The organism is Chitinophagales bacterium (assembly GCA_013816805.1).
In the GTDB taxonomy this organism is placed as follows: domain Bacteria; phylum Bacteroidota; class Bacteroidia; order Chitinophagales; family UBA10324; genus MGR-bin340.
This window is the reverse complement of the sequence record JACDDS010000005.1, coordinates 115,343-230,685: the sequence shown is the minus strand read 5'-3', so window position 1 is coordinate 230,685 and position 115,343 is coordinate 115,343. Positions and strand designations below refer to the sequence as shown.

The following is a 115,343-nucleotide window of genomic DNA, read 5'->3' as shown; positions in this document are numbered from 1 at the left end:
GGCTGCCACTTTTTGAAAATACAAATCTTTACGATTTCATTTATTCCTGGTTTAACCGTCTTATAAAAGCCGGCAATAAAATTTGCGGTTATGTCATCATGCCGAATCATCTCCACTTTCTTATATATATTCCTGCAAATTCACCTTTGTTAAATACTGTGATTAAAGAGGGAAAGCGCTTTATGGCATATGAAATTATCAAGAGGCTAGAAAAAGAAAAAAGGAATAATCTTTTGTCAGCGTTACAAAAAGGAGTGAGTGAAATAGAACGGCTGAAAGGAAAACACCATAAAGTTTTTGAGACGTCTTCAGATATTAAACGATGTTATTCTAACGATATAATTCTACAGAAATTATATTATATGCATCACAATCCTGTATCTAAAAAATGGCAGCTCGCAGATGATTTTGTGAACTATATTCATTCTTCCGCAGGATATTATGAACTGAATAGCAGACCACTGATTTTGTTAACTCACTACCAGGATGTGGTATAATATTAAGATTGATTGATGCACGCAGCTTCCTCCGCTTGCGCATATCCTCCATGGAGTGAAGCTGCGCGGAAACTTATTTAAAGATTGATGGGAATCCAGCAGCTTATTGTGTTTGCGTGCATACTATGGAAAGTGAAGCTAGGGGAAATAGATAGCAAACCGCTGATTTTGTTAACTCACTATCAGGATGTGGTATAAGTTAAGATTGACTGATAAACGCAGCTTCCTCCGCTTGCGCATATCCTCCATGGAGTGAAGCTGCGCGGAAACTTATTAAAAGATTGATGGGAATCCAGCAGCTTATTTTGTTTGAGTGCATACTATAGAAAGCTGCGGGAGAATTAGCTAATTACCTTTTCTAAATTGAAACGGATTTGATAACCTAGCTGGCTTAACAATTGTTCGCAATCTTCCCAGAGTAATCCAAAATTTTGGACGTCAGCAACACCTAGCCGTGCAATTACTTCGCTTATAATATCCGCGTCACTTTCTTTCACCTCTTCTTCAATCATAGCATCTTCAGCCCAGGTAACCAGCTGTTCAACCGGGATTGAATGATTGAGGTAGTCATAAATTTTTTGACTTACCATTTCTTTAGTGATCATTGTTATTAAGTTTTTGATGTCCTTTATCTATAGGATACTTTTCATGTAACCGGATTAACTTTCCTGATTCATCATAAATTTCCTGATAGAATTTTACAGCCGTTTCATTCGCATCAACAATTTTAATATATACTGCAAACCACTCATTCCGACCATATACTCTACGTGATATATTCTCGAACCATCCTTTAAGTCATTCCATTGTTTATACTTTCTTTCATTCCTATCTCGCTTATCCTGGGATGGCAATTCCATTAAAAATGTAAAATTATTATTTCAAAGATAGTATCTCCAGTAGTTTCCTTTACTACTACTTTTCGCCATTTATTTTTTCCGCTCCGGATAATCAAAGGCAAGATGACAAAAGGCTTTTACCCCTACGTCGAGGCGGCTGTCGTCGATGTAAAAAGCAGCCGTATGATGACCGGGCGCATCTTTTGGATCTGCACCTTTTGGCATACCACCAACAAAGAAAAAGAAAGAAGGTGCCTTAGTGCTGTAATAAGAAAAATCCTCAGCCTCTGTAGTCCAGTCGGCAGTAACAACGTGGTCTTTTCCAATAGCCTTTTCGAGGCTGGGTTCCATCATTTTAACCAGATGCTGGTCATTGTAAGTCACCAAAGTTTTAGTAGTGATAGTTACTTCAGCTAAAGCACCCGAGGCTTCTGCAATTTTAGTTGCAGTTTGAATGATCTTTCTATGCACTTGCTGCTGCATTGCGGTATCGAGCGTGCGAATGGTGCCGTCCATCGTTACCGTTTCAGGAATAATATTATTACGAACGCCTCCTTCTATTTTTCCTATTGTAATTACCACAGGAGCCTTTGCAATATTTTCCTGCCTGCTTACAATCGTTTGCAACCCCTCTATGATCTGCGATGCAACCACTATGGGATCAATGCCATTCCAGGGTTGTGATCCATGCGCACCCTTACCGGTTACTTTTATGGTAAACCAGTCACTTGACGCCATGAATGCACCGCTGCGGTAGTTGATAGTTCCGATCTCGATATTAGATTTAATGTGTAAACCAAATACTGCCTCAACTTTTGGGTTATCGAGCGCCCCTTCTTTAACCATTAATGCTGCACCGCCTTCTTCGTTACCAGGCGCACCTTCTTCAGCAGGCTGAAAAAGAAAAACGATGGTTCCCTGCACGTCCTTCTTCATATCAGATAATACGGTTGCAGTACCCATAAGCATCGCAAGGTGTGAATCATGGCCGCATGCATGCATTACACCTACCTGGGCACCGTTGAATTCCGAAGTAACATGCGATGCAAAGGTTACATTAGTACGCTCTGTAAGCGGCAAAGCATCCATGTCAGCTCGTAAAGCGATAACCGGTCCTGGCTTTCCGCCCTTTAAAATTGCGACAACTCCTGTTTTTGCAATACCCATTCTCACTTCCAATCCTAAAGTTTTCAAATAGGCGGCCACATAAGCGGAAGTTTGAAATTCACGGTTGGATAATTCAGGGTGTTCATGAAAATAGCGTCTCCATTCAATCACCTTTGGCAAAACATTTTCTGATTTTTGGTTAATGGCGGCATCAATCGATTGAGCACCTGTATAGGTAGCATTCAGAAGAAATATTAAAACAACAAGAGCCAGGATTTTTTGCATGAGAGTTTATTTAGATAAAAAGCTAAGCTATTATCAGTCTGAAAATATCAGATCAGCCTTTTCCATCGCCATTAAAAACCAGGGAGTAAAATGCTGTGGGGTTTCGTTTATTCTTTTTTGCAATACAGGAACAGACACCCATTCAATTGACTCCACTTCTTCTTTATTAAAAGCGACCCTACCATTATAAGTTCCGGTTAACAGGTAGTCAAATTCATTTTCAATTAGTCCGCTTTTCTCATCAGTGAAAGAATAGGTTATATGTTCCTTTATTTGAAGTGAAGCAGCAATTCCCAGTTCCTCGTTTAATCGTCTTATGGCTGCATGTAAAATTTTTTCACCTGGTCCTGGATGGCTGCAGCAGGCATTCGTCCAAAGACCTGCAAAGTGATATTTGCTATACGCCCTTCTTTGCAACAGTATTTCCTTATTGTGATTGAAGATAAAGATGCTGAAGGCACGGTGAAGTAATCCTTTTTGATGGGCCGTTAACTTTTCCTCAATGCCGGTCTTTTTTCCGGTTGCATCAACCAATATTACATATTCAGGTTTTTCCGTCATGCTTAATAAATCAGATCAAAAAGAAAATTGATCAACCACTGCGCTACTTCTTTTTTGATAATACTTCTGAGGCATCTACCTGGTAAATATCGCCCAGACTGTTACCGGCACTTTGTATTATTTTCTCAAACTGAACCATGTTTTCCTGTTGTGGCATCGCAACGCTTATATTACTGCGATTGCTGCCAAAGAAAAAGTATTTTCCATCCCTGGTAATTTTACCGCCCCATTCTATTGCATCGGAATTTACAGGAGCAGCAATTTTTTCTGCTTTGCTCCATACCCCGTTAACATAATAGCTTATGTAAAAATCTGCATTAGCCAAACCGTTGGGTCGTGTAGCCATAAAGATCAGATAACTTTCATCCGGTGCAATAAAAGGCTCGTATTCATTATCGGGTGTATTGATTGAATCACCTAAGTTTTCGGGATATAAATAAGCATTATTAACAAACTTGGAGACATAGATGTCCGCCATTCCTTTTCCGTTTTTTTTTCCTGAGCCAAAATAAAGGTTGCCATTATCTGCCAAGGTGGGAAAATATTCGCTCTGCGCGCTGTTGATAGTGCTATCAAGATGAGAAGGATTGTTCCATCCTGAAGAATTACGGCTTACTTTCCATATATCCCAATCAGGCCTTACTGTATCCTTTGGGCTAACAGGGCGATTGGAAGCAAAATACATCGTGTTCCCATCTTTCGTTATGAATGGATCCACATCTACATAGTGGCCGGAAAAAGGAGCAATTTCGGGAGTTGACCATTTTCCATTGCGGTAATAAGAGAAGCAGATGGCAAACAGAGATGCATCTGGTAAGCCCTTTAAAAAATAAAGGGTATCACCTGAGGGAGAAAAGGCCGGGTGTGTTTCATAATCACCTGTTGAAATGATGCCTTCTGCAAATATTTTTGGCTTTCTGACAGGTTCTTTAACAGAATAGGAAAACAATTGCTGCGCATCACTATTTAAACAGGCAAAAATGAAAAACATTAAGAATTCTAATAAGCTTTTTAGCCTTCCACAGTTATTCATAAAGCTCTAAGAATTAATGAAACTGGAATATGTTTTAAGAAAATTTTTTCAACTCATTCCATATCAATGAAGCTGCGCCAAGAATGGCGGCATCACTTTCCTGTAAAGAAGAGGGCAGTATCTTAGTTTTCCCCGCATAAATTTTTAACAGATTCTTTTCAAAACTTTCGATGGTCGGTTTAAAAATAAAATCGCCGGCACGGGTCAATCCTCCGAACAGAAAGATGGCTTCAGGACTAAAATAGGTGACGGCATTTGCAATAGCAAGCCCTAAAATATGACCTGTATAATGAAAGGCAGCTAAGGCTTCCTTGTCGTTTTCCTGGGCACGTTTAAAAATATATTGTGAATCTATTTTATCAGGTTCAACAGGTGCCTGCATTCCCTTTTCAGCCAAAAATTTCATGTATGATATTCGGATGCCACTTGCAGAAGCATATTGTTCCAGGCAACCATATCGGCCGCAGCCACATAACCTGTTGCTGCCTTCTTTTACAATGGTATGTCCCATTTCGCCGGCAAATCCATCATGGCCATAAACCATTGAGCCATTGCAAACAATACCACTTCCCAGACCTGTGCCAAGGGTAATAAAAATAAAATGCTTCATGTTCCGTGCACCGCCAAATACCATTTCACCAAGCGCTGCAGCTTTTGCATCATTGGTAAGAACAACCGGCAGGTTTATTTCATCCATAAAGTATTTGGCCAGCGGAATCATGCCTTTCCACGGCAGGTTTGGTGCAAGCTCTACCATACCCGTATAATAATTGCCATTCGGAGATCCAATACCAATGCCGTGAATACCATTATTGATCTTAGCGGCTGCATTGCGGATAAGCTTACATAGTTCCGCTGCAAATTCTTGGGGTTCCTGGTATTCCGCAGTATGAATGCTGCCATTCATGAGGATTTTTCCATATTCATTTACGAGCCCGTATTTTGTATTGGTCCCGCCAATGTCAATGCCTGCCACAATCCGATCATTCATATGTTTTTGTTAAGTGGTGAAAATAACAAAAATAAAGTTCGACGGTTTTCCTGTTTTACAAGAAGGAAAGCATCACGCATAGTAAATCTTCTACTGATAAAATTTAATTCACTTCTTTACCTGACGCTGATTATAGCAAGTGTTCTGAGTTTTTTCTTTTCATATACTAATATAGGCTATTGATACTCCATATATTTTGTTCTATAGATAATTATTGAATACCAGCAGGCTCTCCGCATACTTTTAAATCATGATAACTACTTGAATTAAATATAGATTTCAAGAAATATGAACATACGGTTCTGTTATCTGAACTGTACATAAACAAACATTATGAAACGCTATTCTTATTATTTCTTTCTTGTAATCACATGCTGCATTTATCCCGGCTTTACAAGTATAAAAGCTCAGCAAAAATTTCCGACACCGGTAAACCTTCAATTATCTGACGTCAAAAGCTGTTCATTAACATTAACATGGAGTGCTCAGGAAAAGGTTATTTCATACACCGTACGGTATAAGCCGGATGGGGGGCTTCAATCGGCACCCCTAAATATTGGATTGAATACAAGTTATACTTATTCGGGGTTAGAGGCTAATAAAACATATACCTTAAAAGTAGCTGCGGTTTACACCAATGGTAAAAGCGACTATGCCACTCTTAGTGGTATAACCGCAACATCCTCATTACCTGAAAACCCTTCAGCAAAAAATATAAGTCCTACAAATGTGCAGATTACCTGGGAAGGTTGCCCTTCGGAAAATTTCCAGGTCAGGTACAGAAATATTATTTCATCAAAGTGGATATCCATATTTACCGGCAGCCAAATGCATTTGACATTAGAAGCCTTACAGACTAATGCTGACTATGTCTACCAAATATGTTCCGGTACAGAAACTAAGGGAAATTGGACAAGGAAAGACACTTTCAGACTTGCCGACAGGCCTAATGTTTTAGTGTTGTTAATGGATGATGCCCGGATCAATACTTATAGTTGCCAAAATGGACCCTCGTTCTTATATACTCCTGCTATTGACCGCATCTGCCATGAAGGAGCACAATTTGAAAATAACTTTGTAGCCTGCTCGCTGTGTGTTCCAGGCAGAGCTTCCTTACTTACAGGTCTCTATCCTCATCATCACGGTGCCATAGATCTGGAGGGTCAGATTAATGCAGGTCTTCCTACTCTACCTGTGATTTTGAATGATGCAGGTTACTATACAGCTATGGTTGGAAAATATCACATGTCAATGGATCCTGTGCCAGGATGGGATTACTGGCTGGCCACTACTGCAGCTGGAACCTATTTTGATAAAAAATATAACCTGAACGGACAAACCATCCAAATTGGTACCCCCAATGATGGTGACCATAGTACGAATGTGATAACAGACACAGCCGTAGCCATAATCAATCGTGCCGCTGGAAATATCTTCTTATGGGTTGCTTACAATGCACCGCACGACCCTCTGCAGCCTCCTGTAGAATATAGTAATTCCTTTAAGACAAATGCAATGCCTATAGCCGGAAACCTCGACAGGTACAACAAGAATTATCCATCATTTCTTTATAATGAACCCAATGCTTTTTACCTAAAGCAGGATTCGGTAGACGCCACCACACGCCACTATTATCAATGCATATTGGGAATAGACAGCAGTATTAAGAGGATTACGGAAACACTCGAAAAAAAGGGTATCCTGGATAATACCATTATTATATTAACAAGTGACAATGGACGACTGATCGGGGAGCATGGATTGAATGAGAAAATTTTCCCTTATGAAGAATCCATCCGGGTACCCATCTGGATTCGGTATCCACGATGGTTTTCAGATTCTACCGTTATTGATCAGTTCTCAATGAATATTGATGTAGCTCCAACCATATTGGAAGCTGCTGGTATTGATGATACATTTCATTTCGATGGTACCTCCTTAAGAAAACTTGCAAATGGCGAGTCTTTCAGAAACAATATGATGTACGAGTATTTGTATTCTACATCAGACTATCCGGGCATGCCGTGGATGAGAGGCATTCGTGATAGCCAATATAAATATGTAAAGTATGGCTGCAATAATACAGCTGAAGAGTTTTTTGATATTCAAAATGATCCGTTAGAGCTTACCAACCTGATTAATGAAAATGATAAACAATCGCTCATTCAAAATTACCGAGATCAGCTTTCACAGCTTCGCTCACAATGCGGTGACACCCATACAGAAACCTTAATATCCTGTGAACTTTCAAACACTCAGATTTCCAGGCTTATGAATGAGCCCATTTCAGAAGGGGAAGACGTAATGGTAACGCCAAATCCAGCAATTACAAACGTTACTATAAGTGGTAGTTTTAACGACATTGAAGAAAATACTGCGCAACTGCAAATAATGAATGTATCCGGACGGTTGGTTTATTCGTCCCAAATCCCTTGCCATGGTGGAAAATTCAATCTCGACTTTGATTGTAGAAACCTGAATGCAACAGGACAATATTTTATAAGAGTACAAGGTAATTCCGGAGTTCTAAGCCAACCCTTTGATGTCATTAAGTAGCTGAAATATATTTATTCAGGATCATTCTTATAAAAAAAAGTAAAAGGATTTATCATGTAAATTCCTGCTTGCACATAGAGCAGATTTATCAGCATGTCAGGAGCTAATATTTACTTGTTCGTATATGTTAATTGGCTCTTCGTATTATAAAAGACCTGCTCTATCGATTATTTGTAATTCTCCTTTTGGGGTCGAGTTACTTTAAATATTGAAAAACACAATTATCCTATAAATATTATACCTCCATGAAATCCCATCATCAATCCATTATTATTTGTTGCATTTACTTTTTATATATTACCTCTGAAGTACATGCACAGACACCCAAGCCAACCAACCTAAGCGTATCCAACATCAAAAGTTGTTCGGGTAAGCTAAGTTGGAGTCCCCAACCTACTGCTATTGGTTATGAGGTACGATACAAGCCGGATGGTTTAACCCAATCGCCACCTGTAGATGTAGCATTAAATACCTTCTATACTTTTACAGGATTAGATGCATCTAAAGGATATACATTAAAAGTAGCCGCAAAATATCCATCTAATCAAAAAAGTAAATATGCTGCAAAAAAAATCATTACGTCCTCCTGTTCCTTACCGGAAAATGTATTGGTGATTAGTGTTGATTCTGCGAGTGCTCAAATTTCCTGGCAGGGTTGCCCTTCCGGTAATTTCCAGGTGCGGTATAAAATAAATAATACAGTTACCTGGAACTATATTGTGTGTGGTAGTGCAATGCAGGTTAATCTGCAACCGTTGCTATCAGATTCCACTTACAATTATCAGGTTTGTGGATGTGTGGATACTGCGGGGAACTGGACAAAAACGGATACTTTCACCACAACTCCATGCAGTAATCAGACGCCGTCCAAGCCTAATATTATTGTACTGTTAATGGATGATGCACGAATTAATACATATAGTTGTCAGCATGCTCCTTCTTTTTTTCATACACCGTCTATAGATCGCATTTGCCACGAGGGCGCTGCTTTTGAAGATAATTATGTTACCTGCTCATTATGCGTTCCTGCCAGATCCTCGCTTCTAACCGGCCTTTATCCTCACCATCATGGTGCAATAGATCTGCAGGATGACATTGATGTGGGAATTCCAACACTTCCCATTATTTTAAGCCAGCAGGGTTACTATACTGCTATGGTGGGTAAATACCACATGTCCATGAACCCGGTTGAAGGATGGGATTATTGGCTTGCTACTACTTCCGGGGGCAGCTATTTTAACAAAACCTTTAATTGTAATGGTATATCTAAAAAGATTTCAGGACATAGCACAGATGTTATCACTGATTCTGCCGTTGCAGTAATTAACAGAACTGCCGGTAATTTCTTTTTGTGGGTTGCTTATAATGCTCCACACGATCCAATTCAGCCCCAGACACAATACGCCAATTCTTTTGAAAATGATGTGATGCCTGTTAAAGGAAATCTGGACCGGTATACTATAAATTACCCGTCGTTTCTGTATGTTTTGCCCGAGGTATTTTTTTTGCGGCAAGATTCGGTTGATGCAACAACCCGTCACTATTACCAATGCGTAGCAGGTGTGGACAGCAGTGTTAAACGAATCAGGGAAACATTGGAGGCAAAGGGTATTCTTGACAATACGCTAATTATTATAACCAGTGATAATGGCCGTATTATTGGAGAACATGGATTAAATCAAAAGATTTTTCCTTATGAAGAATCAATTCGTACTCCACTTTGGGTGCGTTATCCTGTATGGTTTGGCGACTCTACCGTTGTTAATGATAAGGTTTCTCTAAACATTGATGTTGCTCCTACCATCCTGGAAGCGGCAGGCATTGAGGATACTTTTCACTTTGATGGAATTTCCTTGAGAAAGCTTGCCACAGGTGAATTATCAAGAAATAATGTGATGTATGAATACCTTTATTCAACTGCAAATTTCCCCACCATGCCCTGGATTCGGAGTGTTCGTGACAGCCAGTATAAGTACGTTAAATATGGATGCAATCAGATAACTGAAGAATTCTTTGATATTCGGAATGATTCTTTGGAGCTCATCAATCTTATCAAAAAAAGCGAACTTCAAACAGTGATTCAGCAATACCGGGATCAGATGGCACAGCTTCGCACTCAATATGGAGATACCATTAAGGAAACTTTAATTTCCTGTGATTTATCGAATATTGAAATGTCAAAACTAATTAATGAAAGGGAAGCTGAGGACGACCAAATTATAGTCAGTCCAAACCCAGCTTTTACAACTGTAAATATTAGCGGAAACTTCAGCAACTATAAAACAACCACTGCTGATCTGAGGATAGTAAATGCATTAGGCCAGCTGATATTCACTGCAACAGTTCCCTGCTTAGGAGGCAGTTTTGAATATAATTTGGACTGTAAAAAGATAAAAAACGGAGGAGAATACTTTGTGTCGATAAAGGATAATGACAGCATTATTAGCCAGGCATTTCATGTTATTAAATAATTATTGCAGGGGAATTTATTCTTGAGATGAAAGGTTATTTTTATTCCATTCACCTGTACAAACGCCGGTTGAAGTCACCAGAAATTTAATCAATAGCTTTAGGTATTAATTATTTGTAAAAGCCACAATTTAATCTGACAGGCAGGGATTAATTTAGAGTTTACTAAAAACATTAATTAACCCCAAAACTGTCAGAAATGAAAACTGAAACCAAGTTAGTAAAAAGCAAATTAGGACTCATCAAGTTAGGCCAAAAGCTAGGTAACGTATCAGAAGCTTGCAAAGTAATGGGTTATAGCCGTGATAGTTTCTACCGGCTAAAGCAACTGTACGATAGCGGAGGAGAAGCCGCCCTTCAGGAGATCAGCCGCAGTAAACCTATTGTTAAAAACCGTGTAAATAGGATTTTGCTGATCAACTATCTATAAAATAATTAATTTAATATTTTTTTTTAAAAAAACTCTCGTTTTATGAAAAAGATTTTACTTTTCATTCTCATCCTCCCGCTCCCCTATTTTCTTAAGGCCCAATGGATTGAAGTTGGAACAGGTTTCACCGCTGATCTCAGGATTCAGGATATAGAAGCAATTGATGCTTCTACAGCATGGGCGGTCGCGAATAGTGAAGATTTTTATTCGTATGTGGAAACGCTTGACTTTACGCGCACTTTAGATGGTACTAATTGGATCGCAGGAACAATAACCAATCCCGATGCAGCGAACCATTCATTTTCCAATATTTCAGCTATTAGCGCAGATGAAGCATGGGTTGCCATGTATTCTATCACTGGTGGGGGAGGAATCTTTCACACTGCTGATGGGGGGATAACGTGGGAACATCAAACAACAGCCAAATTTGCAGCGCCCTCAGGTTTTCCCAATGTTGTACATATGTTTTCGACTGACAGCGGGTTCTGTATGGGTGATCCCAATGGTGGTTATTTTGAAATTTATACAACTATTGATGGCGGAGATAACTGGGTGCGTGTTCCTGAAGTTAACATTTCTCCTTCTCTTAGCGGTGAGGTTGGAATTAGTGAAGATTACTGGGTTACCGGCAATACAATTTGGTTTGGTACACAATTGGGAAGAGTGTATAAATCCACAGACAAAGGTTATACATGGACTGCCGCCATTACAGGGATGAGCTTAGTTTGGGATATCGCTTTTACGGATGAAAATAATGGCATAGCCATTGATATCGATGAATTTAAGATAACTGCAGACGGCGGGCTCACGTGGAACAGTGCAAGTTACACAGGCAATCCTCGTGGCTTTTCTGCTGAAGCTATACCTGAAACAAATACGATTATTACCTGCGAGTGGAACTTGCTCTTCTATTTCGATGATGAACCCGGTTCTTCATATAGTACGGACCACGGAACTACGTGGATCGAAATGGACACAATTCAATGATTTGTTTGAGTTTTTTAAACACCACGACTGGATGGGCAGGGGGATTCAATGGAGGAGATCCCTCAAAGGGACTTTATAAGTATGCAGGTGATCCTGTTGGAATTAATGCAATCTCGAATTCGCAGGCATCTCTCATTTTGTATCCGAACCCTGCAACAGAACATGTAATCATTCAATTGGCAAATGCGAATGAGAATATGTTGAAGATTTCGTTAACAGATATGCTTGGTGAAAAAGTATATGAGCAATCGTTTAGTAAAACCGGTAAATCTTTTACCCGTGAAATGGATGTGAGTAATTTATCAAAGGGGATGTACCTGGTAACTGTTGAACAGGGAACACTTTATGGAATTCAAAAAATGATTCTAGAATAATTCTCCCTTTGCGCTTATTGATTCAAAAAACTTAATAGAACGTTGATCATTTGGGCAGTAGTACATAAAGTTTTATAACACTCAGCGACCACACAGTGGCAGATACTGCTTTGGCAAAACACCATTGCTAATTTTTATCGATAGTAAAACTCTTGCAACAGATAAGGAGCTGGATAAAAACAATTTGAAAAATCTTCATCATGATTTTTTACTATTATTATGATGTGGTAAACGCTGTTCGCGTTTTCCACATCCAACAAAAAAAGTCCACTGTCTGTCAGATTAAATAGTAGTGATTACAAATTATTGAGTTGAATAGTGTTCAGCTTTTTCAATAGTTGATCCATTTTTTAAAATTATTATTGGTTGATTTTTTTTCCTCTTTGGGAAAATAATCCCACTCCACCTGCTATCAGGACATCGCGAGGTAAGCTGACAGTCATCTAAAATCAGCTTCGATTTACCTTGTAAAATTATTTTGGATCCGGGAGGCATAGATACCGGGCAATGCATAATTAAAGTGGATCCTCTTAAGAGTATAAGATCTCCAAAAAGATCAATAGATTTTTTCCATTCTACGCTGTCATTAGCTTTGATAGTAATAGTCCTGGAGGAATCATAGTGACACCAATCCTGTACGAGCATGTTGCGCTGTGTACCATCCTTTGAAAAATTATAGCATTCCTTACCTAATTGGCAGGGAGTAAAAGAATTCTGGTAAGCATTATAATCCATTACATTATTTGAAACATGATCGCATGGAGGATTGCCAAAGTTCCAGCATCCCGGGTTCAGAGGTGTGTCATCGCAGCCATCATTATTGTTCCAGGTATGGGATAAACCCAGGCAATGACCCAATTCATGGTTTAACAGGGCCGCAGCGTTCCAGAAGTCAAAACGTATAGAATCACCCTGTGCATTTACTCCGCTCGGATGTTTCCACAGATAGTAGCTGCCGACAATTTTAGCCCATGGGCCGGTTCCAATTCCATCATTAGTAGCGCGGTAGGTATGGCTTTTTAAACTGTCAGGGTCATGCTCAATTAAAAAAATGTTGATTACATGCCCTTTCTGAATGCCGTATTTTTCATATTGATATGGTATGTACACATTATATTTTCCTTTTTTATTCATTGAAAAAAGAGTATCGTCACGATGAAAATAGATTCCATCATCACCTGTTGATCCGGGCTCACCTGTAATCTGATAACGATAGGGAACAGGCAAAACAGCCGTGGTATTACCAGCAGGTAAATTCATTTTTTGATTTTTAGACAATCGTCCATTAGCGTTGTCAACCATCTGCTTTACCCATAGGCGGCCCTCATCCTCTGAAAAATTTTGTTTTCCTTTTGCATCCTGAATTACATGAACATTTATACGGACCACGCGTTCAGGCGTTAATTCGGGATGAAGGGTATCCGGAACATAAGTCTGGTACAGGTTACAGGATTTGCAAACAACCTTCTTAGATGAATCTATAATGATATCTTCCATGGTGGCAAATCTGAAACAGCTGTTTTGCGCTGATCCATAAGCTGAAAGGCACAGTAGTAATAAAGACAAAAAAAATTTCACCTTGTTTAAATTTATGAAGGCAAATTAACTGTTTACGTAATTACAATGCGAACTGCCTTTTGAGTTTATTTTATATTGAATTAGGTTTGCAATAAAAAGAATGCGCACGTTTTTATTTTTATTGGTATTAAGTCTTTTTATAAGCTGTGAACGGGCGAGAGAAAAAGAGGTGGTTCAGATCAATGCTTCTATAGATTCAGTAAATAAATATTTAGAGAACGGTACCATCGATTCAGCCAGAACTCAAAAAACGGAGGAATCGATTAATCGGTTTGTACAATTCTATTCAAAGGATTCACTCGCATCCAAATATCTTTTCCAGCTGGCAGTAATTTATGAAAAACAACGCAGCTTCGCCAAATCTCTAACAACACTGGAGCAGGTATATCAAAAATACCCCAGTTCAAAAGAAGCACCTAATGCGGTTTTTTTACAGGGATTTTTATACGCCAATGTTTTAAACAACCTTAATAAAGCAAAAGAAAAATATCAGCTATATCTTAGTAAGTATTCAAACATCAATCCGAAAGTAACAAGGGATGTACAATTGGAAATTCAAAATTTGGGTAAAACTCCAGATGAGATTTTAAAAGAAATACAGGAAAAATCAAAGCAGGATTCAACCGTTAGGCCTGTTTGATCAGTTCATTCTTTTACAGCCTCCCGTATTATTGCGCGCATCTCGTCCTCAGATATATTTGTCTTTATTTTTCCATCTATGGTATAGGAAATATATCCTGTTTCTTCTGATACTATCAAAGCGATTGCATCCGTATGTTCTGTAATTCCGATGGCTGCCCGGTGACGAAGACCTGCACGTCCCGGAACATCGGCACTTTCTGAAAGTGGTAAAACTGTTCCTGCGAAAACAATTTTATTTCTCGAAATAATAACGGCTCCATCATGCAGTGGACTGGTTTTTACAAAAATACTTTCCAGGAGCTTTGCTGATATATCACCGTTAATTTTAACTCCCGCATTATTTAGATCGTGCAATTTGAAGGCAGAAAAGAAAACCAGTAATGCACCCGTTTTAGTGTCGGAAAAATGTTGTACAGCATTATTAATCTCCATTATATCCTGTTCCTGCTGCTGCGAACGTTTTTGGTTTCGCTTTCTGAATAAATCAAATAAGTTACCCCGGTCGCTTACACCTGCCTTCCCGATCTGAAGCAGAAACCTTCTGACTTCCGGCTGGAAAACAATCAATAAAGCGATAACACCGGCATTCACAAACTGGCCCAAAATACCCGACAACACTTCCAGTTTCAATATTCGTGCAACTATATAGGCGAAGTAAATTATGAGCATTCCAAAAAAGATATTAATGCCCAATGTGCCTTTTACAAGACGGTACAACTGATACAATAGAATAAGAACAAAAATCAAATCAATGACTTCTATTATTCCAATTTCATAAGTAAAGATTTTAAACACCATCATTATTCATAGCTTCAATCAATTTAATAGTTTCTTTCGCTTCCCTCACATCATGCACTCTTAAGATAGTAGCACCATGCAGAAGTGCTATGGTGTTTAATACAATGGTTCCAGGAAGTGCTTTCGGCGGATCAACTTTCAAAACTTTACAAATCATAGATTTTCTTGAAAGCCCTGCAAGAATGGGATAACCAAAAACATGGAATACAGAGAGCTGTTTAAGTAACTGATAATTATGAGCTATCGTTTTTCCAAACCCAAAGCCGGGGTCAATAAGCAAATCATATACGCCCAACGTATTTAGCTCAAAAATCTTTTGCTTAAAAAATTCAAAGACCTCCATCACTACATCTTCATAATGCGGCTGTTCCTGCATGCTCTGCGGAGTTCCCTGCATGTGCATGAGTATATAAGGAACTTTATAGCGGGCTACTGTCTCAAAAAGGTTTGCATCAAATGAGCCCGCAGAAATATCGTTAACCATTGAAGCGCCATGGATGATTGCTTCCTCAGCCACTTTTGACCGGTAGGTATCAATAGAAATGATCACCCCCGGGAATTGTTTTTTAATAAGAGAAATTGATGAAATAACACGATTTAATTCCTCTTCTATACTAATTGAATCTGCCCCTGGCCGTGTAGAAATTCCTCCTATATCAAGAATAGAAGCACCTTCATTTAACATCTTTTCGGAAAGCAGCAATAATTCTTTTTCATTGTTTATAAATCCTCCATCATAAAATGAGTCAGGAGTTACGTTAATGATTCCCATTATTTTGGGTGATGAAATATCAAGTAACTTCCCATTACAATTGAGCGTGGTTTTAGGTGAAAAGATTGTATTTTTCGCAACCATTATTTTTTAGTTTTAAATCCGCGCCAAATATTTAGAATGTCAGAATTTACTTCTGCTTCCTCAGCAATGCAATGTTCTTCAAAAATATCCGTAAATCTTGGAAAGTGAAACCAGCCGGCAGTTTGATGCGGCGATAGAGCAGTGTAGAAATGTATTTGAAAAGAAATCCAATGACTACGGCACGTCCTGGAGGGTTCTTCGGCTTGCATCACTGGCAGACCAGATATTTATTAAAGCGCAGCGGATACGGACTATTGACCACCTGGCAGAAAAAAAAATTGATGAAGAAATGGACAGTGAATTTATAGGGATTGTGAATTATTCGGTGATTGCATTGATTCGCCTGCAGATTGGAGCACAAATAGAGGAAGAGATAAATCATAGTCAGCTTATAAAATGGTATGATGAAAAAATTGCTGAGGCAAAAAAATTGATGCTTGCAAAAAATCACGATTACGGAGAGGCATGGCGTAATATGCTTTTATCTTCTTTCACAGATTTAATTATGATGCGTGTTTTGCGAATCCGCAAAATTTCGCAAAATGAAGGTGTAACACTGGCTTCGGAAGGTATTGATGCAAACCTTTTTGATATAATCAATTACGCTATTTTTGCGCTTATTAAAATCAGGGAACACGCTTCACAATAAGGTAGAAATTCGAACAATATTACATGAGATGAAACTTTTATGAAAGCATCGAAAATCATTCTATGGATTCTTCGTATTTCCGTTGGATTGCTTTTTATTTTTTCGGGATTTGTAAAGGCCGACGATCCGCTTGGATTTTCTTATAAGCTTCAGGAATATTTCGAGGTATTCCACTTCGAATTTTTAAATGGCATTGCGATTTATCTATCAATGATCATGAGCACCCTTGAAATGATTTTGGGTGCCTTGCTCATCTTTGGAATCCGGATGAATTTTACGATGTGGCTGATGCTGATCCTGATAATATTCTTTACGTTTCTTACAGCATATTCGTACATCACAGGAAAAATTACAGACTGTGGCTGCTTTGGAGATGCTATTAAGCTTACTAATTCTGAAACATTCTGGAAAGATGTGATTTTGCTGATATTGGTAATTTTGCTGTTTCTTTCGAGGAAAACAATAATACCGGTATTTGGAAATATGCCGGGTAATATTATCGCAGGACTCACTATTGCAGTCGGAATATTCTTTACGCTGTACTGCTATCGCCACTTGCCTTTGATAGATTTCAGAGCTTACAAAGCCGGGAACAATATTCGGCAGCAAATGACCTTGCCCCCGGGCAAAAAGCCTGATCAGTACGTAACTATTTTAACATACAAAGACAAATCATCCGGAAAGCAGGAAAAGTATGTAATGGCATCCGGAAGCGGGGATGATGCAATGTTGAAAGCAAAAGGGTTACAACCTTTACCATGGCAGGATTCCGTATGGATGAATAACCATGATTTTGTAAGCAGCAACAGTGAAATTATTGTTAAGGGAGATAAACCTGCAATTACCGACTTTCATGTCTGGGATAATGATAACAATGATGTTACATCGCAGGTGCTGGATCAACCGAATTACCATTTCTGGATAGTAGCTTATGATATGGAAACTGCAAATAAAAAATCATTTGCAAAGATTGAAAAGCTTTCATCTTCCTGCGAGCAGCATAATATTCCATTTACCGGGCTGACGGCTACACCTTATAATATTCTTGATCCTATCAGGCATAATTTAAATGCAGCGTTTCCCTTTTACTATGCAGACGGCACCGTATTAAAAACCATTATCCGCTCTAATCCCGGATTGATTCTTCTAAAAGGTCCTGTGGTTCTCGCACAATGGCATTATAACGATATCCCTGCATTTGAAGAAGTAAATATTAAATATTTAACCAGGTAATACTGAAGGGATGGTTGATTATTGAAGGACACTTAATGTTTGTTTGCGGACCGATTGAATCTGGAAATACTCATCTCTTATAACGATGCAATTTCATGCGCTTTTAAATACAGCTTCGCGGATATTTCTCATAGGATTTATGGCTTCCGGAAAAAGTACCCTGGGAAAGGAGCTGGCAGATTTAATGCAGCGAACCTTTATAGATCTGGATGAGCTGATTGAAAAAAAGGAGAATACCTCTGTTACTAATATATTTTCCTTAAAAGGTGAGGATTATTTCAGGGAGATAGAATCGGCCACTCTTAAATCCTTGAGTAATTTTTCAAACGCAGTGATTGCTACAGGTGGCGGAACGCCATGCTTTCAGGATGGTATTCACTGGATGAATAAACATGGTATCACTGTTTATCTGAATGTTTCCCCAACCGTCCTCAAGCACCGTTTATCGCTTGAAAGATCTCATAGGCCACTACTGGAAAGTTATAAAGATGAAACCTTGCTGGATTATATAATTTTCAAATTATCCGAGCGCGAACCATTTTATATGCAAGCTAAACTTATTGTAGCTGCTGATAACATTGCAGCACCTCTTTTAGCACAGGCAATCCGGAATACTATATCAGATAGTTCCCATCTTAATGGGGCAACAGATGTTTAGCGTAGGTCTGATCATTTGCTCTTCATGCGGAAAAAGCCTTTGTAACTACTCGTAACGATTTGCCATTTCATATTCCAGAGTATAAGTTAAATGACAATTAAACTTATTTTTATCCACAAGTGGTAAAAAGTGGTAGAAAGTGTAAAAATATTTTTACTTTTGAAATCACTTAATCTATTTAATGGCTCAAACCCGCTTCCTGGGCGAATTTCCCTGTACCCTTGATGATAAGGGACGGTTTCTTTTCCCGGGTGGATTAAAGAAGCAGGTTCCGGCGAAAGCAAAAAACAGGTTCATTATCCACCGTGGCTTTGAAAAGTGTTTGGCCATGTACGCATTTCATGACTGGCAGGATATCAGTGCAGAAGTTAATCGCCTCAATTTGTATGTTAAAAACAATCGTGATTTCGCCAGGTATTTTTTTCGCGGCGCCACTGAAGTTGAGCTGGATGGCACGAGCCGAATGCTGTTGCCAAGATCATTATGTGAATATGCTGATATAAAAAAGGATATACTGCTTTTAGGCTATGCAAACCGCATAGAAGTATGGAGTGAACAATTATATCACAGACAGATGGATGAAGAGCCGCGTGATTTTGTTAAGCTGGCAGAAGAAGTAATGGGAAGATTAATAACGGTTGCAAAGTAGTGTTACAAAGTATGTTGTATCATGAACCTGTGCTATTGAAAGAGTGCATAGACGGTTTGAATGTGCAGTCAGATGGAATTTATGTTGATGTCACCTTTGGTGGCGGAGGACACACCAAATCAGTTTTGAACAGACTGGACAACGGTAAAGTGTTTGCGTTCGATCAGGATGAAGATGCAATTAAAAATACAATAAATGATAATCGGCTGATATTGATTCATCAGAATTTCCGGTACCTGAAAAATATGCTAAGGGTAAATAATGTACAAAGTATAGATGGACTGATTGCCGATCTGGGGGTTTCGTCTTTCCAGATAGATACATCGGCAAGAGGGTTTTCACACCGTTTCGGAGGTCCTCTGGATATGCGTATGGACAAGCGGAATAAAATTTCAGCAGCTGCTATTATTAACTCCTATGATGAAAATCAGCTGCAAAAAATTTTTAGTGAATACGGAGAATTGCGCAATGCAAAAACTTTGGCGCAAATAATTGTATCAGCCCGCAATCAAAGGGAAATAAATACCATCGAAGATTTAATGGAATCAATTCAATCAGGTATCAGGGGTAATTCCCACAGGTATCTATCCCAGCTGTTCCAGGCTTTACGTATTGCAGTAAATGGCGAACTGGAAGCATTGAAGGCAATGCTCATGGGATCTAAAAATGTTTTGAAATCCGGTGGGAGACTGGCAGTAATCTCTTATCATTCCCTGGAAGACAGGATTGTAAAAAATTTTATTCGTACGGGGAATACGGAGGGCGAACTGGAGAAAGATGATTTCGGAACCATAAAAAAATATTTTGAGCCACTAAACAAAAAGCCAATAACTCCCGGCAAGGAGGAATTAATAAGAAACCCCAGATCTAGAAGCGCGAGATTAAGAATTGCAGAAAAAATATAATACGATTACTTTTTTCTAATCTATTAAAAATAAACTATGGCAGCTGTAAGTAATCAGAGAAAACCAATCACGGTAGAAGAACCAATACCCACACCAAAAGAAAAAAAGACGGTATTCTCTAAAAGGAACTGGCTATATGAATCGCTTGACTTTAGTCGCTTCGTACACCATAAGACGATAATACGTACACTGCCATTTGTATTTTTTATCTCTTTTCTGGGAATGCTTTACATCGGGAATGCACATTATTCTGAAAAAAATATTTTGCAATTGAACAAAATGGAAACTGATATGAATGAACTGCGATGGAATTATATGACCTCTCAATCAGAACTGGAATTTGTGAGCAAAAAATCAGAGGTAGCAAAAGTAGCAGCGCGCAGTGGATTGAAGGAATTAAATAAACAACCGGCAAAAATCGTGCTTCCGTAATATGGGAACCAAGCGGGATATATCATGGCGGATTGGGCTTTCCTATTTCTGCCTCCTGTTATTAAGTGCTGCAATTTTGTGGAAGGTATTCTATATACAGAACGTTGCAGGTAAATATTACCGTGCCCTTGCAGACAGTGTTACCACTAAATATTTGCCTGTGCTGGCAGAACGGGGAAATATTTATTCCGCAGATGGACGCCTGCTGGCTACATCATTGCCTGCTTTTGACATTAGAATGGATTTAAAGGCGGATGGATTAAGCAAAGATATTTTCAGGAAAAACATCGATTCGCTATCTCTATGTCTCTCGAAATTGTTCGGGGATAAATCGTATTTGGAATATAAAAAACAGTTGGTGTCCGCACGCTCCAGGGGCGACCGGTATTTCCTTCTCAAAAGATCGGTGAAGTATAATCAGTTACAATCGCTCAGATCGTTTCCGATTTTTAGATTGGGACAGTTTAAAGGTGGATTGATTACGGTACAACAAAGTAAGCGTGAATACCCTCTTAAGGAGTTGGCAAACCGGACCATTGGATATATGCGTGATGTATCGGTTAAACCAGTAGGCCTGGAGGGAACTTTTAATGGGGATCTTACCGGCGTTTACGGAAAACGGCTGGTGCAAAAAGTTTCAGGAGGGCAATTTATACCTATTAATGATGAAAATGAGATTGATCCTCAAAATGGAAAAGATGTAATTACAACCCTTGATGTCGATTTGCAGGATGCAGCTGAAAAGGCATTAGAACGCACTTTAATAGCCAATAATGCCGACCATGGCTGTGCCGTAGTGATGGAAGTAAAAACGGGTGCCATAAAGGCTATTGCAAATCTCGGGCGTGAAAGTAACGGATACTATATTGAAGATTATAATTATGCGGTAGGTGAAAGCCATGAACCCGGGTCCACCTTCAAGCTTGCATCTATGATTGCGCTGCTGGAAGATGGATACATAAATATTAAGGATACCGTAGACCTGGAGTCAGGCATTCATCAATACTGGAACCAGACAATGCGTGATGCAGAGCACCATAACCTGCGGCGGGTCACGATTGAATCTGCCTTCGAACATTCCTCGAATGTGGGAATTTCAAAATTGGTATATCAGTATTATAATGGCAACCCTGAAAAGTACTTACAGCATCTGAGGGATCTGGGTCTGAACAAAAAGCTTAACATTGAAATTCCCGGCGAACAGCAACCCTACATTAAAAATACTGAAGACAAAACATTTACCCGGTATTCGCTCCCCTGGATGTCAGTTGGTTATGAGCTGAAAGTATCTCCATTGCAGCTGCTCACACTTTATAATGCGGTAGCGAATAAGGGTATTATGATGAAACCCTACCTGGTACAGCAAATTCAGGAATACGGGCAACCGGTTAAATCATTCGAACCCCAGGTAATTAACCAAAAAATTTGTTCGGATAATACATTAAATTCTCTTAGAATTTTGCTGCAGTCTGTGGTCGATAGCGGAACCGCCAGGAACATAAAAACCATTGATTATTCTATAGCCGGAAAAACAGGAACCGCACAAATAGCAGATGACAAGCATGGATATCATCAAAGAATCTACCAGTCCTCTTTTGTAGGATACTTTCCGGCTGATCATCCTTTATACTCCTGTATAGTGGTTGTAAATGCTCCATCAAAAGGTATTTATTATGGAGCGTTGGTTGCAGCCCCGGTGTTTAAAGAATTATCTGATAAAATATACGCAACAGATCTTGATATAAATCCAGGGATAAGGAACATTCCAATTACTACGGGTACACCGGCCGTGAAAGCAGGATTTCAAACAGATATTCAGCAGGTGTCTCAATCTATAGGTTTATCAGGCAGCGCTGGTCCCGGTAAAGGAGATTTATTTGAAGCTTCTGTTAATATGGATGCACTCATTAGTAAAAATAAAATACGCTCAACGCCTCAGGTTCCGGATGTACGTGGTATGGGTTTGCGCGATGCTATATACCTACTCGAAAACTGCGGACTGCATGTGAATATAAACGGAACTGGTGCAGTATACACTCAAAGTTTGAACCCGGGAACATTGGCAGAAAAAGGAAAAGAGATTACGATAACTCTTAATGATTGAAAAAGCTTTCTGACATATTATATAAAGTACGGCTTCAAACCGTAGCAGGCCCAACTGATATTGATGTGAATGCCATAAGCTTCGATTCCAGGAAGATAAATAATGGATCCTTATTTATTGCTGCAAGAGGAGTGGCTGCAGATGGCCATCAATTCATTGAGTCAGCAATTGATATGGGAGCTGTGGCAATAGTTTCTGAAATTATTCCTGAAAAGACGAGGCCGGGAATTACCTATATAAAAGTTCAGAATAGTTCATTAGCACTGGCCATTATCGCTGAAAATTTTTATGAGAACCCCTCCGGGAAACTTAAGGTTATTGCCATAACAGGAACGAATGGAAAAACGACCATAGCAACATTGCTATATCACCTCTATTCAGGATTGCATTATAAATGCGGGTTGCTTTCTACAGTGGAAAACCGGATTGCAGAGGAAATAATTCCTGCAACCCATACTACTCCTGATGCAATTCAAATAAGTGAATTGATGCACCGCATGGTTAAAAACGGTTGCACCCATTGTTTTATGGAAGCCAGCTCACATGCTATTCATCAAAATCGTGTGGCGGGTTTAAAATTTACGGGGGCTGTTTACACAAATCTTTCCCACGATCATCTTGATTATCACAAAACGTTTCCTGAGTATCTGGAAGCTAAAAAGAAACTTTTTGATGCCTTATCTCCGCAGGCCTTTGCGTTAATAAATTCCGATGACAAGCGCGCGAATGTGATGGTTCAAAATTCGAAAGCGACAATATATACCTACGCTCTGAACTCACCTGCAGATTTTCATGCACGCATTCTGGAAACATCTTTTCATGGAATGGTTCTTCAGATTGAAGGGGAAGAAGTTTATACACCTCTTGTAGGGAATTTTAATGCATATAACCTCCTGGCTATTTACGGAACCAGTAAACTGCTTGGAGAGGAAAAAATTCCGGTGCTAACAGTAATAAGCAAGCTGCAACCCGCTGAGGGACGTTTTGATTATGTTTTAAGTGAGGCGAATAAGATCATGGCAATTGTGGATTATGCGCACACCCCGGATGCGCTCGAAAAAGTATTGATCACAATCAAAAATATACGAACCGGAAATGAGCAGGTGATCACGGTGGTGGGTTGTGGAGGCAACCGTGATGTAACAAAACGCCCTGCAATGGCGAAGGTAGCAAGTGAATTAAGTGATCAGATAATTCTTACTTCCGATAATCCCCGGGGAGAAGATCCGCATGTTATTCTGGACCAGATGAAGAGTGGGATTATACCTCAAAAAATAGGAAAAGTGCTTGCAATTTCTGATAGGAAAGAGGCTATCAGAACCGCAATATCCCTTGCAAAAAAGGGTGACATCATATTGCTGGCGGGAAAAGGTCATGAAAAGTATCAGGAGATTATGGGTGTAAAATATCCATTTGATGATAAGCAGGTGCTAAGGGAATCATTTAAACAAATGGGCAAATAGAAATGCTCTATTATTTGTTTCATTATCTGAATTTAAAGTACCATTTGCCCGGTGCGAATCTCTTCAATTATATCTCATTCAGGGCTCCGATGGCCGTCATTGTTTCCCTCTTGATTTCACTTGTTTATGGTAAAAATCTTGTCAGCTATTTACGCAGGAAGCAAATTGGTGAAACCGTTCGGGATCTCGGCTTGCAGGGTCAATCGGAGAAGCAGGGTACCCCCACCATGGGTGGTTTAATTATACTGGCAGCCATTCTTATTCCAACATTTCTCTTTACTAAGCTGGAAAATGTATATGTAATCATCATGGTTATAACTACTATCTGGCTTGGTTTCATTGGTTTCCTGGATGACTACATCAAAGTGTTTAAAAAAAATAAACATGGACTGGCCGCTAAATTTAAGGTAGTAGGGCAAATCGTTTTAGGAATTATCGTTGGCTCTATTCTTTATTTCAACCATAATGTTGTTGTTAGAAGAGAACTGGTCAGCAGTAATGTGGCGGTACCTCTTGTAATGGCCGATTCCTTACAAGTACAACAAGTTGCTTCGAGGTATGTAGATGCCAGGCTTCCAATAACTACTATTCCTTTTGTAAAAAACCACGAGTTCAATTACTCAAGACTCATTGCGTGGATGGGGGATGATTATCCGGATTGTACCTGGATCATTTATATTCTCATTGTTATATTCATCATCACTGCTGTATCTAATGGCGCCAATATAACTGACGGAATTGACGGATTAGCTACTGGTACTTCTGCAATCATAGGTGCCGTGCTTGGAGTTTTTGCTTATGTATCCGGCAATATTCTCACAGCAGGTTATTTAAATATTATGTACATCCCCAGCACAGGTGAGCTGCTAGTGTTTGCCTCGGCATTCATTGGAGCGTGCATTGGATTTCTGTGGTACAATTCATATCCGGCACAGGTATTTATGGGCGATACTGGTTCACTTGCTCTCGGGGGAATTATTGCAACTATGGCAATTGTTGTAAGAAAAGAATTACTGATACCCATCCTATGCGGCATTTTTTTAATAGAAAGCTTTTCGGTTATCCTGCAGGTGGCCTACTTCAAATACACCCGTAGAAAATATGGAGAGGGCAGGCGAATTTTTAAAATGGCTCCCTTACATCATCACTATCAAAAATTGGGATATTCAGAGCCAAAGATTGTAACACGGTTTTGGATAGTAGGAATTTTTCTTGCAGTGCTTACCATAGTAACGTTAAAAATAAGATAGCGAAATGGAACAGAATGCAATTAAAATCCGGAACTAAATAATCAATAAGAATGAAGAAAATTACAATCCTCGGGGCAGCAGAAAGTGGGGTAGGAGCAGCCTTACTTGCGCAACAGCAGGGTTATGATGTCTTTGTTTCCGATAAAGGAATAATAAAAGAAAAATTCAGGAAGATTTTGATAGAAAATCAAATTCCATTTGAAGAACATCAACACACCGAAGCCGGGATACTCCATTCGAATGAAATAATAAAAAGCCCGGGTATTTCTGAGAAAGAGCAAATAATGCAATCGGTCCGCTTAAATAATATTCCCGTCATCTCTGAAATTGAATTTGCATCCCGTTATACCAGATCAATTATCGTTGCTGTTACAGGTACAAATGGAAAATCAACCACCACCTCGCTCATCTACCATATCCTCAAGAAAGCAGGTTTAGATGTTTCACTGGTAGGGAACATTGGAAAAAGCTTTGCAAAGCAGGTTGCAGAACGGGATACACCTTACTATGTGGCTGAGATAAGCAGCTTTCAGCTCGATGATTGTTATGATTTTAAACCTGATATCGCCGTTCTCACCAATCTTAGTGATAATCACCTTGACCGCTATCATTATCAGTTCACAGAATATGCAGATGCAAAACTTCGCATTGCGCAAAAACAAACAGCGAATGATTATTTCATTTACTGCTTTGATGATGCAGCTACTAAGGAAGCGCTTAGCCGCCATTCCATCTTTTCACAAAAAGTCAGCTTTTCACAGGAGATAGAAATCTTACAGGGAGCCTGCCTAGACAATGACAACAACATCATTTTCACACTAAAAAATAAATCATTTAGTATGTCTCTTTTCCACCTCGGATTACACGGAAAGCACAACTTATACAACTCCATGGCAGCAGGCATTGCAGCTCAGGCATTGGATATTCGGAAAGAAATTATCAGGGAGTCACTTTCAGATTTCCAGGCTTTGGAACACCGCCTCGAATGGATATCAGATGTTCATGAAATTGAGTTCATTAATGATTCAAAAGCTACGAATGTAAATTCAGCATGGTATGCTATAGAAAGTATTGCAAAGCCAATTATTTGGATTGTGGGTGGCGTAGATAAAGGAAACGACTATTCACTGCTTACCGACCTGGTAAGAAAAAAAGTGAAAGCAATTGTTTGTCTTGGATTGGATAACCGTAAAATTCACGAGGCTTTCGCCCGGTCAGTAGATTTAATTGCAAATACGGAAAGTATGGTGGATGCCGTAAATACAGCATACCGCCTTGCATCAAATGGCGATTGTGTGTTGCTCTCACCTGCATGTGCCAGCTTCGATCTCTTTGAAAACTTCGAGGATCGGGGAAGGCAGTTTAAAGAAGCAGTAAGATCATTATAAACAAAAATGAAACGTTGTTAAATAAATAAGGAATGTCTGCTATTACAACTCCGGTGGAAAAAATTTTCGAACGTACCAAAGGGGACAGGTATATCTGGCTGATCGTTATTTTTTTATCTATTATTTCTATGCTCGCCGTGTACAGCTCTACCGGATCTCTTGCTTTTAAATACCAGGGTGGCAATATGCAGTATTATATGTTTAAACAATGTGGCATGATACTCTTTGGCCTGCTTCTCATGTTTCTTGCACACACTGTTAATTATAAATACTATTCACGGATTGCTCAATTACTGCTTTACATTTCTGTACCGCTTCTTTTACTTACTCTGTTATTTGGAGTGGATATTAATGATGCAAGAAGATGGCTAACCATTCCGGTTGTGAATGTTTCATTTCAAACGTCTGATCTCGCAAAATTAGCTCTCATAATGTATCTCGCCCGTGCCTTGGCCAAAAACCAGGGAACGATCAAAGATTTTAAAACCGGTTTTCTTCCTGTAATGATCCCACCGATGATTATCTGTGGTCTTATTGCTCCGTCTAATCTTTCAACCGCAGCCATCCTTTTTGCAACCTGCTTGCTCCTGATGTTTATTGGGAGAGTAAACATGAAATATATTATGGTTATGCTGCTTGCAGGTATTGTGCTGCTTGGGATCATCGTATTGATTGCAACTTTTACTTCCTTTCATACAAGAATAGATACCTGGATAAGCCGCCTACAGGATTTCTTTGGAAAAAATGATGAAGCGTACCAGGTTCAGCAATCAAAAATTGCAATTGCCAAGGGGAAAATTTTTGGAGTAGGTCCTGGTAACAGTACACAAAGAAATTTTTTACCCAGCCCATATTCTGATTTCATATATGCCATTATTGTGGAAGAATATGGATTTATCGGTGCAGCCGCTTTAATTTTCTTTTACCTCTTTTTTCTTTTAAGATGCATAAAAATTTTTGTTAAAAGTCCGGGGGCCTTTGGAGCATTGCTGGCAGTTGGGCTCAGCTTTAGTATGGTAGTGCAGGCATTAATAAACATGGCAGTAGTAGTTAATTTATTGCCGACAACAGGGGTCACACTTCCTCTGGTGAGCATGGGTGGAACATCCTTATGGTTTACAAGCATTGCCATTGGGATTATTCTTAGTGTGAGCAGAAATGTAGAACAGGAAAATGAAGAAGATAATGCAGAGGCCGCTTAAAGTGATCATCACTGGCGGTGGCACAGGTGGTCACATTTTTCCTGCAATTGCTATTGCAAATGCAATAAAAAAAGGTGAGCCCTCGGCAGAAATTTTATTTATCGGGGCACTTGGGAAAATGGAAATGGAGAAGATACCGAAAGCTGGTTACCCGATTCAGGGATTGCCTATAGCAGGATTGCAAAGAAGGTGGACATGGAAAAATCTTTTATTACCATTTAAACTGATTGATAGTTTGAATAAGGCTCGAACGATAATTAATAATTTTTCACCCCAGGCAGTGATAGGCGTGGGTGGCTATGCAAGCGCTCCTGTTGTGTTTGTTGCGACAGTACTTGGAATTCCCTCTTTAATTCAGGAACAGAATTCATATGCCGGAATCACTAATAAGCTTCTGGGAAAAAGAGTGCAAAAGATTTGTGTTGCGTTTGAAGGGATGGAACAATTTTTTCCAATGGATAAAATTGTTTTTACAGGAAATCCCGTCCGGGAAGACATTTTGCATCTGGAAGGAAATCGTGAAAAAGCATATCAGTTTTTTGGTCTGAACAAAGAGAGAGAAACAATTCTTGTAATAGGAGGAAGCCTTGGCGCAAGAACTATAAATGAAACAGTTCGTTCGGGGCTTAGCGAAATAATGAGTACAGGTCTGCAGCTAATCTGGCAAACCGGAAAAGGATATTATAACGTAAACGCAGAAGCCGCATTGCAATATCCGGGGCAGGTTAAAGTATATGAATTTATTGATCGAATGGATCTGGCATATGCGGTGGCCGATGTTGTAATCTCCCGGGCAGGAGCTATTTCGATTGCTGAGCTAAGTGTTGCGAAAAAGGCATGCGTGCTTGTGCCTTCACCGAACGTTGCTGAAGATCATCAGACTAAAAATGCGATAGCTCTTCAAAAGAACGAAGCAGCTATAATGGTTAAAGATTCAGAAGCTAAAACAAGACTGGTGAATGCCGCATTACAACTGATAAAGGATAAGACCTTACGGGAAAGGCTTCAGAACAATATAAACCGCTTTGCAAGACCGCATGCAGATGAAGACATTGCCCGTGAAGTGTTTAAAATGGTGAATATTAATAAAGAGATTAATGCAGAAACAATAAACGATCAATAGTGGATCTTGATAAAATTGACAGCATATATTTTATTGGTATTGGAGGCATAGGGATGAGTGGCCTTGCCAGGTATTTTCATTTAAACGGAAAAAAAATTTCCGGTTATGATAAAACACCTTCCGCTTTAACCGATGAATTAATACAGGAAGGTATTTCGGTTCATTTTGAAGAAGATATTGACCTGATTCCTAAAGACGCAAACCTTATTATATATACACCGGCAATTACTTCTGATCATGAAGAGCTCGCTTACTACAGAGAACACCATTATCATGTTATCAAAAGGGCTGACTTGCTGCAAGAGCTAACAAAAAATTCATTTACGATAGCTATAGCCGGTACTCATGGAAAGACCACCACCACTACTATGATAGCCCATATTTTAAAATCATCGGGATACGATTGCACGGCATTTCTGGGTGGTATTGCTGTTAACTACAACTCCAACTTTTTGGCGGGAAAAAATAAAACGATAGTTGTTGAAGCCGATGAGTTTGACAGATCTTTTTTAAAGCTATGCCCTGATATCGCTGTCATCACGTCCTGTGATCCTGACCATCTGGATATCTACGGATCGAAGGATGAAGTGGTAAGAGCATATGGAGAGTTTGCCACACTGGTAAAACCCGCAGGCTTTCTTATCACAAAAAGAAATTTGCCTTTCCTGAAATTTATGGACAGCACTGCAACCATTTTTTATTATTCCAATGAACCTGGTGTTGTACAGCGTTCCGCAAAGAATGAAGATCGATCGGCTGATTACTATAGCGTTAACGGCAGGATTGAAGAAGGGACTTATATCTTCGATTTCAAAAGCGCTTCTGCCGAAATAACAAATATTCACCTTGCAATTGCAGGAAGGCACAATGTGGAGAATGCTATTGCTGCCATTGCAGTTGCCTTACAACTTAAAATACCCGTTGAGGAAATCAGGCAGGCACTGAATACATTTCAGGGTGTCATTCGGCGGTTTCAGTTTATAATAACGGAAGGAAAAACCATTTTCATTGACGATTATGCGCACCATCCTGAAGAAATTAAAGCAATTCTGAAATCAGTAAGAGAGATTTTTACCTCGGAAAAGATCACTTGTATTTTCCAGCCTCATCTATTTACACGTACCCTTGATTTTGCTGATGATTTTGGCGAAGCGCTTTCGCTTGCAGATGAGGTGATCCTCTTACCTATCTATGCTGCAAGAGAATTTCCAATTGACGGGGTAAGCTCAGATATGCTTCTTGATAAAATTTCTGCAGGAAGTAAGATCGTTTGTGAGAAACAGAATTTACTAAATGAATTAAGAAAAAGAAATTTAGAAGTGGTAATTACCCTTGGTGCCGGAGATATCGACCAGATGATTCCTGACATCAAAAACTATTTGCAACAAGGAGCAGCACAGCAGCCATGAATCTTATGAGAAAATTTTGGCCGAAAATACGAACAGTTCTTACTACAGTTGCCTGGATCATTTGCGGCTGTGGAGTGATGATTTTAAGCGGTGCAGCCTTGCTTAGGCAACAAAATTTAAAATTAAAAACGATTACTGTAAATGTGGATCAAAGTGATGGCATGCTATTCGTAAATCCCAATGATATCCTTCAAATTTTGAAAGATCATCGGGTGAATATTGAATCAGCTTCCCTTGATCAATTGAACTATCAAAATCTGGAACGCACCATTCAGTCTAACCCATGGGTAAAACATGCAGAACTTTTTGTGAATACTTCCGGAAATCTGGATGTTAACGTTACACAGCGCAAGCCTGTATTACGTGTTATCAACAATCAGGGTGTGAGTTATTACATTGATGATCATTCGATGAAGATGCCGGTCTCGAATAACTTTACAGCGAGAGTGCCTGTAGCAACAGGATGTATTTTTTCAGGCCCGGAAAATCATAACACCATCGATTCAGTGACTGAACAAAAACTATTCATTCTGGCATGTTATGTTCAAAGTGATTCTTTTCTCTCTTCACTAACGGAACAAATAGTAGTTAACACTCAAAAAGAATTCGAATTAATTCCGCTGCTGGGCAATCAAACTATTTTAATTGGCGACACAGATTCTCTGCAGCAAAAATTTAATAAGCTTAAAATTTTTTATAAAGAGGGAATGGACAGACTGGGCTGGCCGGATTATAAAACCATCAATTTAAAATATACAAATGAAGTGTTTTGTGAAAAACGGGATCCTGTCAAAACCGGTACTTTCTTAGCGCAACGTGATTCCACTAAATCTAACAGACCAACTCCATAACATAAACTGAAAATATGAATTCTGAATTTATTGTAGGACTTGACATAGGCACCACAAAAATTTGTGTAATTGTGGCGCGGCGAAATGATTATGGAAAAATAGAAATTGTTGGTTTAGGAAGATCCGAATCATTGGGAGTATCCCGTGGTGTAGTTGCTAACATTGATAAAACGGTGGATGCCATTGCACGGGCTGTGAAGGAGGCCGAAGAAAGTTCTGGTGTAGAAATCCGGAATGTGTATGTGGGAATTGCAGGACAGCATATAAAAAGTCTTCAGCATCGGGGCATACTGGTGCGGGACAATCTCGATACTGAAATCTGCAAAGAAGATATTCGGAAACTGACCGAGGATATGAAGAGGCTTGTAGTAAATCCCGGGGATCGTATCATTCACGTATTACCGCAGGAATATATTGTGGACAATGAGATGGGAATTAAAGATCCTGTGGGCATGTCAGGCATTCGTCTGGAGGCCAATTTTCACATTATAACAGGACAAATCAGTGCTGCGCAAAATATAAAGAAGTGTGTGGAAAAAGCAGGCCTTCACATGGTGGATATGATTTTGGAGCCGCTTGCCTCAGCCTCCGCAGTGTTAAGCGAGGAAGAAAAAGAAGCGGGTGTGGCATTAGTTGATATAGGAGGTGGAACTTCAGACATAGCAATTTTTCAGGATGGTATTATTCGCCATACTTATGTAATTCCATTTGGCGGCAATAGCATAACTGAAGACATCAAAGAAGGATGCATGGTAATGAAAAACCAGGCGGAGATTTTAAAGTGCCGTTTTGGAAGTGCAATTTCCGACGCTTCTATGGATAACCAGATTGTTTCTATTCCCGGGTTAAGGGGTCGTGATCCGAAAGAAATTTCGGTCCGCAATCTTTCCAATATCATTAACGCCCGTATGGAGGAAATTCTGGAACACGTTGATTCGGAAATTAATATTTCGGGATATAAAAATAAATTGATTGCAGGAGTAGTGGTTACCGGCGGAGGAGCACATCTGAAAAACCTCGTGCAGCTTGTTGAATATATAACAGGACTCGATGCGCGGATAGGTTTACCGATTGAACACCTTGCACCGCTCAAGCTCGATGTAGTTAAGCATCCCATGTATTCAACAGGTGTAGGCTTAATATTGAAAGGATTTGAAGACTTTGATTACCGTCATGAAAAATCTGCCCTCGAGGCAGCGCTGCATCCGCAGCCTGACGAAGTGGAATTACAACATGAAAAAAGGGGCTTTGTCGGTAGAATTTTTGCAAAGGCGAAAGATTTTTTTATAGATGACATTGATGAAGATTTTAAATAGCCGCTGGTCGGGTAAATCTGTCAATTCAAACAAAAGCATTAAACCATATACATTAACTTAAACTTTCTCTCATGAGTATTCAATTTGATTTGCCCCGCGAACAATCGTCGATTATAAAAGTGATTGGTGTAGGAGGTGGAGGGGGAAACGCCGTAAACCATATGTTTCGGCAAGGCATTGTAGGAGTAAATTTTGTAGTGGCTAATACAGATAAGCAAGCTCTGGAAATGAGCCCTGTTCCTAATAAAATTCAGCTTGGTCTTAACCTTACTGAAGGCCGGGGCGCAGGTATGAATCCTGAGGTGGGAAAGCGTGCTGCTATGGAATCAACCGATGAGATAAAGGCTTTTTTGGAACCTAATACAAAGATGCTTTTTATTACAGCAGGAATGGGCAAAGGAACTGGAACGGGTGCAGCGCCAGTGATTGCTAAGGTGGCAAAAGAGCTGGGAATATTAAGCGTAGGGTTAATTACCAGTCCATTTTCAGCAGAAGGACCGCGCCGGTTTCAACAGGCGCAGGATGGAATTGCGGAAATGAAAAATCATGTAGACACACTGCTGGTAATTTCTAATGATAAGCTCCGCGAAATACATGGTAATCTTACTTTAAGCGCTGCATTTTCTCAGGCCGATAATATATTGTCCAATGCTGCTAAGAGTATTGCAGAAATCATCACAGTGCCCGGATACGTGAATGTGGATTTTGAAGATGTGAATACGGTAATGCGTACCAGTGGGGTGGCTATAATGGGCATGGCAGCGTTTGATGGCGAACGGCGTGCAATACAGGCAGTAGAGGCCGCTTTAAATTCTCCTCTCCTGAATGATAATGACATTAAGGGAGCAAAAAATATTCTTGTCAATATCACCTCCGGTACTATTGAAGTTACACTCGATGAAGTGTCAGAAATAACAGAATATATTCAGCGTGAAGCAGGCTATGAGACAAACATTATATGGGGAAATTGCTTTAATGAAAGCATGGGTGAAAAACTTAGTGTAACCGTTATTGCTACTGGTTTTGAAACACATGGGGCGCAGCGTAAAGATTTATCAAAAAAAGATCGCATCCGCTTTACTCTTGACGAGTCAGTGTCTAAAGCGCCTGTTCCTGAAAAAGCCGAGCCCGAAATAAAGGAGGAGCATATTTCGGTTAGAAATATAAAATTACAGCCACTGGAAAACACAGAACCTAAAGAAGAAGCAGAGGTTATTAATTACCAGCTTCCGTTCACATTTGATCTTACCCCGGCAGAAAATATAAATAAAGAAAATGAAGAAGAAGCGTTTGGCCAGGAGGAAAAACCTTCGGAAGATTTTGTCCTGAAAGAAAAATCAGGAATGCAGTTTATTCAGAAACAGCAAACATCGCAATCGGAAAATCCGGATATTTCACGCAGTGCAGCAAAAGATCGCATTAGCAAATTAAGAGGGCTCAGCATGAAACTGCAGAACCCGTCTGCAATGAATGAAATGGAAAAGGAGCCTGCCTATTTGAGGAGGGGAATTAATTTAAAAGATGTAGAACCCTCAAATGAATCTAATCTATCACCATACTATGTTGAACAATCAGAAGATAAGCTACCGGCTTTGAAAAAGAATAACGGTTTTCTGCATGGAAATGACAGGGTAGATTAATAGTATAATGAATCCATTTCTGAGCATACCTAAAGAAACAGAGCTTCCTCCTTTGGTTTAGTACTGCTATGGTCTTACCTTCAATAATTGCTGAATTCTTCCATCAGTTTTTGTAAAAAGGCTTTGCCGTTGTTAAATTCTGAGACGCTAATAGAATTATTGTTCCCGACTGGGTGATAGGTAATTGACTTGTTATCAAATCGCATGGTGATGGCATCTTTGTCCCGCATCCATCCGAACCCTGAATCATAACAATAATAGGCAAAATCATTTCTGTAAGGGTTTAACAGATTATTGCTCCATTCAAAATTAGAAGAAGCTATTTGAAGCTGCGATAATAAGGTAGCTGCTATATCCAGCTGCATTCCAAGCATCCGCAACTGCTTCCCCTGGTATTCCGGCTTTAAAACATCGCCGAACAGTATAAACGGTATGTGAAACCTGCCCGGCTCATCCAGTTCACGGTTGCGCGGTAATCTGTGGCCGTGATCCGCTACTAAAATGAATAATGTGTTTTTATACCATTCGGTATTTTTAATTGAACGAAAATAATTTCCCAGACATTGATCCGTATAATAGCAGGCACTTTTGAAAAGTGCCGGTTCGCTCTTCCCCGGGAATTTTGAAGGAATAGGAATAAAGAAAGGCTCATGGCTGCTTAATGAAAGCACTATTGAAAAAAATGGTTGCTGTTCAATATTCATTTCAGCTGCCTGTTTCTCAAAAACATATTGATCATGGGCGCCCCACTTGGCACTCATCTGGCTTAAAGTAAAAGATGATTTATCTACAATCTTTTCAATTCCTGCATCAATCAGGTAGGTCTTCATATTCGCGAAACCTGATTCTCCGCCATAGTAAAAAGAAGTATGATATCCTATGCTATCCAAAATTTTCGGAATGAAAGAAAGATGTTGCAGCTTTTCCGTTTGAGTTATGATTGTGAAATCAGGCTGAGTAGGAAAGGCACTCAGATAACTAACAAGGCCCTGATCGGTACGAAAGCCCTGGGAATAAATATTGTTAAATAATAACCCATGCTGAATGATTGTGTCCATATTAGGAGTTACCCCTGTATCACCACCCAAAGATTGAATTACATCTGCAGTAAAGCTTTCCAGAATGATCCAGACAATATTTGGCCGGTTATTGGTCAGAACCGAAATAGTAGAATCGTTTTGTGTGTTATATAAAGAATTTATTTTCTGTTCCACATCTAAGGAGGAAAAATAGTGGTAACGGTTTTCCTCTGATGATTTTCCATATTGCAAAAAGTTTTTGCTGGTATACCAGAATGTATTTACCGCTGCATCATTTAAGATTTGATGTCTTGAAAAGTATGAACTGCTTTCATTAATCGGAATCAACTGCCAGCCGCCTCTGACTCCAAGGAATAAAACAGGCAAAAGCAGCAGGTAAACAGAAATTGCCGTAATTTTTTTTGTTAAATTTTCAGCTGAAGTAAATCTTTCATTTTGAAAAAAATATTTATACAGTTTCCAGCCCGCAACCATTAGCGCCAAAAAGATCAGTCCTGATAGAATAATAAATGTCCAATCTGTAAACTCAATGGCATCGCTCATTTGTTTCAGATAGGCAAAGGCACGGGCATTTGCTTTGGTAGCCCAATCCCGGTAGATTCCTATATCAAACAAACATAGAAATGCCAGCCAGGCCAGTATGATTGTCGAATAAATAGTGAGCAATTTGCCAGCGAATGAGAACCGAAAAAGTTGCTGAGTAATCAGAATTAAAAGAGGAATAACAATTAAATAGCTGGAAGCAGAAAAGTCGAGCCGCAATCCGTTCCAGAAGCTCAGCATTACTTCAATAAGCGGTACATCAGCAAATTTTTGATGAAAGAAAATAATGAATGTTCCCCGATTTATAAAAAAAATCAAAAGCCAGAATAAGTAAAACTTTATAAACTGTAATAAGATTTTTTTAATATCAGCCGACATTATAAATTGATAGCAAATAATGAGTAAAATTAAGAGAACTACCAACGCTAATTCCGATTATGATTTTTGCTGTTGATTTACTGTGAGAATCCTTAATGCATTTAAGATATTATGCATAATAAACTTGCACAACCAAAATTTTTATTCCTGTTGTTTATGAATCAATTTGCCTTTGCCCAAAGTAAGCTATTGGATCACCTTGGAATAACAGTAACCCCTTTAGAAAATCGGGAATTTTCCTATACAGATAAGCAATCTGCATATTTCTATGGTAGAACTCATAAACAGGTAAATGATGATTGGTTTTCAGGTTGGAATATTGGTACCCATCGGATTTTCCAGGACTATGAGCTATATATTGATGGCAAGCCGCTACAGCGCGCTGAAGCCCAGATAACGGTATATCCTGACAGATTACAACGTTATTTTCCTGATGCGGAAGAAACATTTATGATGTTCGATAATAAGCATGTTCTCTCTATCGAATTAGCGAATTTGAGAGGAAATTCAATAGGTCTTTCTATAGAAGGATACTTATCAGGCTTTCTATACACGGAAGAAAACATGGCCTTTTATATTCCAAAAGAAGCTCCAACCGCAGTACTGGTTATTGCGCCAATTCATCCAGCTCCATTGAAGGAGATCAATAATTACCTTGAGAGTAATGAAACTTCCGGAGGTTTTTTTATTGTATATGCTGAAAGCGTTAAAAGTGCCAAGCACCTTATTATTCACGCAAGAAATAATTACACTGATTGGAAAGAAGAAAGGCGGCTGCGAATGGAGCACCTTATTGCCGGCTCTTTTACATCCAGCGATTCATCCACTGATAAAGCGTTACAATGGATTACGTTAACACTGGATCAATTAATAACCCACCAGAGCGGTGATGGTATTTATGCCGGGCTGCCATGGTTTAACGATTATTGGGGCAGGGATACTTTTATCTCTCTCGCGGGTGCTTGTCTTGTAACGGGTCAATTTAAAACTGCCCGAAAAATTTTAACTGCCTTTGCTCATTTCCAAAATTCAGATTCACTTAGCAAAAATTTTGGCAGAGTACCCAACCGCATTAGACCCGATGACGTAATTTATAATACTACTGATGGAACGCCCCGCTTTGTAATGGCGCTGTATGAATACGTGATGTATTCCGGTGATACTTCTTTGATAAAAGAACTGTATCCCGTTATTCAGCGGTCAATTGAAGGACCGTTAAAATACTGGGTTGACATACAAGGATATTTGACTCATGAGGAGGCCGACACCTGGATGGATGCCAAAATAGATGGTAAAGTACCCTATTCACCACGAGGTAACCGCGCCAATGATGTACAGTGGTTATGGTATGAAAACTTAATAAAAGGGAGCTTTTTTGCCCGTTTTATGAAACAGGAAACTGATGCAGAGCGATGGAAAGTAATGGCCCAAAATTTACAATTCCATTTTATAAATGACTTTATTAATAGTACAGGAAATGAATTGATGGCAGATCATCTTCACGCTGATGGATCACCCGATTTTACGGTGCGGCCTAATCAGTTTTTCGCAATGGCTTTAATAAACGATAGGTCATTAAGGATGCAATTGACGAGGAAAACGTGGGAAGCTTTGGTGTATCCGTGGGGTGTTGCTTCTCTTGCTCAAACAGATTCCAACTTCCATCCTTTCCATGAATATCCTGAATATTACCCTAAGGATGAAGCTTATCACAATGGTACTGTTTGGGTGTGGAATAATGGCATTGCAATACAACGATTATTAGAGTTTGAGCAAATAGCCCCATCATGGAATCTGTTTCAGGGAATGACCCGGCAGGCTTTAATGACCGGTGCTGTTGGCAGCCTCAGTGAGAATATGGATGCCTTACCAGGAGCAGGATCAGCATGGGCAAATAAATCCGGAACCTTCTTGCAGGCATGGTCGAATGCAGAATATCTGCGTGTTTGGAACCAGTATTTTCTTGGTATTCGTCCCAATGCTATAGAGAAGAAAATTGAAATTACACCATTAATTCCTGCAACTTTTTCCAGTTTTCAAAGCATTGTTTCTTTTATGGACGGAAGGTTAGAAAGTGATTATATAAAACAGGAAAATAAAACCACGTATCAATATCAATTAATTGATGCAAGCGCAGTAATTGTCTTTAAACTGCCTGATTTTCCAAGTGTAGAAACTTCCGTTGCTACAAATGACAAATTGGAAATTGTGCTCTATTCAAAAATTCTATCCATTACGTTAAAAGGGATGGAAGGAAATATTAAACTGGAAAAAAGAATAGCGGAAGACTTAAATGAAGTGACAAGAGAAAAAGACACAGATCGCATTTTTCAGGGAATCCATTTTACACAACCTTACCTGAATCCTGGGTTAAAGTGTTTACAGAAATCGCAAAAATAGCATAAGGCCTAATGCATTTGCAGGCTAAGTTGCAGGGAATTCTTCTCTAAATCGAGCAGGTATTGTTTTCGCCACAATCCGCCACCATAACCTGTTAGCATGCCATTTGAACCAATTACACGATGGCATGGAACAATAATAGCAATCCGGTTGTCACCATTTGCGCGGGCTACTGCACGCACTGCGTTGGCATTCCCGATATGCTTTGCCTGAAACTGGTACGAAGCGGTACTCCCATAAGGAATTGTCTGCAATGCTTCCCATACTTTTGTTTGAAAGGATGTACCCTTAAGCAATAGCTGAACATCAAAGCTTTTTCGTGTACCATTAAAATATTCATTCAGTTGACTTGTCAGCTTCTCAAGATGAGTATTGGTTCCGGGAATTACTTTCGCATTAAATATTCGTTCAATCCTTTTAAATTGAGTTTCCAGCATCCTGCGATCTGCAAATTCCAAAAGGCAAATACCATCTTCGGTTGCTCCGGCACACATGGGCCCAAGCGGCGTTGGAATCCGGATTATCGAGATGATATGATGGTGTATGCTTTTAACCGGCGAAAACCCTGTATGCTTCTTGAATAAACCGGCGAAACCGCTTAACGATTCATACCCGCTATCATACGCAGCACTTGTCACTTTTTCGCCCTGCCTGATTTTTCCATACGCGTGTACGAGCCGTAAACTTTTTTGATAAGAATTAAACGTAATGCTCATATTTTTTTTAAACCACCTTGCAATTTTAACAGGATCTAATTTTTTATCACGCAAGTCAGAAGCTTTAATCCTTACGTGTGGTGCCTGATGCAGCTCATTAAGAAGATTTTTAATTTCTGCAGGTTCTTCGCCATTGAGCAATAGCGGTTCACACACTTTACATGGCCTGTAACCGTAAAGAAGGGCCTCTTTCGCTGAAGAAAAATATTCTACATTTTCGGGCTTTGGCTTTTTAGCAGGACACGTAGGACGGCAGAATATTCCAGTAGTTTTTACACCTGCAAAAAAAATCCCTTCAAAGGTGCTGTCTTTATTTACTAAGGCATTATACATCTGGTCAGTGGCAGGAAGTTGTTGCATAAAAGCGATTGAGAGTGCAAGATTAATTAATGAAAAATCGGTTGCCAACCTGTTTTTTGACAAACAATTTTATTTGCTGCTTTCAGATCAATTTTTCAGGTTTTCAAATAGCCTTATATCTACGTCCAGATCTTTGAAATCTTTTAATACAATTGATTTACTCTCGGAATGGTTTGGATTAATTAAATAATTGAAAGATATAAGAACTACCGCCGATGGAACTTTAAGGAGACTGATGGATATTAATTATACGGTGTAAAGTTTAAATAATCCACATTAACCTTGCTGAAAGTAAATTGTTATACAATGCATGCCGCTTAAAATTGCTGTTTTCTCTATGGCCGATTGCGAAAATTGAGTAAGCAAATCGTACATTAAGTTGAAAATTTTTTGTGATCAGATAATTCGCATTGGCAAGTATGTCAATATCGCTTCGGCCGATGCCTACAGTTGGATCTGGCTGTTCCAGTTGCTCGATAAATTCACGGGCCTTCAGCAATTGTGCATAAGATAGACCGGCGCCGAAGTTTATTGCTTTCTTCTCCTGGAAATTAATCAGCACCGGTATTTCAGCATAGTTTAATTTCCATTTAAATGTAAGCGGAACACCTTTGTAAGTGGGGCTTTTGCTTCCTTTTTGCGAATACAGTATTTCAGCAGAAACGAAAAAGTGCTTCGACAGAGGAACCTCCGAAATAAATCCGGCATTCAGACCGACTTTATTATAACTTGCCCAGTCATCACCATCCACCTGTGAAAAGTTTAATCCGGCAACTGCTCCTGCGTGAAATTTTAAAGCAGGATCCTGAGCTTTAATATTCATGAAAGCAATAAATAAAACAGAAAAAATAAGGATGCTTTTATTCATGGAATTAAGTATAAATAGTTAAGGAGATTAGCTTCGTTCTTACTCAATCTTCTATATTTGCTGTTAGCTTTTTGAGGTCTTCAAAATTAGGACAATGTTCAGATATTCTGCCGCCACATTATTAAAATTAGAACAACTTTTCCGGGAATGTAGTTATGCAGTGCGCTATGAAAAGGGAACTTTTAAATCAGGATACTGTATTCTTGAAAATAAGAAAGTTATAGTGATCAATAAATATCTAGATACTGAATCCAGGATCAATAGTTTGCTTGATATTTTGTCACAGACGGATATTGATGAATCGCTGTTAAGTGAACGGGCTTCACAATTTTTGAAAGAGGCCAAATCAGAAAAGGTTAAGCTTTGAAAGTTACATTTTTAGGCACCGGTACGTCGCAGGGTGTTCCCGTTATTGCCTGTCCGTGTGAAGTGTGTACATCGCCGGATGAAAAAGACAAACGCTTACGCACATCAGCACTCATTGAATTTGAGGGACATCAGGTAGTGATTGATGCCGGGCCTGACTTCAGGACACAGATGTTGCGCGAAAACGTAAAAACATTGGATGCCATCCTGCTTACACATGCCCATAAAGACCATACTGCAGGCCTAGATGATATTCGGGCATTCAATTATTTTCAAAAAAAACCTATGGATGTGTATGCCACGTCTAAAGTGCAGGATGCATTGCATGTGGAATATCATTATGCCTTTGATAAGAAGGCAGATTACCCTGGAATACCACGAATCAATTTTAAAACAGTTGACTCGCGATCATTCTTTGTAAAATCACTGGAGGTGGTTCCGGTTGAAGTATTTCATTTTAAGCTGCCTGTGCTTGGTTATAGATTTGGCGGTTTTACCTATATCACCGACGCAAATCTGATCCATGAAAAAGAAAAAGAAAAAATAAAAGGAACGCGAATACTTGTTTTGAATGCTTTACGAAAAGAAAAACACATTTCTCATTTTAGCCTGGAAGAAGCCATTTCTTTAGCCAAAGAAATAGGTGCTGAGAAAACATATCTTACACATATCAGCCATCAGCTTGGACTGCATAATGAAACTTCTGCAAGTTTGCCTCCCGGAATTTATCTTGCCTACGACGGTTTAAAATTAGAGTTATAGTGCTGTTTTAATATTTTATTTATATTTTTTAAAACAATATTAAGAGAATGCTTATATTCGGATGGGTGGGAATTGTATCGTATTGAAAAATGCCATTTATATAGGAGGCATTGTATGTGGAAGAAATTTGCACGGGAATATCTCATGTTTACCCGCTGGGAACGGAACGGGCTTATCATTTTATTGGTTGCAATTCTTCTTATAATTTTTTTTCCACAGGTGGCAATTTTATTTTATCGTGAAAAGGCCCCTGACTTTACACCATTCAAAAATCAAATAGATTCTTTTGAAAAAAAAGTATTAGCTGAAGAATCAAAAGAACAGTATAATTCATCACGGGAGACGGCTCTCGAACCGGATCGCAAACCGGCATTCAAAAATGAAAAAAGTGCAAATGCGGTATTTTTTTTCTTTGATCCAAATACTCTTTCCGCAGAAAATTTTAAGAAATTAGGACTAGATAACAGGGTAATAGGAACCATATTAAAGTATCGTTCCAAAGGAGGTAAATTTTTCAGGAAAGAGGATCTAAAAAAAATTTATGGATTAAGCAATGAAGTATATGAGTCACTAAGTCCTTATATTCAAATACCAAACAGAAATAGAACTGCTGATATTACTCCGGGCGCCAATAAAGTATTTACTTCCGAAATTAAATCTGTAAAGACCTTCACAAAAACAACTTTACTTGATCTGAATACGGCAGATTCATTACAGCTGGATTTGCTCCCTGGCATTGGATCCGTACTTTCTTCCCGCATTATAAAATACAGAAACAGGATAGGCGGCTTTTACAGCAGTGCTCAATTACTGGAAGTGTACGGATTGTTGCCGGAAACATTTGAAGAGATAAAAGGGCGCATAATGGTTGACACTTCTATAGTGGAAAAAATCAACATTAACACCGCGACCCTTGACATGCTTAAGAAACACCCCTATTTTAAATATCCGGTTGCCAATACCATTGTGAGCTATCGCCAGGAGCATGGAGCTTTTACCTCACTTGAGCAGCTGAAAAATGTAGATGCAGTTTCTGATGATTTATACTATAAGATTATTCCATATATTGAACTATAACCCTGCACCTCTAAAGGATTCTTTTTATTTTTGAAAAAAACTTTAATATGCATGAAGCTGCAGCAGCACCAGGTATAAGCTTTGAACTGAACGATAGTCAATTGATGATTGGACAAACTGTGCGTGATTTTTGTGAGAAAGAGATAAGGCCTCATTTGATGGAATGGGATGAAGCCCAGACTTTTCCAAGAGAGCTTTTTATGAAGTTTGGTGAAACAGGCCTTATGGGAGTTCTGGTGCCGGAGGAATATGGAGGTGCGGGATTGGGATACCATGAGTATATTACTGTTATTTCGGAAGTATCAAAGGTGTGCGGATCCATCGGTCTGTCGCTGGCTGCGCATAATTCACTTTGCACCGGTCATATATTAACGTTCGGGAATGCAGAACAAAAAACTAAATACCTTCCGCGTCTTGCATCGGGAGAAGCACTGGGAGCATGGGCATTAACGGAACCAAATACGGGAAGTGATGCCGGAAATATGAAATGTACTGCCCGGCCAGATGGTGATGACTGGATAATTAATGGAACCAAGTCCTGGATCACTCATGGAAGATCCGGTGATGTATACGTGGTAATTGCAAGAACCGGTGAGCCGAGAACATCAAATAACAGCACTGCCTTTGTGGTAGAACGGGGAACACCGGGTCTGCAGGGTGGAAAAAAAGAGAATAAGCTGGGAATGCGTGCCTCTGAAACGGCGGAGGTAATTTTTGATAATGTGCGGGTGCCAAAGGAAAATATGCTTGGTAAAACAGGGGAAGGCTTCAGGCAGGCTATGAAAGTACTGGACGGAGGCAGGATATCCATCGCCTCCCTGGCACTGGGCATCGCCATGGGAGCTTATGAGGCATCTTTAAAATATTCGAAAGAGCGTTACCAGTTCGATCAGCCTATTTCAAACTTCCAGGGCATCAGCTTCAAGCTTGCAGATATGGTTACGCAGATCAATGCGGCCGAATTGCTTACCCATCATGCCGCTGATTTAAAAAACCGCGGTGAAAAAATGACCAAGGAAGCAGCCATGGCAAAATATTATGCCTCTGAAATCTGCGTTAAAATTGCAAACGATGCCGTGCAAATTTTTGGTGGCTATGGCTATACCAAAGACTTTCCGGTAGAAAAATTTTACCGTGATTCCAAACTGTGTACAATAGGGGAGGGCACCTCAGAGATCCAGAAGATGGTAATTGCAAGAGAGATACTTAACACATAAAATATTATCAAACGGTTGCAAACTGAAACTTTCACCTTACCTTTGCACCCTTATATCGCGGAGTGGAGCAGCGGTAGCTCGTTGGGCTCATAACCCAAAGGTCGCAGGTTCGAGTCCTGCCTCCGCAACAAAATCCTTCGATTTTCCCGAAGGATTTTTTATTGTGGATTGTGTTTACAGTATATGTTCTTTTTTCGAGGCAGTATCACAAAACCTATACAGGTTTCACTTCAGATTTAATGGCAAGACTAAAATCACATAATGAACTGGGCACCAAAGATTGGGCGATAAGATATAGACCATGGGAAGTTTTAATAACAGAAGAATATGACAATAAAAAGCACGCAATGCAAAGAGAAAAATTTTTAAAATCGGGTGTTGGGCGGGAATTTATTCACTCATTAATACGGAAGAAATACCAAGATTAAATATTCAGGGATGTGCTCATATCCGCCAGAGGCGGACGCAGGTTCGAGTCCTGCCTCCGCAACAGAGAGGAAAGCCGGATAGAAATGTTCGGCTTTTTTTTATTTGGGTACCACAATGGTACCACGTTAGGATAAAGGATAACTATTACAAACCCTCGTCTTGTATCATCCACACTCAATGAGGATTTCTCAATTCTCTTCGCCTCACGAAACTTAATTTAGATAATAATGCTCAAAGAAAAACACGAGATCAAAGAAGATCGCTGGGTTTCAGCTTCCGAGGCAATGGAAAACTCCGCATCAAAAGCAAAACAACACTGCAAAGGTTACGTGATGAAGGGAGAATACGTTTTTTCTCAGGCTGATAAGAAAAATATTCTCCATGGACTTAAATTCTATTTATGCTTATCTTGAACACACGCGAAGAAACATTCTAATCATGGAGCGGGACGATAAGATTTACTGAAGGTTTTAACAGTGATTACATAATGGCTAAATACCTTCCCGAACTGCCGATAAAATTACCTAGACTTTAGAGCGTGATAATCAATATACAATAGGTTTCTAGCTCGCATAAGGAAATAGAAAAATCCAGAGTGAACAAGCAAAATGAAACCCACGTTAAGAAAAGCACGAAGCCTGATAAAGAATTAGAAAAGGATTCTGATAATGGCACATCTCTATGATATTAGTGATATGAAATTCTATGCTCAGGCCTTAGGTGGAAAATGTCTGAGCCAGGAATATGTTAATCCAACAACAGCACTCACGTGGAGATGCGAAAACGGACATGTTTTTTTAAGAACCTTTGAAATTGTAAGGCAAGGTGGTTGGTGTAGTCAATGCGCTAAAGACGAGTGGAAGCAGGAAAAATTACAATACTTAAAAGCCGTTGCGGAAAGCAGGGGCGGAACTTGCCTGTCAAACCGTTATATAACCTTCACAACCAAGTTACACTTTAAATGCGAACGGGGACACTACTGGAGCACAACTCCGAAGCAAATACAGAAGGGTAGGTGGTGCAAACGATGTGCTGATCGGGTTGCGGCAGACAAACGCAGAACTGATATTAAGGTATATCAGGAGATTGCGAGGCAAAGAGGAGGAAAACTACTGTCATCAGTATTTGTAACCAACGACACCAAAATCACTTGGCAATGCGAAGACGGTCATATCTGGGATGCTATACCCATTGCCGTTAAGAGAGGAACATGGTGCCCCTATTGTGCCGGAAGACATAATCATTCTATCGCTGAAATGCAGCGCGTTGCTAAAGACAGGGGCGGCGTTTGTCTCTCTTTAAAGTATAGCCGAGCACATACTCCGCTGAAATGGCAATGCAGGAACGGGCATACGTGGGAAGCGAAACCGGTAAATATCATTTTTAACCAATCCTGGTGCCCATACTGCGCAGGCAAGAAGAAGCATACCATACATGATATGCAGGATCTGGCAAAAAAAAGAGGTGGTCTTTGTCTATCCTCAACGTATACAAATAACAAAACCAAACTCCGATGGAAATGTGAACAAAACCATGAATGGCTGGCAAAGCCTAACGCTATTATTAATGGTAGATGGTGTCCCCGATGTGCTCCGGTACGACGCTGGAAAACCAGAAGAAGTGCTGAAAAAGGTATATCAATGTAAAAATATTTCGCTCAAATACCTGTGAAAAGAAGCAAGTGCTGTAAAATTTTAACATAATCGTACAATCCATACTTCTTAAGTTGTCAAATTCAGGTGCAGAATAAAATCCTTATAGTTGTTAGGTCTGTTATAAATAGTATTTTATAAAATTTAAGTTATGTTTTGGGCGAGGAGAAGAACCATCTAATTGGAAAATTTTTATTGAAAATACGGGGAAGGTTATCAGAAAAAATCTACACATGTTCCATCAATGGATCGTAATGGTAGCATATACTTAAGTAGGCGTCGCTGTAAGTATCGGAAATTACCCAGCCCATTATTGTTCTCACATATCCGTTGGGCTTACACGATAAGCGATTATATTGCTTGAATTCGTAAATTCCTTCTTGTTGTGTTTCAGGTAACACTTTTCTGATCTTCTGCTTGTATTTCTTAGACATGTTTTCAAGCAGTTCTTCTTGCTGAATTATCGCTCTCTTGAACGTACAATCGCGAATTTCATATTGATAGCGTTCCGCTTTATAAGGATTCCGTTTGTAGTGATACCTAACTGTGTAGCTGAAAGTTATCATACATTATTCCATTCTTTACAAATACAAATTCTCAATGGTCTAAGCGATGTAGTGAGATATAAAATCCTTTGGACTGTTCTGTTTAAATGGAACAGAACCGCCCCAGCGCCTCCGAATATTTGACTTGTCAATACCGCGCAGTCCCAAGTAGCAGGTTTAGTTTCAAATAAAGATGTCGGCTTTCACGACTTCATTTGTTTTATTTATCATCTTCTGGACAATTTCACATGCTCTATCCTTACCGTAGTAACTCTCCTTTGTCTGAACCTTGATTGAATGGATTAGAGGATGAGTTGATTAGCTTGTTGTTGTGTACCCGCTTAAAGTCGAGACTTTTTGCTCCGAAATTTATCAGTAAACCAATTTCCATTTGATATGCTTCAAGATAATTCATTGCCTGTGCCAGGTGAACATCTTCCAGATGAGTTAGCGCTTTCAATTCAACCATAATTAAACCCTCTACAAAAAAATCCACACGGCGTGTAACTATTTGAATATCTCGGTAATAGATCGGTATTTCTTTCTCCCGCTCGAATTGAAGTTCCTCAAAGGGCATTTCAATTTCCATTGCCCGCTGATAAATAACCTCCTGAAAACCATTTCCCAATGAAGAATGAACTTTCATTGCCGCTCGAATAATCTTCGGGTTAAGTCTTCATATTTCATGATTATTTATTTTTTAATCAAGATACTACTTCAATTCTTTTCAATCATTGTCTGAACCTTAATGGAAAGGATTAGAGGATTACTTGATTTTTTTACCAGCATGTGTCCAACCTTCAGTCTTTTTTAATCATGGTAATCTTTTCATCCTTCAAATCATGGTTCAGACATTTTTGCAATAATCTTCACTGTCTCCACACTAACAGTACAAACTCTTTTTAGCAACTCAATCACCTTTTCCTTATAATCAGCGAAGCGATACGTGTTGAACTTCTCAGCGATGGTTGGGTCTTTTGTTTTTTTCTCTTTGTACTGATCGAGAATCCATTCGAGGGCCGTGCGGTTGCCGAGCTTGTATTCCCAGGCTTCTTTTGGAATACCTGTGAGAATTGTGAGTTCATCAATCTCAATCGTGCCTGATTCTTTATCGGCTTTCAGCTTCACTTTTATTTTAGGCTTATGCGCGTAGAGCGATTGCGGTTCTTCCACTTTAGCAAAAAGCTCTTTTACTTTTTTCTTTTGCTCCGCTTTCGTGTCACTTGTGATTTCTTTCAGGGGATAAGGCGTTGTTGTTTCATAGTTGATGTGCAGGTCCATCAACTGCTTTCCCCATGCACTCCATTTCCAGAAGTCATCGTAAAAAGGAATGCGCGGAAACTCGCGCTTGAGATTGAGCTCATACTTTTTTCTGTAAGCAGGATTGTGAAGCACGGCATAGCAGTAATGGAAGATGGATTCTTTTGTGATGCTGTCTGAACCATGATTCATTGGATTTCCATGATCACCCTGATTGTCTTTATTCTTAATCATGTCTGAACCATGATTTATTGGATTTTCATGACTACCCTGATTTTGTTTATTCTTAATCATGTTAATCCTTAAATCATTTGAATCATGGTTGAGATAATGTTCTCTAAATTGCTCCAAGCCCCAATCGGTGACGTTTTCTATTCGGTTGCCGGTGAAATCGTAGCGGTAGAGAGGAAGACACTTCGTCCCATTTGCCGCAGGACTTAATCCGTTGTAATCAAAAATTTTGTCTGCAGAAAAAACTATGAATGGTTTGGGAGAGTCATTTCCCATTAACGCAATAAAAAAATTATCCCCTGTTCCTGCTGGCAAAATTTCTCGAACTCGATTCTGCATTTCATTAAGTTCTCGGCTGAAATACATTTTCATCTTTACAAAGGGTCGGTAGTTCGAGTCAATGATTTTTTCATTATCAATCTTGTATCTCTTGCCTTTTATTAAATCATTCTTTATCGCTCGAGTCCATTTTATTGAGTAGTCAACCACGTCTTTGACTTTTCCCTTTTCTATCTTTCCATAATGGCGCGCAACATCTTTGTTGTATGAGTCGATTAGAAATCTAATTTTTCTTTCTAAAGTCGTTTCATTAAAGTCATAAACCCATTCATCGCGCGCTGTTACAACGCCAAGTGAATAGAAATCAAATATCGCTTGCTTACTCTTCCCTGTCTTTACTTCCTTTGAGCAAATTGGAATCATTTCGTCCCAATTGTTCTCAGCAATGTTTACCCAGTTGTTGCTCTTGTCCGGAGAAATTCTTTCAAATGGAAGATTTTCTATTCGATTATCATGAAACCACTGCCACTTTTCTTCTTTCCTTGCTTCATCACTTAAGCTTATGTAGTTGATAGTACAAGTAGCTTTTTTACTTACTCTTTTTACTAAAAACATTATCGCTACGCCCGTTCTAATTCCAAAGACATTGTGAGTTGTACCAGCAATTTTAGGATTATCATTTACGTCACTCTTTGTATCAATAATATAAGCTGCTTCGAAATCCTCTTGAATAGCTTTTCTGAATCCATCATATCCACGCTTATCAATAAAGCCTCGGTTACTTATAAAGGCAATAACTCCATTTTGATCAATCCGATCCATAGCCCATCGATAAAAGCGAGCATACATGTCATACATCTTGGTCTTCTGCGCTGTGCTATTTTCGATGTAGGTATTTTTTATTCGCTTGTCAATGTCAGGATACTCGCGGTTCTTGTTATTCTCATTTTCATTTTTCTGATTGGCATTGTAAGGCGGATTGCCGATGATGACTGAAATTTTTTTTCCATTCTGGCGCTTGATGCGGTTGGTGTTTTCACTGCTCAGTCCAAACATCGAATGTTGCTTGCCTGCATACGCAAGGGCTGCCGTGTTGTCGAGCGTATCAACAAAACAGAGATTGGTGAACTCCTCGTACATGCCCATTTTCTGCTTAAAGGTGTACTCGATGTTGAGATTGCTGATATAGTAAGGAAGAATGGCCACTTCATTGGCGTGCAGCTCATTCTTGTATTTGTATAGCAGCTGCTGCTTGGGTATGTGCTCGATGATGTCGCAGATGAAGGTGCCCGTGCCTGTAGCAGGATCGAGTATCTCCACGTTTTTATCAGCGAGTGTTTTTCCGAAATGCCTGTTGAGCAAATAGTCAGTGCTCTCGATCATGAACTTCACAATCTCATTGGGCGTGTACACCACGCCGAGACGATCAGCCGCTTTGGGATTATAGACTTTGTAGAAATTTTCATAGAGCGATTTCAAAAACTTCTGCTTCTCGTGATGGTCGGTGATGCTCGCCGCGGCAGAGTTGATGGCATCGTAGTAATGCTCGATGCTCATCAGCAGGTTCTTCTTTTCAGAATAAGAAAACAAAATGCCGGTAAGTTTTTCCAGCTCGGCAGCAATCGTGTTATGGCTGTGAAAGCCGGGATCGTCAAAAACTTTGTTGAAGATGTCGCTCGTTAGAATGTGCTGGATCATCATCTCACGGATGTCCGCAAGTGTGATGTCAGGATTGATCTCTGCTTTACAGAGTTCCAGAAAAGAAGTTTGTGCAGCAAGGAAATTTTTATTCAGCTTGCTGGCTGTATCAATCTTTTCACGCAGGGTTTCTACAATCGTAGGGATGTCGTGTCGGAATTGTTCCAGCGCCTTCTCAAAATCTGCTATGTATTCATTCCGGTAATTGAGGAAGGTGTCAAGAAGCTTATCAAGCTCGTCCGGCTCGCGGATATTTGCTTCCCGAACTTTTTCTCCATATTGAAAGAGCACCGCTGTGCGGCTGTCTTCGAACAATGCATTATAAAAAGGATAACCTCTTTTGTGCTTCTTATCGATCTCATCGTTGAGTGTATCCGCTTCATCCTTGCTTTCCCAGATGCCAAGGTCGAGACGGAAAGCATTTTTTAAAACACCATCGGGAATTACATTTTTTCCTTTCGTTCCCTGCACCGGACATTCTTCCACCACCAGCAGATTTCTCTTCTCCGCATAATGATTTAAAAGATCGTGAAACGCACCGCGGATGGCAGTTTCATTGCGTATGCCTCCATACTGAATGATCTTATCGAGCTTGGTATAATACTGCTGAATTAGCTGGCGGGACATAGCACCTCAAATCTGATGAACGGTTGGCAGACCTCCAAACCTTTTGTGGTTGATTTTTTTAGTTAATTACTGATCTGCTTCATTGGCACCCGGTGATGTAGTCAAGCGGTGGGTACAAAATATGCCATACATACCATTACGGACTTTGGAAAGCTGGTTAAGGTGGCTTGTCTTCCTTCCTGATTGAAACAAGTATGAAGCTATCAGCAGGGTACTATTTACCGTTATAAAAAGAGTGTAAATAATGTTTTTTATAACTATTTATTTAAGGTTATTATATTCTTCATCTCTTACCGGGTCCAGCCATTTCACTGCGCCTTCTGCACTGTTATTGGTTATAATAATATGGGTGAAACTGCTGTCGCGCGTTGCACCATGCCAGTGTTCAACTTTTGAAGGAATGACTACCACGTCGCCTTTAGCAAGTGACCTGGCCGGCTTATTCCTTTCCTGGTACCAGCCTTTGCCATCGGTTATAAGGAGAATTTGCCCTGTAGCATGAGTATGCCAGTTATTTCTGCTACCGGGCTCGAATAAGACATTGCCCACTGCGTAGGTTCCCGTTTCATCTTTTGAAACCAATATATTCACCCATGCAATGCCGTTAAAATAATCTGCGGGTGCTCTTTCACCTTTTGGGAAAATGATATTTTGATTTTCTGATGTATCCAAGCGATAACTTTTAAAAAAATTCAGAGAATAAAAGGAATAACTCTTTTAGTTTTAGCGGAATAGCTTTTATAATCCGGATATTGTTTCGCTACCAATTGCTCTTCCGCAACCATCCTGATACTTAGACCAGCAACTACTGCAATTCCCATCATTACGCTAAGAATAGACAAGTGAGATGAAATTCCGGCACAGGTAAAATAGATGACCGCGGCATAAATCGGATGCCTGAGATATTTATAAGGTCCGGTTGTTACTAAACCTCCTGAAGTTGGATCAGCAGAAGCGTGAAAGCTCCGAAAACCAAAAGTCAAACGAGCCCAGATCATTAACAATACAGCGATCGCCTGCACTACTATTGCAACGATACCATCTGCCAAAATTAATTTACAGGTTATAAGCACTGCCAGCGCAACAATGGCGATTAATAAGCCTGCAAGGGATGCATTTTTTAAACTAAACATAAAAGTAAAAGGAGACAACTTTCTGATACCAAAATAGATTACTTTTTCTCCTTTTCAAGAACTTCTTTTTTTGCCTCTTCCAGCTCCTCTATTTCCTCTCCCATTTCCTCTATCACATGCTCTATGCTGCTGGCTGCACTAAGAGGTTCCGCTTTACCTAACGTGGAAGAAAGCTTTTCATAGTAAGATGCCAGTTTGCGCAGCTCCGTCTCCGTCATGTCTTCCGCTTTTATTAGCCTGTTGCTTGCATTTTCATGTGAGGCAACCAGTTCATTGAGCTTAATATTGATTACGGTCGAAAACTTATTCTGCATTTTTTGAAGTATGAATACCATTAAAAACGTAAATGAAAAAATAAGATCGTTGATGAGGCTGTGAAGAGAGCTCGATTGCATAAAATCGATGCTTATCCATGCCACTACAATTACAATAGCGGCAAAGAAACAAAGCGGATGCCCCAGGAAGAACGAAATCCTTTCGGTAAAAACCTCAAACTTTTTCTCTATCAGCAAAATAATTTTTTTCATTTCAAAACTTTCATTTTAGGTAGACTGAATGAATGGTAGAACAGGTGCTGTACTATAATAGATCCATACTAAACATTGGCAGGCAAAACTGCAAACTTGATCCCGTGAAAACAAGAGCTAATATTATTATGCCAACTTTAGATAGCAGAACAATGCTATTGTGATAATCAATTTGGTTCGGTGTATTACCCGTGATCATGGAAATTTCACTCCCTGTTTTCCCTTTCATGGAGCAATTTCTTTTCAATCCTGCGGTCCGGGATCAACCAAATAGCAGCTACCAAAGCATAGAGCCCCAGGCCAATCCATGCATTTATAAAAGAAAGAGGGATGCCTATACCATAGATTACTACCGATACAATTCCTTTGCGATCCTTACCTATAGCCGTTGCTAGCGTTGAAGTTTTTCCATGAAGATCTATAAGCGAATGTGCCAGTATATAATAAGCTATACCGGCCATAAATAATATTACGCCATATAGAGCAACAGGCCACATAGTAAAATGGTTTTCACCCATCCATCCTGAAACAAAGGGTATCAGTGAAAGCCAGAAGAGCAAGTGAGTGTTTGCCCATAATACCTTGCCATTTACCTGATCAGCGGCATGGAGCATATGGTGGTGATTGTTCCAGTAAATCCCGATATTGATAAAGCTTAATATGTAACTGATAAATACCGGCACTACCGGTTTCAGGGAAGCAAGATCTCCCGTATGCGGCACTTTCATTTCCAACACCATTATTGTAATTATAATAGCAAGTACGCCATCACTGAATGCTTCCAATCTCGATTTTCCCATGTGGTAATTTTAAAGGTTTCAACTGTCCGGTTTTTCCTGTTTTTCAAAATATTATTATTCAGCAACATGCTGTAGAATATTATCCTTTTAACGATGAAAAATACCTATAGAAAGAATAAACATTATCGTATAGCTCTAAATAAAAAGAAGAAGTTTTTTTTATTCTAAAATCATATTATTATACCTTTGACGACTTTTTAACCAAAATTCACTCCTAAACAATTATTAAAGACTGCTCACATGAAATCAAAATTTACCTTAAACAGCATCTCGCCTTTTCTTTTTGTCCTCCTTATCATTTTTTCTGTAGGTTGTAAAAAAGATAAGGTATCCAATACCGAGAGGTTAACCAATAAATCATGGAAGGTTGTTGCCTTAACTGTAAGTCCGGGTATTGATGTAAATGGCACTGTAATCACAGATTTTTATTCGCAGCTTGCAGATTGCAACAAAGATGATATTTACACTTTCAGCACTAATAAGACTTATACAATAGATGAAGATGGATTAAAATGTAATCAAATCGATCCTCAAACCACTACCGGAGTTTGGTCATTTAACAGCGATGAAACCGTTTTAACCTTAGATAACACCACCAGTTATTCTATAATTCAATTAGATGATAACACATTAAAAGCTTCTTATTCTGAGGTTACTAACGGAATCAACTATACCTATACCATTACGTTTAATAAACAATAATTTTATCTCTTTTTTTAAGAAGCACTGCTGATTATCTGCAGTGCTTCTTGCTTTATGTATGGTTAGCAGCCATAATTTGATTTTCAGTTGTGGGGCTTGTTTATTATTAAGGAATCCCCCGGGTGAATATGCATCAAAATCCATCTTTGAACTCTTATTCTATTTAACTTCGCCTGCCATTAGAACATACTATGAAAGGGAAACAAGCTGAGTGGGATGTAATTATAATTGGAGGAGGCCCGGCAGGTTTAAGCGCAGCATTAATTTTGGCGCGTTGCAGAAGAAAAGTGATGGTTTTGGACTCTCAGGATTACCGGAATGCAGCTTCTTCAGGCATTCATGCCCTGCCTGGTTTTGATGGTATAAAACCCGCTGTTTATCTGAAGCAGCTTCAGAAAGATGTAATGAAATATGATGTAAAGATCCAATACGCTAAAGCCACACGGGTAATACAGGGACCACAATTTTTTGAAATTGAAGATGCCTTAATGAAAAAATACACCGCGAGTAAAATACTTCTTGCAACAGGAGTAAGGGACATTCTGCCTTCTATTCCTGAAATTAAAAAATTCTACGGGTCCTCTGTATTACATTGTCCCTATTGCGATGGATATGAGCAGAAGGGAAAAATTGTGGGCGTAATTGGTGCCGGCAAAAAGGGAGTAAACTACGCATATGCACTCACGAGCTGGAGTGACAGGGTAATACTGTTTTATGAAGGAAAAAAATTGAATGGTGAATACCAGCAGCTGCTTGACAATAATAATATTACCTGTTTCAGGGAAAAAATTATAGCCCTGAAAGGAAAAGGAAAATTATTGCAAGCCATTATTTTAGAAAATAATCAAGAAGTGAAATGTGATGTATTGTTTTTCGATTCACATAAAAGATTACGCAGTGATATTCCTGTAAATCTGAAGTGTAAGCTTACTCCGAAGGGTGTGGTTTGTACAAATAAAAAACAGGAAACCAGCATTCGCGGCATCTTTTCGGCGGGTGATAGTACGGTGGATGTTATGATGGTTTCGGAAGCATGTGCTGAAGGCATTGCTGCAGGTATGTCTATTCATAAGCAATTGCTATCTGAAGCAATGTGACCCATAACTTAATTGTCAAAAAAATTATGCATTAAGTAATTTTTAAAAATTTATTAATGGCATTTATAGATTATTATAAAACTTTAGGCGTAGATAAGAATGCAAAGCCGGAAGAAATAAAGAGTGCATACAGAAAGCTTGCAAGAAAATTCCATCCCGATCTGAATGCTGATAATAAAGACGCTAAGAAAAAGTTTCAGGAGATAAATGAAGCTAATGAAGTGTTGAGTGACCCGGGCAAGCGACAGAAGTATGATGAGTATGGCAGTGACTGGCAGCATGCTGAGCAATATGAAAAATCTCGTCAATCAAACAGGCAATCAGCAAACAGGAGTGAATATACTTATGCAGATAGCGGAAACGAGGGAGGTTTTTCAGATTTTTTCGAGTCCATGTTTGGTAATTCTAACAGAAACAGGCAGGTAAAATTCAGGGGCCAGGATTACAATGCGGAAGTACAGCTTAACCTGGTTGACGCCTATAAAACGCATTCGCAAACTTTAACAGTAAACGCAAAAAACATTCGCATTACAGTTCCTGCAGGAATAGAAAACGGTCAGGTAATCAGGATTAGCGGATACGGTGCGCCTGGAATAAACGGTGGTCCCAGTGGAGACTTGTATATCAAATTTTTAATTTCCAATGATCAAAAATTCAGAAGATCAGGGAATGATCTTTATACTACTGTCGATCTGAACCTTTACACGGCTGTGCTGGGTGGTGAAATAACTGTAGATACATTGGATGGAAAAGTAAAATTGAGAGTGAAGCCCGAAACACAAATCGGGGAAAAAATAAAGCTTAAAGGGAAGGGATTTCCCATCTATAAAAAAGACGGACAATTTGGTGATTTATATATAACCTACTCCGTAAAAATTCCTACCAATTTAACGGAAAACCAAAAAGCCTTATTTGTAGAATTAGCTAAATCATAATAAAATTGTTAGAGCATGTCTTCCACAGATTTAATTCGTGCAGATCAATTTTGTAGTAATCATCAAATTGATCTTTCCTTCATCACTTCTTTGCAGAAATATGAACTAATAACGGCTACGGTGCAGGACGGATCGATTTTTATTCCGGCGGAAGAGCTTAAAAAATTGGAGAAAATGGTTCGGCTGCATTACGACCTGGCAATTAATATAGAAGGAATTGAAGCCATAACACATCTGTTAAAGCGCGTTGAAAATTTGCAGCAGGAGATCATGCATTTAAAGAATTGCCTGCTCAGGTATGAATAGCAAATCTTATTATTCCCATGCCATAGATAAATTCAATAGTATCTGATAACTAGTATATTTGTCGAAATATAACCACATATGTTAAAAGAATTCAGGGCATTTATTTTAAGGGGAAATGTGATTGATTTAGCTGTTGGTATTATTATAGGTGCTGCCTTTGGCAGAATTGTCAACAGCCTGGTAAATGATATTTTAATGCCGGTTCTCGGTTTTATAACCGGTGGCATGAATTTTTCTGATCAGAAAGTTGTTCTGAAAGCCGCTGTATTGAACCCTGACGGATCAGTGAAAACACCTGCCAATACCATAAACTGGGGAATGTTTATTCAGGCCACTATTGAATTTTTGATAATCGGTTTTGCCTTATTTATCATCATTAAAGCACTGAATTCCATTCATAAAAAACAGGCTGAAGTTCCTGCAGCTGTTCCGCCTGCGCCTTCTACTGAAGAAAAGCTGCTTATGGAGATCCGGGATCTCTTAAAAAAATAATTGGTTGACTTTTGAAATAAATCATTTTATGAAAAAATTAGCTGTCTGTGTTTTTCTTTTGGTTTTCATTTCGGCATTTGCATTTTCTCAAAATAGCTCTGTTGATACTTCCTGGAAGAAAGGCGGATTTGGTTCATTGCTTTTGAATCAATCGGCCTTTAGCCATTGGGCAGCCGGAGGTGTTAATTCCTTTGCGCTGACCATTATTGCGAATGGATATATCAATTATAAGAGTGGAAAAAACCTATGGGAAAATTACCTGAATGCAAACTATGGAGTTATTAAACAGCAGTATGAAAAGAAGTTGAGAAAAAATACCGACCACCTTGAGCTGCAAACGAAATATGGTCATGAGATAGCTAAAAATGTATACCTGACCGGGCTGATCAATTTTCAAACTCAGTTTGCTCCCGGTTACAATCCAGCGTTTGATACGGTTACATCTGATTTTATGGCCCCTGCTTATGTGCTTGCTTCTATCGGTGTGGAGTGGAAACCTGTAAGCTATCTTTCCTTTTATCTTTCACCTGCCACGGCCAAATTTACTTTTGTATGGAACCAGGAGGTTGCTGATCTGGTAATACACGGTGCCAGCCTGTATGGAACCGATCCGGCAATTTACGATTCGGACGGTAATCTTATTTCACACGGAGATAAATCCCGTGCAGAATTTGGTGCACTGTTTACTGCCGCTTTGCAAAAAGATATTATGAAAAATGTGAATCTTGCAACCAAGCTCTCTCTTTTTAATTCTTACCAAAAAAATACAGACATAAATTATGATCTCTATCTGAATATGAAAGTGAACAAATGGATTACCGCTTCATTTTTTACGAATATAATTTACGATAATGATGTAATTATTAAAGACTATAATGAGGATGGATCACAGAAAGGCACAGCAGGCCCAAGAACTCAGGTTAAAGAGGGATTTGGAGTTGGCTTGACTTATAAGTTTGGAGACCAGAAATAAATTCTGTGACGTTAAATTCTTTTCTTTAATACTTGCTCCGCAACGTTTAATCCGCTTGTAAAAGCAGCCTCTGCGGTTCCTATTTCGGCTCCTTCATAGAGCGCTTCGCCTGCAAAAAATAAGGTATTTTTAACTGGCTTCACAAGTTCTTTCCTCGCTTTATTGGTATTCAAGGTTGCATAAGCGTAAGCGCCTTTTGAAAAAGGATCAGCTAACCAGTTTGCTACTTGCCATCCTTCAAGGTTATCTTTAATCTTATCACGGTTTGCCATAAAGATAAAAGCGAGTGAATCTATTGCCAGATCCAGAATTATTTTATCTTCCGAATCCTTATATTTTTCTGAATTCGGACCCGCTAACCAGCCAGTAAGCAAAGGTGATTTTAAAGGAAGCTGTGTCCACCAGGTAGGAATAGTTGCATCTGAAAAAAGGAAACCCATATCCTTTAAATTTTTACCTGCGGGCTTTTTAAAGTCATCTTCTTGCCAGAATATCGTTCTGAACTGCAATAGAATTTTAATTACAGAGCCATATCCTATTGATCGGGCGGCCTTTATTTTTTTAGGCACTTCAGGATTAAAAATGATGGCATCGGGTGAAGAAATATTCTGCTGAAGAATTCCTAATGGAACTGTTATAATTACTTTTCGCGCAGTGTATTCTTCATTTTTACTTGTTACAATAGAAACTTTGCCATGCTCCCAATTAATTGTTTTTACTACAGAACTAAAATGAATGGTACATCCGGCTGAAAGACTTTCATTAGCAAGGAAATCAATAATTTTTTTATATCCACCTTTCACTCTGTATTGTGAATTATCATCATCGCTTAACCACTCCTCGCGCAAAGCAAAAGTGCTGGCTCTGCTGATATCCGCGGCATCATACCCTTCCACAAACCGCTGCACTGAATTTTTTAGAGCCTTGTGCTTTTCCTCATCTAAATATTTTTCAAGAAAATCTGATACAGTTATATCGCGCTTTAATTTCTTTAGGCTCTTTTCAAACATCTTCCAGTCTTCAATAAAGTCATCTTGCCGCTCAAATTTCCCCTGCTTAGATTGAAATATTTTTCCTGTTATAGGGTAGTACGAAATATTCGCCTCTTTTAATAATCTCATTGTAGAAGGCAAATCACCATGTATAAATTCTGCGCCTAATTCAGTGGGAGTGGAAAATGTATCATTTTGCACAGTTTCTATTCTTCCACCAGCACGGTTACGGGCTTCTAAAATGGTAACCTTATTTCCCTTCCTGCACAGCTCGCGTGCCGCAGTAAGACCTGCGGCACCCGCTCCAATAATCAAAACAGTGTTTTTGTCAGCCATAAATAAACTACAGTTTTAACTTTTTATTCGAACGTAAATAAACATAGAGAATCTATTACTGTTGACTATGCCGGTAAAAGTTTTCAATAAAGGCGCAACCTTATAAATCTTGAAAAAATAATTGAAGTCTAAAAAAAAAATCTCCTCATCTGCTCAGATGAAGAGATTTTTTAAGGTTGAAAATTAAATTTTAAGGATTATTTTTTGGCTTTTCCCTTCTCTTTTCTTTTCGGGTCAGAGGCTTAGGTGGCAATACAGGCGCCTTGCTGGTATTATCTGCCGGGGCAATAACTGTATTATTTTCGTTTTGATTTACACCATCAGGGCGCACCTCGTTACTATTGTATGGAGGCAAGGCGACCGGAGTTTGATCCTGGGTAGATGGCATAACCGGACGGGGATTGTTATTTACTGGAGTCCGGGGATCATTATTACCATTTGACGGCGACGTAGCAGGAGCTGAATTTTCGCGCGGAGCTGGTAGTTGCTTTTTTTCCGCATCAGGAGGATTGCGGGGGTTATTATTTCGTTCTTCATTAATATTCTTTTCCTTATTTATCTCCTTGCTATTATCTATACTCTTTCCCCTGTCATCATTTGTTCCATTGTTAACCGGCGTGGAATTATCTATGTTTTTTCCATAATCAATACTCTTACCATTTTCCAATTGCCTGTTGTCATTTACATTATTGCCTTCTTGCTTCTGACCTCTTTCAGAAACAGGTTTTACATCCTGGATGTTAACCAGTTTTTTTGGAGCAGGAGTTTGATTGCCAGTTGATTTCTGAATTTGTGGACGATAAATTCTGAGCTGATCATTACTTAATTGTTGGCCGGGCTTATCCGTCTCCTTAACAGCAACAGGCTGTATAGTTCTGCCGGTTGCCCTTTGAACGTCATTTCTATCTGGCCCGGATACATACGTAACGTGCGTGCTATTGTCCACATACGTTTTATTTATAACGGTTGAATTTTGAATGAAAGTTTCATTTTTATCGCGGGGTGCATAATACCTGCCGATCTCAGGGCTGTTAATATACCTGTCAGGAACAAAGACCCATCTTTCACGCGGTATCCTGTAACCTCCACCAAAGGCAACATTTATATTTATTCCCGGCTCCAAAGGAGACCATCCGAAATATCCAGGGGATCTTCTCCATACCACCCAAGCCGGTCCCCAGTCATTTGCAGGTACCCATAACCATCCATAAACAGGATCAGCATACCATCTGCCGTAGTGAAAAGGCGCCCAGCCCCACGGATAATCAGATACCCATGTCCATCCATAATTAGTAAACACCCAATGTCCATCGGTAGAGTATGGAGTAAATCCGGAACCAACACCCGGCACCCACACATATCCGTAGTTAGGGTTCTGGATCCACTGGCCATAGGGACTTAACTGATCATAGAAAACCTGGAAGCTAACAGCTACTTGTGCTGAAGACTTTTCACTGATAAAGGTTGCTCCTGCGGATAAACCTATTATCATTAAAAAAATTCTCACTGATTTCATAATAAAATTATTTGCTTCCATTAATACAAACTCCGTTCCATCCCTAAAAAACAATTGATAAACAGAACATTCCACTAAAGCATATTTTTATTTTTGGCATATTATGAGTGGAAAGTAAAGACAAAACAGCTCCTGATTCGAAAGAGAATTCTTAACTGATATAATCACTCAGATAGCTGAATTTATCAGCTAAAGCACCATTCCGCGCTATGGTGGCCCGATCTATAATCTCACTTTCTTTTAATAACAGATCATCGAATAGATATTCAATAAGCTTATCACCAAATTCAACGGAGGATTCACGCGGTAATTCATTAGGCAAATTGCTTACAGCCATTATATCAATTACCTGTGGCTGGTGCGGAACATCTTCTCTTTCGGAATAAGGATTATATCCAAAGACCGGGTTTTCAATCGTGCAGTCACGAATGGTAGCAGGAACAGATCCATTGATATCACAAGTAATATCAGCTATTATTTTTACTCTGAAATCAGGATGACGCATTTCTGCTTTAGAAAAAAAGACAGGAGCATTCGGGTTCCAGTAAATGGCATTTATAAACAGGTTGGTCACTTTTGAAAAAGGAAAAAAAGCGGATACATAGTTTTCAGGTTGGTGATGGAATTCATTTTTATTAAAGGGTTTTCCATTTTTACTTTCATAGAGTTGTGAAGAGTTTAAAACTACGTATACGGGCTCATTAAATTCCTGAGTTAGATAGTTTTGGACACTAGTCATCCTGAGGTTTAATTTTTCCAGCAGCTCATAAACTCCCTTTGCAACACGGCCTGTACCGGCAACCGCAATCTTCATAGAAGGAAGCATTACATTTTTATACTGTTCCAGCAATTCATTATAGCTTTCGCATAGGTGGGCAGGTTTTAAATTAAAGCGATTATAACGTTTTCCATAGGTGAGAAAAGCGTTATGAGTTCCCACCACTCCGGCAAAATGACCGAAGCCTAATATGCGCTCATTGTTTTCCCAGGTAAGACATTCATAATCGATAAGCTGTATTTTTTTTCTAATTACCTCTTTGAGCAATTCGCGATTGTGAGGCTGTTTTTTAATAGTGTGTGAAAAGAAGCAATATTTTTTATTGGGAATTAAGAATTCGGCAGGAACTTCTTTAATACCCATCAATAGACCGGCGTCAGAGATATCTTCTGTTATTCTTATTCCTTCCTGCTCATATTCTTCGTCTTTAAAACATCTGTAGGAAGAAGGCTGAACCATAATTTCCAAACCCGGGTATTTATTCATTAACCATTGGCACTGCACAGGGCTGAAGGCAACGCGATTGTCCGGGGGGGTTTTACCTTCGCGAATAAGGGCAATTTTAAACTCGCTCATAGAATATACGCAAATGTAGAATGTTAATTCACATCAAAGGAAGCCATCTCATGGTATTATCTTTAAATTATTCTTCGTATTCTATTTAATCTGTAGCAAATTTTCTGTTAACTTATTCCGTTAAATAGGCTTAATATTGCAGCTAACTTTTTACCGGGGCTGACCGGAATTGACAGCATCGTTCTTTGTAAGCAAGCATGCTGAGCATTGGGAGCCAAGCTCACTAATCTTTAACTCCCGACGCCATAGTTGGCAACTCTAATTACGCAATGGCTGCCTAATCCTCAATGTAGGATTCAGCTGTTTGTTCCCTGCGGATTGCGCCTGACAAGCTGCAACGGAACATCATAAAGTCGGGCTGGTGGTGACCTGGTTTCTTGTTCACTGCGAGATATAAATAGAAAATAAGAGAGATGATTGGCTTTCTTTCGCCTGTCGCTCTTCGAAAATAAACGAAAGAATAAGCATGTAGAAAACTTATGATGGCCTTGTCTGGACGAGGGTTCAAATCCCTCCAGCTCCACTTTCACCCGCCAGAACTTTAGGACGGCGGGTTTTTTTCTGGATAACCGGAATTGTTTTGAAATAATCTATTTTTCATTATTATATTCTGAAACGCTCAAATCATCAATGTAAATAGTTTTCCCGCTGTTTGCATTCCAGAATGTAACTTGCAAGAAATTATAAGGTTTAGGAATAGAGCCATCAATATCAATAAAAACATCTTCCCACTTTCCTGGATCTATAATACGGTATACACGAATCATTTTTGATTTTACCTCTTTATCATTATTTTTTAAACTTACAATCATTTGAGCTTGCATCCAGGTATTCCACTCCATTTCTTCGGCATAGACTTTAGCCTTTACCCGGTACCAGGCATGTTGCGCTGAAGAAATTGGAACCATTATATCCGGAGAAGATTGATTAGTTTCAGTAAGCATTATAGAATGTTTTCCGGAAAAGGCTTTTACAGTATCTGTTCGCAGATTCTCGTTTTCTAAATCATTAAAATAAATTTCCTTTAGCTCACTTTCGTATTTTTCCGGCATCTCTTCATCTGTATCCATAAGTTTTTTATCATTTCTGTTCATAGTAGTCTTGCCGAATATTCGCCAATAATATCTGAACGAAGTTGTTTCTCCGCCAAAAAAACCCTTGTCGGAGAGGTAGAACTGGTAAGAGAACATGCCGTTTAACCAGATACATCCTGCTAGAAAAAAGGAAGTGAAGAACAGGAGGATATTTATTTCAAACACAAATTCAATTAAAGATGCAATAGAGAAAGAGAGCATTGGGTAAGATTCAATCATGGCACGCATGGAAAAGCTGCCGCCATACGTCCAGTTGTCCCAGGCAGCTACTGGATAAAAATAGGCAACCATAAAAATCAATACCCACCAAAATAAATTCAGGTGATTTTTGTAAAGAGTAATAAAACCGATTACAGCAAATATCATCACCGGCGTATAAATAAACCAACCTACCTTATAGCTGAAAAGAACACTTAGCACATGCGGATGCAGCCACGAAAAAGTCTGGCCTTCTCCATAGCTAAAATACAGCCATGAACCAGCGTACTTTTTCCAGTATATCAGTTGCACACTTCCAACAAGAAATGCAGTAACAAAAAATAAAAAAACCATTTTCCAGTTTGCCATTAAGACAGAAAAACGATGGGATGTGGATTTGCTGGAATGTATTGTATATAACACGGGAATGAGTACGCACACTATTTCTGTAGGACGTGTAAGTACCGCTAAGCCGCAGCACAAACCCAGAAAAATAGATTTTGAATAAGAAGGTTGCTTGTGCCATTCAATAGTTAACAAAATAATTATGGCATAAAGTGCAAAGAGGTAAATATGCTGAAATGCACTGTCAAAACAAACGTACTGGTAATAGTTGGAAGCAAGTGCTACAACAATAAGGGTTATAGCAACAATGGTATCCGGATAAAACCTTCTGAGAATTTTTCTTAGTAATACCAATCCTAAAATTCCTGCCAGTACACTTTCAATATCTATAGCTATCTGGTACGGAGGGGAAAGCCCATCAACAGGATAACTTAAAAATATGGCTGCTATATGTGCACAAGTAAAAGCTGGCAGATACATGATTGCCTGGCCGCAGGAGTACTTCATAATGTAATTGCCATTCGGAGCTTTCATGGCCTGGTAGTTTCCGCCGGTATTATAAGTTTTCTCTAAGTAGTCTAAATGATTAATCCTGGCGGGGTCATCATAAAAAAATGCAGGCAGGTATAGATAATACCCGAATTTATCCCAGGTGATGGTTTGCATGACCCTGCCGCAAATGGCTTGTTGGTAAAAGTTTGAAACTGCGTAGGCCGCAATGCAAAACATTAAAACATGCTTCGATTTTAAAATCAATTTCATATTAAATGAAAATCACGTTGTGCAAGACTATAATTTCGGCATAGAAATAATATCTATACACACTTAATCCCTTTCAATAATTCTATATTTTATATTAAGATAAAGGTAGCAATACACGGATAATTGTTTTCACCCTAAGGAGTACCTAAAAAGGCCACTTTAAAAACCAGAGATATGGGTTCATAAATAGAATGATTTATTATAAATTTTACTCTCACTTAAAAAATCTCCGATATTGCACTTATGGCATTAAGCAGGTTTTGGACATTTATTATTGTTTGCAGTATTGCCTGGGCCTTTTTTCTTTTACTCACCGGTCAGATATATTCTCTTTCCGGCATTGTTAATGGAAAGCAGGGTGAACCTGTTATAGTGGCTGAACGGGATTCCCAGGAATTTAAACTAACCGAATCTCTATTCTTCGATAGTATTAAAGCTAAAAATGAATCAGGATTTTTAAAAGGTAATTTTTTATACCGTCTTTCGAATGCAGGAGTAATTGAGGTTAGTGAAGGCACCCAAAAATCAGACGGCATTTTTACAACCTGCAAAAATACCATACTGGATATCTGGCTGCCGCTTATAGGTTACCTTACTTTTTTTTGCGGGCTTATGAATTTATTGAGCGATTCAAAAGCAACTGAAAAAATGGCTCGTATCTTATCACCTCTCTTTGGAAGAATTTTTCCGGATCTTCCGGAAAACGATCCTGCCTATGGATACATGACCATGAACTTCGCTGCAAACTTTTTGGGCCTGGATAATGCAGCTACACCGTTCGGGTTAAAAGCAATGGAAAGTATGCAGGAAACTAATAAAATCCCGGACCGGGCAAGTAATAGCCAGATCATGTTCCTGTGCTTGCATGCTGCCGGCCTCACATTAATTCCTTCTTCAATTATCGGATATCGCGCTGCAATGAATGCTGCAAACCCTGCTGACATTATGCTGCCTACTATCATTACTTCTTTTGCCGGAACAATAGCAGCATTATTTTTTGTAGGCCTGCGCCAGCGCATCAACCTGATTAATCCAGTAATAATAGGGGCGGTATTAATTATCAGCGTAGTAATCGGTGGCTTGCTTTTTTTTATCAGCCAATTAAATGGTATCAGTAAGTTTCATTTTACAGGAAACTTAAGCAATGGTGTTTTGCTTTTTATTATACTGGCTATTGTTGTCTATTCATTTAAGCATGAGAAAATTTTCAGAGAGAAAGACACAAACATTTTTGACTCTTTTATTTACGGTGCCAAAGATGGGTTTACAACCGGCATCCGGGTTCTTCCATATATGGTAGCGATGCTGGTAGCATTAAGCATTTTTCGAAACTCAGGGCTGATGGATATTGTAATGCAGGGTGTATCTTTCTTATTAAAACTGCTGTACATTGATCAGCAAATTATAGATGCGATACCAGTTGCTCTTATGAGACCGTTTAGTGCGGGCGGATCACGGGGGTTTATGCTCGATGCTATGAAAACATATGGGCCCGACACATTAACAGGCAGGTTAAGCTGCCTGTTTCAAGGAGCCGCTGAAACCACTTTTTATGTAGTAGCACTTTACTTCGGGTCTGTCAATGTTAAGAATACCCGCTATACAATAGGTACTATGTTAATGGTGGATGCAGTCTGTGTGATATGCGGAATAATTGTTTGTGAATGGTATTTCTAGTAAGAATTATCGAATCGCAAAACGACAAACGCATTCTCAATTTAATTGTGTTGAAAAAAATATTAACTATTTTTATAGATAATCATCCCGAAAGATTTTTTTCAACAAAAAAATACAATATGAATCTGATAAAATTCTACACCTCCATTCTTATAATTTGTATTGGATATATGAACCAAACTTTTGCGCAGATACAAACCTATTCCTGGATTACATCAGGAGGCAGCATCTCATTCGACGCAGCCAATGGAATAGCTTGCGATAAAAAGACAAATGCCTTTGTAGTTGGGTCATTCGTTGAAACATTTAAATGGGACAGTTTTCTAATGGTATCAAGGGGATTACAAGATGTTTATTATGGAAAATTTGATAACGACAAAAATGTAAAATGGATGAACCAGTTTGGAGGTACAGGTGACGATGTGGGAAACGATATAACAATTGATAAAAGTGGTAATCTTTTCATGGTAGGTTATTTTTCCGATACCGTGAAAGCCGGGGTTAGCAACCTTATCTCTCGTGGTGCAGAAGATGCGTTTGTAATAAAGGCAGATAACAAGGGAAAAATCCTTTGGGGAGCTTCGGGCGGAGGTACAGGCTTTGATGAGGCCCGTGCTGTTACTACTGATAAAAAAGGAAATGTGTACATATCCGGAGTCTTCTTCGGCACTGCTTACTTTGGTAATACTGTACTCGTGTCACAAGGTGATACTGATATATTCTTTGCAAAGTACTCGCCTCAAGGCTCATTGCTCTGGGTAGAAGCTTTTGGCGGTAAAGGCATACAAACTATGCAAGGCATAAAATATGATTCAATTGGAAACTGTGTCTATGCCGGTGGATATTTTCAGAACACCATACATTTCGGTTCTTTCACTTTAACCTGTACAGATGGTAAAGCCGATGATTATCTTGTAAAGTTTGATACAAGAGGGAATACCATTTGGGCATATCAATTTGCGAGTCCCGCCTTTGATGACGCCGAGGGTGTTGCAGTTGATTATAATGGCGATCCTTATCTGGTTGGATATGTTACGGCGCCCTTTACCTTTAGAGGCGTAACCGTTTCAGTATTTGGAAGTCTCGATCCGTTTTTAGCAAAGATAAGTAAGAATGGCGGCGAACGATGGGTACGCGTTGTAGGATCAAAGGGTGAGGATGTCGACCGCGGAGCTGTTGCTGATCTTTTTGGAAATATTTACTGGATTGGCGGATTTGAGGGAACGGCAACTTTTGAAACCGATAAATTTACAAGTGCCGGAAAAAGAGATGTCTTTGTTTGTAAATATGATACGACGGGTAAGTATATAACTACTTTTCCTGCAGGAGGCACCAGCCATGACAGAGGAAGAGGAGTAGATGTAGTTCCGAACGGAGATGTGTTTATTTGCGGCAGATTTACACAAAGCACCACCTTCGGATCAATGACTTTACGTGCCGATGGGTTCTATGATCCTTATGTTGCAAAAATCGGGTATTGTAACCCTCCTTTTAAAGTTACTGCCACTGCTCCAGGTTCGGTATGTCAGGGAAGCGCACTCCAGTTAAATGCAGTGCCAGTTCCATTTGTTAATGCTTCCTACAAGTGGTCGGGTCCAAATAATTTTTCTTCATCCACGCAAAGTCCCATCATTCCTAATATCACTACCGATGCTGAAGGAACCTATACGGTACTTGCAGAAAGCGGTGGATGTTTTGCAAATGATGATACTACCGTGAATGTAATCAACTGCAGGGAGGCAGAAGCCGAAGTTTCAACGGATTTTATAGTATCTGTTTCACCTAATCCAAATAATGGAAATTTTTTAATTAATCTGCAGATACCATTCAAATCGAATAATATTCAGATAAGATTGTCCGACATCTTAGGAAGAACAGTTTTTCAAAAAAATTATTTTGAAACCAATTCAATAGTGCAGGAAATACAATTGAATAATATTGTCTCTAATGTAGTTTTTGCAGAAATAAGAGCCGGGTCGGAAATTAAAATCATCAAAATCATTACCCATTAATAAAGAGCTACGATAGAAAAAGAGCGCTTAAGTTAAGATTGAGTGCTCTTTCTATCTAATGAATAAAATGTAAAACAATAAATCGGTATTCAATATTCGAAAAAAGTTGGTGCATACTAATTAAGCATATTTTATTATAAACTGTTCACCTGCCTGAAACCGAAAGAGGCTAATTACATTACACAGGTATTGGGGAATATCTGCCTTCTTCTTAAAATTTTTAGCTTTGCCCATCTTAAAATTCATTTGTGGGCGATAAAAGCTTAAAAAAATCATCAGCAATACTACAGCAGGCAGGAGAACATGTATTCCAATTACTTCTTGAAAAACTTCCTGCAAGCTATCTCTACCATAATTATAATCATACTGTTGAGGTGGTGGAGGCTACAACCGATATTGCACAAGGCTGTGATCTTTCAAAGGAAGAAACGGAACTGGTACTGCTTTCAGCCTGGTTCCATGACTGCGGATTTGTAGAAACTTATGATGATCATGAGAAGGCCAGCCTGGAGATTGCGGAGCGTTTCTTAAGAGAGCATTCGTACCCTGCTGAGAAAATTGAAATTATCAAGCAATGTATTGAAGCAACAAGGTATCCTCAAAACCCTGCGGGCCTGCTTCAAAGTGTCTTGTGCGACGCAGATCTTTCGGGCATTGCCCAAAAAAATTATTTCGAAACCGCAGATTTCCTGCGCCATGAATCGGAAATGGTGAAGGGCAAATTTATTTCAGATGCAGAATGGATTGAATCAGAAGTGCAGTTTCTTTCTCATCATAAATACCATACTGCCTATGGTCAGTTAACCTATCAGAAAAGAAAAAACATGCATATGGTGGAGCTGCAAAAGATGCTGCGGGAAATAAAGGAGAAAGAGGCAAAAGATGAAGAAAAGAAAAAAATGAAACAACAGGCAGCAGAAACAAAAAAACCTGATCGCGGTGTAGAGACCATGTTTCGCACAACCATAAGGAACCACATGGAACTCAGTGGAATGGCAGATACCAAAGCCAACATAATGATTAGCGTGAATTCCATTATTCTCGGTTTCACCGTATCTAACCTTTTTTCAAAGTTTGAAGATCATAAATACCTGATAATTCCAACAGCAGTGCTTTTAATAGTTTGCCTGGGAACAATTGTGTTTGCCATTCTTTCCACACGGCCCCGTTTGACAAGTGGTATATCAAGCCGGGATCAAATAATTAAGAAGCATGCCAACCTTCTTTTTTTTGGCAACTTCCATAACATGAAAGAGCAGGATTTTGAATGGGGAATTAATGAGTTAATGAATGATACTGATTATCTCTATAACAGTATGATCCGCGACCTTTATAATCTTGGAAAAGTTTTGGGAAGGAAGTATAAATATCTTCGCTTTGCTTATTCTTTTTTTATGTTTGGTCTCATCATCTCTATAGTTGCATATGCGGTCGCATATTGGTATTACATAGATTACCTGGGAATAATACCGGGACCGTAATTAAGTCCAATTATCATCCATCAAATATTAAATATTAATGAAGACAATAGTCTTAGTGCGCCATGCTAAATCGAGCTGGAAAGACAATTCTGCTGATGACCACGATCGTACTTTAAATAAAAGAGGCGAACACGATGCGCCCTTTATGGCAAAGGTGTTTAAAGATAAAAATATTGATCCCGAAATTTTAATTTCAAGCTCGGCTGTGCGGGCCTTTGCAACTGCTAAAGAGTTTGCTAAAATACTTGGCTATAAAAAAAGAAAAATTTTAAAATCAACCGGATTGTATCTGGCGGAGTTGGAAGAATGGATAAGTTTTATAAAAGAAATGTCTGAAAAATATTCAAGAGTTGTTTTATTCGGACATAACCCAGGCATTACTCAATTAGCAAATTATTTTTCCGGTGAATCAATCGATAATATGCCTACCTGTAGCTTTTGTGTAATTGAATTTAATTTAGATAAATGGGATGAAGCGGATGAAAAAAAGGGAACGCTTAAATTTTTTGAATATCCTAAAAAATACTTTCCCGAACTGGAAGAATAGGTTTAATGAAGATAAGAAAGGCTAAGTCATCCCTTATCACAAATTATTACTTTATTTCACCGGAAGTATTGGTGGTAATAATATTTAAACCAGCCGTTTAAAGGAAACACATAAGCAATAGTTATCTGGGCAGTTACATATTGATCGTTATGCCCTGCATTCCCACGTTGTTGGTCGGGTGCAGTAATATTGCCGTGCACCCCTTCCGGATCATGTTCACCGGATCGTACGGATAGTGCATAAGCAAGTGCAGAAGCATCCGGGCTGTCTGCAAAAAATGCATCGAAATCCTGCCTGGAAATATATGTTTTGCTTACATCATCTATATAATCAGTAAAGGTGACGTGTGTTCCGATTTCAAAACCAAAAGTCCATAGCTCTGATAAATTATATTTTATTCCAACACCTACCGGAATTACTGGTTGAGTTAATTTATAATTTTTACGATCAGGATACTTCAGAAAGCCTTCTCCTTCAGTATGAAGGGGCTGAAGGTCTACCCAGGTACCACCGTAATTTGCCTGTGGATTAAAATGAAACACTCCAATTCCTGCAAAGATATACGGGGTCCACCGCTCACCACGTACTGCTCCCGGACGATAATCAAGAATATTTACTTCAGCAATAACACTTGCCTCCATGATATTTGACCGAAAGCTGAGATTACGATACCATCGAAACCATTCCGGTGAAAATAAAACTGAGGAGTCGAGTAAATTATCGTTTCCTGAAACCTGTGTAAAAGAAAACGAACCGCGAAACGCAATGTGGGAATTCGCGCTGAATAAATAGGTTATTGTGGCCGCCGGCTTCAGAAGGGGCGCATTAAAATCATGGTACAGAGGTTTCCCATAATTATTTGCTCCTCCCAGATCACCAAAAAAAGAGGTAGCACCTAACGATAATCCCAACGAGCTCCGTTGAGCAAACGCTGCTGGGCTTAGTAACAGGAATAAAATAAAATATAAGGAAGAAATGGATAATGACTTTCTCAAAATTCTGGTCTTATCAGTAAAAATAATTTTATTTTAAATAATAAGGGTCTGTATCCCGTGTAAATTTACATTGATGTTTAAGCATTACTCTTAATTCAATTCAATATTGAATGTAATCTTACCTAAACAGCAAACAGATCAGCTAACCAATTCCTTATTACTAGCCTCTTTAATTAAATTAAGTGCACTGCCAGCCTTAAACCAGCCAATCTGAATTGCATTGTAAGTATGGTGAACTGGAAATGATTCTGAAGTTTGATCGGCATGATGCAACACCAATGTTAATGGAAGGTCAGGAGCAAATGTGGTAAGACCTTCAATATCTATCAGGTCATCTTCAAGAATTTTATCGTAATGGCTTTTATCTGAAAAAGTAAGTGCGAGCATGCCCTGCTTTTTTAGATTAGTTTCATGAATACGTGCAAAAGATTTAACAACTACTGCCCGAACACCGAGGTGACGCGGTTCCATCGCGGCATGTTCACGGGATGAGCCTTCGCCATAATTTTCATCACCTACCACAATGGTTCCAATACCAGCAGCCTTATACGCACGCTGAACAGCAGGTACAGAGTCGTATTCCCCTGTAAGCTGACTCTTAACGTTATCTGCTTTATCATTAAAATAGTTAAGTGCACCTATGAGCATGTTATTCGATATATTATCGAGGTGTCCACGGTATTTTAACCAGGGGCCCGCCATTGAAATATGGTCAGTAGTGCATTTGCCTTTCGCTTTAATCAGTAAACGCAATGCTTGTAAATCTGCTCCTTCCCATGCAGGAAATGATTCCAGCAATTGAAGACGATCTGAGGTAGGACTAATAATAACCTTTACCAGGTTTCCATCCTCAGCAGGAGGCACAAAGCCTGCATCTTCTACAGCAAATCCATTTAATGGCAACTCAATTCCCTCCGGTTCCTCTAATTTTATGGATTCTCCTTTTTCATTTGTCAAAGTATCTGTAAGAGGATTAAAAAAAAGTGATCCTGCAAGGGCAAAAGCCGTCACTATCTCAGGAGATGCCACGAAAGCATGGGTACTCGTATTACCATCATTCCGTTTGGCAAAATTTCTATTGTAGGAAGTAAGTATAGAATTCTTTTTTGCAGGATCCGCCATATGCCTGGCCCATTGTCCAATGCATGGACCACAGGCATTCGCCAGCACCATTCCGCCCATTTGCTCAAAGTTTTCCAGCAATCCATCCCTTGCAATGGTGTACCGAATTTGCTCAGAACCGGGCGTAATAGTAAATTCTGATTTCGCTTTCAGATTTTTTTCAGATGCCTGCCTTGCAATGGAAGCTGCGCGGGTCATATCTTCATAAGAGGAATTGGTACAGGAACCTATAAGTGCTACCTCTAATTTTTCAGGCCATTCATTTTTAATTACAGCATCCTTGAACTGTGAAAGTGGCCAAGCCAGATCAGGTGTGTAAGGTCCATTTATGTGCGGCTCTAGTTCATCCAGGTTAATATCGATCACCTGGTCATAATATTTTTCAGGATTCACCAAAACGTCCTGATCTGCACGCAAGTGTTCCGAAACAGTATTGGCAAGATCTGCAATTTCACTTCTATTGGTTGCCCGCAGGTACGATTCCATTTTAGTATCATAAGCAAATACCGAAGTGGTGGCCCCGATTTCTGCACCCATATTACAAATAGTACCCTTGCCTGTACATGAAATAGCTTCTGCACCGGAACCAAAATATTCCAGTATAGCACCGGTGCCTCCTTTGACAGTTAACACACCCGCCACTTTAAGAATAACATCTTTGGCTGAAGTCCAGCCACTCATCTTTCCGGTTAAGCGTACGCCGATAAGATTTGGAAATTTTAGTTCCCAACCCATGCCGCTCATCACATCTACCGCATCTGCACCACCAACGCCAATCGCAATCATCCCTAATCCACCCGCATTTGGTGTATGTGAATCTGTGCCTATCATCATACCTCCGGGAAAAGCGTAGTTTTCCAATACCACCTGGTGAATGATACCTGCGCCCGGTTTCCAAAAACCAATACCATAACGGTTGGAGACGGAAGCAAGAAAATCGTATACTTCCTTATTTACTTCAAGAGCAGTCTGAAGATCCTGTTGTGCTCCCACCTTAGCCTGGATCAAATGATCGCAATGCACGGTAGTGGGAACCGCTGTTTTATCTTTTCCGGCAGTCATAAATTGCAATAAAGCCATTTGGGCAGTAGCATCCTGCATGGCTACACGGTCGGGAGCAAATTCAACGTATGATTTTCCTCTTCCGTAAAGTGAGAAAGGAAAAGCATATGATAGGTGCGAGTATAGTATTTTCTCTGTCAAGGTCATAGGTCTGTTCAGCAGCAAGCGTACCTTTGCAAGCCGCTCTTCAAGCTGTCCATACAGCGCCGTTATCATCTCTACATCAAATGCCATTTTCGGAAATTTAATTTTTATAACAGTTCAATAATCACAAAATAACAGATCGGTTTAATGCAAATGTAAAAAGAATGACTTGTTCTTCTTTAACGCTGAAGCGGAAGAATTCGTTATTTTTAGCGTTCATTTATTAAACAAAAAAATTGATTGAACTACGCTGAAAATATCAGAATTGCCATGCGTGCTATTCGCAGCAATTCATTGCGTACCATACTTACATTGCTCATTATTGCTTTTGGCATAATGGCTTTGGTAGGAATTCTCACCTCGATCGAAAGCTTGAAAAGCTCTTTAGCCAGCACGTGGTCAATCATGGGGGCCAATACCTTTTCCATTCGACAGCGCGGATTAGATGTATTTGGTGATGGTGGCGATGAAGAGGAAAAACCCAGTCCTAACATTACCTATGAACAGGCTGTAATGTTTAAGGAGCGATTTAACTTTCCGGGAAGGGTTTCACTTTCCGGATTTGTGACGGGTATGGGGGTATTGAAATATGAATCAAAAAAAACTAATCAAAATGTAAGAGTGGTTGGGGTTGATGAGAATTATCTTTATGTATCAGGTTATGAAATGGGAGACGGTAGATTTTTTACGCCACAGGAAGCCCGGAACGGCGACCCCGTTGTAGTGATCGGTGAAAATGTCCGGGATAAAATTTTTGCACCGAGCAGCAATCCTGTTAATGAGTTTGTATCAATGAACGGAAGACGGTACAAGGTGATAGGGGTTCTGAGATCCAAGGGATCGAGCCGTGTTTCAAGCAGTGATAATACAGCAATGATTCCCTTATTAAACGCAGTTCATAACAATATAGGTTACGATCAATCTTATGGTATAGCTGTGGCTGTTAGCTCCGTAAACCAGGTGCAGGCAGGTGTAGACGAGGCAACAGGCCTCATGCGGAATATTCGCCGTCAGCGTTTGGACGAACCCGATAACTTTGCATGCGTTAAAAGTGATGCCATCATCGAACAGCTTAACAGTCAGTTAGCCTATCTCACTTTTGCTGCCCTGGTGATTGGTATTATTACTCTTATTGGCGCTGCTACCGGATTAATGAATATTATGCTCGTTTCTGTTACAGAACGTACCCGTGAAATTGGCGTAAGCAAGGCTTTGGGTGCTACCAAAAAGGTGATCCGCCGGCAATTTGTAATGGAAGCAATTGTTATCTGTCAAATTGGTGGCATCGTTGGAATTATCTTAGGTACACTGGCCGGTAACGGAGTTTCTCTTTTAATTGGAGGAAGCTTTGTGATGCCCTGGTTTTGGATTATCATGGGACTTATATTCTGCTTTATTGTGGGCCTGGGGTCAGGGATTTATCCTGCCGTTAAAGCATCCAACCTGGACCCCATCGATGCCCTTCGATATGAATAGTATATCCGGAAATCCAGCGGTATAAGTTCAAGGGAAATACATTTCGGGAGTAGAATGATCAAAAACTGTGATCTCAGATTGCAGAAGCTAATTGCAATTGATTTTTTTTGCTACTCTTTTCAATCATTAATTGACTTTTTATTAAAGCCTCTGCAGTTGATTGATGTAGTATCCGTTGAGGAGTATCATTTCCAGTAACAAACTCGGTATCCCACAAACCGGATCTGCAGTATGGAGTTAAATGGTCCCAGTCGGGCCGGTCAATTACAGGATAATAGCATATCCCCCATAATGGAATTTGATTATCTATAGCAACAGCACATTCTTTTGCGATAGAAGTTAACCACAGTGGTTTTTCTTCACCAGGGTAACTCGTTTCAGACAAAACTAAAGGAAGACCATAACGACTGTGCACTTCCTGGAGCATTTCATTGAGTGGTCGCCAGCGTGGATCATCTAATCCATTTTTCCATGATAGGTTATCTCTTCTTCCAAAAACCCATTGGTTATTTGAATAATAATTAAGTCCCAGTATGTCAAGATATTCCGGTTTGCCTCTTAATTCGGGACATATATAACCTGCAACCATATCGAATACCTGGAATTGGTTTTCATACTCTTTTAATGCCTCCTGAATTTGTTCAGATGAAGCATTAATAGGTGGGACAACATTTACCAATGGTTCGGTTAGAAAAACCCGAACGTTATTATCAGCCTCTTTTAAAGCTTCTATACCTTCTATATACGCTTTTACCAGCTGATATTTAACTTCCCACCCTTGGTCAACACAATAAGGTGATGTACCTCTCACATCTCCTCCAAGCCATGATAGAAAGCTTACTTCATTGATGGGGGTTATTATAAGTGTGCTTTCGCTATCAACCGAGCGATAAAATTCAATAAATGCCCTGCACATAGCAGCAAAACGCCGCGGAAACATTGGATGAAGCGGGGTTAAGTCATCAGGGAAACCGAAATGACACAGATCCCAGATTTGTTGAATATTATTTTGTTTACCAAACTTAATCATTTGAGCCACCTCGCTCCAATCATAATGATAAGGTTGTTTTTCTATCTGGCTCCAGCGAATTCCTTCGCGCACTGACTTGATATTAAATTGCGAAAGCCTTTGGTAGTCTTCATTAATTAATGACAGGTGATCCGTTAATTTCAATAAATCTATGCGGTTCCCAAAGGCATTTAAGTGATCGGCACATTCAAAACCCGCCATCCAAAAACTCGCAAAAGGATTATGAGTTGAAGTAAAGTTCATATGGAATAGGTAAAATTTACGACTCTGCAAGACAGTCGCGGAATCATCTGCGCACAAATTTCTCAACAATTGGGCCATCGGTCCTGAAATATGGGACTAATAAACCATGCCGTCTAAACAAAATCAGCATCCCACTGATCTCCTGCTTTTTATGATCTGATTATTGGGCAATACTGATTTAGAAAAAGAATTTAAGCTGATGAATTCCTTCAATGATTTTGAAATTGGCGATAGGAATACACACTTATGGTAATACCTGCCACAATATTCGTTGACTTTCAAACAGGAGTAAAGCCACAGGATGTTGATAATAAATGGATTAGATAATATTCGATATATTAGAATTTATAGGGCTATTAGATTTAAAGGCTGTTATGCTTGAAAAACAATGGAAATTGAAGCGGGATCTTTAAATGGAAAAAAAACCTGCATAGAATTTCTACACAGGCTTATAGAGAAGACGATACTTTATTTGCTTATAACAAATGGTAAGACCTGAATATGATCGCCATTTTGGAGTCTAACCATATATAAGCCGGAATTAAGATTTTGTAAAGATACAGTACGAAATAGGTTTCTGGGGAAGATAATGAAGATAATAAAGATATTAAGCCATAACAATTGTTAGCTATCCCAAACTCGAACTGCGTTACCTGTAAATAAAAAAACCGCCTCATTTCTGAGACGGTTTCTGACCATTGGTCATTCAATGAACATTCGGCTACTTAGTAACCGAAGGTGTCCACGACTTATTTTTAGAATGCATGAATACCTCCTTTTTATTTGGTGAATAGGGTAAAACTATAAAAAAAAATTAAAATACCCTTTCTTCTGTTATGTGATTTTTCCAAAAAAACATTGTTTGCATCTTTGCTAAAATCCATTAGAAATATGGAACCGAAAATAGCTTTAGTAACCGGGGGAAGCCGTGGCCTTGGAAAAAATGCTGCATTACGCTTGGCTGAAAAAGGTAATGACGTCATCATAACTTATCATACCAAAAAAGAAGAAGCAGTTTTAACAGTTGCTGAAATAGAAAAAATGGGGCAGAAAGCGATGGCATTTCAACTGGATGTATCAAACGTAAAGTCTTTTGACAATTTCATACAAAACCTTTCGACAAACTATAAAAGAGAAGTGGAAAAAGGACAAGTTTGATTTCCTTATTAATAATGCAGGATTTGGTGCCACTATACCTTTTGCACAGGCAACAGAGGATGATTTTGACAGCTTAATGAACGTCCATTTTAAAGGTGTTTATTTCTTAACTCAAAAATCTTTGCCCTTCATTACTGACAACGGCAGTATAATTAATATTTCAAGTGGTACTACCCGATATTCTAATGCCGGTTATTCTATTTACGCATCTATGAAGGGTGCTATAGAGATTTTTACTAAATATCTTGCAAAAGAAGTAGGCTCCAGAGGGATAAGAGTGAATGTACTAGCGCCGGGAGCCATTGAAACAGACTTCAATAATGCGGTTATAAGGAGCAACCCGCAAATAAAAAATTTTATTGCCTCTCAGACCGCTTTGGGAAGAGTAGGGGAAGCGGATGACATTGGAGGCATCATTGCTTTTTTATGTTCCGAAGAGTCGCGTTGGATTAACGGTCAGAGAATTGAAGCTTCGGGCAGTGCTTTCCTGTAATCTTATACCTTAAGTCACGATCTGTTCTAATTCTTGCGGATCATTATCTTTTATTGGATCGCATGAAGAGCCAGACTATAAGCACAAGCACCAGGATCACAATAAAAATTCCAAAGCCCATACCTGCATTAAAAATTCCTGAAACTACGGAACAGGAACTAAGAAAAATTGAAAAGAGCAAAAAGAGTGTAATAATTCTCATGGCTGATTTTTAAGAGTAAGGATTTAATCTGATAACAATATAAGTGCCTTAATTCTGAATGTATTTGAAACGACTTTAATTTTATTAACACAGGAAGTTATACCTCACATCCTTTCAGGAACATCAATTCCCAGGAGAAACATTCCCTTTGAAATGACAGAGGCAATGAATGATGATAAATTCAAACGGAAGGCACGGGCAGTATCATCCTCTGCATTGAGAATTGGTAATTCGGCATAAAACCCGTTATAGCTTTTAGCTAAATGGTATAGGTAGTTTGCTATAATGGAGGGCTCGTATTTGTTTGCTGCCTCTTTTACCACTGAAGGATATTGTTGCAATTGCAAAATAAGCTGCCGCTCCTGCGGTTGAAGCGTTTTTAAATCTGAAAAAGACTCGGGTGAAAGACTCATCGAAGCTGCTTTTCTCAATACTGATTTTATGCGCGCATAAGTGTATTGTATAAAGGGACCTGTAAACCCATGAAAGTCTATAGATTCTTCCGGGCTGAAAATCATTTTCTTTTTTGGGTCCACCTTTAAAAGAAAAAATTTTAATGCACCTAATCCAAGTATTCTATAGAGTTGCTTTAATTCTTCTTCTGAAAAGTTTTCAATTTTCCCTACCTCTTTTGTTTTTTCCTCTGCAGTAGTAATCATCTCTTCTACAGTATCATCTGCATCTACTACAGTGCCTTCCCGTGTCTTCATCCTGCCGGTGGGAAGATCGACCAATCCATAAGAAAGGTGATAAATACTGTCAGCATAAGGTCTTCTTAATTTTTTGCAAACTAGTTTTAAAACCTTAAAATGATAATCCTGCTCATTTGCTACGGTGTAGATCATGTTGCCGATCTTGTACTTACTATAGCGCATATCTGCCGTTCCGAGATCCTGGGTTATATACACTGAAGTTCCATCGGCGCGCAACAGCAACTTCTCATCCAGTCCATCTGCGGTTAAATCAACCCAAACTGAGCCGTCCGGTTTTTTAAAAAATAGCTCTTTCATCAGGCCTTCTTCTACCACTTCCTTTCCTGCCAGGTACGTTTCTGATTCATAATAATAATCATCGAAATCGACACCCAATGCTTTGTAGGTTTGTTCAAATCCCTGGTAAACCCATTGATTCATGGTTTGCCATAAGGTCCTTACCTCTGCATCGCCATTTTCCCATTTTAAAAGCATTTCCCTGATTTCAATATTTAGCGGCGCCATTTTTTTTGCCCCATCTTGGGAAAAATCTTCTTTTATTAAGGAGGCAACTTGTTCTTTAAGCTCTTTTTCGAAACGAACATAGTATTCGCCTACAAGGTGATCACCCTTTTCACCACTGCTTTCCGGAGTTTCGTGGTTACCATATTTCTGGTAGGCAAGCATTGATTTGCAGATGTGAACACCACGGTCGTTATAGATATTTACTTTAACCACCTCATAGCCCGCTGCTTTTAGAATCCGGCTCATGGAATAACCAAGAAAAATATTCCTTAGATGCCCGAAATGCAGCGGCTTGTTAGTATTGGGGCCACAGTATTCAATCATTATTTTTTCTCCGTTGAGTGGCGAAGAACCAAAGGAATTATTTCGCGAATTATTTACTAAGAATTCAATCCAATATTCATCTTTCAACCTTAGATTTAAAAACCCTTTAATGGCTTCATAAGATGCCAATTGGTTCATGGATGATTTTAATTCTTCACCGATTTCTTTTGCTGTTTGATCAGGAGATTTTTTCGAAATTTTTGAAAATGGAAAAACGACAACCGTAAAATCATATGGAAAGTCTTTTGGAGGCAGGTTAACCAAAACCTCCTGAGGGGAAATATCCTGATTATATAATTTCTGAACTGCTTGAGCAGTTTTTTCCTTTAAAATAGGTTCCATCTAAATATGAGCTGAATGCAATCTGTCCTTAGAATTCATTTAATCATTCATGAGCTGATTGGTCACCTTTAATAAAATCTCAAATACATTTTCAGCCATTAAATTTTCTTTATCAAGGGTGGGATTCACTTCTGTAATTTCGAAACAACAGACCTTGGGACTTTGCATTAATCTTTGAAGCAATGCAGCTGCCTGTTTCTCTGTGATACCATTAGGAGCCGGTGTTCCGGTGCCCCGTGAAATGGTTGGATCCATTGAGTCTACATCAAAAGAAATGTAGACTACATCGCACGGTTCCACAGCTGTCAAAATTTCTCTGGCAATTTTATCTATACCAAAATTATTAATCTCATCAGTTGAAAAAATCTTCATTTTGTGCTGACGAATAATATAGTCTTCCTGCGGTTCTGTATCGCGTACAGAAACGAAGACCAGGTTTTCATATCGTATTTTAGGCGATATGCCATTCAGATTTTTTAACTGATCCCATAATTCTACGGTTCCCGGATCGGGATTGTTTATTCTTTGAGTAAGGTTGTCTTCAGCTAGAGAAATAGCGAGTGGCATGCCGTGCATATTTCCGGAAGGAGTAGTATAAATAGAATGGAGATCAGAATGCGCGTCTATCCAGATTACGCCTATCCGTGCCTGTGGGTTAGCGGCCTTAATACCAGCAATGGTGCCGGCAGCACTTGAATGGTCTCCTGCTATCACAATAGGAAAATTTTCTTCACGAAGTGTCTGCTCTACCGCCTGGCTTACGCGTTCACACACCGTTATTATTCCTTTTCCACGCCGCGCATGCAGCGAGCGGGATGATTCGAGGATCATGTCATTTTCGTCTTCAATTTTTACTTCGGGATATTGCTTAAAGAATGTGCTCCCAAAATCAAGAGCTGCAATTTTAATGGCATCAAATCCAAGACTTGCCCCGCGTGTACCTGCGCCAATTTCCGATTTAACAGCCAAAATCCTGATATTTTTCATATCGGCGAAGATAATTATTTAAGGAGGAGTCCGGTACTGCCCATATTTATGGTGGCCGGCCCATTAAATAATTACGTCTAACGAGCATACTTTTGAAACCGCGAATATGATCAGAGGTATTTTATAGTTGAGATCGAGGATGCAGGAAAAATTATAGATATAAGGTAGTTCTGCTTCAATAATAAATCCCGAATATTAAACCATTGCTCCAAGGACGCTACTATTTTTTTAAAAATTTTGAAGAAATAAAGCTCCCATCATTTTTTCGAAGGATGACTGCATACAATCCCGATGAAAAAGAAGAAGTATTTATAGTCAGCCCGGAGGCTGGAGTTATAATCTGCTTTACAAGATTCAATCCCGAAGCATTATAGATGAAAAGCGTTGTATAATTAACACCGTCCGGTATTTCTATAGTAACCTCATCTGTAGCAGGGTTCGGAAATAAATTTAAATGACTATTCGCAACAACTGAATTGGAGCTTGTAAAGACCTGTTCGCAAAGATCAGTATACGTTCCAAGCAAAACGCTGTTGTAGGTATTGTTTAGCAAGGAGGCTGTAACAGAAATTTCAGTTCGGGCAGAATCAAGTATAAAAGATAATGAGGATTCTGAAGGGTTGATCGAAACAGGAATAAACGGACATGCAGAAACTCCAGAGGCATCAATAGTTGACAGTACCACTTTATTTCCTTCAAAATTGGTAAATAATTCCTCTGACAGCAGGACGGGATGATCGTATCCGAGGCAGCCATTGATGTACCCTGTTGAAATGGAATCAGGATTTAGTACATGTGCATATATAACATTGCCACTGGAATCAGTTCTCATATAAAAAGGCAGAGAAGTAAACGAGTCAATTGGATAGCTGCCAGCTATGAGCGAACTGCCATCGGTTAAATTTTGTAGACTCTGAAATCCATTTGATTGAAAAATATTGCTTTTAAGAGAGTCCGGATATGTCTTTATCCATTTAAAGTTCAACGAAGAATCCACTTCCATTAGATAAGCAGCATGGGTGGTCAATCCAATCATTCGGAACCCTCCGTTATTGAGCTGAATACAATCAGTCATGGAAGCTGAAAAATCAAAGCCATACCCTCTCCACTGAATCACATTTCCATATTGATCAAGATGCAATAAATAGGGAAAAACCGTACCTTCTTCAGCATGGAAATTGCCATAGTACGCAGCAATTATACTGCTGTTATCGGGTTGAGCAAATATATTAACTGGCGTATAGCTTTTACCGGTAGAATAAATCTCGCGAAACTGAAGCATAGTACCTACCGTATCGGTTTCAAGCCACATTAACCGATCTCCATGAGAACGGCCTTCTCCGGAGTGTCCCAATATGACTATGTTGCTATTTGGAAGCTGATCAATATAGAAAGGCTGCATTCCTGTGTTCTTACCATCCCGCTTATAGGTTTTAGTCCAAATAATATTTCCATTATCATCAATTTTTATAAGTAAAGCATAACCATAGCGCCCGTGAAGCTCGTATCCGCAAACGATGATGGAACCATCTGTGAGCTGAATGCCATGTTCTAAAAAAATAAGTCCACTTGTATTGGGTGTGCTATCCGTAAGAAAGGTGCTCCACACCGGATTTAAATGATCATCGACTTTCGCGAGCATTTGTCCGGTAAGCAAAAAATGACGCTGGTCAGAAAGAGGGGAGATAATTCCCGGCATAATCCCGAATGAGTCATTCGTAACCTGCTTGGATATTAAAGGTTGAGCGTCAGAATGGATACATAGCAGGGATAAGAAAAGATAATTGCAGTAAAAAACAAATTTCATAGTAACACTTTTAATAATAAAAATTTTTTTATTCCGGTTTATTATGCTTGTTGTGAGACAAACATATTTCAGATTGCTATAGCATTTAATATTTTGAATAATTTTTACAAATGGAAGGAATTTAGCCGGATAAAAAAAAATAATTTTCCTGCGATCATAATTATACAAATGGATTTGAAGCCACTCTACGGGTCTATATTTTTTAAGCAATCAAATCACTCTTTTGTTATATTTGCCTAAACAGATGCGATTCCTTCAATCAAAGGAATCGTTTTTTATTGATCTAAAACTGTTTTCTTCTCATGAAAAGTCTTCGTAAAGTAATTACGCTTGATGAATTCATTTTTCAACGGGAAAAAGATTTTCCGTTTGCATCGGGTGAATTGAGTGGCTTACTGCGCGATATTGGATTTGCAGCTAAAATTGTAAATCGTGAAGTGAATAAGGCCGGCCTCGTAGATATCCTTGGTACAACAGGAATAAACAATTCTACCGGCGATGAGGTAAAGAAGCTCGATATCTTTGCTAACGAACAATTTATTTCGGCGTTACAGGTAAGCGGTGAATGTTGCGGGCTTGCTTCTGAGGAACTTGAAAAATATACACCTATAACAGGAGAGGAATCACGGAATGCTAAATATGTGGTTACACTGGATCCGCTCGATGGCTCTTCAAATATTGATGTAAACGTTGCAATCGGAACCATCTTCAGTATATACAGGCGTCAGTCATTTTTCGGGCCATGTACTTCCGAAGATTTTCTTCAAAGAGGTTCGCGTCAGGTAGCAGCCGGGTATATTATTTACGGATCTTCCACAATGATGGTTTACACTACGGGAAACGGGGTAAATGGTTTTACTCTTGATCCATCCATCGGTGAATTCTGTCTTTCTCATCCGGATATTAAAACCCCGGATAAAGGGAAAATATATTCCGTAAATCAGGGAAACTTTTTAAAATTTGACCAGCCTATTAAGGAATATATTACATTCTGTCAATCTGAGGACAGGTTGAGCAATCGTCCTTATTCCTTGCGCTATATCGGATCACTTGTTGGGGACATCCATCGCAACCTCATGTACGGTGGTATTTTTATGTATCCTGCTACCAGAAGTTCACCGAAGGGGAAATTAAGGTTGCTATATGAATGCTTTCCCATGGCATTTATTGTAGAACAAGCAGGAGGAAAAGCTACCAATGGTCAAATAAGAATATTGGATATTGAGCCTACAGAGCTTCATCAGCGATCTCCAGTATTTATGGGATCCAAGGAAATGGTAAGCAAGGTAGAAGAATTTACACGTGCATCTGTCATGGTAGAAGCATCTGCAACTGCGTAAGTAGCTTAAAATACAGGTAAGATTTAGCACTTTTTCAAGGTTTCGCACTATCATAAGAAGAGATTTGATTTGCTGAATTTCCTGTAATACCGTTTCTTTGCCCATTAAATACCTCACTTTAACCTTCCCAAAATACCTCACTTTAACCTTCCCATTTTTTATGAAAATTAAACGTCCCCTCATTCCTCTATTGCTTTTTTTCAATGTTATTCTTGTAAAGGCCGATTACGTTACCAACCTGAATGCTTCTTACCACGATGGCCAAATTTTTATCATCTGGGAGAATATTCCTGCTGCAGATACCGGCTTTTACTATGTGTATTCTAATACGGTTCCGATCGATTCCAGCAATATCCGGACTTCTAATTATTTAGGCAGGGTTATGAACGATTTTGGGTTTGATTACCGCCTATCGTTTAGCGATCCTCAGGGAGTGCTTCATTACTTAATAGTAAACGATAATCCCCTTACCTTTTTAACCCCAACGCAGAATATGTTCGTGATGAATTGCACGGTAGATAATCAGCCATTATATTTTGCCGTACGGTGTAATTTTGGAAAAACAAAACCTAATTGGGTGGTTAAGCCGGGGGCTAATGCTACCAGGAATTCAACCAAACAGCATCTTGATCCCATACGGGCCTATCATTATGAAACAGTTCCGTATTCTGATCGGGATAATGAAATGATCGATGTTTATGCTCACTACGGAAGTAATGTAGCGGTTGGATCATATCCGGAAATGACCAATGAAGGTTGCCTTGTTTTCCACTTTGGTATTATTAAGAGCGGACCGGTTGGCGGAATGAATGATTGTTTTATAAAATTTCATGGAGGCAATGGCAACTTCATTTTAGATGCGCTGGCTACCAAGCTGGACAACACATGGAAAATTTCTTTTGATGACTGGATCCCGGCTTTCACTATTGATATTGCAGGCGATAATACCAGATGGCTGGGTTACGATAATAAGATAGATATCTATACTATTACTAAAAAATCTACACCACCCACCTCTGGAACTGTGAAAGCCTATACGTATCACCGTATCCATTGGGAATTTGACTGGATCCAGCAAACCTTTCCGCAGACTATCAATACCAACCGTTGTTATTTACTAGGTGAATCGCAAGGTTGTTCGGGAGTCTTAATTAATTCGGTACTTAATCCCACTATGTTTGCTGCAGGAAGCTGTACTGATGGTAAATTTAATCTCGATGCACCTGATGATGATAACCCGGTTTGTAAATACAATACCGGAAGTGCCGGAAGAGAAGCAACAAATGCGTATTGGGGAGATCACAACAAAACGAACCTGCCTACTGATGTACCAAAAGATCCGGGTGGTAATGTTTATTGGAACATTTATGATTTAACTAATATGAATAATGTATTTACGTATTACAAGAATATCTCCCTTCCATGGTTAGAAGGGCTTAATGGAAAAGAGGACGATAATGTTTGCTGGGAGGATAAAATAGGTTTCTATAAAACCGTAGACCAGACCCATGAAGGGGGACAGTACTTTTACGATTTAAGGGGACATAGTGGTGGTCCAACTAATGAATGGCCACCGCTTGCTGTGAAACCGTTACAGCGATTTGCAAGTAATCTTACTTTTCCTGCCTTCAGTAATGCAGCTATTGATGGAAATCCCGGAAGCGCTAACAATCCCGATCCTCCATATTGGAGCGGTGACAGTATCGGAACTGTTCATGGAAATTTAGATTGGGAAGATAATAGTATTCACGATTCAAAAACATCCTGGAAAGTAAAGCTGTTTATTCATCCTGATACATTAAATGACGGTACTTTTATTCCCCGGAATATGCCGAATTCTACCACAGCAGACGTTACTATCCGCAGGGCTGTGAGCTTTGTAAACATTCCTGATAATACGGTATTATGCTGGACGAATACTCATAAGGGTGTGGTTGTACAGTCGGGAACTATTACACAAAACTATAACGGAACTACTCCAAAGCCTTTAACTGTAAAGGGTGTTAAGATATATGAAAACGGAAATACTCTTGCAGTAAATTATTGTGATAATGCGCTGCAAAGAAATTATGCAACAGGTAATTTACAGGATCAGGAACAAGTAATTTCTCCAAATCCATTTAAGAATAACCTCACAATAAATCTTTTCCTGGATAAAGAATCGGACTTAACAGTTGAATTGTATAATGTCCTCGGTAAAAAGGTTCAACAGCAGAATATCTCACAGTTATCTGCCGGAAAGCAAACAATAGATATTAATAGCCAGCTCTTATCAGCCGGTATTTATTTTATTAAGATAAAAACAGTTGCCGGCGAAGCTTCCTATAAAGTTGTGAAAGAATAGTAATAAGCTGATCAGGAATTAGAATTTAAGCGCAGAATTTTCTGCGCTTTTTTCTTGTATACTTTCCGAATAAAATAGTCCCGTTAATTATACAGCTAAAGTTTCTCTAATCGCTGAAGGATTTCCGGGGTTACAGGAAATCCTAATTCCTGGATTCGCTTCCCCTGATCCTTCGCCTTTTCATTTTTACCCGTTTCCAGATATAATAATAATAGGTTATTATTTGCTTGTTCGTTGGAAGGGTCTTTTGATAGATAATTTTCTAATAAGTTGGTCGCCAGTTCTAAATCTTTTTTTTCGAATGCCACACGGGCGAGGTAGAAATCACATTCATAATAGTCTGAAATTCTTTTTTCTTCCAGAAAAAATTTTTCAGAAGAAAGTACAGAATCTTCATTTTGGAGCATTTGCCCATAATAAAAATTTACATACTTTTCTTTAGGATTTAGCGAATAAGCTTTCCGGATCAATATTCCTGATTCCGTTTTATCTTTCCTATCATTATCAATCCGGGCACCGAGCATCATGGTTGCGTATGCAGAATGAGGGGAAGTTTTTACGGCCTGTGCCCAGAATGATACCGGATCTTTAAAGCTTTGCTGATGGCGGTAATTGAGAAAGGCAAAAAGAAGTATTACCATAATGCTGCCTGCTAATAAATGTTTTTCTTTCCGGATATTTTGAAATAGTGCTGTTTGGGATAAAACCATTAGCATTCCAATAATAGGTAAGTACAATCTGTGCTCAAAGGTTTGATCATTAAGTGTATTTGGAACTAATAATGCAGGTATTAAAAAAAGCAGAAATACACTAATACCTGCCAGTATAATTCCCCAATCTCTTTTTCGTGAAAAATAAATAGCGATCGATGCCAATGCTATTGAAATAAATCCATAATAATTTACCGTATCAACCAGTATAGGAAATACACTAAGGTTAAACGGAAGAAAAATTTTTCCTGTATACTGAATAATCACGGGCAAGCGATTAAATAATTCAGCAAACGCAATTGATGACTGCAGACCTGATTCTTTTATAGTGGCTTCGGATCGTACTTTATACCATATGAAAAAAGCAAGCAACCAGGTGGCGTACTGAAAAATATTTTCATTACTTAACCATTTCTTCTTATTCAAATATAGAAGGAGAATGAATGCAACAGGTGGAGCAAATATTGCCGTTTCTTTAGTAAAGAACGCACCTAATAAAAAGAAAAAAGACAATAACAGATTGCCTGGTTTTCTCCTCAGAAAATAGTTAATCGTAAAAACCAGGAATGCAACCACAAAGATACCGAGCATGGTATCGTTTCTTCCGGGAATCCATGCAACAGCTTGCGACAAAACAGGATGAACGGCGAAGAACAGCGCGAGAATAAAACTATGGAGCCTGTTTAATTTAATTTTCTGAAGCAAGACAAAAAGCAATAGCACAGTGATCAGGTGAAATAAAATATTTAATACATGGTATGGTGCTATCTGCTGTCCGCTTATTTGATAGTTTAGAATAATTGAATCAAGGAACAATGGCCTGTAGTACGTATCCTGGATTGGATCAAAAACTCCCCTGTGGAAGGAGGTAAATAAATTAGTAATGTTTTGATTGTACTCCTGGAAATCCCGAATAAATATTGAATCGTCGAGTTCCGTGAAGCCAAAATTTATTGTTGAGGCATACACGATAATAACTGATAAAGTCAGCCATATTAACGGATATCTTAGTTTAAACTCAGCCCGTGAAGAGGCAGCATTTTGTTGTTTGACTGTTGAGTTTATTGCTTTGTTCACAGGAAAATTGAAAAAATATTCAATCAAATATCGAAAAAGATAAAATATGGCAGATTACTTGTTTACGAAAGATCAATCAAACTTAATCGCTGCTTTAACTAAGGAAGCCTGATTTTTTTACATTTGCGTCCAACCATAAAGAAAATAATCATAAAACATAATATTTATTGATTAAAACATCCGGTGTTTGAAATGAATTGGTAATCATATTGCTTTACAATTTCTATAATTGAACAATTTAAAATCACGTGTTGATAACTAAAAAAAATTCCAACTACCTATGAAATTATTTTCGTTAATTAGCGCTCAATCACATCAACTAAAACAGTTTACCATGAGAAACGTTTCCAAAATACTTTGTATGACTGTGCTGATGACATGTTTTATTTTAGAGAACATGTATGCACAGAGTAGTAAGCGCCCCTGGATGATTAATGGAGGAGCGAATGTCATTGATTTTAATGCCGCTAACAAAACGGATGGTGCAGGAGGATTAAGCGAACCTGGAGGATTCAGCGATTTTTTTAAAACAGAGAACTGGAATACGCTTCCGGCCATCGCTAAGCTTACTATAGCCAGATCATTAAATCCTTCACTTGCTCTTGACCTCCAGTTAGGAGGCGCTCGTATAACAAAATTATTTGAAAATACAACATCAGCCCGTGCCTTTGCTGATGGTGATCTTAACCTTAGATACAAGTTTGACAATGGTTATATAATTCATGAAAACTCATGGTTTGCTCCATATATTTTTGTTGGAGGCGGCGGAACTTATTTGGATAACACCGATAAAGATGTCAGGCCTCACATAGATGGCGGTGTTGGGTTTAATTTTTGGTTTTGGAAAGACGTAGGTTTTTTCGTTCAGTCTTCCTATAAATGGATTGCTGGGGGAGATAAAGATGTAATTGGAAAACAAAGTTATCTGAACCACTCCGCAGGGGTAGCGGTTCGTTTTGGAAAGAAAGACACTGATAAGGATGGCATAGAGGATGATGCGGATGCTTGTCCCACTGAGCCAGGACCTGCTTCTACCATGGGATGCCCCGATGCTGATGGTGATGGTATTCCCGATAAAACAGATGCTTGCCCAAATCAGGCAGGGCCAGCCAGTTTAAGCGGTTGCCCGGATAGTGATGGAGACGGCGTTGCAGATAAAGATGACCGGTGCCCTAACGCTGCTGGGAGTGTTGACATGAAAGGATGCCCTGATAGAGATGCAGATTTGGTAGCCGATATTGATGATCAGTGCCCGGATCAAAAAGGATTAGCTGAATTCCAGGGTTGCCCTGATACAGATGGTGACGGCGTTCCTGATAAACAAGATGCTTGCCCTACACAAAAAGGCTTAGCTCAGTTCCAGGGCTGTCCTGATACAGATGGTGACGGAGTTCCTGATACAAAAGATCATTGCCCTAACCAGGCAGGTCCAGCTTCCAATGCAGGTTGCCCTCTTCCTCCACCAGAAGTAATTCAAAAGATTAACCTGAGTGCTAAATCAATACAGTTCCAAACTGGAAAAGATATCATAACCAAGCTATCATATCCTGTATTGGATATTATTGCTGAAATTATGCAACAATATCCTGATACTAAGTGGGAAATTGACGGGCACACAGATAACGTAGGCAATGATGTAAAGAATATGGATCTCTCAGATCGTCGTGCTGCATCTGTTAAGAATTACTTTATAGGCAAAGGTGTAAATTCAGATCGCCTCTCTTCTCATGGGTTTGGCGAAACAACACCAATTGCAGATAACAAGACTTCTGCAGGACGTGCTAAGAACAGACGGGTAGAGATTAAGTTGATGAACCAGCAGTAAGAAAATACAATGGTAAAAAGGGACGATTCATATGAATCGTCCTTTTTTTTGTTGATTAATACCGAAATTTAATTTCAACAACGAAGGTGAATATTGATAATGGAATTATTTATATCCATGTTTTGAATTATATAACTTCATATGTTTTAAAATATAATTAAACTATGAAAACGACCACGCTTGTATTCCTGTTACCTTTTTTAATTGTTTCGCAAATTTTTTTTGGTAAATCGCAATCCAATTTTGCCGGCTCTGGAATCGCCCTTCAATTTAATGGCATGCCTGGTAATTTTGTCAACCTTGGGGATGTATATAATGACCTTAATTTTCCTATCACATTTGAAACCTGGTTTAATCTTCAGGGATATCCGTTAACTAACTCTGCAACACTTTTTTCATGCGATAATGATTCAATTACCTACCGCGGATTTTGGGTTTATTATTTGCCTCAAGGCACATTACGATTCGAATTTGGAAATGGCCAAGGAGCGGGTTCTCAATTCAGGAGAGGTGTTGAAACAGTGCAGCCTATTCCCTTTGATAGGTGGACTCATATTGCAGTAGTTTGCAAGTCTGCCACCGATATTCATATATATTTCAATGGAATAGATCAGGCAGTGGCACCCACAGATGGGTCTTCTGAAGCAAAAAACCTGGTGCATTCAAGTGCTCCTTCAAATATTGGAAGAGTTATTGGTCCATCGGGTGAAGGAAATAGTAATGGTTTTTTAGATGAAATAAAATTATGGAATGTAGCCAGAAGTGAAACAAATATCCGGAAATACATGTGTAGAAAGGTGGATTCTTCATTCGTAAGCTTGATTGGTTATTGGAAGGCTGATGAATCATATACGAGCCAAACAGTACTCGATTATAGTATGCTAGCAGAAAATGGTTCAATTGGAGGCTCAGTACCTAGAGTGACTTCGGGTGCACCTATTGGAGATGACAGTAAGTTTGCTTACACCAATGATTTTAAAGGCAAAGATTTAGCAATTTCATCAGCCTCAGGAGATCAATTAATGGTGGGTAGAATAAAGAATAATCCTTACGGATTGCATATTTACAGAGTAGATTCCATTCCATATTACGCTTCGGGTTTAAATCAAACTCCCTTTTATTATTACGGGGTCTTTTGTGCTGAAGGTAGCGATCAAGCAAAATATTCAGTGTCCTACAAATATTCTTTAGCCAACGGAATCATCAATTCTCAGAATGAAGATTTAACTCAACTGATGACCCGTGAGGATGGATCTGTAAAGCAATGGACAAATACAAATGGAAATTTAGATACCTCACAGAACAGAATCAGAGGTTCTAATCAGGATTCCCGCGGTGAATACATTTTGAATATCAATTCTGATTTCCGAATTACCAATAGCACTGTATCATCCGAAGGCATTACCATCTATCCCAACCCTGCTCAGCAATTTATTTCCATATCGCTTCCAATGAATGAATCGCCTCTAATAATAAGGATATTTAAGAATACAGGATCGGAGGTTAAGACCATTTCAAGTCGGAATGCACTTCAAACCGTTTTGGATATATCTTCCTTTTATCCTGGAATATATATTGCCGAAATTTCTGCTGCATCAGGAAATTACTTCACGAAGTTTGAAATAATCAAATAATGTATAAGAGGAGGATAAGCAGTAAGTACATCTTCTCTTTTACTTTTAATCATTTCAATTTATTCCTCTAAATAGCCGATCCCAGCGCACCTTGGTGAATAACGAACCATCTTTATCCCAGCTCATCCATATGAACCAGGCTTTGCCCACCACATGGTCTTCCGGCACAAAACCCCAATAGCGGGAATCAAGGGAGTTGTGCCGGTTATCTCCCATCATCCAATAATAATTCATGGCAAAAGTGTATGACGTAACAGGATGCCCGTCAATAATAATTGTTCCGTTTTTATTAATATCCAGTTGATGACCTTCATAAATTGTAATTAATCGCTGATATAAGGCAATGTTATTTGTATTGATTGGAACTGTTACACCTTTTTTAGGAATCCAGATAGGTCCATAGTTATCAATGTTCCATGGAAAATTCTTGGCATCCATAGGGAAGATAGTTTCAGGCAGAAAACCTTTGGGCAATACATATGGGTCGATGGATTTTACATTACGAAGTTTTTTTAGATCTTCTATATTGGACTGAGTCAAATGAAAACCAAATTTACCTGTTTCGTTGGACGGATACATTTCAGTTATATGCAGGTCCTTTAATATCTTTTCATTTATAGCCGTACCATCTGTGGTAACCAGGTATTCATCCTGTTCCCCTGGAAAAATCATATTCTTTTTTCCATTTAGAAAGACTTCTCCATTCCTTACTTCTAAAGTATCACCGCTTATCGCTATGCAGCGTTTAATATAATTTTCACGTTTATCTACCGGCCTGAAATCTTCCTGTGGCCAGTTAAAAACGACTATGTCATTATTTTTTATCGACTGGAATCCGGGCAGACGGTTATAAGGAAGCTTAATCCATGTGAGATAAGAATTGCCACCGAAAAGTGGCATTGTGTTATGTGCAAATGGAAAAGACAAAGGGGTTTCCGGAATGCGTGCACCATAGTGCATTTTACTTACAAAAAGAAAGTCACCTACCAACAATGATTTCTCCATGGAAGGAGTAGGTATGGTGTATGCTTCAACCACAAAAGTGCGTATAATGCTTGCAGCAATAACAGCAAAAACAAGAGCATCAACCCACTCACGAAATTTAGATTTTGCTGGTTTTGTATTAGATTTTGTAATTCTTTTTTTCTGTACCGTCCAATTCATAATAAATCAAATGTTAGTTAATAACTGCTTAAATGTGAGTAAGGTAGAATCAATTAAAGGGAAGACTTTGTAATTATTTTAAAATGATAAAAATTAAGAATTTTCAGATACCCATTTCTTAAGACACCTGCAGCAATTCGTTAAATTCATAAAAGCCCTTTTTATCTTTTATCCATTCGGCAGCGTAGAGAGCTCCTTTTGCAAAACCTTCTCTTGAAAATGCTTCATGTTTTATTTCAATCTTATCAACGCCAGAACGGTATTCAATACTATGTGTACCAATAATATTTTCTTCACGGCGCGACAAAATTATTAAATCTAAAGGATTATCATTTTTTGTACCGTTATCCGAATTTCTCCGGTTAATCCAGTTAGTTTTACAGGAAGTATTTTTAAGAATGTCTTTTGCTAGCGAAATTGCAGTTCCGCTCGGTGAATCTCTTTTTTCAATGTGATGTATTTCTGTGATAAATGGTTCATACTCAGGTCTCGCTCCCATTAAGCCGGCAAGGATTTGGTTTATTTGAAAAAAAATGTTCATGCCTATACTGAAGTTGCTGGCGTAAACTATAGAACCTTTTTTTTTAATGCATTCATCTTTTACCTCGCTAAGTCTATCGTACCAGCCGGTAGTGCCAATCACAAGGGGGATATTAAGCTCCAGGCAATGCCGGGTATTCTGCAGTACCGACTCCGGGCTGGAAAATTCAATTGCTACATCGGCATCTTTCAGATCTTCGGATTCAGGCGATTTATGATTAAGGGAATTGGTTCTCGATACTATTGTATGTTTTTTCTCCATGGAAACAATTTCATCAATCATCTTCCCCATTTTTCCATATCCAAAAAGTGCAATTTTCATCTCTTAACTATTGTATGTTCAAACAGTTACTGCCCCATTAACTACCGTATCCAGGAAGACAATTTTAACTGTGCTAAAAGGTAAATGTAAGGTTAATACCCCCTGCCTTTCTTATGGTCACAGGATTATAAAAAGGCCTGACGTCGAGAGAAAGGTCATTACTAACATCAAAATGATAAAGATGAGCATCTACTACAGCATCCAGAATGTTCAGCAGGTAAATACCTGCGGCTACCAGTATAGAGATATCAAGATAATAGCGGTATTTATTCTGAACTTCATACAAGTTTGAAGTTGGATAACCATCCAGGTAAAAAGTGTTTGTGGAAGTGATATACCAAACCTTAAAAGAATGCAGCGCAGAAGTACTGTCATCATCCAGCTTTAGCAGATATGCTTTTCTAAAATTGGAATAGATTGCAAAATTATAATAAATGAAATAGCCCGCTGTAGCTAGGCCAGCGTATACAATTGGAACTTTCCAATACTTTTTGTTATAAGCCTGGCCCAATCCTGGAACTATGGCGGATGCAATACCTGCTACTTTTGGAGAATGCTCAGCAGGTAAAAAATGCAAAAAATTTTCACTTTTCAACTTTGCTGATTTGGTTGCACTTGGCAATGTATCCTGAGCTGCCATAACACCGGAGGTAATCAGTATAATGGCTAATAGATTTAAAAGAAGAAATACGATGCTTTTTGAGGATTCCAAATTCACCTAATTTTTACATCAGCAATTAACGTAAAGAAACAGAAAGAATTTTTAGAGCTGCAAACCTGTAGCCAACTGCAGAAAGGTTAGCTTTTAACTACGAGGTGATTCAAGGAATTCAGAAAGCCGTTCAAGGTCAGTATCTGAGAAAAAATGGATGATTATTTCGCCTTTGCCCAATCGCCTGCGCCTGACTTGTACCTTGGTTGAAAGATTTGAAGCAAGCCTTTCCTGAAGCCGCTGGTATTGGTAGGGAAGGGTTGCAGGCTTTTTAGAAAAGAGCTTTTTATTATTTCCATACTGCCTTGCCAAATTTTCCACTGCGCGAACCGACAGATCTTTTTTTACCATTTCTTTATATATCTCTAATTGTATCAGCGGATCTTCAATATTTATGATAGACCGCGCATGTGCCATAGAAATGGTTTTATTCTTTATCGCGGTTTGAATATCGGGGGGAAGCTTTAACAGGCGAAGATAATTTGTAACTGTTGACCTGTTTTTTCCTACCCGCTCCGCTAATTCTTCCTGTTTTAATTCGCATTCATCCATAAGCCTTTTGTAATTGATGGCAACTTCAATTGCATTCAGATCTTCCCGATGCGTATTTTCAATAAGTGCCATTTCCAGCATCTGCTCATCATTGGCTGAACGGATAAAACAGGGAATTTCATTCAATCCTGCTGTTTTTGCTGCGCGCAATCTGCGCTCACCGGCAATCAATTGGTATTTTTTGCCCGAAATTTTTCTTATTGTAATGGGCTGAATAACTCCGTGAATTCTTATGGAGTCAGCAAGATCCTGCATTGCTGATTCATCGAAATCGTGCCTGGGCTGAAAGGGGTTAACCTCAATTTGATCTAAAGGAATGTTGCTGGTAGTTCCAAGAAAGGCAGCCTCAGGTGTTATGGATGTATCCATATTTTCGAGCAAGGCCCTGATGCCCTTTCCCAGATCCGGTTTTTTATTGGTCATTTTCTACGTCAATCAGTTTTTCCTTTGATGGCATACGCGTTTTATTATTCTTCTGGAGAATTTCTCTTGCAAGATTCAGGTAGTTTACAGCGCCTTTGCTTTCTGCATCATACATGATAACTGATTTTCCAAAACTAGGTGCTTCTCCTAACCGGGTATTACGGTGTATAATGGTGTCAAAAGCAAGATCTCCAAAATGGCGCTTCACCTCTTCAACCACCTGGTTAGAAAGACGAAGACGGCTGTCGTACATGGTAAGCACAATTCCTTCAATTTCTAAATCAGGGTTTAAACGGCTTTGCACAATTTTAACCGTATTCAATAATTTACCTAATCCTTCCAAAGCAAAATATTCACACTGTACCGGAATTAAAACAGAGTTGGCAGCAGATAAGGCGTTTACAGTGATTAAGCCTAGTGACGGTGAGCAATCAATGATCATAAATTCAAAATCATCGATAATTTCAGCCAGTACCTGGTAAAGAATCTTTTCTCTGTTAGGGTGGTTTATCAGTTCAATCTCTGCGCCCACTAGGTCAAGGTGCGCCGGCAGGAGGTAAAGGTGGGGAGTCTGAGTTTTTAACAGGCAATCTCTGATTTTAGCACCGCCAATAAGACACTCATAAATACCTGTGGTAATATTTTTTGGATCGAAGCCAATCCCAGATGTCGCATTTGCCTGAGGGTCTGCATCTATCAGTAAAGTTTTATATTCCAATACTGCCAATGAAGAAGCAAGATTTATAGCAGTGGTAGTTTTTCCAACGCCTCCTTTCTGATTTGCTATTGTAATTATTTTACCCATAATGCACTCAAATTACGCTCTTCAAAGTTACAATAATAGCGAGGTTGGGCAGGGTTTGAATACGAAACTTATACACACCAATTATATCAATCAAAGGATAGCTTCCTTAGTTAACAAAAAAAAAGCTGTTAAATGAATACAGTTTTTCATGGCATAAGATTTAAAATGAAATGAATTACATAAGATGTGATTTATATTTGACCCATTTAAAACTACTTAAATACAATCTGCTTTTTACCTTCCGATATCCCCTGTGAGGTAATAATGCGATAGACGTAAGTCCCTGAAGGCAGATTATCTGTTGATACAAGAATATAATTAAACAGATGACTTACCTGAAATTGTTTCACTTCATTTCTGATCTATTGAAATCATAATCAGGCTGCTGACTTCAGAATTAATTTTTAATAAGACCCTAGAAAGTTAATCCCAGCTTCGCAAAAAGAAAAGCTCCATTAAATCCCATTTGCACTGCATCCCATGAACCGCCACTTTCCGTTTCATAAGGATCGTAACCGATTTTGCCACCTACAGGGCTGGCACTTGATTCTTCTTTTGCATAATAGACCGGATATGCATTGGTTAAATTCACAGCACCGATATTAAAAGACACATTGTTTGTAATCCTATAACCCAGTGTCAGATCAATAGTAGGTTTGGTTTTGTACCAATAAGGTTTAGGATCGTAATCATAAAATTTGAGCCCTGCCCATAAGTTGAAGTGAACATCTGCAGTGAATTTGCTGTGAGCGTAACTGACGCCGAGGTTCATTTTAAACGGTGGGGCAGAATTTACCAGGAAGGCACTATCACGAGGTCCGAAATAAGAATCCTGTTTTCCTTCCAACAAAGCATTAGTCTGTACTTTGTCCACCTTCATAAAATTTACATTCCCGACATAAGATAAAATAAGACGGTTGTTAGTGGCCATAGGTAAGGAATAATTTAAAATAACATCAGCCCCATAAGTGGTAGTATTAACGGCATTGGTAAAAAATTGTGCTGCCGTTACATTTAATTCATTAAGAGTAGTTCCTATTATTTCATCATCATTATAAAAATTGCCTGTTAGCACTATGCGGTCTTTAATTTTTACATAATAACCATCGACTGTTGCGGAAAAGCCCGAAAGGGGATTTAGAGTAAATCCAAGACTGCCAGTTATTGCCCTCTCCTGTTTTAATGGAGGTATTCCCAGTGCTTTTGTAATGTCGCTCACATTGTTTGCAATAACAGCATCGAAAATTTGCCCATTCTGAACATTCGTAAATGTCTGATTGAAATATATTTGGGCTAGTGAAGGAGCACGAAAGCCAGTACTTATGGAGCCCCTGACCGCAAATTTATCGCTGATTGCAAACCGGGAGGCAATCTTACCATTAATAGTACCTCCAAAATCACTGTAGTTTTCAGCCCGCAGCGCACCGTCAACCATAAAGTCCTGCGAAATATTTAACTCGGCTTCGGCATAAGCACCTTCATTGGTGCGGTTTTCATTTACTTCATTTCCCGGCCGGAATCCAGGAAATCCCTGCGATCCTCCGGGTCGAAAGGCGGTATCGTTGGTTTCAGGATCAATACTGAATACTACCGGGCCATAGGTTTGCCATGACCCTTCTTCACCGGCAAAAATTTGATAATTCTCATAGCGAAACTCGCCACCAAAAGCTATATTAAGTCCACTCATTATATCGGTATAATACCTGCTCAAATCAAGAGTAGTGGTATTCTGGGAGAGTTTGGTGCCTCCATCATCAAAGGAAGTAGGGGAGGCATCCTCCAGTGAGGCATTAAGGGTATGTTCTCCAAAAAAATTAAATTTATTACGCCCAAAAGCATTGCTCAGGTCAAGCCTCCAGCTTCCTAATTTACTTCGCACACCTGCATTAGCGGCTGCATCACTTATTTTAGATTGAATGATCGGGTCAAATCCATTGGGATAAATAATTATTACATTACGTGAATCATCAGGTGTTCGCGTGAAGGCATACGCATGTGTGTTTCTAAAATTATAACCTCCAAAGGCGTAAACATCCGTTTTATCACTTAAAGGAATCTCTAAATTGAGCATTCCGCCAATATTGTCTGCTGCTGCTTGCCCGAATTGATTACGCACATCAGTATGTCCGGGATACCATTCGTCTGGAATGTTTGCACGGTTTGTATGACCCACTCTCAGGTAATCCGCAGTTAAATTTAAATATCCCTTATTCAGGATATCAAATCCATAATTGGCGCCTAAAGAGATTTGACCTCCGTCAAAACTTTTGTTATCCGGACGGTATTTTGCAACGTTAGCTCCCGCATTAATGTTACCTGTAAACTCCCCGGTCGATTGTTTCAAAACAATGTTAATTACTCCTGCAATAGCATCGGAGCCGTATTGCGCTGATGCGCCATCACGCAGAATCTCAATATGATCGATAGATGAAAGAGGAATGGCATCCAAATCTGTTCCTGTGTTTCCCCGACCACGGGTTCCGTATATATTGACCAGCGAGGATTGATGCTGTCTTTTTCCATTAATAAGTACCAGAGTTTGATCAGGTCCCAAACCGCGCAGTGTGGCCGGGTCTACGTGATCTGCACCATCAGAGCCCGACTGTTTATTTGCATTAAATGAAGGGGCCAGATAATGCAGCAACTGATTTACATCCAATTGACCCATATCATTAGTTATCCTCTTTAAATCAATGTAGTCCACAGGCACCGGCGTATTGGTAATTGACCTGTTAAGGGAACGACTGCCTACTACTTCAATGGCAGCTAGTTCTGTGGCAGCGTTATTCATAAGCACATCGAGGTGTGTTTCACCATTAACTAAAATTTCCTGGGCAGCGTATCCCACATAACTATACAGAAGAGCAGCAGATGATTTGGATATGGTGATAGAGTAATTACCATCCGCATCACTATAGGTTCCGTTATTGGTTCCCTTTTCAGCCACTGTAACACCGAAGAGAGGGACCCGGTTTTCATCAGTTACCTTTCCGGTAATAAGCGTTTGCGCTACCAGCCACTGTGCAGTACATACAAGTATTATTAAAATGAACAGTATTTTTTTCATGGTGGGAAAATTTATGGAATGAATGTAAGGGTTTAAAACAATTACTTCGATAGTCATTATTAATTTTAATAACAGCTTTTTCCACATAGATAAAATGACATCAACAATCAGGCTCCCTAATTCCGGAATATTTTCTCCAGCTATTGGACGGGAAACAACATTTGTTCCTGCGTTTTAAGCAATAATATTGCTAACCATTATCCTTCTGAAGTTTGCCATAGGACCTTTATGCATTGATGTCAGATTCATCTGTTTAGGGATATGAATTAGAATGAATGGTTTTACTTTATCTTTGAGAAATATAAGTATCGAAACTCCAGTTCCGGCTTATTTAATTTTAATCACTTATCCGCTTTGCAGTACCTATTCAATAGCTGGAAATGAAACTATTTGGACAAGAAATAATAGAACACTTCTGTAACGTCTCAATTCGAAAACTGAGCTAAATAAAATTGAAAAACCAAACTAGCAATGAAGTTATATTTTACAATTGTATTGATTTTTAATGTAATAATCACCCAGGCTCAAATGCAGTTTTTGTCTCCTGTCCCAGGCTCTTCCCTTCATAATCCATCGCGGAACATCGTCATCCGGCCCGGAGATTTAATTGATGTGCAATCTGTATTGCCTTCGTATTTTACCGTCAGCGGGTCTTTTAGCGGTAAGCATGACATTAATGCAGTATTAGCTCTCGATCAAAAAACAATAAATTTAAATCCGGTACAGCCTTTTGCATATGCTGAAACCGTGACTGTAAAAATGAAACCTGGTGTTCGCCAGCTGAATGGCAGTATTTATCCAGATTATTCATTCATTTTTTCTATACGTCCTGATTCTGCAAAGCTCATAGACTTTCCAGTTAACATAAAAGAAGATGAAAATTCAGCAACGCGTTCCATTTCTTCTGAAGAAGAGCATAAGGATCGCGGCTTAGGCACAGATTTCGACATTCTGGTAAATACAAATCCCGCACCGGGTCAGGTGTTTTTCAGCAATGATGCTTTTGACCAAAAGTTATGGATCATTCAAAGTAATGGTGATTCAGTTTTTCAAAGAAGTTCACCCGACGTGGGATGGGACTGGAAAGTGAATCACAATGGATACCTTACCGCTCATGATAGTGCAGGTACAGGGTTTTTCGATATGTTCGACTCTAACTATTTGAAGATCGATTCTTTTACTACCATTAATGGTTATAAAACAGGAAATCATGATTTTCAGATTTTTGCGGATGGTCATTATTTCATGCAGGCCACTGATCCCCAGCTTATGGATTTAACGGTGTATGATACTAGCTATCAATCCAATGCAACTGTAACTGGAAATGTAATCCAGGAGTTTGACTCTAACAAGAATCTCATTTTCGAATGGCGGACTTGGGATCATATGAGCATACTCGAAACAATAAATGAAAGCCTTGGTAATAAAAATGTACGGCCCTTTCACCTTAATTCAATAGATCAGGATACTGATGGTAATATAATTGTTTCCTGGCGTGCAATGGATCAGGTTGATAAAATTGACGTGAGTACCGGAGATTTTATATGGAGATTGGGAGGTTTATACAATGAGTTTACTTTTATAAATGATTCGTTAAAATTTAATACGCAACACGATGTGAGACGTATTCCTAATGGTCATATTACCATGTTTGATAATAATAATACCCTTATTCCAAATACCTCTTTTGCAAAAGAATATGCTCTTGATGAAGTAAATAAGACAGCAACTTTAGTCTGGTCTTACAAGCATCCGCCCATTGACGGAAACGAAATTTCAAGTAACGCCAAAGGAAATGTTCAGCGTTTAGAAAATGGAAATACATTAATTAACTGGGGATTGTTTAACAGCACTCATAACTTCCCGAATATTACTGAAGTGGATTCAAACAACAATATAGTATGGGAATTACGCTATCATGAAGCAGAAAATATATATCGCGCATTTCGCTTTTTATGGAATCCCTGTTCAAGGCCATCCTACTCAGCATTAAAAATTATTGATACTACTGCAATATCAGCTGTGGTTATTTGGAATCAGGCTACAAATGCTGTGAAATATAATATTCAATACCGTCCACAAGGTAGCACGGAGTGGATTTCTAAAATTGTAAGTGGTGAGCTGCTTATTGATACGCTAACAGGGTTGGTACCAAATACAGTATACGAGTGGCAAATTCAGTCATGGTGTGATGATTCAGGAATAAATCAATCGGGTTTTACAACTGTCCGTACTTTTTCTACTTTGCTGCCCACCGGTATAAAGGAAATTCCAACACAAGCGCTAAAGATATTTCCTAATCCCTCATCTGGTAGAATAAATATAGAATGGACGCCAAATACCAGGATTACAGAAAACGATAAAATTCAGATTCTAAATTTATTAGGACAGGAAGTAAAGAGTATAAAGGTGCCTCAGGCTAATAATCATATTACAACTGGTATTGAATCGTTGCCGGTTGGAATATATATGGTGCGTATTACATCAGGGTCTGAGATTATGGAAGGTCGATTGCTGAAAGAATAATTACCTTCTCTTTACAAGGTAAACTTTCATTCCGTTTACATTATTATTAATTACTTCAAATTCTTTCTTCAGCGAGCGGAATAGCTCTGCGAGCGATTTAAAACCGTAGGTGCGATGGTCAAAGCTTGAATCAAGCTTTCTTAGACCCAGACCGATCTCTGAAAGGTATGCCGTTTCATTATCCCCAACCACCATATTAAATGCTTTATTCAAGATATTCAGATCGAGCTTTGCAGCAGATTTATGCAATTCTTCTGCCTTTGTTTTTTGTTTTTCTTCGGGAAGCTTCACTTCCTCTTCTGCTGCAATCAGCGTTTCTACGAAAGTGAAATTATCGCATGAATGCACAAAGGCTTTAGGGGTTTTTTGCTCTCCTACTCCAAGCACAAAGGTTCCATCTTCACGTATTCTTTTAGAGAGTCCCGTATAATCACTATCACTTGAAACAATACAAAAGCCATCTACCAGCTTCCCGTGCAGTATATCCATGGCGTCAATAATGAGGGCGCTATCTGTTGAATTTTTTCCTGTTGTATATGAAAATTTTTGAATGGGGTTAATCGCATATTCATTGAGGATAATTTTCCATCCATTCATGTTTTGCTGAGTCCAGTCACCATACACACGACGGATGGTTACCTTGCCAAATTTTGATGCTTCTTCCAAAATAAGCCCAATCAATCTAGGCTGGGCATTATCGCCATCAATCAAAAGTGCCATCCTGGAAACATTAATATCCTGCATAATTAGCGTTGAGAGAAAAATGAAATATTAAAGGTAAAGTATCATATTTATTAGATGTTAAAAAGATGTTTTAATTACTTAAAAAAAGGAGCCGCTGTATTTTTCAAATTTAGATTACTGAATAACGCCAAGGCCATCGAGTTATATAATCTTCCCGATAAGTTGATAATGCGAATTATAAATAGATTTTTCTCCCGGTAATGCTTCAAATCATTTAATTTTTACATAATGAAAAAAGAAAATCTTGCTGTCTTTTTAATATTTCTGTGTATTGCACTTATCATTTTTTTTCCCACAAGGCAGGCAGGTTTTGTAACGGATTTTTATGGTTGGCAGGATAAATTTAACGACCAATCCATCTTCGGTTTCATTAATACTTTTGGCTGGCATGCCAATCAACAATTTTCAGTATTATTTTTTTATATCCTCTATTCACTTTTCGGAACGAGTGGTTTTGGATGGTATGCTTGCTTCTCGCTGCTTCATTCGCTGAATGCGTTTTTATTATTCCTCATTTTTAACCGCTTACTCCTAAGACTTGAAAGCCAACAATCAAAAAGTATAGCAGTTACCGGAGCATTGCTATTTCTGTTGTCACCGTATAATGCTGAAGTATTGGTATGGAAAGTCTGTCTGCTTTATTTGCTTTCATCATTTTTGATACTTATGATCCTATGGCAATTGCTGAATTTTCTCGAATCAAAGAATAAAAAATACGTATGGGTTATTTGTATTTTATTTTTTCTGGCCCTTTTTACTTTTGAGATATCGTTGGTTACTCCGGCATTAATCTTCATAATGATTCTGATTTGGAATCCGGCCTTCCTTAAAAATAAAAAATTACTGGGTCACGGAGCATCGCTAATCATTCCGTGTATTTTGCTAATAGCGCTTTATTTTTTAGCCAATAAAATGATATTAAACGAATGGATTGGTCACTACGGTGCTCCGGTTCATTTGAATTTTTCATATAAAGAGGTTATTTCAAAATATTTCAAATATTTTATTAAGTATCTGCTCTTTTTCAGATTCTGGAATTATACAATTCAAATGAAGGTATTTTCTTTTTTGGAAAGTAATGCCGGGATTGCATTTTTTGTCTCTTTAATTATTGGCCTAGGTATTTCAGGAATTCTTTTCTTTCGGCGATTACCCAATCGTATAAGATTGACTGCTTTATGCGCATCCATGTTTTTTATTTCACTCACTCCGGTTATTACGCTGTATATGGTTTCACTTTTATATGGCGAAAATGATCGCTATGGATATCTAGCATCTATGTTCTTCTGTATGATGCTTGTCTTAATATTTTCGTTTTTTAAGAGAAAAATATATTACGTTGCTTCAGCGGTTATGTTATCTATTTCATTGTATTTCCTGATACAGATCAATACGTATTGGGTTACAAATAACCAGATTTACTATAGTTTACTAAATGATTTCCGATGGTATGATAAGGCTGAAGTGATAGTTTTAAACATACCGGATAATTATCGCGGTCTTTATATGTATCGCATATACAACGAACCGTCCGCGCTAAAAGAGGGGCTGGAGTTGATAAGAAAAAAACCTTTTAAAGGGAAGATGGCTGATATTTCTGAATACAATATGATGACACACACTGATGGCGTACATGTAAAAGCAGATTCCGCGAACAACCTTACAGTCACATTCAATCAATGGGGCAACTGGTGGTGGCGGGAAGGAATTGGTGCGTCGGACTATCATACGGATTTTTATTCCGTACATTTTGATGGACAGTCGTACCACTTACATTTAAAGAATATTGATCCCAACCACGTGATCATTTACCAGGATGGGGATAAATGGAAGGAAGCGGGTATTTAATTAGATTGCTATATTAAATATAGTCCGGAACACTTCTGGAAGTCCAGCCTACAATGATATACTAAACCATCCTTCAATCTTCAGGCGGAATTTTTTTGAGCTGATAAAAGAGAAGCTGAGCAACCCTGCACTGCCAGAGAAGTAAACCAATACTTCTTACGGCTTCATCAGAAAACTACGGTATAAATTTTCAAAATAAATTTTCAAAGATTTCACGCATAAAAGCAAGTAAAAAATCAGGTTTAGATAATTGAATGTAGATAGAGAAAAAGCAATACCTATTTCAGGAATTATTTTTAGGATGTAATTTGCGGAAGACCTCTTCATATTCATCCGTAATGTGCTCCCAGGTATAACGCTCAGTAATTCTTGAGCGTGACTTATCACGATAGGATTGTGCGATGGTGTTGTCTGAGTCGATCCTGTTAATTTTTTCTGCAAGATCATTTTCATTTTTTTTCCAAAGAATTCCGTATTCACCATCTTTCAGAACCTCCCGGTTAAAAACCGTATCCATTGCCAATACACAATTTCCGTATGCAAGACCTTTTAACAGTGCGGGATTAGTTCCACCAAATTCATGGCCATGTGTGTAAGCATAAGCATTTGCATGAAGCTCTTTTATGAGGTTACTATCGTTGATGTGTCCTAAAAATTTTACACGTTTAGGATCAGCTATACTTCTTAGCTCTTCTTCAAATGGATTTTTATACACCGTACCTCCTGCAATGGCCAGCACGCGTTTTGAATCTGATTTCATGAAGGCTTTGACAATAATATCAGCGTTGTTATCAGGAACCAGACGTGATGCAATAAGATAATATTGAAAAGGCTCGAGACCAAACTTTCGGACAGCATCCGGATTGTCTGCATATTTAAGATCGGCACCATAAGCGATGTCGGTGGAGTTGCAATTAAATTCTTTTTTGTAATAATCCTGCATTCCTTTTGCATCGGTAATTACTACATTAAAAAATTTAGTGGCGCACCAGGCGCCGAAATAAAAATATTTTTTTCCGGCATTGCTCCATTTGGGTCGCATCCACTCCAGACCGTCTACATTAATGCAGTTTTTCTTTCCAAACATACTCAGCAATAATCCAAATGGCCCATTTGCAGCATTGCAGAATAACACCACATCTGTTCGGGAAAATATAACCTTCCACGTAGAAATAAAGGAGTGGGAAAATTGAGAAGTATTTTTTCCCTGCATGGAAGGAATATATAGAAGCTTAATGCCACGGTATTCTTCCTGGAATTCCGTAAACATATTTTTATGAGCATATACCGTTACCTCATGTCCACGCTTCACCAATCTCACCCCCAGTTCCTCTGCAAAGGCTTCATATCCGCTGTATCCTGAAGGTATTCCCCGAGTACCGAGTATAGCTATTTTCATAAGGAGTATTAAACCGGCATGAACAATTACTTGCTGAAAACAGGTTCCACGTAATTTTTTTTTAAGAATTCAGTGAGTGCTTCCTTCCATCCGGGCATCTGGTTTAATCCGATTCGCTGCAGATTATAATTGTCGAGCACAGAGTAAAATGGACGTTTTACTACTAACGGAAAATCTTTAACGCTCGCCTCATATAAGGGAGTTTTTAAATTAAGTGCATCAAAAATAGTTCGGGCAAATTCATACCAGGAAACTTCACCTTCACAGGTCATATGATATAAATTATAAGCTTCCGTTTCAATAAGTGATAAAGTGTTTTTTGCAATTTCTTTAGTAGGGGTAGGGGTTAACACCTCATCATTAACCACCCTCACTTCCGGTTTTTCTTTAGAAAGCTTTACCATAGTGGATATAAAATTTCCCCCTTTGGCACGGCAGGGTATTTTCCCATATATGCCAGAGACACGCACCACAAAATATTTAGTGCAATAATTCTGAATGAACTGTTCACCTGTATATTTAGTAACCGCATATACGCTTTGTGGAAATACGGGATCAGCTTCTGTATAAGGTTTCATTTTTCTTCCATCAAAAACATAATCAGTGGAGTATTGAACTAGTTTAAAATCCAGATCCTGAGAAGCTTTTGCAAGGTTTAAAGATCCGATTCCATTTATGCGAAAGGCTATATCCGGTTCCTGCTCACATTTTGGAACATTATGTGCCGCTGCAGTACATACTACTGCATCCGGTTTAATTTCACTTAAAACTTTTTTCACGTTATCTATTTCCCCTATTTCAATATCGTTATGAGTAAGAGGAATAACGTTATGTGCTATTGAAAATACTTCGCAAACATCTGTACCAAGTTGTCCGTTTGCACCGATCACTGCAACTTTCATATAATTATTGTGTCTGAATATTTGTATTCTTTGGCTTGTGAGTCCTTAATACCTGACGCTTATCAATAAATAGATGTATTTATCTATTCACAATTCAGGTGTTCCACTATCAGTAAAGTTTTTTGAAAACCTGGATGTTGTAATAATTCGGATTGTCAAAATCCTGAAACCTGGAATAATTTTCTACCAGTTCATCCAATATGGACTCAACTGAATGTGCAGGCTTAAAGCTCAATACGTTCATGGCTTTTTCACTGGTAACCTTATAGTTTCGAAAATCCTGGATGTTCTTTATATTCAACTTGATATTTTTGTTCATTTTCTTGTCTACTGCTTCTTTCGCATAATCCGCCACTTCACCAACCGTGTAATTTCCGGAGGCAATGTTAAAAATTCCTGAAATTTCCATGGCGGATTCCACGGCACGTATATATCCGTTTACAGCATCCTGGATTCCAAGAATCGGTCTCCAGATAGAGGGATTGTTAATTACTATTTCACCATTTAGTAATGCCGATTTAAACATGGTATTCACAATCAGGTCTAACCGCATTCTTGGGCTGTATCCGCTTACTGTTCCCTGCCGAAAGGCTATAACAGAAAAATCTTTATCAGCCATTGCCATTACAGCCTGTTCTCCCTGGAGTTTTGAAATTCCATATGGATAATTTGAAACGGCGGGTGAGGACTCATCATAAAGCTCATTTACCGTATAGCCATAAACAGAACATGAACCGGCATAAATAAAACGTTTTACGCCCATGCGTTTAGCAATGTAGGCCAGATAGGCAGGGGAGGAGGCATTAGAAATAAAATTTTGGGCAGGAGAAAATTCTGCCATTGGATCATTTGAAAGACCAGCCAGAAAAATTACCTGGTCATATCCCTCTACATCCTTTTCGGTAAGATCAAAAATATCCTTTTGCTGAACTTTAACTTCGGGAGGAAGATTATTTCCAAACCATAATAAATCGACCACGTCTACCTGGTAACCTCTGTCGAGTAGTTTGGGAATCAGTACTGAACCAATATATCCTGCTCCTCCGGCAATGAGTATTTTCATCTTAAGTTAAATGAGTTAATGTTATGGTTGATAGTGAAATTTATAGAAAAGCGATACCATTTTTTGATACACCTGGTTATCTTTGATGATTGTAAATTCAATATTTAAAAAAATCTGATTCCGGCCTTTCCAGCCATTCAGAAAAAAGCTGTGCTTTTTCATCCTTACCTGAAAGGATAGGAGTTTTTACAGGCCATTCAACACCGATTGCAGGATCATTCCACCTGATACCGCTTTCACCTTTGCCGCTATAAATACCGGTACAGATATACTGGATTTCTGCGTAGTCACTCAACACACAAAAGCCCCTCGCAAACCCCGCCGGAGCATATACCTGCAGCTTATTTTCGGCTGAAACTTCTCTGCCGTACCATTTGCCTAAAGAAGGTGAACCCTTCCTGATATCAACCGCAACCAAGAAAGCAGTTCCACTGGTAACCCGCATTAATTTTCCCATTGGGGGTTCCCATTGAAAGTGAAGCCCGCGTACTACATCTTTTACAGATCCCGAATGGTTATGCTGAACAAATTCAGTTGGCAATCCAAGCTCACTAAAAATATCTGTACGAAAAGCTTCTAAGAAAAATCCCCGATCATCCTGAAATACTTCTGGTTGCAGAACAACAAGGCCATTTAAATGGCTTGACTCAATATTCATCTTCATCCGTTAATAATTTTATCGGGGAATTTTAATGCGCGCAAAGATAGAAGAATATGTTAATTGCAATAGGCTCATTTGATACCTGCAATGCAGATAACTTAGTTATTCTCACTGCTGGCAACAAAAAGAAAAAGCTGTTAAAGTTTAATTAAGTTGTTACAGTTTAACTCATTATATTATCTATGATTAATATAAATAAGTTGGATAAATGATAATTATTGAATGATTTTTTGTTTTAAATGTTACGAAGTCCAGCGCATGTGATTATAATATTCATTACGCAAACAAATTGGTTACTCTGGCGAAATAAATTACCTTTGCAATCTATTGATGCAGAGAAATTAATTAATCTTTTCAAAGCTGCATACCACATTATGACCTACTTTATACCCCAGAAATCCTTTCCTTTTTATTTTCCGGTTAAGCAAAAATTTTTACTCATTTTATGGTTGATTGGAATTGTTCCATTTGCCAAAGGTCAAACTCCGGACTGGAGTACAGGCGTTGCAACTATTCTTTATGATAATTGCGTTACCTGCCATCATGAAGGCGGCATTGCTCCATTTTCGTTAATGACTTATCAAAATGCTGTGGATAATGCTTTTTCGATTCAGGCAGATGTTAACGCGAGAAAGATGCCACCGTGGCCACCAGACCCAAACTATACACATTTCCGTAATGAGATGGTATTATCTTCAAGTGAACTGGCTACTATAAATGAATGGGTTGATAATGGTACTCCTGAAGGGGATATTTCATTGGCTCCTGCTCCCCCGGTGTTTAACGGTGTTTCTGTGATGCAGGTGATTGATGACACACTTCAGTTTCCGGCGTATACGATTACTGTTCCGGGTGATGATTACCGTGCATTTGCAATCCATTCCAACTATACCGAAACAAGATATCTGAACCAAATTGAATTTTTGCCCAGCAATTCTGCTATTGTGCACCATCTTTTCTTGCTTCACGATAAGACAGATGTTTCATGGCAGCAGGAAGTAGCGGACACCGCTCCGGGTTTTTACGGTGGCTTTTTAGATGGTTTCAGCCCTTATGCAGTAATTGATGCCGGTTGGATTCCCGGCAGCAGCATCTTCAGCATGCCTTATAACATGGGAATTGAAATTGCCCCTGGCTCTGATTTTATTGTTAATGTACATTATGCTCCCGGCAGTTTGGGACAAGCAGATAGTATTAAAGTACATTTAAAATGGTGTGATATTCCTGAAGATCAGGTGCGGAAAGTTCGTAATAACAGATTACTGCACTGGCACGTACCCTCTTTATTGAACCCTCCTTTTGAGATGCCACCTTATACGATTACCACCTTTTATGAAACCTCTGCTGTAATGGATGAAGATCAGTCTCTGATTGCACTTCAACCACATATGCACCTGATTGGTAAATCTTTTGAAATTTATATGGTAGATGCCAATCTGGATACTACAAAGATTATGTACATCCCACAATGGAACTTTAACTGGCAGATGAGTTACTTTTTACCGAAAATTATGAAGGTACCTGTTGGTTCGAAAATTCTGGGAACTGGCGTATATGATAATACTGAGAATAATCCTTTTAATCCCAGCAATCCTCCTCAATGGGTTTATGCAGGTGAAAGTACTTTGGATGAAATGATGTCCTGTCGGTTTTGGCTGATGGATTATATGCCGGGTGATGAAAATATAGTTTTAGATTCTTCCTATGCAACAGGCACCGGTATTCCGGATTTTGACAGAAATAAGTTGTCATTAACGGTATTTCCTAATCCTGTCACAGATCAGCTGCAATTTATGGCATGGCTTCCTCAGCATGAAGTGATTTGGACATTATCTAATTCGCTTGGAACTGTTATAAAATCAGTAAAGCAGAGCAGAATTGCCAATGGTGATTACGCCCAGGAAATAGATTTGTCGAAATATCCTGCTGGCGTTTATTTGTTATCCGTTCAATCAGGGAATGAAAAAACTACCAGCAAAGTGATGGTAATGCATTGATACCGGATTTCTTTTTCCTGCAATCTTATTATTATAACCAATAGAGGTGCTTAATGCACTTTTATTGTCGTTAAATATCTTTCTGCATCCAGTGCTGCCATACACCCCGATCCTGCAGCAGTTACTGCCTGCCTGTAGTTTCTGTCCTGAACATCGCCGGCGGCAAATACTCCGGCTACGTTGGTTTGGGTGCATCCTGGGATGGTCTTAATATATCCTTGTTCATCTGTTTCTATCCATTCTTTGAAAGCCTGTGAATTGGGATGATGACCAATAGCTACAAAAAATCCTTTGACAGGTATATCCGTTAATTCTCCTGAAACCTTGTTTTTCACTCTTACTCCCTCCACTGTTTTATCACCTAATACCTCCTCTGTTTCAGAATTTAAATACAGTTTTATATTAGGTGCCTTCATAACACGGTGCTGCATAATAGCGGAGGCTCTCATTTTATGACCACGCACGATCATATGAACCATGGGAGAAAGGTTGGAAAGATATAATGCTTCTTCAGCTGCTGTATCTCCTGCACCTACGATTGCCAGTTCCTGGCCGCGATAAAAAAAACCATCACAAACTGCGCATGCAGAAACTCCGCTTCCGTTTAATCTTTGCTCTGAGGGTAAACCCAGCCATTTTGCGGAAGCCCCGGTAGCAATAATCAGGGAATGCGTACGGATCTCCTCCCCACTATCCAAAAACAATTTATGAACCGGACCTGTCAGGTCGGTTTTACTTACGTGTCCGTAGCGTATATCCGTACCCATCCGTTCAGATTGCTTACGAAAGTCTTCCATCATTTCCGGTCCTTTTATTCCCTGGTGATAACCCGGATAATTTTCAACATCGGTAGTTAGCATAAGTTGCCCACCGGGTTCAATGCCCTGAAAAAGCACTGGAAAAAGATTTGCACGGGCGGCGTAAATAGCCGCGGTATATCCGGCGGGACCCGAGCCCACTATAACACATTTATGAATTTTTGAATTAGTCATCAGAAATTACTCACTTGTTATTTGAACTCTAAAATTTATTGTTAATGCTTGTATGACAATAATGGACTAATAATAGTTCTTTTCTGTCTCCTGATGATTTTCGCTATTGTGAAGACAGGTTTACTATTTAGGAACCATAATTGTTTTGTAAGAAGGAGCATAACCACCCCAAATACCTAATCCTCCATTGATGTTACTCTGTATATCAATAGGTGAAGCAAACGGGCTTTCCTGGCCTCCCAGTTCAAATTCAAGTGTTCTCCAGAAATCAAAATGCGGTTTATCTATCTGGCACCATTTTACGGTGATGGTATCACCTTTTCTAAATTGAAAATAGCCAGGATAAAAGGTAGTTGTATCGGTTCTGCTTACTCCTTTATCAAGCGGAAAATCAAAGGTGGTACCGTTGATCACTGCATCCTCAAATACAGAATTTAATCCCGGATAAAATGGATTTGAATTTTCTTTCGTAAAATAACGTACGTACTGACCTGATTGGGGTGCATCTGTATAACGGCACACCAGGCGAACAAATGTATCATTACCGGGAATAACGCCGGTTTCATACCATATGGAATCAAGAGGCTTACTGTACGGTATTGTAGTTACTGACGTTAATGTTTTTCCTTCTGCCTGAATAGAAAGCGAATACGTTTTCCCTTCTTCTCCTGAGATGCCGAGTCCTACATATGCAGAAACAGAAATATTTCCGGTATCAATGCTTAATTCAGGAAGCTGAAAAGTGTCAGTACCATCCGAAATTTTTACAATGGCGTTGTGAACAAAAAACTTATTTATAGAATCAAGATAAAAAACAGAGTAATAATCTGAGCTGCGTGTAAGGATAATGTAAGGTGGCTGACCGGTCTCAATATGACCTTCTACAATGAACTGCTGTACGGAAGGAGGAAGATCAATAGTTATATTTTTCTTGCATGAACTGAATATCAATATGAATAAAAGCAGTGATAAAACAGACCGGGAAACTTGTTCAGAATAATTTCTTACTGTTGTTGAAATCTTATGTTTATTAATCACTATTCCTCTGATATTTGTGTAAAACTTACTTTTTTTAAAACTTAAAGTTCCAGGTTACTGAAGGAATAATAGGAAATAAACTCACTTGTTTAGCCTGCACCTCCACTTTAGGATCCTGCAAAAAAACCCCTGAATATTCATTGTAAATAAAATATGGATTTTTCCTGTTATAAAGATTATATATTGAAAAACTCCAGCCGGACTGAAATTTTTCCCGTTTTTTTCCTTCGTAATTCGCAGATACATCCAGCCGGTTGTACGATGCCAAACGGTATGAATTAGTAGTTCCATACTGGGTGATTACATTCCCCTCAATGAAATATTTTGATTCAGGAAGGGTATAAGCAATGCCTGTAGAATATATAAATTCTGCCCCCAGGGACCATTTTTCATTGAGCTGATAGCTCCCTGCTATGGATAGATTATGGCGCCTGTCATAACGGTAAGGGAAGGAATTACCGTGATTCAAATCCGGAAACTTCCTGTTGGTATAAGAGAGGGTATAGCTTATCCAACCGGTGAGCAATCCGGACTTTTTGTTAATGTAAAACTCAGCGCCATAAGAATCTCCTTTTCCAAATATAAAATTCTCTTCCAGTTCCTCATTGGGAGTTGGTGTGTAGCCTTCCCTGAATTCAATTTGGTTTTGCAATTTCTTATAGTAGATTTCGATCGAGGTCTCAAAAATATTCTCTTTAAAATTCCGGAAATATCCGAGTGAATACTGGTAACCTTTCTGAGGTTTCACCACCAAAGAGCTTGGCACCCAGATATCTGTGGGGAGCGTAGTTCCATTGTTGCTTACCAGATGAATATATTGATTTGTAATGGTGAATGATCCCTTTATGGATGAAGTATTACCAATGAAATACCTTGCAAGCAATCTTGGCTCGAGCCCTGTGTATGTGGATACATGCTCACCGGAGCGGTAAACCGTGCTATCAATTGGTGCAAGTGTAAAAGGATCAAAGGTGCGCAGGATATATGGACCTACCTGGTTAAAAAGAGAGAAGCGCAATCCACCGCTTAATTGAAATTTGTCTGAAATATCCCATTCATCCTGCAAATAAATTGCACCCTCGTGGGCAAATTTCTTCAATATGCCGGTCGGGTCAAAGTGGGTTTCGCCGCTTTTACCTGAAATGCTTTGAGGCTGAAAAATATGATAGATATAATTGGCCCCGTACTGCACGTGATGCTTTACAGACGGGAAATAATCGAAATCCATTTTTGCATTAAAATCATGTATGCCGGAAAAGAGGTCAAACTCAAAAACATTTTGATTCGCCTTTAGCTGAAAATTATAGGCGTTATAAATAGCAGAGGCATTCATAAAAAGCTTATTGCTAAAAAGGTGGTTCCACCTCAGCGTGGTCGTTGCATTTCCCCATGGAATACTAAGGTCTATCTGATTATTGTGATAGGAAAAAACATCCCGTCCAAAATAGCCGCTCAGGAATAAACGGTCTTTGTCTGAAAACCTGTAATTAATCTTGGCATTTAAATCGTAGAAAAAGTATCCTGATCCCTTTACTTCAGGATTCAGAAAAGGTTTTACGAGCACATCGAAATAAGTTCTTCGTCCCGACACCATGAAAGAACATTTATTTTTTGCAACAGGACCTTCCAGTGTTAGTCGTGAGGAAATGATACCTATTCCACCTGTACCGTGAAAGTTTTGATTATTTCCCTCCTTCATTGAAATATCAAGAACGGATGAGATTCGTCCGCCATACATTGCAGGCATTCCTTCTTTGTAAAGGGTTGCATTCAATATGGCATCAGAATTAAAGACTGAAAAGAATCCAAAGAGATGTGAAGCGTTATAAACCGTTGCTTCATCAAGCAGCAGCAGGTTTTGATCGGCTCCTCCTCCGCGCACATAGAAACCGGTTGTGCCTTCATTCCCGCTTTGTACGCCTGGAAGCAGCTGGATGGTTTTTAAAATATCCTGTTCCCCGAAGATTACAGGCAAGTCTCTTATTTTATCCATTTGCAAATCAAATTTTCCCATCTGGGCACTTCTGACATTGGCATCTTTAGTATCCGTTGCAGAAACAATTACTTCTTCGATTTGCTTCATTTCCACTTCCAGGTTAACATTAACGCGTTCATCAGCGTGAAGGAAAACAGTAGTATCAAAAGTGGAGTATCCGAGATAAGAAAAAGTAAGGGTATAGTCTCCTTCAGGAAGCGTTATTGAATAAAATCCGTAATTGTTTGTAGCAGTACCGGTTGTGGTGGTTTTAATTCCTGCTATGGTTCCAATCATATTTTCACCACTGGCTGCATCTTTTACGTAACCGCTTATTGTAAATTTTTGCTGTGCTGACATTTTTATTTGTGAAAGCAAGATAAAAGCTAATATTAAAATTATCATAGATCTTACTTTCATTGATTCCTGTGATTTATTCATAAGGGACGACAGCCAGCAAAATATGTTATATGTGCAATCATTTTATAATTTCCAGATTGCTTCTATAGATCTATACCGTAACCCCGGGTTTTTCTTTTATGAAAAAGAGAAATTTTTTAAGCGCTTCCTGCTTACCCGCATCCAGGTTGAATTGAATATTTTTTGTGAAATACTCATATATATTCAAACCCGGGAAATTTAAAGCTTCAAGCTCTGCCACTTCAGAAATATGATCTATTCCAAATTGTAAAGCCTCATTAAATTCATTTATAAATCCGGATGGTAATTCTTTATTCATTATCCAGCATGCAAATACAAAGGGCAAGCCCGTATATTGCTTCCATGCCTCTCCCAGATCATATGAATACTGAAATTTATTTTTTGCATACAATGCACGATCTCCAATGATCAATCCTGCGCGATTATTTGCAATCAATTTTTCATATCCCGGAAAAGTAGTTAGTGGTATGGGTTGTATTCCCCAATAATTCCGCACTAGAATTTTTGCCAATTCGGTAGATGTGCGGGATTGATAATCCAGAAATATTTCATTTACTTCCCAAATAGGGACTTCACTGTAAATAGAAACTGACGATACAGCGCCATTACATCCTATACAATAATCTGATATAATTTTT

General features: G+C 38.9%; 94 protein-coding genes, 1 tRNA gene, 1 other RNA gene and 2 pseudogenes (2 of these 98 running past the window's edge). 52 read left to right on the top strand and 46 right to left on the bottom strand.

All coding sequences use genetic code 11. The features are described from left to right. Window positions 1–497, top strand: the 3' portion of a protein-coding gene (locus H0W62_06115; GenBank protein ID MBA3648113.1) for a hypothetical protein. 67 nt of this gene lie to the left of the window's left edge; only the last 497 of its 564 coding nucleotides appear in the window; its start codon lies off the left edge, out of view; the stop codon is at window positions 495–497. A 341-nt stretch (window positions 498–838) separates the two neighbouring features. Here H0W62_06115 and H0W62_06110 read toward each other — a convergent pair whose 3' ends face one another. The 5 genes from H0W62_06110 to H0W62_06090 all read right to left on the bottom strand — a co-directional run bounded on the left by H0W62_06110 (window position 839) and on the right by H0W62_06090 (window position 5,313). Continuing rightward, window positions 839–1,102 carry a hypothetical protein gene (locus tag H0W62_06110; GenBank protein ID MBA3648112.1) on the bottom strand — a complete coding sequence of 88 codons (264 nt, stop codon included), beginning with the start codon at window positions 1,100–1,102 and terminating at the stop codon, window positions 839–841. A 324-nt stretch (window positions 1,103–1,426) separates the two neighbouring features. After that, window positions 1,427–2,728 carry an amidohydrolase gene (locus H0W62_06105; GenBank protein ID MBA3648111.1) on the bottom strand — a complete coding sequence of 434 codons (1,302 nt, stop codon included), beginning with the start codon at window positions 2,726–2,728 and terminating at the stop codon, window positions 1,427–1,429. 33 nt (window positions 2,729–2,761) lie between these two features. Continuing rightward, a complete protein-coding gene (gene idi / locus H0W62_06100) occupies window positions 2,762–3,289 on the bottom strand; it encodes an isopentenyl-diphosphate Delta-isomerase (GenBank protein MBA3648110.1) in 528 nt (175 codons plus the stop codon). A 43-nt stretch (window positions 3,290–3,332) separates the two neighbouring features. After that, complete coding sequence (locus H0W62_06095) at window positions 3,333–4,280, bottom strand: PD40 domain-containing protein (protein ID MBA3648109.1); 948 nt, start codon at window positions 4,278–4,280, stop codon at window positions 3,333–3,335. A gap of 76 nt (window positions 4,281–4,356) precedes the next feature. Then, window positions 4,357–5,313, bottom strand: a complete 957-nt coding sequence (locus H0W62_06090) for an ROK family protein (protein MBA3648108.1) — start codon at window positions 5,311–5,313, stop codon at window positions 4,357–4,359. A gap of 333 nt (window positions 5,314–5,646) precedes the next feature. Here H0W62_06090 and H0W62_06085 point away from each other — a divergent pair, with 333 nt between their 5' ends. The 5 genes and pseudogenes from H0W62_06085 to H0W62_06065 all read left to right on the top strand — a co-directional run bounded on the left by H0W62_06085 (window position 5,647) and on the right by H0W62_06065 (window position 12,129). After that, the gene (locus H0W62_06085) at window positions 5,647–7,869 is read left to right on the top strand and encodes a sulfatase-like hydrolase/transferase (protein ID MBA3648107.1); all 2,223 of its coding nucleotides are present in this window, start codon (window positions 5,647–5,649) and stop codon (window positions 7,867–7,869) included. A 245-nt stretch (window positions 7,870–8,114) separates the two neighbouring features. Further along, complete coding sequence (locus H0W62_06080) at window positions 8,115–10,340, top strand: sulfatase-like hydrolase/transferase (GenBank protein MBA3648106.1); 2,226 nt, start codon at window positions 8,115–8,117, stop codon at window positions 10,338–10,340. A 197-nt stretch (window positions 10,341–10,537) separates the two neighbouring features. After that, a pseudogene (locus H0W62_06075) lies at window positions 10,538–10,738 on the top strand (helix-turn-helix domain-containing protein). A 72-nt stretch (window positions 10,739–10,810) separates the two neighbouring features. Then, on the top strand, window positions 10,811–11,755 hold the full coding sequence (locus tag H0W62_06070; protein MBA3648105.1) for a hypothetical protein: 945 nt from the start codon (window positions 10,811–10,813) through the stop codon (window positions 11,753–11,755). 5 nt (window positions 11,756–11,760) lie between these two features. Next, window positions 11,761–12,129 (top strand): T9SS type A sorting domain-containing protein, encoded by a 369-nt coding sequence (locus H0W62_06065; GenBank protein ID MBA3648104.1) that lies wholly within the window; start codon window positions 11,761–11,763, stop codon window positions 12,127–12,129. A gap of 303 nt (window positions 12,130–12,432) precedes the next feature. Here the strand turns inward: H0W62_06065 and H0W62_06060 are convergent, their stop codons facing one another. Continuing rightward, the gene (locus tag H0W62_06060) at window positions 12,433–13,626 is read right to left on the bottom strand and encodes a hypothetical protein (GenBank protein ID MBA3648103.1); all 1,194 of its coding nucleotides are present in this window, start codon (window positions 13,624–13,626) and stop codon (window positions 12,433–12,435) included. A gap of 181 nt (window positions 13,627–13,807) precedes the next feature. Here H0W62_06060 and H0W62_06055 point away from each other — a divergent pair, with 181 nt between their 5' ends. Continuing rightward, window positions 13,808–14,347 (top strand): tetratricopeptide repeat protein, encoded by a 540-nt coding sequence (locus H0W62_06055; GenBank protein MBA3648102.1) that lies wholly within the window; start codon window positions 13,808–13,810, stop codon window positions 14,345–14,347. A gap of 5 nt (window positions 14,348–14,352) precedes the next feature. Here the strand turns inward: H0W62_06055 and H0W62_06050 are convergent, their stop codons facing one another. Next, window positions 14,353–15,150, bottom strand: a complete 798-nt coding sequence (locus tag H0W62_06050; GenBank protein MBA3648101.1) for a TIGR00159 family protein — start codon at window positions 15,148–15,150, stop codon at window positions 14,353–14,355. Next, window positions 15,137–16,003 (bottom strand): dihydropteroate synthase, encoded by an 867-nt coding sequence (gene folP, locus H0W62_06045; GenBank protein ID MBA3648100.1) that lies wholly within the window; start codon window positions 16,001–16,003, stop codon window positions 15,137–15,139. Before folP ends, H0W62_06050 begins: the two co-directional genes overlap by 14 nt. A gap of 97 nt (window positions 16,004–16,100) precedes the next feature. Here folP and H0W62_06040 point away from each other — a divergent pair, with 97 nt between their 5' ends. From H0W62_06040 to ftsZ, 16 genes are all read left to right on the top strand, one after another. Continuing rightward, the gene (locus H0W62_06040; GenBank protein ID MBA3648099.1) at window positions 16,101–16,652 is read left to right on the top strand and encodes a DUF1599 domain-containing protein; all 552 of its coding nucleotides are present in this window, start codon (window positions 16,101–16,103) and stop codon (window positions 16,650–16,652) included. Window positions 16,653–16,691: 39 nt separating this feature from the next. Continuing rightward, window positions 16,692–17,885, top strand: coding sequence for a DoxX family protein (locus H0W62_06035; GenBank protein ID MBA3648098.1), 1,194 nt, complete (start codon window positions 16,692–16,694; stop codon window positions 17,883–17,885). A 139-nt stretch (window positions 17,886–18,024) separates the two neighbouring features. Continuing rightward, window positions 18,025–18,543: a shikimate kinase gene (locus tag H0W62_06030; GenBank protein ID MBA3648097.1), complete on the top strand. Its 519-nt coding sequence runs from the start codon at window positions 18,025–18,027 to the stop codon at window positions 18,541–18,543. Window positions 18,544–18,724: 181 nt separating this feature from the next. Continuing rightward, window positions 18,725–19,192: a division/cell wall cluster transcriptional repressor MraZ gene (gene mraZ, locus H0W62_06025; protein MBA3648096.1), complete on the top strand. Its 468-nt coding sequence runs from the start codon at window positions 18,725–18,727 to the stop codon at window positions 19,190–19,192. 11 nt (window positions 19,193–19,203) lie between these two features. Continuing rightward, window positions 19,204–20,097 carry a 16S rRNA (cytosine(1402)-N(4))-methyltransferase RsmH gene (gene rsmH, locus H0W62_06020; GenBank protein ID MBA3648095.1) on the top strand — a complete coding sequence of 298 codons (894 nt, stop codon included), beginning with the start codon at window positions 19,204–19,206 and terminating at the stop codon, window positions 20,095–20,097. Between the two features lie 36 nt (window positions 20,098–20,133). Continuing rightward, window positions 20,134–20,529, top strand: coding sequence for a hypothetical protein (locus H0W62_06015; GenBank protein MBA3648094.1), 396 nt, complete (start codon window positions 20,134–20,136; stop codon window positions 20,527–20,529). Between the two features lies 1 nt (window position 20,530). Continuing rightward, entirely contained in the window at window positions 20,531–22,633 is a 2,103-nt protein-coding gene (locus H0W62_06010; GenBank protein ID MBA3648093.1) for a transpeptidase family protein, read from the top strand. Beyond that, complete coding sequence (locus H0W62_06005; GenBank protein ID MBA3648092.1) at window positions 22,630–24,096, top strand: UDP-N-acetylmuramoyl-L-alanyl-D-glutamate--2,6-diaminopimelate ligase; 1,467 nt, start codon at window positions 22,630–22,632, stop codon at window positions 24,094–24,096. The genes H0W62_06010 and H0W62_06005 overlap by 4 nt, the downstream gene beginning before the upstream one ends. 2 nt (window positions 24,097–24,098) lie before the next feature. Next, window positions 24,099–25,346, top strand: a complete 1,248-nt coding sequence (locus tag H0W62_06000) for a phospho-N-acetylmuramoyl-pentapeptide-transferase (GenBank protein ID MBA3648091.1) — start codon at window positions 24,099–24,101, stop codon at window positions 25,344–25,346. 50 nt (window positions 25,347–25,396) lie between these two features. Then, on the top strand, window positions 25,397–26,734 hold the full coding sequence (murD, locus tag H0W62_05995) for a UDP-N-acetylmuramoyl-L-alanine--D-glutamate ligase (GenBank protein ID MBA3648090.1): 1,338 nt from the start codon (window positions 25,397–25,399) through the stop codon (window positions 26,732–26,734). Window positions 26,735–26,787: 53 nt separating this feature from the next. After that, window positions 26,788–27,936 (top strand): FtsW/RodA/SpoVE family cell cycle protein, encoded by a 1,149-nt coding sequence (locus tag H0W62_05990; protein MBA3648089.1) that lies wholly within the window; start codon window positions 26,788–26,790, stop codon window positions 27,934–27,936. Then, on the top strand, window positions 27,908–29,059 hold the full coding sequence (gene murG / locus H0W62_05985; protein ID MBA3648088.1) for an undecaprenyldiphospho-muramoylpentapeptide beta-N-acetylglucosaminyltransferase: 1,152 nt from the start codon (window positions 27,908–27,910) through the stop codon (window positions 29,057–29,059). The genes H0W62_05990 and murG overlap by 29 nt, the downstream gene beginning before the upstream one ends. Further along, window positions 29,059–30,468, top strand: coding sequence for a UDP-N-acetylmuramate--L-alanine ligase (locus tag H0W62_05980; protein MBA3648087.1), 1,410 nt, complete (start codon window positions 29,059–29,061; stop codon window positions 30,466–30,468). Before murG ends, H0W62_05980 begins: the two co-directional genes overlap by 1 nt. 5 nt (window positions 30,469–30,473) lie before the next feature. Beyond that, window positions 30,474–31,319, top strand: a complete 846-nt coding sequence (locus H0W62_05975; GenBank protein ID MBA3648086.1) for a hypothetical protein — start codon at window positions 30,474–30,476, stop codon at window positions 31,317–31,319. Between the two features lie 14 nt (window positions 31,320–31,333). Further along, complete coding sequence (gene ftsA, locus H0W62_05970) at window positions 31,334–32,635, top strand: cell division protein FtsA (protein MBA3648085.1); 1,302 nt, start codon at window positions 31,334–31,336, stop codon at window positions 32,633–32,635. A 77-nt stretch (window positions 32,636–32,712) separates the two neighbouring features. After that, window positions 32,713–34,275: a cell division protein FtsZ gene (gene ftsZ / locus H0W62_05965; protein ID MBA3648084.1), complete on the top strand. Its 1,563-nt coding sequence runs from the start codon at window positions 32,713–32,715 to the stop codon at window positions 34,273–34,275. A gap of 80 nt (window positions 34,276–34,355) precedes the next feature. On the opposite strand, the gene H0W62_05960 is transcribed toward ftsZ, so the two are convergent. After that, on the bottom strand, window positions 34,356–36,176 hold the full coding sequence (locus tag H0W62_05960; protein ID MBA3648083.1) for an LTA synthase family protein: 1,821 nt from the start codon (window positions 36,174–36,176) through the stop codon (window positions 34,356–34,358). Between the two features lie 216 nt (window positions 36,177–36,392). On the opposite strand from H0W62_05960, the gene H0W62_05955 reads away from it, so the two are divergent. Further along, entirely contained in the window at window positions 36,393–38,636 is a 2,244-nt protein-coding gene (locus tag H0W62_05955) for a hypothetical protein (protein ID MBA3648082.1), read from the top strand. An 8-nt stretch (window positions 38,637–38,644) separates the two neighbouring features. Here the strand turns inward: H0W62_05955 and H0W62_05950 are convergent, their stop codons facing one another. Then, window positions 38,645–39,685: a bifunctional transcriptional activator/DNA repair protein Ada gene (locus H0W62_05950; GenBank protein ID MBA3648081.1), complete on the bottom strand. Its 1,041-nt coding sequence runs from the start codon at window positions 39,683–39,685 to the stop codon at window positions 38,645–38,647. A gap of 289 nt (window positions 39,686–39,974) precedes the next feature. Further along, window positions 39,975–40,580, bottom strand: coding sequence for a PorT family protein (locus H0W62_05945; protein ID MBA3648080.1), 606 nt, complete (start codon window positions 40,578–40,580; stop codon window positions 39,975–39,977). A gap of 94 nt (window positions 40,581–40,674) precedes the next feature. On the opposite strand from H0W62_05945, the gene H0W62_05940 reads away from it, so the two are divergent. The 6 genes from H0W62_05940 to H0W62_05915 all read left to right on the top strand — a co-directional run bounded on the left by H0W62_05940 (window position 40,675) and on the right by H0W62_05915 (window position 44,430). After that, window positions 40,675–40,947 carry a hypothetical protein gene (locus tag H0W62_05940; GenBank protein ID MBA3648079.1) on the top strand — a complete coding sequence of 91 codons (273 nt, stop codon included), beginning with the start codon at window positions 40,675–40,677 and terminating at the stop codon, window positions 40,945–40,947. Further along, window positions 40,944–41,708 carry an MBL fold metallo-hydrolase gene (locus H0W62_05935; GenBank protein ID MBA3648078.1) on the top strand — a complete coding sequence of 255 codons (765 nt, stop codon included), beginning with the start codon at window positions 40,944–40,946 and terminating at the stop codon, window positions 41,706–41,708. The genes H0W62_05940 and H0W62_05935 overlap by 4 nt, the downstream gene beginning before the upstream one ends. Before the next feature lie 114 nt (window positions 41,709–41,822). Further along, on the top strand, window positions 41,823–42,785 hold the full coding sequence (locus H0W62_05930) for a helix-hairpin-helix domain-containing protein (GenBank protein MBA3648077.1): 963 nt from the start codon (window positions 41,823–41,825) through the stop codon (window positions 42,783–42,785). Window positions 42,786–42,832: 47 nt separating this feature from the next. Further along, window positions 42,833–44,002, top strand: a complete 1,170-nt coding sequence (locus H0W62_05925) for an acyl-CoA dehydrogenase (protein MBA3648076.1) — start codon at window positions 42,833–42,835, stop codon at window positions 44,000–44,002. A gap of 56 nt (window positions 44,003–44,058) precedes the next feature. After that, window positions 44,059–44,130, top strand: a tRNA-Met gene (locus H0W62_05920). Between the two features lie 42 nt (window positions 44,131–44,172). Then, window positions 44,173–44,430, top strand: coding sequence for a GIY-YIG nuclease family protein (locus tag H0W62_05915; protein MBA3648075.1), 258 nt, complete (start codon window positions 44,173–44,175; stop codon window positions 44,428–44,430). Here the strand turns inward: H0W62_05915 and H0W62_05910 are convergent. Further along, window positions 44,427–44,603: a hypothetical protein gene (locus H0W62_05910; GenBank protein MBA3648074.1), complete on the bottom strand. Its 177-nt coding sequence runs from the start codon at window positions 44,601–44,603 to the stop codon at window positions 44,427–44,429. The genes H0W62_05915 and H0W62_05910 overlap by 4 nt on opposite strands. Before the next feature lie 55 nt (window positions 44,604–44,658). Here H0W62_05910 and H0W62_05905 point away from each other — a divergent pair, with 55 nt between their 5' ends. Both H0W62_05905 and H0W62_05900 read left to right on the top strand, forming a co-directional pair. Further along, a complete protein-coding gene (locus H0W62_05905; GenBank protein ID MBA3648073.1) occupies window positions 44,659–44,844 on the top strand; it encodes a hypothetical protein in 186 nt (61 codons plus the stop codon). Between the two features lie 255 nt (window positions 44,845–45,099). Further along, window positions 45,100–46,077, top strand: coding sequence for a hypothetical protein (locus H0W62_05900; GenBank protein MBA3648072.1), 978 nt, complete (start codon window positions 45,100–45,102; stop codon window positions 46,075–46,077). A 233-nt stretch (window positions 46,078–46,310) separates the two neighbouring features. On the opposite strand, the gene H0W62_05895 is transcribed toward H0W62_05900, so the two are convergent. From H0W62_05895 to H0W62_05865, 7 genes are all read right to left on the bottom strand, one after another. Further along, on the bottom strand, window positions 46,311–46,517 hold the full coding sequence (locus H0W62_05895) for a hypothetical protein (protein ID MBA3648071.1): 207 nt from the start codon (window positions 46,515–46,517) through the stop codon (window positions 46,311–46,313). Between the two features lie 370 nt (window positions 46,518–46,887). Next, a complete protein-coding gene (locus H0W62_05890) occupies window positions 46,888–47,274 on the bottom strand; it encodes a GxxExxY protein (GenBank protein MBA3648070.1) in 387 nt (128 codons plus the stop codon). A gap of 194 nt (window positions 47,275–47,468) precedes the next feature. Continuing rightward, the gene (locus H0W62_05885; GenBank protein MBA3648069.1) at window positions 47,469–50,723 is read right to left on the bottom strand and encodes an N-6 DNA methylase; all 3,255 of its coding nucleotides are present in this window, start codon (window positions 50,721–50,723) and stop codon (window positions 47,469–47,471) included. A 261-nt stretch (window positions 50,724–50,984) separates the two neighbouring features. Then, window positions 50,985–51,395 carry a cupin domain-containing protein gene (locus tag H0W62_05880; protein MBA3648068.1) on the bottom strand — a complete coding sequence of 137 codons (411 nt, stop codon included), beginning with the start codon at window positions 51,393–51,395 and terminating at the stop codon, window positions 50,985–50,987. 20 nt (window positions 51,396–51,415) lie between these two features. Continuing rightward, a complete protein-coding gene (locus H0W62_05875; GenBank protein ID MBA3648067.1) occupies window positions 51,416–51,856 on the bottom strand; it encodes an isoprenylcysteine carboxylmethyltransferase family protein in 441 nt (146 codons plus the stop codon). 38 nt (window positions 51,857–51,894) lie between these two features. Further along, the gene (locus H0W62_05870; GenBank protein ID MBA3648066.1) at window positions 51,895–52,383 is read right to left on the bottom strand and encodes a low affinity iron permease family protein; all 489 of its coding nucleotides are present in this window, start codon (window positions 52,381–52,383) and stop codon (window positions 51,895–51,897) included. A 206-nt stretch (window positions 52,384–52,589) separates the two neighbouring features. Next, complete coding sequence (locus H0W62_05865) at window positions 52,590–53,183, bottom strand: DUF1211 domain-containing protein (GenBank protein MBA3648065.1); 594 nt, start codon at window positions 53,181–53,183, stop codon at window positions 52,590–52,592. A gap of 240 nt (window positions 53,184–53,423) precedes the next feature. On the opposite strand from H0W62_05865, the gene H0W62_05860 reads away from it, so the two are divergent. The 6 genes from H0W62_05860 (at window position 53,424) to H0W62_05835 (ending at window position 57,688) form a co-directional block, all read left to right on the top strand. Next, the gene (locus H0W62_05860) at window positions 53,424–53,885 is read left to right on the top strand and encodes a DUF5004 domain-containing protein (GenBank protein MBA3648064.1); all 462 of its coding nucleotides are present in this window, start codon (window positions 53,424–53,426) and stop codon (window positions 53,883–53,885) included. Between the two features lie 191 nt (window positions 53,886–54,076). Then, window positions 54,077–54,982 carry an NAD(P)/FAD-dependent oxidoreductase gene (locus H0W62_05855; protein ID MBA3648063.1) on the top strand — a complete coding sequence of 302 codons (906 nt, stop codon included), beginning with the start codon at window positions 54,077–54,079 and terminating at the stop codon, window positions 54,980–54,982. A gap of 56 nt (window positions 54,983–55,038) precedes the next feature. Beyond that, entirely contained in the window at window positions 55,039–55,917 is an 879-nt protein-coding gene (locus H0W62_05850; protein MBA3648062.1) for a J domain-containing protein, read from the top strand. A 15-nt stretch (window positions 55,918–55,932) separates the two neighbouring features. After that, window positions 55,933–56,223 carry a chaperone modulator CbpM gene (locus tag H0W62_05845; protein ID MBA3648061.1) on the top strand — a complete coding sequence of 97 codons (291 nt, stop codon included), beginning with the start codon at window positions 55,933–55,935 and terminating at the stop codon, window positions 56,221–56,223. A gap of 78 nt (window positions 56,224–56,301) precedes the next feature. Next, window positions 56,302–56,715, top strand: coding sequence for a large-conductance mechanosensitive channel protein MscL (gene mscL / locus H0W62_05840; GenBank protein MBA3648060.1), 414 nt, complete (start codon window positions 56,302–56,304; stop codon window positions 56,713–56,715). Between the two features lie 28 nt (window positions 56,716–56,743). Then, complete coding sequence (locus H0W62_05835) at window positions 56,744–57,688, top strand: DUF3078 domain-containing protein (protein ID MBA3648059.1); 945 nt, start codon at window positions 56,744–56,746, stop codon at window positions 57,686–57,688. Between the two features lie 11 nt (window positions 57,689–57,699). Here H0W62_05835 and H0W62_05830 read toward each other — a convergent pair whose 3' ends face one another. The 3 genes from H0W62_05830 to H0W62_05820 form a co-directional block, all read right to left on the bottom strand. After that, window positions 57,700–59,016 carry an FAD-dependent oxidoreductase gene (locus tag H0W62_05830; protein ID MBA3648058.1) on the bottom strand — a complete coding sequence of 439 codons (1,317 nt, stop codon included), beginning with the start codon at window positions 59,014–59,016 and terminating at the stop codon, window positions 57,700–57,702. A gap of 190 nt (window positions 59,017–59,206) precedes the next feature. Beyond that, the gene (locus H0W62_05825) at window positions 59,207–60,607 is read right to left on the bottom strand and encodes a hypothetical protein (protein ID MBA3648057.1); all 1,401 of its coding nucleotides are present in this window, start codon (window positions 60,605–60,607) and stop codon (window positions 59,207–59,209) included. A gap of 76 nt (window positions 60,608–60,683) precedes the next feature. Then, window positions 60,684–61,886, bottom strand: coding sequence for an alanine dehydrogenase (locus H0W62_05820; protein ID MBA3648056.1), 1,203 nt, complete (start codon window positions 61,884–61,886; stop codon window positions 60,684–60,686). Window positions 61,887–62,041: 155 nt separating this feature from the next. On the opposite strand from H0W62_05820, the gene ssrA reads away from it, so the two are divergent. Further along, window positions 62,042–62,412, top strand: a transfer-messenger RNA (tmRNA) gene (ssrA, locus tag H0W62_05815). Between the two features lie 64 nt (window positions 62,413–62,476). On the opposite strand, the gene H0W62_05810 is transcribed toward ssrA, so the two are convergent. Next, on the bottom strand, window positions 62,477–64,285 hold the full coding sequence (locus H0W62_05810; GenBank protein ID MBA3648055.1) for a glycosyltransferase family 39 protein: 1,809 nt from the start codon (window positions 64,283–64,285) through the stop codon (window positions 62,477–62,479). Between the two features lie 243 nt (window positions 64,286–64,528). On the opposite strand from H0W62_05810, the gene H0W62_05805 reads away from it, so the two are divergent. From H0W62_05805 to H0W62_05790, 4 genes are all read left to right on the top strand, one after another. After that, entirely contained in the window at window positions 64,529–65,962 is a 1,434-nt protein-coding gene (locus tag H0W62_05805; GenBank protein ID MBA3648054.1) for a spore maturation protein, read from the top strand. A gap of 119 nt (window positions 65,963–66,081) precedes the next feature. Further along, window positions 66,082–67,974: an SBBP repeat-containing protein gene (locus H0W62_05800; protein ID MBA3648053.1), complete on the top strand. Its 1,893-nt coding sequence runs from the start codon at window positions 66,082–66,084 to the stop codon at window positions 67,972–67,974. A gap of 248 nt (window positions 67,975–68,222) precedes the next feature. Next, window positions 68,223–69,455 (top strand): HD domain-containing protein, encoded by a 1,233-nt coding sequence (locus H0W62_05795; protein MBA3648052.1) that lies wholly within the window; start codon window positions 68,223–68,225, stop codon window positions 69,453–69,455. 37 nt (window positions 69,456–69,492) lie between these two features. Then, entirely contained in the window at window positions 69,493–70,002 is a 510-nt protein-coding gene (locus H0W62_05790) for a histidine phosphatase family protein (GenBank protein MBA3648051.1), read from the top strand. A gap of 56 nt (window positions 70,003–70,058) precedes the next feature. On the opposite strand, the gene H0W62_05785 is transcribed toward H0W62_05790, so the two are convergent. Together H0W62_05785 and H0W62_05780 are read right to left on the bottom strand one after the other, a co-directional pair. Further along, window positions 70,059–70,997 (bottom strand): hypothetical protein, encoded by a 939-nt coding sequence (locus H0W62_05785; protein MBA3648050.1) that lies wholly within the window; start codon window positions 70,995–70,997, stop codon window positions 70,059–70,061. A 138-nt stretch (window positions 70,998–71,135) separates the two neighbouring features. Next, window positions 71,136–73,415, bottom strand: a complete 2,280-nt coding sequence (locus tag H0W62_05780) for an aconitate hydratase (GenBank protein ID MBA3648049.1) — start codon at window positions 73,413–73,415, stop codon at window positions 71,136–71,138. A 150-nt stretch (window positions 73,416–73,565) separates the two neighbouring features. Here H0W62_05780 and H0W62_05775 point away from each other — a divergent pair, with 150 nt between their 5' ends. Further along, complete coding sequence (locus H0W62_05775; GenBank protein MBA3648048.1) at window positions 73,566–74,801, top strand: ABC transporter permease; 1,236 nt, start codon at window positions 73,566–73,568, stop codon at window positions 74,799–74,801. 73 nt (window positions 74,802–74,874) lie between these two features. Here H0W62_05775 and H0W62_05770 read toward each other — a convergent pair whose 3' ends face one another. Then, entirely contained in the window at window positions 74,875–76,074 is a 1,200-nt protein-coding gene (locus H0W62_05770; GenBank protein ID MBA3648047.1) for an amine oxidase, read from the bottom strand. An 891-nt stretch (window positions 76,075–76,965) separates the two neighbouring features. On the opposite strand from H0W62_05770, the pseudogene H0W62_05765 reads away from it, so the two are divergent. Further along, window positions 76,966–77,725, top strand: a pseudogene (locus tag H0W62_05765) (SDR family oxidoreductase). 43 nt (window positions 77,726–77,768) lie between these two features. Here the strand turns inward: H0W62_05765 and H0W62_05760 are convergent. The 4 genes from H0W62_05760 to H0W62_05745 all read right to left on the bottom strand — a co-directional run bounded on the left by H0W62_05760 (window position 77,769) and on the right by H0W62_05745 (window position 82,604). Continuing rightward, window positions 77,769–77,927, bottom strand: coding sequence for a hypothetical protein (locus H0W62_05760; GenBank protein ID MBA3648046.1), 159 nt, complete (start codon window positions 77,925–77,927; stop codon window positions 77,769–77,771). 104 nt (window positions 77,928–78,031) lie between these two features. Next, window positions 78,032–79,810: an arginine--tRNA ligase gene (locus tag H0W62_05755; protein MBA3648045.1), complete on the bottom strand. Its 1,779-nt coding sequence runs from the start codon at window positions 79,808–79,810 to the stop codon at window positions 78,032–78,034. 39 nt (window positions 79,811–79,849) lie between these two features. Beyond that, on the bottom strand, window positions 79,850–80,797 hold the full coding sequence (locus tag H0W62_05750) for an arginase (protein ID MBA3648044.1): 948 nt from the start codon (window positions 80,795–80,797) through the stop codon (window positions 79,850–79,852). Window positions 80,798–81,017: 220 nt separating this feature from the next. Next, on the bottom strand, window positions 81,018–82,604 hold the full coding sequence (locus H0W62_05745; GenBank protein MBA3648043.1) for a T9SS type A sorting domain-containing protein: 1,587 nt from the start codon (window positions 82,602–82,604) through the stop codon (window positions 81,018–81,020). 302 nt (window positions 82,605–82,906) lie between these two features. Here H0W62_05745 and fbp point away from each other — a divergent pair, with 302 nt between their 5' ends. Both fbp and H0W62_05735 read left to right on the top strand, forming a co-directional pair. Next, window positions 82,907–83,944 (top strand): class 1 fructose-bisphosphatase, encoded by a 1,038-nt coding sequence (gene fbp, locus H0W62_05740; protein ID MBA3648042.1) that lies wholly within the window; start codon window positions 82,907–82,909, stop codon window positions 83,942–83,944. Between the two features lie 160 nt (window positions 83,945–84,104). Beyond that, on the top strand, window positions 84,105–86,288 hold the full coding sequence (locus H0W62_05735) for a T9SS type A sorting domain-containing protein (GenBank protein MBA3648041.1): 2,184 nt from the start codon (window positions 84,105–84,107) through the stop codon (window positions 86,286–86,288). 95 nt (window positions 86,289–86,383) lie between these two features. Here H0W62_05735 and H0W62_05730 read toward each other — a convergent pair whose 3' ends face one another. Continuing rightward, on the bottom strand, window positions 86,384–88,075 hold the full coding sequence (locus H0W62_05730) for a glycosyltransferase family 39 protein (GenBank protein MBA3648040.1): 1,692 nt from the start codon (window positions 88,073–88,075) through the stop codon (window positions 86,384–86,386). A 334-nt stretch (window positions 88,076–88,409) separates the two neighbouring features. Between H0W62_05730 and H0W62_05725 the strand changes: the two genes are divergently transcribed. Next, entirely contained in the window at window positions 88,410–89,900 is a 1,491-nt protein-coding gene (locus H0W62_05725; protein ID MBA3648039.1) for an OmpA family protein, read from the top strand. A 164-nt stretch (window positions 89,901–90,064) separates the two neighbouring features. Then, the gene (locus H0W62_05720) at window positions 90,065–91,534 is read left to right on the top strand and encodes a T9SS type A sorting domain-containing protein (GenBank protein MBA3648038.1); all 1,470 of its coding nucleotides are present in this window, start codon (window positions 90,065–90,067) and stop codon (window positions 91,532–91,534) included. Between the two features lie 54 nt (window positions 91,535–91,588). Here the strand turns inward: H0W62_05720 and lepB are convergent, their stop codons facing one another. The 6 genes from lepB to H0W62_05690 form a co-directional block, all read right to left on the bottom strand. After that, complete coding sequence (gene lepB, locus H0W62_05715; GenBank protein ID MBA3648037.1) at window positions 91,589–92,698, bottom strand: signal peptidase I; 1,110 nt, start codon at window positions 92,696–92,698, stop codon at window positions 91,589–91,591. 118 nt (window positions 92,699–92,816) lie between these two features. Continuing rightward, on the bottom strand, window positions 92,817–93,560 hold the full coding sequence (dapB, locus tag H0W62_05710) for a 4-hydroxy-tetrahydrodipicolinate reductase (GenBank protein MBA3648036.1): 744 nt from the start codon (window positions 93,558–93,560) through the stop codon (window positions 92,817–92,819). A 73-nt stretch (window positions 93,561–93,633) separates the two neighbouring features. After that, the gene (locus H0W62_05705) at window positions 93,634–94,272 is read right to left on the bottom strand and encodes a hypothetical protein (protein ID MBA3648035.1); all 639 of its coding nucleotides are present in this window, start codon (window positions 94,270–94,272) and stop codon (window positions 93,634–93,636) included. A 93-nt stretch (window positions 94,273–94,365) separates the two neighbouring features. Then, on the bottom strand, window positions 94,366–95,247 hold the full coding sequence (locus tag H0W62_05700; protein ID MBA3648034.1) for a ParB/RepB/Spo0J family partition protein: 882 nt from the start codon (window positions 95,245–95,247) through the stop codon (window positions 94,366–94,368). After that, window positions 95,237–96,052, bottom strand: coding sequence for a ParA family protein (locus H0W62_05695; GenBank protein ID MBA3648033.1), 816 nt, complete (start codon window positions 96,050–96,052; stop codon window positions 95,237–95,239). Before H0W62_05695 ends, H0W62_05700 begins: the two co-directional genes overlap by 11 nt. 415 nt (window positions 96,053–96,467) lie before the next feature. Next, window positions 96,468–99,119: a TonB-dependent receptor gene (locus H0W62_05690; protein MBA3648032.1), complete on the bottom strand. Its 2,652-nt coding sequence runs from the start codon at window positions 99,117–99,119 to the stop codon at window positions 96,468–96,470. A 471-nt stretch (window positions 99,120–99,590) separates the two neighbouring features. Here H0W62_05690 and H0W62_05685 point away from each other — a divergent pair, with 471 nt between their 5' ends. Next, the gene (locus tag H0W62_05685) at window positions 99,591–101,645 is read left to right on the top strand and encodes an aryl-sulfate sulfotransferase (GenBank protein MBA3648031.1); all 2,055 of its coding nucleotides are present in this window, start codon (window positions 99,591–99,593) and stop codon (window positions 101,643–101,645) included. On the opposite strand, the gene H0W62_05680 is transcribed toward H0W62_05685, so the two are convergent. Beyond that, window positions 101,646–102,389: an NYN domain-containing protein gene (locus H0W62_05680; GenBank protein ID MBA3648030.1), complete on the bottom strand. Its 744-nt coding sequence runs from the start codon at window positions 102,387–102,389 to the stop codon at window positions 101,646–101,648. It lies immediately after the preceding gene. A 228-nt stretch (window positions 102,390–102,617) separates the two neighbouring features. On the opposite strand from H0W62_05680, the gene H0W62_05675 reads away from it, so the two are divergent. Continuing rightward, window positions 102,618–104,237: a hypothetical protein gene (locus tag H0W62_05675; protein MBA3648029.1), complete on the top strand. Its 1,620-nt coding sequence runs from the start codon at window positions 102,618–102,620 to the stop codon at window positions 104,235–104,237. 283 nt (window positions 104,238–104,520) lie between these two features. Here the strand turns inward: H0W62_05675 and H0W62_05670 are convergent, their stop codons facing one another. The 4 genes from H0W62_05670 to rfbC form a co-directional block, all read right to left on the bottom strand. After that, on the bottom strand, window positions 104,521–105,636 hold the full coding sequence (locus H0W62_05670; GenBank protein MBA3648028.1) for a DUF1972 domain-containing protein: 1,116 nt from the start codon (window positions 105,634–105,636) through the stop codon (window positions 104,521–104,523). A 26-nt stretch (window positions 105,637–105,662) separates the two neighbouring features. Beyond that, complete coding sequence (gene rfbD, locus H0W62_05665; GenBank protein MBA3648027.1) at window positions 105,663–106,538, bottom strand: dTDP-4-dehydrorhamnose reductase; 876 nt, start codon at window positions 106,536–106,538, stop codon at window positions 105,663–105,665. Window positions 106,539–106,647: 109 nt separating this feature from the next. Beyond that, window positions 106,648–107,601 (bottom strand): SDR family oxidoreductase, encoded by a 954-nt coding sequence (locus H0W62_05660; GenBank protein MBA3648026.1) that lies wholly within the window; start codon window positions 107,599–107,601, stop codon window positions 106,648–106,650. Window positions 107,602–107,698: 97 nt separating this feature from the next. Further along, window positions 107,699–108,259 (bottom strand): dTDP-4-dehydrorhamnose 3,5-epimerase, encoded by a 561-nt coding sequence (gene rfbC / locus H0W62_05655; GenBank protein MBA3648025.1) that lies wholly within the window; start codon window positions 108,257–108,259, stop codon window positions 107,699–107,701. 377 nt (window positions 108,260–108,636) lie between these two features. Between rfbC and H0W62_05650 the strand changes: the two genes are divergently transcribed. Continuing rightward, a complete protein-coding gene (locus H0W62_05650) occupies window positions 108,637–110,259 on the top strand; it encodes a T9SS type A sorting domain-containing protein (GenBank protein MBA3648024.1) in 1,623 nt (540 codons plus the stop codon). Between the two features lie 50 nt (window positions 110,260–110,309). Here the strand turns inward: H0W62_05650 and trxB are convergent, their stop codons facing one another. The 4 genes from trxB to H0W62_05630 all read right to left on the bottom strand — a co-directional run. Next, a complete protein-coding gene (gene trxB, locus H0W62_05645) occupies window positions 110,310–111,251 on the bottom strand; it encodes a thioredoxin-disulfide reductase (protein ID MBA3648023.1) in 942 nt (313 codons plus the stop codon). 123 nt (window positions 111,252–111,374) lie between these two features. Further along, entirely contained in the window at window positions 111,375–112,289 is a 915-nt protein-coding gene (locus H0W62_05640; GenBank protein ID MBA3648022.1) for a DUF4249 domain-containing protein, read from the bottom strand. A gap of 34 nt (window positions 112,290–112,323) precedes the next feature. Next, complete coding sequence (locus tag H0W62_05635) at window positions 112,324–114,669, bottom strand: carboxypeptidase-like regulatory domain-containing protein (GenBank protein ID MBA3648021.1); 2,346 nt, start codon at window positions 114,667–114,669, stop codon at window positions 112,324–112,326. A gap of 106 nt (window positions 114,670–114,775) precedes the next feature. Then, window positions 114,776–115,343, bottom strand: partial view of a menaquinone biosynthesis protein gene (locus H0W62_05630; GenBank protein ID MBA3648020.1) — the 3' portion only. 194 nt of this gene lie beyond the right edge of the window; the window shows 568 of its 762 coding nt (coding positions 195–762); its start codon lies beyond the right edge, outside the window; it ends in the stop codon at window positions 114,776–114,778.

Excerpts from the sequence above, each read along its gene's own strand:
- H0W62_05755 (MBA3648045.1), bottom strand. The coding sequence starts at position 79,810 with ATGGAACCTATTTTAAAGGAAAAAACTGCTCAAGCAGTTCAGAAATTA.
- rfbC (MBA3648025.1), bottom strand. The coding sequence starts at position 108,259 with ATGAATATTGAGTCAAGCCATTTAAATGGCCTTGTTGTTCTGCAACCA.
- H0W62_05875 (MBA3648067.1), bottom strand. The coding sequence starts at position 51,856 with ATGTTTAGTTTAAAAAATGCATCCCTTGCAGGCTTATTAATCGCCATT.
- mscL (MBA3648060.1), top strand. The coding sequence starts at position 56,302 with ATGTTAAAAGAATTCAGGGCATTTATTTTAAGGGGAAATGTGATTGAT.
- H0W62_05700 (MBA3648034.1), bottom strand. The coding sequence starts at position 95,247 with ATGACCAATAAAAAACCGGATCTGGGAAAGGGCATCAGGGCCTTGCTC.
- H0W62_05925 (MBA3648076.1), top strand. The coding sequence starts at position 42,833 with ATGCATGAAGCTGCAGCAGCACCAGGTATAAGCTTTGAACTGAACGAT.
- ftsA (MBA3648085.1), top strand. The coding sequence starts at position 31,334 with ATGAATTCTGAATTTATTGTAGGACTTGACATAGGCACCACAAAAATT.
- H0W62_06055 (MBA3648102.1), top strand. The coding sequence starts at position 13,808 with ATGCGCACGTTTTTATTTTTATTGGTATTAAGTCTTTTTATAAGCTGT.
- H0W62_05750 (MBA3648044.1), bottom strand. The coding sequence starts at position 80,797 with ATGAAAAATATCAGGATTTTGGCTGTTAAATCGGAAATTGGCGCAGGT.
- H0W62_05885 (MBA3648069.1), bottom strand. The coding sequence starts at position 50,723 with ATGTCCCGCCAGCTAATTCAGCAGTATTATACCAAGCTCGATAAGATC.
- H0W62_05745 (MBA3648043.1), bottom strand. The coding sequence starts at position 82,604 with ATGAAATTTGTTTTTTACTGCAATTATCTTTTCTTATCCCTGCTATGT.
- H0W62_05635 (MBA3648021.1), bottom strand. The coding sequence starts at position 114,669 with ATGATAATTTTAATATTAGCTTTTATCTTGCTTTCACAAATAAAAATG.
- H0W62_05780 (MBA3648049.1), bottom strand. The coding sequence starts at position 73,415 with ATGGCATTTGATGTAGAGATGATAACGGCGCTGTATGGACAGCTTGAA.
- H0W62_06080 (MBA3648106.1), top strand. The coding sequence starts at position 8,115 with ATGAAATCCCATCATCAATCCATTATTATTTGTTGCATTTACTTTTTA.
- H0W62_05725 (MBA3648039.1), top strand. The coding sequence starts at position 88,410 with ATGAGAAACGTTTCCAAAATACTTTGTATGACTGTGCTGATGACATGT.
- H0W62_05940 (MBA3648079.1), top strand. The coding sequence starts at position 40,675 with ATGTTCAGATATTCTGCCGCCACATTATTAAAATTAGAACAACTTTTC.
- H0W62_05930 (MBA3648077.1), top strand. The coding sequence starts at position 41,823 with ATGTGGAAGAAATTTGCACGGGAATATCTCATGTTTACCCGCTGGGAA.
- rfbD (MBA3648027.1), bottom strand. The coding sequence starts at position 106,538 with ATGAAAGTTGCAGTGATCGGTGCAAACGGACAACTTGGTACAGATGTT.
- H0W62_05660 (MBA3648026.1), bottom strand. The coding sequence starts at position 107,601 with ATGAAAATACTCATTGCCGGAGGAGCAGGATATATTGGTTCAGTACTG.
- fbp (MBA3648042.1), top strand. The coding sequence starts at position 82,907 with ATGAAAAGTCTTCGTAAAGTAATTACGCTTGATGAATTCATTTTTCAA.
- murG (MBA3648088.1), top strand. The coding sequence starts at position 27,908 with ATGAAGAAGATAATGCAGAGGCCGCTTAAAGTGATCATCACTGGCGGT.
- H0W62_05650 (MBA3648024.1), top strand. The coding sequence starts at position 108,637 with ATGACCTACTTTATACCCCAGAAATCCTTTCCTTTTTATTTTCCGGTT.
- H0W62_06030 (MBA3648097.1), top strand. The coding sequence starts at position 18,025 with ATGGCTTCCGGAAAAAGTACCCTGGGAAAGGAGCTGGCAGATTTAATG.
- H0W62_06000 (MBA3648091.1), top strand. The coding sequence starts at position 24,099 with ATGCTCTATTATTTGTTTCATTATCTGAATTTAAAGTACCATTTGCCC.
- H0W62_05800 (MBA3648053.1), top strand. The coding sequence starts at position 66,082 with ATGAATCTGATAAAATTCTACACCTCCATTCTTATAATTTGTATTGGA.
- H0W62_06095 (MBA3648109.1), bottom strand. The coding sequence starts at position 4,280 with ATGTTTTTCATTTTTGCCTGTTTAAATAGTGATGCGCAGCAATTGTTT.
- H0W62_06050 (MBA3648101.1), bottom strand. The coding sequence starts at position 15,150 with ATGATGGTGTTTAAAATCTTTACTTATGAAATTGGAATAATAGAAGTC.
- H0W62_05810 (MBA3648055.1), bottom strand. The coding sequence starts at position 64,285 with ATGAAATTGATTTTAAAATCGAAGCATGTTTTAATGTTTTGCATTGCG.
- H0W62_05685 (MBA3648031.1), top strand. The coding sequence starts at position 99,591 with ATGAAGTTATATTTTACAATTGTATTGATTTTTAATGTAATAATCACC.
- H0W62_05975 (MBA3648086.1), top strand. The coding sequence starts at position 30,474 with ATGAGAAAATTTTGGCCGAAAATACGAACAGTTCTTACTACAGTTGCC.
- mraZ (MBA3648096.1), top strand. The coding sequence starts at position 18,725 with ATGGCTCAAACCCGCTTCCTGGGCGAATTTCCCTGTACCCTTGATGAT.
- lepB (MBA3648037.1), bottom strand. The coding sequence starts at position 92,698 with ATGAATTGGACGGTACAGAAAAAAAGAATTACAAAATCTAATACAAAA.
- H0W62_05895 (MBA3648071.1), bottom strand. The coding sequence starts at position 46,517 with ATGTCTAAGAAATACAAGCAGAAGATCAGAAAAGTGTTACCTGAAACA.
- H0W62_06090 (MBA3648108.1), bottom strand. The coding sequence starts at position 5,313 with ATGAATGATCGGATTGTGGCAGGCATTGACATTGGCGGGACCAATACA.
- H0W62_06085 (MBA3648107.1), top strand. The coding sequence starts at position 5,647 with ATGAAACGCTATTCTTATTATTTCTTTCTTGTAATCACATGCTGCATT.
- H0W62_06035 (MBA3648098.1), top strand. The coding sequence starts at position 16,692 with ATGAAAGCATCGAAAATCATTCTATGGATTCTTCGTATTTCCGTTGGA.
- H0W62_05945 (MBA3648080.1), bottom strand. The coding sequence starts at position 40,580 with ATGAATAAAAGCATCCTTATTTTTTCTGTTTTATTTATTGCTTTCATG.
- H0W62_05820 (MBA3648056.1), bottom strand. The coding sequence starts at position 61,886 with ATGAGCGAGTTTAAAATTGCCCTTATTCGCGAAGGTAAAACCCCCCCG.
- H0W62_05865 (MBA3648065.1), bottom strand. The coding sequence starts at position 53,183 with ATGGGAAAATCGAGATTGGAAGCATTCAGTGATGGCGTACTTGCTATT.
- H0W62_05850 (MBA3648062.1), top strand. The coding sequence starts at position 55,039 with ATGGCATTTATAGATTATTATAAAACTTTAGGCGTAGATAAGAATGCA.
- dapB (MBA3648036.1), bottom strand. The coding sequence starts at position 93,560 with ATGAAAATTGCACTTTTTGGATATGGAAAAATGGGGAAGATGATTGAT.
- H0W62_05855 (MBA3648063.1), top strand. The coding sequence starts at position 54,077 with ATGAAAGGGAAACAAGCTGAGTGGGATGTAATTATAATTGGAGGAGGC.
- H0W62_05680 (MBA3648030.1), bottom strand. The coding sequence starts at position 102,389 with ATGCAGGATATTAATGTTTCCAGGATGGCACTTTTGATTGATGGCGAT.
- H0W62_05835 (MBA3648059.1), top strand. The coding sequence starts at position 56,744 with ATGAAAAAATTAGCTGTCTGTGTTTTTCTTTTGGTTTTCATTTCGGCA.
- H0W62_05905 (MBA3648073.1), top strand. The coding sequence starts at position 44,659 with ATGCTCAAAGAAAAACACGAGATCAAAGAAGATCGCTGGGTTTCAGCT.
- H0W62_06060 (MBA3648103.1), bottom strand. The coding sequence starts at position 13,626 with ATGGAAGATATCATTATAGATTCATCTAAGAAGGTTGTTTGCAAATCC.
- H0W62_05670 (MBA3648028.1), bottom strand. The coding sequence starts at position 105,636 with ATGAAAATAGCTATACTCGGTACTCGGGGAATACCTTCAGGATACAGC.
- H0W62_05950 (MBA3648081.1), bottom strand. The coding sequence starts at position 39,685 with ATGTATAATGCCTTAGTAAATAAAGACAGCACCTTTGAAGGGATTTTT.
- trxB (MBA3648023.1), bottom strand. The coding sequence starts at position 111,251 with ATGACTAATTCAAAAATTCATAAATGTGTTATAGTGGGCTCGGGTCCC.
- rsmH (MBA3648095.1), top strand. The coding sequence starts at position 19,204 with ATGTTGTATCATGAACCTGTGCTATTGAAAGAGTGCATAGACGGTTTG.
- folP (MBA3648100.1), bottom strand. The coding sequence starts at position 16,003 with ATGGTTGCGAAAAATACAATCTTTTCACCTAAAACCACGCTCAATTGT.
- murD (MBA3648090.1), top strand. The coding sequence starts at position 25,397 with ATGAAGAAAATTACAATCCTCGGGGCAGCAGAAAGTGGGGTAGGAGCA.
- H0W62_06010 (MBA3648093.1), top strand. The coding sequence starts at position 20,531 with ATGGGAACCAAGCGGGATATATCATGGCGGATTGGGCTTTCCTATTTC.
- H0W62_05690 (MBA3648032.1), bottom strand. The coding sequence starts at position 99,119 with ATGAAAAAAATACTGTTCATTTTAATAATACTTGTATGTACTGCACAG.
- H0W62_05890 (MBA3648070.1), bottom strand. The coding sequence starts at position 47,274 with ATGAAAGTTCATTCTTCATTGGGAAATGGTTTTCAGGAGGTTATTTAT.
- H0W62_05695 (MBA3648033.1), bottom strand. The coding sequence starts at position 96,052 with ATGGGTAAAATAATTACAATAGCAAATCAGAAAGGAGGCGTTGGAAAA.
- H0W62_05845 (MBA3648061.1), top strand. The coding sequence starts at position 55,933 with ATGTCTTCCACAGATTTAATTCGTGCAGATCAATTTTGTAGTAATCAT.
- H0W62_05860 (MBA3648064.1), top strand. The coding sequence starts at position 53,424 with ATGAAATCAAAATTTACCTTAAACAGCATCTCGCCTTTTCTTTTTGTC.
- idi (MBA3648110.1), bottom strand. The coding sequence starts at position 3,289 with ATGACGGAAAAACCTGAATATGTAATATTGGTTGATGCAACCGGAAAA.
- H0W62_05870 (MBA3648066.1), bottom strand. The coding sequence starts at position 52,383 with ATGAAAAAAATTATTTTGCTGATAGAGAAAAAGTTTGAGGTTTTTACC.
- H0W62_05805 (MBA3648054.1), top strand. The coding sequence starts at position 64,529 with ATGGCATTAAGCAGGTTTTGGACATTTATTATTGTTTGCAGTATTGCC.
- H0W62_05720 (MBA3648038.1), top strand. The coding sequence starts at position 90,065 with ATGAAAACGACCACGCTTGTATTCCTGTTACCTTTTTTAATTGTTTCG.
- H0W62_05760 (MBA3648046.1), bottom strand. The coding sequence starts at position 77,927 with ATGAGAATTATTACACTCTTTTTGCTCTTTTCAATTTTTCTTAGTTCC.
- H0W62_06015 (MBA3648094.1), top strand. The coding sequence starts at position 20,134 with ATGGCAGCTGTAAGTAATCAGAGAAAACCAATCACGGTAGAAGAACCA.
- H0W62_05770 (MBA3648047.1), bottom strand. The coding sequence starts at position 76,074 with ATGAACTTTACTTCAACTCATAATCCTTTTGCGAGTTTTTGGATGGCG.
- H0W62_05675 (MBA3648029.1), top strand. The coding sequence starts at position 102,618 with ATGAAAAAAGAAAATCTTGCTGTCTTTTTAATATTTCTGTGTATTGCA.
- H0W62_06070 (MBA3648105.1), top strand. The coding sequence starts at position 10,811 with ATGAAAAAGATTTTACTTTTCATTCTCATCCTCCCGCTCCCCTATTTT.
- H0W62_05830 (MBA3648058.1), bottom strand. The coding sequence starts at position 59,016 with ATGGCTGACAAAAACACTGTTTTGATTATTGGAGCGGGTGCCGCAGGT.
- H0W62_06110 (MBA3648112.1), bottom strand. The coding sequence starts at position 1,102 with ATGATCACTAAAGAAATGGTAAGTCAAAAAATTTATGACTACCTCAAT.
- H0W62_05735 (MBA3648041.1), top strand. The coding sequence starts at position 84,105 with ATGAAAATTAAACGTCCCCTCATTCCTCTATTGCTTTTTTTCAATGTT.
- H0W62_05955 (MBA3648082.1), top strand. The coding sequence starts at position 36,393 with ATGAATCAATTTGCCTTTGCCCAAAGTAAGCTATTGGATCACCTTGGA.
- H0W62_05790 (MBA3648051.1), top strand. The coding sequence starts at position 69,493 with ATGAAGACAATAGTCTTAGTGCGCCATGCTAAATCGAGCTGGAAAGAC.
- H0W62_06105 (MBA3648111.1), bottom strand. The coding sequence starts at position 2,728 with ATGCAAAAAATCCTGGCTCTTGTTGTTTTAATATTTCTTCTGAATGCT.
- H0W62_05900 (MBA3648072.1), top strand. The coding sequence starts at position 45,100 with ATGGCACATCTCTATGATATTAGTGATATGAAATTCTATGCTCAGGCC.